The organism is Mesorhizobium sp. WSM4847 (genome assembly GCF_055811335.1).
Window position 1 is genome coordinate 1 of sequence record NZ_JBVVPY010000002.1, and the last position, 112,360, is coordinate 112,360.

Here is a 112,360-nt window from a genome sequence, read left to right on the forward strand (position 1 = left end):
CGGTCCTCCCGGCGAAGGAGAAAACTGTCACCCATGCAATCAGTCCATTCTGTTACCTATCTATCCGGTTCGGACAACGGCATCTTTCTCCCCGTCACTATACGGGGAGAAATGTCCGGCAGGACAATGAGGGGCGGCGCCGAGACCGGCAATTGGCCTGAAGCGACTACCCTGACCTGGACGGATTAAGGCCAAAGCGCCTCGATCGCCGCCAGCAGCACACTCAGGTCGCTATGGTCGCGCAGCGGCAGAACCGAAAATCCTCGCTCGCTGGACGCGTCGCCGTCGATCAGCCAGCCGCGCGACAGGCCGGCGCGTCGCCCCGCCTCCATGTCGGCCGGCTTGTCGCCGACGATGAGTGAACGCTGGAGATCGAGGCGGAGGCGCCCGGCCGCCTCGATCAGCATGCCCGGATTGGGCTTGCGCATCGGATGCTCGGCAATGGCAAGCGGCCCACTGCCTGCCTCGTGATACGCGCAGGCAAGCACCAGGTCCACGAACGCGCCCTGATCGCGCAGCAGTTCCAAAACCCGGCCGTTCACGTTGGCGAAAACACTCCAGTCAAAATACCCGCGCGCGATGCCGGACTGGTTGGTCACCACGACGACAGGGATTCCGGCCCGGTTGGCGGCAGCGATCACTGGCGCGATATCTTCGCGCAGCACGACCTGGGCCGGATCGCTGGGGTAGCCGCTATCGACATTGATGGTGCCGTCGCGGTCGAGGAACAGCGCCGGCATACGCTCGGGAAAAACCTTATCGCCGATCCTCTCCACCCACAGACCCGGCTCCACCAGCGGGTGCGAATTCACCGCCCTGTCAGCCATCACAGAGGCGCGCTTCGACCATTTCGCACAGATGATGATAGAGGCACAGATGCCCCTGCTGGATGATCGGCGTCGAGGTCGAGGGCACGTTGAGCAGGATGTCGGACAGCGGCTTGAGCTTGCCGCCGCTGTCGCCGGTCAGGCTGATCACCGTCATGTCCATCATGCGCGCCTGTTCGGCGGCGGCGAGGATGCTGGGCGAGTTGCCGCTGGTCGAGATGGCGAGCAGCACGGCGCCCGCGGCACCATGCGCCTCGACCTGGCGTGAAAACACCGTGTCGAAGCCGTAATCATTGCCCCAGGCGGTCAGCACCGCCGCATTGGCCGGCAGCGCGATGACGTTGTAGGCCTTGCGCTCCTTCAGGAAGCGGCCGACCAGTTCGCCGGCGATGTGAATGGCGTCGCTGGCCGAGCCGCCATTGCCGCAGATCAGCAGCGCCTTGCCCTGCGAAAGCGCGGCGACGACGGCGGTAACCGCCCGCTCCATCTCGCTGGTGAGGTCGCGCTCGACCATCGCGGTGATCGCGGCCGCCGAGCGGACCAGGTATTCGTTCAGTGCGGACATGAAAACCTCAGTTTGTGCTGCCGGCGCGCAACTTGCCGATGGTGCCGGTGGTGCTCTTGCCGGCGACGAGATCGACCAGCACGACGCGGCCGCCCGCCTTTTGCACGATTTCGGCGCCGACCACCTGATCGATCGTATAGTCGGCGCCCTTGACCAGTATGTCGGGCTTCAGCGCCTCGATCAGCGCGAGCGGCGTGTCTTCCTTGAAGACGACGACGGCATCGACCGAGGCAAGCGCCGCCAGCACGCAGGCGCGATCATGCTCGTCGTTGACCGGGCGCCCCGGCCCTTTCAGCCGGCGCACCGAGGCATCGCTGTTGAGGCCGAGAACCAGCCGGTCGCACTGGCTGCGCGCCGCGTGCAAAAGGCTGACATGGCCGGCATGAAGGATATCGAAGCAGCCATTGGTGAAGCCGACGCTCAGGCCTTCGTCCTTCCACGTCGCCACCAGCCGTGCGGCGGCAGTGGCATCGAGAATTGCATCCTTGTGGGCAACCGGTCCATGCGAGCGAAACAGCGTCCCGGTAAGTTCCTCGACCGTCAGCCGTGCGGTGCCGCGTTTTCCCACCACCACGCCAGCCGCCGCGTTGGCGATGGCCGCGGCAATGACGCGGTCGGCGCCCGCAGCCAGGGCCAACGCAAACGTAGCGATGACAGTGTCGCCGGCGCCGGAAACGTCGAACACCTCCCGCGCCTGCGTGGAAATGTGGCGGGCATCGTCGGCATCGACGACGCTCATGCCTTTTTCGCTGCGCGTCGCGACGACGAACTCGAAGCCATGTGCCGAGATCAGCTCACGCGCCGCGGCGACGATCTCGTCATCGGCAAACACCGCGCGTCCGACCGCCTCGCCAAGTTCCTTGCGATTGGGCGTGATCGCCGTCGCCCCGGAATAGCAAGCATAGTCGCGGCCCTTGGGATCGACCAGCACCGGCTTTCCCGCCTCGCGGCAGATCGAGATCAGCTCGCCGGCGACGCCGTCGAGCAACATGCCCTTGCCGTAGTCGGACAGGATGACGATGTCGGCTTGCGCGAGCCCGGCCCGGAACAGCCGGATCAGCGTTGCCCGCTCCGCGTCGCCCAGCGGCTTGATTTCCTCTTCGTCGAAGCGCAGCACCTGCTGGTTGAGCGCGCTGAAGCGGCTTTTCGACGAGGTCATCCGGTTGGCGTCCTGCGCGAGACCGCCAGTGTCGACGCCAAGCTCGGTGAGCATGCGCATGAGATTGTCGCCGGCCGGATCGGCGCCGATCACCGAAACCGGTATCGCGGCGGCGCCGAGCGAGACGATGTTGGCGACGACATTGCCGGCGCCGCCCATTGCCGAGGTTTCGCCACGCCCGCGCAGCACTGGAATGGGCGCTTCAGGCGAAATCCGCTCGATGATGCCGTTGACGAAACGGTCGAGGATGAAGTCGCCGACCACCAGCACGGTGACGTTGCCGAACCGCGAGATGGCGCGGTGAAGCGGTTCGGGAGAAGGCAGGTATTGCTCGCTCATGTCATCTTCGACGTGCAATGAGAGCCGGTCCCGATGCTGTGAAAACGCTGGACTGGCAGGGCTGGTCGTTCATGGCGAAGCCGATATACCGCAATTCGGCTCAGCGCAACGGCAGGCACCGAACGGCCCACAGCCAAAGCCGGTCGACGGATCAGCTTTTCTGCAAAGCCACATGGACACCCAATCCGACGAGCACCGCACCGCCCGCACGCCGCATCAGGCGTTGCGCGTGGCTCGAGCGTCGCAGCCTGGTGATCAGCGCACCCGCCAGCACCACGCACATGACATCCGCCGAGGAGAACATCAGATTGACGATCGTCCCGAGGACGAGGAATTGCAGCCAGACGGGAAACGTCGCCGATGCGTCGATGAATTGCGGCAGGAACGCCATGAAGAAGATTGCAGTTTTTGGATTGAGCACCTCGACGGTGATGCTCTCGAAAAAGGCGCGGCGGGCGGATTTCGGCTCGATGCCTGAGATAACAGCATCGTCTTGCGCCCTGGCGCGGAACAGCGACACACCCAGCCAGATCAGATAGAGCGCGCCGGCCAGCTTGACCGCCATGTAGAGCGTCGGCACGGCATGGAAAAGCACGGACAGTCCTGCGGCGGCAGCGACGACGTGCACATAGCCGCCAAGATGGATACCCAACGCCGCCGTCAGGCCGGACCAGCGGCCGCGCGCCATGGTTTGCGCAGCAGTGTAAAGCATCGCCGGACCGGGGATGTAGGCAAAGATCGCCGTGGTGGCGAAAAAGGCGATAAGCAGTTCGGTCGACGGCATTACCCTTGCTCCTGTCGTGCTTCGCCGGTGGATCGCCGACTGAAGCGAAAGCTGTGCGGCGGCACTGAGGTCTGCAGCCAACCGCCGGATTGCGACCTGCTTTATCGACAGCCCCGCAAGCCTCCCCTATAAGGGCCGGAATCGGCACAAGATACCAGAGGCTTTCATGATCATCGTCACGGGCGGCGCCGGCATGATCGGCTCAAACATCGTCGCCGCGCTCAATGCCGAAGGGATCAGCGACATTCTCGTCGTTGACGACCTGACCGACGGCCACAAGATCGCCAATCTTGCCGACCTGCAGATCGCCGATTATCTCGACAGGGACGATTTCCTGCCGCGGATGGAGGCCGGCGACCTCGGCCGCATCGAGGCCGTCTTCCACCAGGGCGCCTGCTCGACCACCACCGAGTGGAACGGCAAGTTCATGATGGAGGTGAACTACGCCTATTCGAAGCGGCTGCTGCATGCCTGCCTGGCGCTGCGGCTGCCTTTCCTCTATGCCTCCTCGGCTTCCGTCTATGGCGGCGGCGCCGAGTTTCGCGAGGAGCCGGACTGCGAGCGCCCGCTCAATGTCTATGCCTATTCAAAGAAGCTGTTCGACGACTATGTCCGCCGCACCGTCTTCGATACTGACCATTCGCCGGTGGCCGGCCTGCGCTACTTCAACGTCTATGGGCCGCGCGAGGCGCACAAGGGCGCCATGGCCTCGGTCGCCTACCACCTGTTCAACCAGGTCGAGCAAGGCCAGAACCCAAAACTGTTCGGCGCCTATGACGGTTTCGGACCCGGCGAGCAGAGCCGCGACTTCATCCATGTCGGCGACGTTGCCGATGTCAATCTGTGGTTGTGGAAACGCGGCTCGAGCGGCATCTTCAACTGCGGCACCGGCCGTGCCCAGCCGTTCCGCGCCATTGCCGAAACTGTGATCGGCGCGCTGGGCAAAGGCGAGATCGAGTTCATCGACTTCCCCGATCACCTGAAGGGCAGCTACCAGAGTTTTACGCAAGCTGATATGTCCCGGTTGCGCGCCGCCGGTTACAATGGTCAGTTTCGCACAGTGGAAACCGGCGTCAGAGACTATGTCGAATGGCTGAAAGCCCAACGATCCTCGTGATCGGCCCACGCTGGGTGGGCGACATGGTGATGGCGCAGTGCCTGTTCTCGGCGCTGAGAGAGCTTCACCCGAACGCCGCAATCGACGTGCTGGCGCCGGCATGGGCGGCGCCGCTGGTCAAGCGGATGCCCGAAATACGCCGGCAGGTCGATCTGCCGCTGAAATCCGGAGCGCTGGAATTCCGCATGCGAAGGCGCTTCGGCCGCCTGCTGCGCGGCCACTACGACATCGCCTATGTCATGCCTGGAAGCTGGAAGTCGGCGCTGGTCCCGTTCTTTGCCCGCATTCCGCGCCGTGTCGGCTACCTCAAGGAAATGCGCTACGGGCTGCTGACCGATACCGTAGCCTTGCCCGACGATGTGAAACGGCGCACGGCGCAGGCCTATTTCGGCCTCGCGCAAGGCGGCACGTTCCGTGCTCCCAAGCTCGCCGTCGACACAAAGAACCAGGCGGCATTGCTGGGCCGTTTCGGGCTGGAGGCGGAAAAATTCGTCGCGCTGATGCCCGGCGCCGAGTTCGGCCCCGCCAAACGCTGGCCGAGCGACCGCTATGCCGGCCTTGCCCGCGACATGATGGAAAAAGGTTTTGCGGTCGCGCTGTTCGGGTCGAAGAACGACGCTGAGGTGACGGCGGAAATCGCCACGCTTGCACCTGATGTTGTCGACCTCGCCGGCCAGACGCGGCTCGAGGACGCCATCGACCTGATCGCCGCGGCCAGGCTTGCGGTGTCGAACGACAGTGGACTGATGCATGTCGCCGCCGCGGTCGGCACGCCGATCGTGGCCGTCTACGGCTCGACCTCGCCGCACAATACGCCGCCGCTCGCCGAGCAGCGCGAACTGGTCTGGCTCGGCCTGTCCTGTTCGCCCTGCCACCGGAAAATCTGCCCGCTCGGCCATCTCAACTGCCTGAACACGCTCGAGGTGGCGCAGGTCGCGGCAGCGGCGGAACGGCTGCTGGAAATGCCGGCCGCCGCATGAGGGTGCTGATCGTCAAGACATCTTCGATGGGTGACGTCATCCACAGCTTTCCAGCCGTCGAAGATGCCCGCCGCAACCGGCCGGACGTGTCGTTCGACTGGTGTGTGGAAGAGGCTTTTGCCGGCATCGTGGCGCTGCATCCGGCGATCGCAACCATCCACACCGTGGCAATCCGGCGCTGGCGCACAAGCCCGCTCGGCCCCAGCACATGGCGCGAGGCAGCGGGATTGCGCCGCGCCTTGCGGGAGTGCCGCTACGATCTCGTCATCGACGCGCAAGGATTGCTGAAATCGGCCGTGGTGGCGAAACAGGCCGCGGCGCCGATCGCCGGCTTCGACCGGTCGAGCGCTCGCGAGCCCTCGGCGACCTTGTTCTACGACCGCCGCTATGCTGTGCCGCGCGACCTGCACGCCATCGAACGTACAAGGCGGCTGTTCGGGCTGGCGCTCGGCTATGAACCGGACTTTTCCGGGCTCGACTCCGGCATCGTGCCGCCGGCCGTCGGTTCGACTTTTGTCGGCGAAAAAGCCGCCTTCCTGTTGCACGGCACCAGCCGCGAGGACAAGAAATGGCCGGTCGGCGACTGGATCGAGATTGCCCGGCTTCTCGTCGAAAGAGGAATTACGCCGGTCACCACCTGGTCGAACGACAGGGAACAGGCGGTTGCCGAGGCGATCGCCCAAGCCGTTCCACAGACCACACTGGTGCCGAAATCACCGCTTGCCGAGATCGCCGCGATCATCGGCCGGTCGGTGCTGATCGTCGGCGCCGATACCGGCCTTACCCACCTCGCCAGTGCCTTCGGCCTGCCGACCGTCGCGGTGTTTGTGGCGACAGAACCCGGCCTGACCGGCCCGCGCGGGCCGTTCTCGTCAACGCTGCTGGCCACGCCCGGCGCTCGTGTCGCGCCTGAGGAGGTGTTGGCTGAGGCAGAGAAGTTGCTGGAGCGCCAAGCGCTTAGTCGGGCCGGCGCCAGCAAGAATTGATTTGTGCAAATCAATTCAATCGGAAAGGTCGGCGCCGCCCCTCATCCGCCTGCCGGCACCTTCTCCCCGTATAGTGACGGGGAGAAGGGGGCTGGACGCGAACTCGGCGCCTGTCCTGCAACGCTGACAATTGGCGAAACCGTCAATGACGGCGTCCCTCTCCCCGTCACTATACGGGGAGAAGTGCCCGGCAGGGCGATGAGGGGCAGCGCCATTCCTGGATCGGAATAGCAACGTTCAGCACCTCAGATGAACTGCACCTGGACGATCTCGTAGCCCCGCGCGCCGCCTGGCGCGTTGACCTCGATGGCATCGCCGACTTCCTTGCCGATCAGCGCCCGCGCGATCGGCGAGGAGATCGAGATGCGGCCGGACTTCACGTCCGCTTCCTGGTCGCCGACGATCTGGTAGGTCTTCTTCTCTTCCGTGTCCTCGTCGACCAGCACCACGGTCGCGCCGAACTTGACCTTTTCGCCGCTGAGCTTGGTGATGTCGATCACTTCGGCGCGGGCGATAAAATCCTCGAGCTCGTTGACGCGGCCCTCATTGAGACTCTGCGCCTCTTTCGCCGCGTGGTATTCCGCGTTTTCAGAGAGATCGCCGTGCGAGCGCGCTTCGGAGATTGCTTCGATGATGCGCGGCCGCTCTTCCTGCTGGCGCCAGCGCAGTTCTTCCTTCAATGACGCGAACCCCTCGCCTGTCATCGGGACCTTGTTCATAATGCCTGACCTTTCCTGCCGCCGCCCCCGCATTCCGGGAGCGACCTTGTCGATGGGGTACAAAAAGAAAACGGTCCGGCAGCCTCGGGCTAACGGAACCGTGTCACCGCAATTTCCTCCAATATAGCAATCTTCGCGGGTTTTTCACGCCAAAAAATCGGTTTTGAAAAATTCGCCCGCCATTTGCGGAAATGCCGTCATGGCAGCCCGGCTGGCCGAGCGAGCGGCAATAAAAACCGGCTGCGATTGCTCACAGCCGGTGGTGAGGCGTGTTCGGGCTTCTATTCAGCTCTTCATGAAACGGTCTATCTGCTCGGACAGCATGCCGTATTCACGCGATCCCTTGCCGATGCGTTTCTCGATCTCGCGGAGCTGTTCCCGGGCGCCGGCGAGATCGCCGATCTGCAGATGCGCCTCGCCGAGATATTCGCGTACCAGCGTATAGTTCGGATCGATGCGCAGCGCTTCCTCATAATAGCCGAGACCGACGGTGACGCGTCCGGAATGGCGGTGCGAGTAGCCGAGGTAGTTGAGGATGCGAGGGTCTTTCTTGTCCGCAGCCAGGCTGAGCACGGCGATCGCCTCGTCATAACGTCCTGCCATCGCCAGCGCGCGGCCGGCCTCATAGATGTTGTCGTCGTCCAGCATGCCGTGCTTGGGCGCGACGCACTTCTTCAGCTTCTTGTCCCAGACCTTGCCTTTCTTGCACTGTGTCGTCTGGCTGCCATCGCCACCGCCTCCACCTTCACCGGCCGAAAACGCCGGAACAGCAAACAGCGGCAGGGCGGCAACCGCCAGAACCTGGATCAGCAATCGTCTGCGCATCGAACTCTCCCTGAAGCATGACAATGCAAGACTAACGCCGGGCAAAAGCGGTTTCATCCCGGAAAAAAGCCACGGCCAGTGAAAGCCTTTTCAACGGCCCGCGCCAGTCGGAAAATGGAAGCGCCGAACAAAACGTGACGAGCGCTGCAAATCCGCTATCATCCAGCAAACGCCAACGGAGTATGCGGAGACGGCAAGTGCAGCGGCGCCTTGAAAAAGAATGGGAGCTTTCGATCGGTCCCGACACGGTGCGCCTGTTCATCCTCAAGGCGAAGGCGTTGAGCGCCGCCGTCAACGAAGACTATGCCGATGGCGCCGAGCACGAGGTAGAACTCGATAGCGAGGCGCATGACAACCATCATCATGACGGTCTCGTCGAGGAGCGTTCCGAGGACCTCACCGAAGAAGAGCTGCGCGAACTGATCAACGATCTCAATGTCGACGAGGCGGCCGAACTCGTCGCCCTCGCCTGGGTTGGACGCGGCGACTATGACGCCTCGGAATGGGCGGACGCGCTGACGGCCGCGCGCGAGCGCGCCAACAAGCGCACGGCGAAATATCTGCTCGGCATGCCGCTGTTGGCCGACTGGCTGGAGGAAGGGCTGGAAGCGATCGGTGCGTAACACCGCGGTCACTGTTTGTGATCGGCCAACGCCCTCGTTCAGGCAACTTCCGCATTCCCCCGCCGTTAAGGGCGAATGGCGGTGGTGATCTCTCCTACATCGATCAGAATGGCCGGATTGATCAGATTGGCGCTGCCTTTGGCGGCGGCGATGCTGTCCGCAGGAGCGGCCCTGGCCCAAGCTCCGGAACTGCCCGATAAGGTGCCCGTCCCGGAGCTCAATCAGTCGCAATCAGCGCAAGAAGCCGCGCCTGCCGACGTGCCGATCCCCGAGCCGCGCCCTGGGGATGCGCCAAAGCCTGATCAACCGGCGACCGACAAAATGGACCAGCAGAAGTCGGACCAGCATCAGCAAGCCCGGCCGCAGCCGCCGGCAGTCGCTCCGACGCCGACCGAAAACCCCGCCGAGGCAAAACCACCGGCCGCCGCGCCAAAACCACCGGATAAGCCGGCGCAGGCGCCGGAGAGAAAAATTCCTCCCGACCCGCGCTCGGCCGCTATGCCGCAGGAGAAAATGCCGGACGAGGAACTGGCCTGCCGCAGGCGGCTGAAGTCGATGGGCGTCGACTTCGAGGAACGCAAAGCCGAGCACGATGCGGCGGTCGGCTGCTCTGTCCCCTATCCGATCGCACTGAAGACGCTGGGCAAGTCATTGGATATCAACCCCGAATCCGAGTTGAACTGCCGGATGGCCGAGGCCGCCGCGCGCTTCGCCGCCGATATCGTCCAGCCGGCGGCCAAGGCCGAGCTCGGCGCCGAACTCAAGTCGGTCGGCCAGGCATCCGCCTTCGTCTGCCGCCACCGCAATGGCGGCGGGAAATTGTCGGAGCACGCCTTCGGCAACGCGCTCGACATCGCCAGCTTCACGCTTTCGGACGGCAGGAGGATCGACATCCGCCCGGCGCCGCCGGAAAAGGAGGCGAAATTCCTGAACGCAATACGCAAGGCAGCCTGCGGACCGTTCAAGACCGTGCTTGGCCCGGGCAGCGATGCCGATCATTCGCTGCATCTCCATCTCGATCTTGCACCGCGCCGCAACGGCGGCACCTTCTGCCAGTGATATGGTTGCGGACCGACGCGCCGCAATTTGGCCGCAGCCGTAAACGCAGCCGCTGATTTTTCCTTTACTGTTGGCGGGTAAGCTCCGTTTCATCTGATCATGACCCCGAAAAGTGGGATCCGGTTTTCGGAGAAAGATCATGATCAAACGATGACATGGAGCCTGATCGGCTCGGGGACCGGGAACCTGCCAATGGCCGGGATATTTCGCGCCGCGTCTGTAGCCGTGCGGCAAGTGAGACGCGCGCGCATGATTGCCGGCGGGCTTGCCATCGCAGCGGTCTCGGCCTGCACCACCGGCAGCGTGCTTTCCCTGGAACCGGCCGTCGATGTCGGCAGCCAGACATCAGCTGTCCCAGAATACGCTGGCCAGAAATACGCTGGAATGCAGCGCCTCGTCCCGTCCAACCCCTACATGACCGCCGCCTATCCGCGCATGGACGAGCCGATGGCGCCGACCGAACAGATGCCGGCCAGCGAGGTCGAGTGCCGCAGGGATTTGAAGCGCCTGGGCGTCGTCTACAGCGACCTTGCGCCGATCCGCGAAGGCCAGTGCGGCATCGACTACCCGGTCAAGATCTCGGCCATCGGCCGCATCGGGATGAAGCCGGCCGCGACGCTGACCTGCGACATGGCCGCCACCTTCGCCGGCTGGGCCAGGAATGAACTGGTCCCGTCCGCCCGCTGGCGTTATTTCTCCGGCGTCAGGACCATTCGCCAGGGCTCGAGCTATTCCTGCCGCAGGATCGCCGGCGAAGGCACGCTGTCGGAGCACGGCAAGGGCAACGCGCTCGACGTCATGAGCATCGAGCTTAGCAATGGCAAGGAGATCGACGTGCGCAAGCCCGGCCTGTTCGCCTTCCGCACCCGCGGCTTCCTCAACACTGTGCGCGCCGACGGCTGCCAGTATTTCACCACCGTGCTCGGTCCCGGCTACAATTACGACCACCGCAACCATTTCCATTTCGACATCAAGAACCGCAAGAACGGCTACCGCGCCTGCCGCTGAGCCCGAGCGCGTGCCCACTGCCCAAGGTGTGCGCCGCCGCGTAGAATGACGTCACATAAGGTGATGTCATATCACCACGGTGGTGTCGCATGAGCCGACGAAGCCTTCGACGACGCGCAACGATCTGGCTGGTGGCGTTCTGTGCCGGCTATCTCGTGCTCGCCTATTTCGCCGCGCCGGAATTCTGGACCCTGCGCGACCGCAATTTCCGCACGCAGCGCTTCGAGATGGTGACGCACACGCCGCAAGGCATCGCGGGCGATCCGATCAATGTCGGCCTCGTCGGCACCAAAAAAGAGCTGGTCCATGCCTTCGCCGTCGCCGGATGGGACACCGCCGACCCTCTCACGCTGGAGACGGCGATCGAGATCGGCGAAAGCGTGCTGTTCGATCGGCCCTATCCCGACGCGCCGGTCAGCCGGCTGTTGTTCGAAGGCCGTGCACAGGATCTGGCCTTCGAGAAGCCGGTCGGCGACAGTGCCGACCGGCGCCATCACGTCCGCTTCTGGCAGACCGATGCGACTGGAGACGATGGCCGGCCGCTCTGGCTGGGTGCGGCAAGCTACGATCGCGGCGTCGGCCTCAGCCACGACACCGGCCAGATCACCCACCATATCGGTCCCGACATCGACGCCGAGCGCGACTTCCTGATCCGCGACCTGTCTGCCGCTGGCATGCTGATCTCGACCAGCGAGATATCGGGCATCGGTGCGACAAAGACCGGGCGCAATGGCGGCGGCGATCCCTATTTCACCGATGGCAAGGCGGTGGTTGGCCTGCTGCGGCAGCTGCCGTAGGCACAAGACGAAGAGACGGTCCTGTCGGACTGTCTCCTCGAAGACGTCGTCATGCACGCCATCTGGCCGGTGACGCGCAGCCTGAAGCCAAAAGTGCGTGTCGTCGTCGACGCCCTGATCGAGCATTTTTCGTCGCCGCCATGGGATGCCGCATGAGATGGTGCGCCCGCCGGCATGAAAAATGACGGCCGTCTATTTTCGAAGACCGCGCCGCAATGCTATTGACCGCGCATGCTTTACGCTGAAATCGCTATCGTGGTCGTCCTCATCTGCGTGAACGGCCTTTTGGCAATGTCCGAGCTTGCCATCGTCTCGTCACGGCCGGCCCGCCTCAAGGCGATGATCGACCGCAACGTCACCGGCGCCGGACGCGCCTTGGCGCTCGGCTCCAATCCAGGCAAATTCCTGTCGTCGGTGCAGATCGGCATCACCCTAGTCGGTGTTTTGTCCGGCGCCTTTTCCGGCGCCACGCTCGGCGAGCGGCTGTCCGTGTTCCTGGCATCGACCGGCATCCGCGAAAGCCTTGCCGACCCGATCGGAGTCGGCATCGTCGTCGCCCTCATCACCTACTTCTCGCTGATCATCGGCGAACTGGTACCCAAGCAGATCGCGCTGCGCGATCCCGAACGCGTCGCCGCCAGGGTTGCTCCGGCGATGACCATCCTCGCCACCGTCTCGGCGCCGCTGGTTTTTCTGCTCGACATTTCCGGCCGCGCCATGCTGTGGCTGCTTGGCCAGCGCGGTGAAAGCGAGGAGAAGGTCACCGACGAGGAGATCAAGATGCTGGTCGCCGAGGCCGAGCATCACGGCACCATCGAATCCGACGAGCGGCGCATGATCGCCGGCGTCATGCGGCTCGGCGACCGCGCCGTCCGCGCGGTGATGACGCCGCGCACCGAGGTCGACTGGATCAACCTGCAGTCCGACGACGCGGCGACCCGCAAGCTCTTGATGGAGACCCAGCATTCGCGCCTGCCGGCCGGCGATGGCAGCGTCGACGCCATGATCGGCGTCGTCCAGACCCGCGACGTGCTGGCCGCGATGCTCGGCGGTCGCGCGCTCGACCCGCGCCGGCATGTGCGCACCGCTCCCATCGTCCATGACCAGGCCGACGCGCTGGACGTCCTTTCGACACTCAAGGAATCCAACGTGCCGATGGCGCTGGTCCATGACGAATACGGCCATTTCGAAGGCATCGTCACCCCGGCCGACATACTGGAAGCCATCACCGGCGTCTTCCGGGCGGACCTCGACGCCGGCGACGAAGAAAACGCCGTCAAACGTGACGACGGCTCATGGTTGCTCGCCGGCTACATGCAGGCCGACGAGATGGCCGACGTTCTCGGCATCGACCTGCCCGAGAACCGCGACTACGAGACTGTCGCCGGTTACGTGCTGGCGCATCTGCACCATCTGCCGACGACCGGCGAATGCGTCGATGCGCAGGGCTGGCGCTTCGAGGTCGTCGACCTCGACGGCCGCCGCATCGACAAGCTCATCGCCACCCGCCTGCCCGGCGGCCATCGCGAAATCGTGCGGTAGCAGTCAACGCGATGGGTAGGCAAAGTCGGTCCTGGATCGCGGAAGGACATGGTGGATTCTGATCGGATCGACAAGCTGATCGCAGCGGTGCCGCCCGCCTTGGCGCTTCGCGCCGGGCTGGACCTTGGCATCTTCACCCGGCTCGGTAGCAGCGCGGTGACTGCCGACAGCCTTGGAGCCGAGCTCAAAGTCGAGCCCGATCGTCTGTCGCGGCTCCTCTACGCGCTCGCCAGCATCGGTCTCCTCGAAGTCAAGGATGGTCGATTTCGCAACGGCGCCGAAGCGGCGGCCTTCCTCGACGCGTCCAAGCCGACCTATCGCGGCGGCGATCATGCGCTCCTGCGCGAGCTCTGGGGAGCCGACCTGCTGACCGCAGAGTCGCTGCGACAGAACCGGCCGGCTGCGCTGCACGACTTTTCCGAAGCCGGGCCCGAGGCAGCGGCGGCCTTCAGCCGCATGCTCGCACCGGGCGGGGTAATTTTCGGCCGCCATCTGGCCCGGGAGATGGACCTCTCGGCGATCGGCTCGGTCATCGACATCGGCGGCGGCCCCGGGACCATTCTCGTCGGACTTCGCGAGCGGCGGCCGCAGATTGCGGCGACGCTGATGGAACTCCCAACGGTCGCAGCGGTCGCGAAAGATATCCTGTCAGAATACGGTGCCGACGACGTGGTTGTCGAAGAGGGTGACATAATCGTCGCGCCGTCGATCGGTCGGCACGATCTGGCGATCCTGAAGGCCGTCGTCCAGGTCCTGCCGCCCGACCAGGCGCGCAGTTCGATCCTGAACGCGGCGCGTTGCCTCACACCCGGCGGCGAGATCGCAATTGCGGGGTGGGGTGTCGTCGATGACGACCGCCTCGGCCCGCCTGAGGGTGTGTTTCTGAATCTCACCTTCCTGAACCTCTATCGCCACGGCGAATCGTACACTGAAGGTCAGTATCGCGCGTGGATGACCGAGGCTGGATTCCGGGATATCTCCAGGTCGCGCCTGACGGACGGCTCCACCTTGTTTCGTGCGCGCCTCACGGGCTGATCGTGGCTGAATGGCCAAGCGCAATCCTGACGCTTCCGGAAGCAGCTGGCGACGGCCCGGGGCATCTGCCAGCAATAGCCGGGCGCTTTAGGGAAGCCCGGGAATGCTGCCGCGGGATAAGGTCATGGCGGACCGGCCGCGAGCGCAGTACAGCGCGCTTCATATCGGCGCGCGCGGTTGCTCAACATCGCTGCGTTCGCTTAATAAAGCCGATCATCAACGCGGCTGCCGCCTCGGCGTGGGTTTCGAGCAGGAAGTGGCCGCCGTCGAAGATGTGCGCTTCCATACGTGGAAGGTCTTGCATCCACGACAGTGTTTCGGCGATGTCGAAGAACGGGTCGTGGCGGCCCCACAGCATGAGCGCCGGCGGTTGCCACGTTTCGATATAGTCGGCGATGAGACTGAAGCGCGCGACATGGTTGGCGTAGTCGACGAGGAGCGCGCGTTGTGTTTCCATGCCGCCAGGCTGATTCATCACCCTCCAGTCCTCGATCCAGGGTTCGCCTTTGATCCGGGCAGCGACATCCTCCGGCAAGCCGCCCAAATATTGCTCGCGGGTGCCTTCCAAGGTCAAAAACGCCGTAGCCTCCCGTTCGTTCTCTTCCGTCGGGTTTGACCAGAACTCGAATGTGGCTTGCCATTGCGGTCCGAACCCTGTGCGGTGTGCGTTGGCGCTCTGAATGATGAGGCCGCAGACGAGGTCGGGGGATTGCATGGCGACCTGGAGACCAACAGGCGCGCCCCAATCGTGCAGGTAGATGAAGCGCCGATCGATCGCGAGATGAGTTAGGAGCTCCTGGATTGCGCCGCTGAACGCTTCGAACGACGACGCGGGCAACGGCGCCGATTGGCCGTAGCCAGGCAAGTCGGGGGCGATGACGAAGGCGACACGCGCAAGGCCGGGAATGATGCCCTGGAAGGTGCGCGACGAACTCGGGAAGCCGTGCAGGAGCAGCAGCGCGGGATTGGACGCATCACCCGCGGTGATGAAGCAAAGCTCGGTCCCGCCGGACAGGCGCAGCCGCTGTTGCGTGGGGGATGTCATGCCTGCACTCCTCGCACTGCTCCGGGATGGGCTCGATCAGGGTGCATCTCCTGTGTTCGCTTGATGAACTCGACCATCAGGGAGAGTGCTGGTTCGGCGTGCGTCTCGAGCAGGAAGTGCCCGCCGTCGAAAACATGCGCTTCCATACGCGGTAGATCCTGCATCCAGGACAGCGTTTCGGCGATATCGAAATAGGGGTCGTGACGGCCCCACAGCATGAGCGCCGGCGGTTGCCATCTCTTCAGATAGGCGGCGATCGTATCGAAACGCGCGGCATGGCTTTTGTAGTCGCCGATGAGCGCGCGGTGGGTCTCCATGCGGCCGGGAAGGTTCATCACCCTCCAGTCCTCGACCCAGGGGTCGCCCCTGATCGTGGCGGCGACATCCTCTGGCAGGCCGCCCAAATATTGCTCGCGTGTGAATTCGAAGGTCAGGTCGGGGGTCGCGGCCGCTTCGTTCTCATTTGTCGGTTCTGACCAGAATTTCAACACGGCGTCCCCGACGGGACCGAAGCCGGTTCGATGCGCGTTTGCGTTCTGGATGATGAGACCCGAAACCAGCTCGGGCGCTTGCGTGGCGATCTGCAGACCCACGGCGGCGCCCCAGTCATGAATATGGATGAAGCGGCGCCCGATCGCGAGGTGGGTCAGCAATTCGGAAATCGCCTCGCTGATCGCGGCGAAGGAGGGTGTCGGCGGGACGTCGGACCGGCCATGGCCCGGGAGGTCGGGCGCGATCACATAGGCTGCGCCCGCCAGACCTGGAATGACATCGCGGAATGCATTTGCGGAGCTGGGAAACCCATGCAGGAGGAGCAAAGCGGGGTTGGATGGATCGCCCGCAGTGACGTAGGCAAGCTCGGTTCCACCGGAGAGACGCATTTGGCGTGAGGCAGGCAGTCTCATGTTCAGGATTCCCTTTTTGCCGTCCGGAATAGAGTTAAGTCCAAACGAGTGGCGCGAGTTCCGCACGTCGCCGACAGCGTTGGTCGGCGAGAGGCGGGGGTATTGCGGCCGAAAACGTTCCCTGCAAGTGGCTGGAAGCCCGTGATCCGTTTCGGCCGTCGCTACTCGGCCGAGGATCAGCGGCCGGCTGGTGTTGCGACAACGCGCTCTATCGCCGTCGCCAGGAAGGTCGTGCCGCGCCGGTGCTCGCTGCTGTCCTGGCGCATGAACAGGCCGTTGGCGATTCCCTCATACATACCGAGCAATGCATCTGCCACCTCGCCCGGCACGCCTTCCTCGGCAAGCAGCGCGGCACGCTCCTCCGGCGCAACAAGCACAGGCGTCACCGGCCGAGAACGTCCGCGAAGGCCGATGCCACGTCGCCGGCGCTCCAGTCTTCCGGTCCGCCCAGCTCCACGACCCGCTTTCCGGTCCACTCCTCGCACAGCACGGTCGCTGCCGCGCGCCCGACATCGATCGTGCTCACCATCGGGATTTTCTGCGACGGCTCGATAAAGGTCGGCAGTATGCTTTGCGACAGGACCGGTTGCGCCACCTCGCTCCAGGTTTCGACAAAATACCCCGACCGCAGGAAGGCGGTGGCCGGCGCCACGCCGTCGAGCAGCGCCTCGAAGCGGTTGAGGGTGGCGATGACGCCGGTGCCGGAGGCATGCTGCGCGCCGATGGACGACAGGACGACGGCCTTTGGCAGACCCGCACGCCGTGCCGCATCGGCAAGCGCGGCGCCGATTTCTTCCGTGCGCTGATAGGGATCACCGCTCACCGGCGGCGGGTTGAGCAGGAACGCGGCCCGCGCGCCGGTCAGGGCAGCGGCCATGGCGCCGACGTCCTCCATGCTTGCGACGGCTACCTCCGCGCCGAGGGCTGTCCATTTTTCGCCTTGTTCCTTGCGACGCAGGACGACGCGCACGGCTTCGCCGCCTGCGATCAGGGCGCGCGCGACCTCGCCGCCGGCCCGTCCGTTTGCTCCAAGCACGACATACATCACTTCTTCTCCTTCTGCTCGCCTGACCTTCATCCGGCCTGACCTTCATCTCGATTGACGGGGGAACGATAGGCGCAGGCTTTCCATGCGTCCAATGCATGGCGTATATAGTTACCATGCACGAAGTGGATTTATGCCGGATCGACCTGAACCTGCTGGTGGCGCTCGAAGCGCTGCTGGACGAGAGGAACGTCACCCGTGCCGCAAGCCGGCTCGGCATGAGCCAGCCCGCCGCCAGCCGAGCGCTCGGCCGATTGCGCGCGCTGTTTTCGGACGCGCTGCTGGTCGACGGACCGGGCGGCTACGTCCTCAGCGCCCGTGCGGAAGAGGTGCGCCCGGTGCTGCGCGGCATCTTGGCGGGTGTGCGAGAGATGGTCGAGGCGAACGCGTTCGATCCCGCCACGGCGACCGGCCGGATCCGGCTGCTGATGCCCGATCTCCAGGCCGCCGTGCTGGCGCCGCATCTTCTCGTCCGCCTTGGACGCGAGGCACCGTCCCTCGATCTCGATATCGTCGCGCCGGGCACGGACGCGGTCGAAGTGCTGGAGCAGGGTATCGCGGATGCGATGGTGGCGCTGGTCGACGAAGCCCCGGCCGGCATCCGTCGCCGCGGTCTCTATGACGAGAAGCTCGTGACACTGATGCGCGCCGAGCATCCAGCGCTCGCCCGAAAGCTGACGCTCGAGCGTTTCCTGGAGCTTGAGCATATCGTGGTGAGCGTCACCGGCGTCGGGCCTGCGCCTGTCGACGAGGTGCTTGCCCGCATCGGGCGAACGCGGCGGGTGAAGCTGCGCGTGCCGAACTTCTTCGCGGCGGTCGAGATCGCCGCTCGCTCCGACCTGATCATGACCCTGCCTTCGAGCCTGGCGCGAGCGGCCGCCAACATGAAGCGCTTCGTGTCGTTGCCGCCGCCCCTCGATCTTGGCAGCTTCACGATGAGCCTCGTCTGGCACGCGCGCCAGCAGGACGCGCCCAGGCACATATGGTTGAGACGTGCCATTGTCGCGGCGGCGGCGGACATGTCGTCGGCGATCGACGTTGGAAACTGAGGCCGCAAGGCGGCTCTCTGGAGCACAACGCCTCGAGCCGACCCGCGTTCAGGAAAGATGCTCTAGAAGGATCTCAACCGAAGCCCAGGTTCGGCGCTTGCGTTTCCGCCTGCTCGGGTGCCTTTAGTCACGGTCGGCCCCCTCCGCCTGCCAGAGCTGGATCGGGTTGCCCTCCGGATCTGCAAGCCGGGCGAACCAACCATTAGGGTAATGTTCGGTGTCGACCTCAACCGCAATTCTGGCTGCCGTGAGCTGTGCGACCATGGCCTGGAGGTCGCGCACGCGGAAATTGATCATCCACGGCTGGTCGGCGCGACCGAAATAGTCACTATCCGCAGCAAACGGTGCGAAGACGGTTGCGCCCTGCTGTTGCTCCCACGAGCGTTGATCGTAGCTTTCTGGCGGCAGCGCCACGCCGAGATGGTCGGCATACCATCGAGCGAGCGCATCGGGCTCCTTCGCTCTGAAGAAGAAGCCACCGATGCCGAGCACCTTTTCCATTGTATCTCCTTACCGACTCGATCGCGGTGATGACCGGCCCAATCCATATACGCGATGTCAGGCGCTGCAGGGCTTCTTGGTTCAAAACGACTGACAATGCCGCTCTTTGGAGTCCTGAAGGCGCCTGTCTGCACTGTGCAACCGCTCGTGTTTGTTGGCGAACCATTCTGGAGGTCGCGGTGCGGACCAAGCAGACATCAGCTCGGCGCGGAATTTAGCTGTCTCCAGTGGTGATTTGACCCACGTTCGACTGTAGCGGAGATGACCGCCATTGGAAGGTCAGCAATCACACCAATGGCAGGAAGATGTCGGTGATGGCTTCGTGCTCGGCAACCATCGGAACAAAACTCACCCGCTGACAGTAGAGGGGAAAATCCCGAAGGGCCTCACCGCTTGCCGGCAACCAGTCGCGATACAGGAATTCGATCGCCGGCTCGACATTTTCTGCGCCGATTGCGCGAAGCACGGCACATCGTCCGGCCGGAAGAACACCGGCTTCCACGCCCTGCACGTTCAGCTCGATTTTCCGATCGGTCGCTGCACAGATGTCGAGGCGGAATTCGTCCGGCGGCGTTATGTCGGAATCCGAATGAAACAAATTGTAGGTCGCACTGGACTCCGCGCTCAAACCTGCAGCCCTTCGCCAGGCGATGAATTTCTGGATAGTCTCGGCGACCAGGGCCGGATTGCCTCGGTGCTGCAGGACGGCGACGGGTGTTTCCGGCACGTCGATGATGTTGACGTCAGCCAATGAATACGCCGTTTTCATGAGCTTGCTCCTCGCGTTGGTCAATGGCCACAGGCTGGCAAACCACACCTCCCAGTCGGGCGTGTCCCGAAATGCGGAAGGCAATTGCCCAAAGCTTTTCCGAAACGCGCGGGCGAAGGCGTCGGGCGCATCGTAACCGACGTCCAGCGCGGTTTCGGTCACGCTCGCCTCGTCCTTGAAGGCAAGCACCTGTCCCGCCCGTTTCATGCGAACGAGTTGGACGTAGCGATGCACTGATATGCCGAAATATCCTCTGAATTGGCGGTGGAAATGGTACTTGGACAAGGCCGCAACGGCACTAAGCGTGTCCAGGCCAAGATCATCCTCAAGATGCCGGTCGATGTAGCTCAACACCCGTTTCATTCGCGCGTGGTAGGGATCTTGCCGCGTCGTCATCATGCTCTCCCGTGTGAGAGCAATCTGCCAGCTTGCGAGACAGCGCGCTCGACTGTTCTTGCTGAACACCCCTGTTCACTTCGATGCGAAGCCGTTGGCGGTGGAGCACTGCTAACCGGGTTCAGACCGGCAGGCGGAACTGTTTGCGCAAGCTCTTGTCGAACATCTCTGCGGGGGCAAAGCGGCGCAGAATGCTGACCTGGCGCGCTGCCTTGCCGACGGTATAGCGACGCCGCGGGCGGACATCGGTCGCCGCCTTGACCACCACATCCGCCACCACTTCCGGCGGATCGGCTTTGGGCATCACATCGCCCAGCAGCGCCTTGAGCCCGGCGCGCGCCCGATCGTATTCTTTCAACACCGAATCCGGCTCGATCCCGTTCTGGTCGAAGACGGTACGCACGAATGCCGGCTCGATGACCGAGACGCGAATATCGAAAGCACGAACCTCGTGATCGAGCGATTCAGAATAGCCTTCAAGCGCGTGCTTGACCGCAGAGTAATGAGCTGAGTATGGCGCCGGCACCAATCCCAGAATCGAGCCGATATTGATGATGCGCCCTTCGCCGCGCCGCCGCATCGACGGCAACACCGCATTGATCATGCGAATGACGCCGAACAGATTGACGTCGAACAGCGCCTGCACCTGTGCGACGGAGGATTCCTCGGCACCGCCAAGCAGACCGACGCCGGCATTGTTGACCAGAAGGTCGATCCGCCCGGTCTGCGCCAGCACGGTTGAAACGAGGGCGCTGACAGAAGCGCCATCGGTCACGTCGCAAACCAGCATGGTCACCCCGTCCGGGCCGTTGCCGACGGAGCGGCGACTTGTCCCGAAGACGGTGAATCCTGCCCGCGCAAGCGCCTCGGCGCTGGCGTGGCCGATGCCCGAGGAGGCTCCGGTCACAACAGCGGTTTTTTCGGAATTCGCATTCATTTCGTGCTCCAAATCGTGAGGGCCAGACTTCTCTCGCCGGTTGAATTATGATCATAATAACATATTACGATCATAATGCAATACCAGAAGGGAAAGGGCAGTCACGTGCTACGAAAAGGGCTGAAAGAACGCGTCACGGCCGGATCATGGGAGTTGCTGACCCATCCTGCGTCAGGACGATGTGAGGGCAAACGATCAACGCTTGTCCGCCGGCTGGCCGCTGGTCGTCGAAGGGATGCGGGCGATGACCTTGATCTCGAAATCGAAGCCGGCAAGCCAATTGACGCCCACTGCCGTCCAGTTCGGATAGGGAGGTCCGCCGATCTCCTCCGCCCGGACGGCCAGCACCGTTTCGATCTGTTGGTCCGGGTTGGTGTGGAAGGTGGTGACGTCGACAACGTCGTCGAAGCTGCACCCGGCGGCGGCCAGGACCGCGCGCAGATTGGCAAAAGCCCGCCGAACCTGATCCGCGAATGCGGGCTCGGGCGAGCCGTCCTCACGGCTGCCGACCTGCCCCGAGACGAAGAGAAGATCGCCGGAGCGAATGGCCGCGGAATATCGATGAATATCGTATAACGCGTGGCGTTTGGCCGGATAGATGGCGTCACGTGCAGGCATTTCGTGTTCCTTTCTGTCTTGAAAACGGCAGCGCGCCGGAGGCGCCGAGTTGATACAGGCAGGAGATAGGGCAATCGCATTACGCGCATAAGCCGTTGAAATCGGCATGAGGTGATGCAAAATTACCATCAATGCCCCGCCCGTCCCTCAACGATCTCACCGCCTTCTTGGCCGTTGCCACGCACCGCAGCTTCCGCCGCGCAGCGGACGAGATCGGCACGGCACCTTCCACATTGAGCCACACCATGCGCGCGCTCGAGGAGCGCATGGGAGTGCGCCTTCTCAACCGCACCACACGCAGCGTCTCGCCGACGGAAGCCGGTTTCCAGTTGCTCGATCGCCTTCAGCCGGCGCTCGCCTCGCTGGACGAGGCGCTCGACAGCGTCGCCGGGTTCAGGGGCAATGTCGCGGGCACCGTCCGCATCAACGCACCGCGACTGGTGGCCGGGCTTCTCGTTCGCGGGGTTCTTCCGCGGATGGCGGAGCGCCATCCGGACGTGATCGTGGACATCGTCGTCGAGGGGCGGCTGATCGACATCGTGTCCAGCGGCTTCGACGCCGGCGTGCGCCTCCTCGGATCGGTCCCCAAGGACATGATCGCCGTGCCGCTTGCACGCCGGTTGAGGTTCATCTGTGTCGCGTCGCCGGCCTACCTCGATCGCTTCGGCGACCCGGGAACCCCCGAGGAATTGCAACGCCACCATTGCATCGGCCACCGCATGCCCAGCGGCAAGCTTTACCGATGGGAGTTCGAACGCGCCGGCCAGGAACTCGTGATCGAGGCAAACGGCCCCGTCGTCCTCGACGACGAAGAACTGATGGTCGAAGCCGCAATTGAGGATCTGGGAGTCGCCTACGTGGCCGATTGGGCCGCCGAAGCGGCCTTGTCCGACGGCCGGCTGCGCAAGGTCCTGACCGCGTGGATGCCCGCTGCGGAAGAAGTTGCGGTTTACTACCCCGGACATCGAGCCGTACCGCCCGCACTGCGGGCCTTTCTCGATGTCGTCAAAGACCTGCGGAAGAAAGAACCTTAGCGACGAGCAGCCGCGCCATGACCGGTCGTTGGGCCGGGGGAGTCGGAGTGTTCAATTCATTCCGAACCAGTGTTTTGCCTCTGATCGTAGTGCGGACGAATCCTACATCGGGCCGATGACCAGTTTCGATTGGTCAGGCTGAAGCAGGCGATGACCCAAGTTGGTGTCGCAGTTGGTAGATACTCGGGATGCTGCTGCTAACCGCAGCCCAATGGACATCGCGGCGTGACGCAAATACCATCGGCTGAACCTACCCTTCAAGGCACCATCCAAGTGGCCGATGAACGCGCCAAACGTCGCCTCGCCGCCATAGCCATTGCCGATGTCGTCGGCTACTCACGCCTTATGGAAAGGGACGAGGCGGGAACGCTATCACTGCTGAAGGAGCGGCGTGAGATCCTTTTGGAGCCGATAGTTCGCGGCCATGAAGGTCGCATCGTGAAGGTCATGGGTGACGGCGTGCTAATGGAGTTCGCCAGCGCGGTGAACGCGGTCGAGGCGGCGCTGGACCTGCAGGAGAAGATGGCCGAGGCCAACACGCTTTTGAGCGAGGAGAGACGCATCCTTCTGCGCATCGGCATCAATCTTGGCGACATCATTGGCGAGGGATCGGACGTCTACGGTGACGGCGTCAACGTAGCCGCGCGGCTGGAGGCGTTGGCGGAACCGGGCGGGATTTGCGTCTCGGCCAAGGTTCGTGACGAATTACGGGGCAAGGGCACTCATGTCTTCGACGACATGGGAGAGGTCGAACTCAAGAACATTTCCAATCCGGTGCGCGTGTTCAGAATCGTGAACGGTGTGGCGCCGGCACCCGCCGGGCCTGCGCTGCCGCTTCCCGACAAGCCGTCGATCGCGGTCCTGCCTTTCACGAATATGAGCGGTGATCCTGAGCAGCAATATTTCTCCGACGGCATCACCGAGGATATCATCACCGAACTATCACGCTCCCGCGCGCTTTTTGTCATTGCCCGGAACTCGTCGTTTCAGTATCGCGACAAAGCCGTCGACGTGCGCCGGGTCGCGCGCGACCTTGGCGTGCGCTACGTCGTCGAGGGCAGTGTCCGCAAAATGGGCAGCCGGATTCGCATCACGGCGCAGCTGATTGATGCCGTTCCAGGCAATCATCTGTGGAGCGAGCGTTTCGACCGCAGCATCGAGGATCTATTCGACGTTCAGGACGAGTTGACACATACCGTCGTCGCAACCGTGGTGGGCCGGCTGGAGGACGCCGAAATCAGGATGGCGTCAAACTGGCGGACCGACAGCCTGCCGGCCTATGACTGTCTGCTGCGCGGTATTCAGCAATTGCGTGGGTTCGGCATGGAAAACAACCGTCGTGCTCGCGAGTTGTTCGAGCAGGCCGTTTCTCTTGATCCGCAATACGCTCTGGCCCACGCCTATCTGGCCTTGTCGCTTCTGGTCGAAAATAACTACGGCGCCGCGTCAGATGCGATCAAACAACGGGCATTGGAAGTGGCCATGACTGCGGTCCGGCTGGAACCGCGCGAAAGCCGATGCCACACGTTCCTCGGGCAGATCCACAGATTCCGCGATGAGTACGATCTGGCGATATCGCATCTCGAGAATGGTGTGGCGCTCAACCCCAACGACGTGGTCGGCATTGTCCACTTGAGCGCGGCGTTTGGCGTGTCCGGTCGCGCCGAAGAGGGCATCGAGCTGGCTCGCCGGGCCATCAGACTTGATCCTTACGTCAAGTTCGCCTGGGGTACCCTTGCCTTTTGCTTATACGCCGTGAGGCGCTATGAAGAAGCTTTGGCGGCAAACCGGAAGCTCGGGCACGAGCTGTCCCCGTGGATGATGGCGCGCGAAGCAGCGTGCCTGGCGCAGCTTGGGCGTCTCGACGAAGCCCGCGCCCGGGCCGCGGAGGTGGTCCGCCGCAAGCCCGGTTTCAGCATTCGGGCGGAGATGCCGCACTACAGATACCCTGCCGATGCCGAGCACCTACGTGAAGGCTTGCTGAAGGCAGGTCTTCCCGAATGAGTGAATTTCCACCTTGGTCCGCCGGCAGTCGAGCATGAGCGGCGGCTATTGAGAAACACGGGAATGACTGGTTTGGCGCAAAGCCGATGACGGCAAAGGGGCCGGAAGCCGTCGGTCCGCTTTGAGAGTTAAAGGCGCACAACGCGGACATTCTCCTGGATCAGGCGGCCCGGTTTTGAGCCATTTTAGGCATTCGACTTACCTTCTCTGGCACCAAGCTCCTTGAACTCCCGAATGTTCAGATTCCGGAGATGCGATCGGGCGCACCGATGGGCGCTAGGACCGGTTCAGAGCTAGGCAGGCGACGGACAATTGACTTGCATGGCCGACACAGCGCGAGCGAGAATGCCGCTCCTAGGATCGGCCCGCAATTCGTTCGACTTTAGCCAGGTCCAGTTGAGGAACCCGCCATGCGCGACATCGCCAAGTGGCTGGAGAGCCAAGGTCTTGGCGAATACGTGGAAGCGTTTGCCAACAACAAAATTGATGCCGACGTGCTGCCCAGCCTGACGAGCGATGATCTCAAGGAGTTGGGCGTTGCCGCGGTAGGTGATAGGCGCAGGCTTCTGAGGGCGATCGCCAGCCTTTCAGCGCCTGATATCGGGCAGCGTCACGAAGGGGCCGCTGCGCCGGTCACATCGGCTGAGCCCTCGCAAGAAGTGTCGCCCGAACGCCGCCAGCTTACGGTGATGTTCTGCGACCTAGTGGGTTCGACGCCTCTCTCGGTCGAGTTCGATCCCGAGGATGTGGCCGCCGTAATACGTTCCTATCACACGAGCTGCACAAAAATCGTGGGGCGATGGGATGGGCATATCGCCAAGTTCATGGGCGACGGCGTGCTGGTCTATTTCGGCTGGCCGCGTGCCCATGAGGACGATGCAGAGCGCGCCATCGAGGCGGGTCTTGAACTGACATTGGCAGTCTCGACGTTGGATACCGCCATTGGACGGCCTATGGCAGCTCGTGTCGGTATCGCGACAGGTCTTGTAATGGTCGGCGAACCGACTGGCACTGGAACGGCGCGCGAGAGCGCCGTGGTCGGCGAAACACCGAACCTGGCCGCGCGGCTACAAGGCATCGCGGAACCCGGAACTGTCGTGGTCGCCGCCAGCACGCGACAGCTACTTGGCAACCTCTTCGAGACTGCCGATCTTGGCGAACACCTCTTGAAGGGTTTTCCGGAGCCCGTACGCGCTTCACGTGTCCTGGGCAAGGCCGCCAAGGAGACACGCTTTGAAGCGCTGCACGGCCGGCTCCATACGCCGCTGATCGGGCGCGGCGATGAAGTGGAACAACTGACGAAGCGATTTCAGCAAGCGGAGGCGGGCGAGGGCCAGGTCGTTCTCATTTCGGGCGAACCAGGGATCGGCAAGTCGCGCCTTTGTGAGGCGGTGCGAGCCAAGCTGCTGCACCGGCCGCATGCGCGCCTGACCTACCAGTGCTCGCCGTCGCACGCGGACCGAGCATTTTACCCTCTGGTCACGCAGCTTGAACAGGCGGCCGACATTCGCCCGGACCTCGATCCGGGCGAAAAATTGCGAAGGCTGACGGCGATGCTTCCCAGGTCTGGCGAGAGCGCTCAGGTCCAATTGTCGATTCTAGCCGCTTTTCTCTCCATCCCGACGAATGGAGGAGAAGGCCCGCCGAGCCTGGATGCGCTTCAACAGACGGAACGAACCTTTGATGTGCTTATGAGCCTCTTGGAGGATTCCTGCGCCAAAGGCCCCGCGGTCATCACCTTCGAGGACCTGCACTGGTGCGACCCGTCGACGCTCGAGTTCCTCAACCGGCTCGTCGACAGGGTAGAGACCCTGCCAGTGCTGCTGCTCGTCACCTCGCGCCCCGGAATCAGCGTGGCATGGTCGGATCAGCCTCATGTCACGACGGTTTCGTTAAATCGCATAACCAGGCGCGAGTCCGAGAAAATGATCGATTCGCTTGCCAACTCCGACGTGCTGCCGGAGCGCGTCGTCGAGGAGATCGTGAAGCGGAGCGATGGAATACCGCTGTTTCTCGAAGAGATGGCCCGGACCTTGATCGAGGCACAGAACCAGCCGAACGCCGCCGGCGCGCTCGAGCGGGGCGTGCCGGCATCGCTCCAGGACATGCTGATGGCCCGGCTCGATCGGCTCGCCACCGGAAAGCGGGTCTATCAGACCGCGGCCGCAATCGGTCGCGAGTTCACCATCGGACTGCTCGAGCGCGTATGCGATCTCGATGGAGCCGCGCTGCAACTGGCTTTGGATGCCCTGGTGGAGGCCGAGCTGCTGGTCTCCCGGCAAACCGTCTCGGGAGCGACGTATGTCTTCAGGCACGCTTTGCTTCAGGACGCGGCCTATGGCAGCCTGCTGCGTGATACACGCAAGGAACTGCACGCGCGCATCGCCGCTGCGCTTGCACAGGCGGAAACCGACGATCCAGCATTGCTGGCGCATCACTACGAGAGTGCAAATGCCTGGAACGAGGTCTTGAACTGTCGGCTCCTGGCGGCGGCGAAAGCCGAGAGTCGCGGGGCTCGCTGGGAGGCGGCCGAGCACTACCGGCGCGCCACCCAGGCTCTCGAACGCCTTCCCGACACGGCGGCGCACCGGCAAACCTACGTCGAGACGGTCTTGGCGCGGGCCAGGAGCGGCCGGCAGTACGCGAGCAAGCAGGAACGTGCCGAAGCGCTTCACCAGGTCGACAGGGCAATCGCGTTTGCCGACGGGGACACCGCGGCCCTGGCGGGGCTGCAGTCCTTCAAGGGAGTGGATTGGCTGGAAGAGCCGTTGCTGGTCAGCGCCGAACGACATGCAGGTTTCGCGGATGCGGCGCGCCAGGCCGAAGTTGCGTTCCGCTATGCCAACTTCCTCGGCAATACCGGACGGCTTGAAGAATCACTCGGCAAGATCGAACGGGCCGCGGCGCTGCTGCAGGAAGTCGGGGCCCTGGAAGAGCTCGGTTCGCTCGCCGCAGGTGCGGGCCGTTGCTACAATGCCCGCGCCGGGCGGTTGCAGCGGTCTCTGCAATTCGCCGAGATGGTCCGGGAGATCGCCGCGTCGACGCAGGACGTCGAGGTGCGCTCGTGGCTGGCGATGGAAGCAGAGCCTTTGCTTTACAAGGGACTCTGGCAGCGGACGGTGGAGGTGGTCGAGCAGAACCTCTCCACGGCCCGGGAGAACGCGAGGTGGAGCGTTGTATTGTGGGCGTCGGGCTGGGCAGCCATCGCCTGTCTGAAGCTGAACCGGATTGCCGACGCAAGGGCCTTCCTGGATCCGGTGATGAAGACAGTGGCACGGCGGATAGATAACGATTTCTGCAAGATTTATCCACACATCGCCTTGAGCCAATTGCACCTCGCCGAAGGGGATGCTGCAGCCGGGCTGCAAGCGGCGGAACGCGCGCTGGAGCTCGCGGAGCGTGTAACGGCTAGGCTCGAGATTGGCGCTGCCCGTCGCGCGCTCGGCCAAGCCTACGAGGCCAGGGGAGATCGCCAATCGGCGGACGGGCAGTTCCGTCGAAGTGTTGACGTTCTCCAGACAATCCAGTCCCGACCCGAGCTCGCCCAAAGCATGCTTGCCTTTGGCAGATTTGAACTGGTTGCGGACAGAGATAAAGCAAAAGGGCTGCTACACAGCGCTCTTAAGCTGTTCAAAGAAATCGACGCAGACGGTTGGGTGGCGGAGACACAAAGCGCTCTTCTTCGCTGATCTCTTCAATCTGAGACCAGAAGACCATGCCCGCGAAACGATGACCGAGTGCGACTGTTCGCTTCTGTCGAGCAGCACCCTCCGCTGTTGGCGTGCTGTCTCAAGTCGCCGCCTGCGTTCGTTTTAGAGCAGCGTGGCTCTTCACGATTGGGCAGACATGACGCGCCTCTCGGACGGCCGTTCGGGGGCCGACAGCGGACTGGCAGCTTTGGCCCTCGGATCTTCAATAGCTGACCTTCAAGTCGGTGCGAGTAACGTCATGACGTGACCCGTTCCAGACCTTCCCGAGTATTGTCGCAAAGGGCTCGAACTTAGCCGTTCGCGACATTCCCAGGGTTGAGCGACCTGACTTTTTACCTGTGTCAGCGCAATCCCTCAGGCCGCCTCCCCGGTTCAATCGGATGTAGAATGCTTTCATTCTCCGCGCCGATGGACGCGGCAGGGGTTCCGTCCCCTGCGGAATCCCGATCTCACTCCTCGGCATGCGCTAGCTCCGCATGAGATTGATGCCTCGGACAAACACATCCGGGCTTCGCGCTGCGCTCGCTCGGTGCTAATCTGCCTCGGACTACACGGAGAGTGTCATGGACATTGCCGGGTGGCTCTCGAGCCTTGGGCTCGGCAAATATAGCAGAACCTTCGCCAGGAACGAGATCACGCCCGAAGTGCTCCCGCATCTCTCGGATGCGGACCTCAAAGCGCTGGGCCTCCCGATGGGCCCGAGAAAGCTCGTGTTGGCGGCGATCGCGGAGCTTGGCAAGCGCGATCCCGCCACAACGGCCGGAATTGAAACGACGCACGTAAGCGGCCCACCGCCTCGCCCGGAAGCTGAACGTCGCCAGTTGACGGTGATGTTTGTGGATCTGGTTGGATCGACCGCGTTGTCAGGTCAGCTGGACCCCGAAGAGATGGGAGAGGTGATCCGGAAGTACCAGCACGCGGTGGCCGAGGAGATCACGCGTGTGGATGGCCACGTCGCGAAATTCATGGGTGACGGGGTGCTGGCCTATTTCGGCTGGCCGCGGGCCCACGAGAACGAAGCCGAGCGGGCGGTGCGGGCCGGGCTCGCCATTGCCGGCGCGGTCGCCAAGCTCGCGACACCCGCGAAAGAGCCACTGGGCGCGCGGGTCGGCATTGCCACGGGTCTGGTGGTGGTAGGCGACTTGATCGGCGAAGGTGCAGCGCAGGAGGAAGCGGTAGTCGGCGAGACGCCGAACCTGGCGGCACGCCTGCAATCACTGGCTGAAGTCGGCAATGTGGTCGTGGCCGGAACGACCCGGCTGCTGCTTGGCGGGCTGTTCGAGCTGGTTGATCTTGGCACCCACGATCTGAAGGGGTTCGCCCAGCCGGTGCAGGCATGGCTGGTCATGGGCGAGAGCCGAGCCGAGGGCCGCTTCGAGGCGCTGCACGGGATGCGCTTCACGTCGCTCGTCGGCCGCGATCAGGAGGTAGCCTTGCTCCTCGACCGCTGGCGGCAGGCCAAGGACGGTAGGGGCCAGGTGGTGCATCTGTCGGGCGAGCCGGGCATTGGCAAGTCCCGCATCGCAATCGCATTGCGCGAGCACCTCCGCCGCGAGAAATGCTTGTCGCTGCGCTATGACGGCTCGCCCTATCACACCAACAGCGCTCTGTTCCCGGTGCTGGACCAGCTGCGTCGGGCTGCCGGCGTCGAGCGCGAGGATGCGCCAGAGGTGAAATTGGCCAAGCTGGAGGCATTGCTTCCCGCGGCTGAGCCTGACCCGAAATCGGCGATCCCGTTGATCGCTGAGCATTTGGTGATCCCGACAGGCGACCGCTACCCGGTGCCCGAGCTCGCCCCGGAACAGAAAAAGGCGAAGACGTTTCAGGCGCTGCTCGCCCAGCTTGAGGGCCTCGCGGCCAAGCAGCCGGTGCTCATGACGGTCGAGGATGCTCACTGGTTCGATCCCACCAGCCTTGAGCTGTTCGATCGCATTGTCGATCGGATCGAGCGGTTGCCGGTACTGCTGGTTGTTACCTTCCGGCCCGAGTTCGCGCCACGCTGGACCGGCCGACCGTATGTGACGCTGCTGACGCTCAGTCATCTCCAACTGAACGAAAGCGCAGCACTCATCGACCATCTCACTGGCGGCCGGCCGCTTCCCGGCGAAGTGCAGGCGCATATTCTCCGCAAGACCGAAGGCGTGCCGCTATTCGTCGAGGAACTGACAAAGGCGGTGCTCGAATCGGGTCTGCTGCGCGCAGCCGGTGAGCGCTATGAGCTTACCGGTCCGCTTCCACCGCTCGCCATCCCCTCGACGCTGCAGGACTCGCTTCTGGCTCGCCTTGATCGGTTGTCGCCGGTTAAGGAGATAGCGCAAGTCGGCGCTGTTATCGGCCGCGAGTTCAGTTACGAATTGCTTGAAGCGACGGCACGGATGGACGAGCCGAAGGTCAGGACCGCTCTGGCCGAACTTGTCCATGCCGAACTGGTTTTTTGTCGCGGCAAGCCTCCGGACGCCATCTACACCTTCAAGCATGCACTCGTGCGGGATGCCGCCTACGAGTCGCTACTGAAGAGCCGACGCCAGCAACTCCATTGCCGGATCGCCACGCTCCTCCGTGATCGCTTTTCCGAGCGAGCAGAGGCGGAACCGGAGGTTCTCGCCCACCATGCTACCGAGGGCGGACTGTTCGATGATGCGGTGTCGTCCTGGTACAAGGCGGGCCTCCGCGCCAATCGTCGCTCGGCCCACAACGAAGCCGTTGCGCACCTCTCAAAAGGCCTTGACCTCCTCGCCCAACTCCCCGACAGCCGGGCCCGCGACGATCGCGAGATCGATCTGCAGCTTGCGCTTGGCATACCCTTGGCATCGCTCAAGGGCTATGGGTCTGCCGGGGCCGTCGCCGCCTATACGCGAGCCTGCGAGCTATGTGCCGAACTGGGCAGCGAGACATCCAAATCCTTCCCCGCGCTGCGCGGCCTGTGCACCGGCCACCGAGCCCGGGGGCAGATGCACACGGCCACCGCCCTCGCTGATAAACTGATCGACATCGCCCGACAATCGGGCGACCCGTCCCTGCTGCTGGAGGCCCACCACGTCAATTGGACGACGCAACACGCGCTCGGCAAGTGGCGCTCGGTGTACGAGCACACCGACAAGGGTCTTCTCCTCTATCGGCCAGAACACTTCTCGCACGCCTTCGTCTATAGCGGCCACGACTCCGGCGTTTGCGCAGCTGCCAAGCAGGGCGTCAGTCTGTGGATGCTTGGCTTTCCGGACCGGGCGTTGGCCCGGGCGCGAGAATCCATTGTCCGGGCCCGCCAACTGCCTCATCCGCCCAGTTTGGAGCACGCTCTCTATTATGCCACCGTGCTGCACTACTTTCGCCGCGACGCCGCGGCGGCTCGGGAGGTAGTCGCGGCGAGGCTTCAATTGGCGCACGAGGTATCTCCGGCTTGGGTCACCAAAATCAATCTGCAGTTGGCCATGATCCAGGCCCTCGAGAGCGCACAGCAAGTTCCAGCCCCCGTCCCCGCCGCCCCGCCGCCGCTGCCAAACGAAATCCTCGGTGACGTCGAGGGAAAGGGCCTTTTTCTCTGTCTTTTCGGATGCGTGTGCGAACTGGCGAGCGAGGTCGACATGGGCCTGAGCCTGCTGCTGCCAGCAATATCCGAGGCGGAGGCTACTGGCGCGCGCCTCTGGGAGTCGGAATTTAGTCGACTCACTGGAAATCTCCTGCTCCTGGCAAAACCCCGTGACTCCGAACAGAGCGAGGCGCATTATCGCCGTGCCATCGAGATCGCTCGCGAACAGCAGGCGCGATCACTGGAGTTGCGCGCGTCGATCTCGCTCGCCCGCCTGTGGGCCGTCCGCGGCGATCGGCAAGAGGCATACGACCTGCTCGCGCCGACCTACGCCTGGTTCACGGAAGGCTTCAACACGCGCGACTTGATCGATGCGAAGGCGCTTCTGGACAGCTGTGCATCGTCGTGATCTTAGCCAACGTCACAATGGGAGGAAGTCATGACCCTCTACAGAAGCAACGGCGACCGGGTTCCCCATCACATTCGCCAACTGGCGAAGGACGCCAGGGCCTGCAAGATCGACCGCCGCGAGTTTCTGGCGATCGCATCCGCCTTCGGTGCGTCGACGGCGATGGCCTACGGCATGATCGGGCTTGCCGCGCCGACCAAGGTGGCCGCGCGGGAGCCCAAGAAGGGCGGCGTCATCAAAGTCGCCATGTCGATCAAGGCTCCAAAGGATCCGCGCAGGGCCGACTGGTCCGAAATTACCAACGCCCAGCGTCAGACGCTCGAGCCCCTGGTCAAATACACGCGCGATTTCACCTTCGAGCCCTATCTGCTGGAAAGCTGGGAGGTGAACGACGACGCGACCGAATACACGCTGAAGGTCCGTCCGGGCGTCACCTGGAACAATGGCGACACATTCAACGCCGATGACGTCATTTTCAATTTCACCCGCTGGGCCGACAAGTCGGCTGAAGGCAATTCCATGCCCGGCCGCCTCGGCACGCTGGTGGACGACGCTTCAGGCAAGCTGCGCGAGGGGTCGATCGAGAAGGTCGACGATATTACGGTGAAGCTGAAGCTAACCAAGCCGGACATTGCGCTCATTCCGAACCTGACCGACTATCCGGCCCTGGTGGTGCACCGCAGCTTTGACGAGACTGGAGCCAATTTCGTCCAGAACCCGATCGGCACCGGTCCGTTCGAGCTCGTCTCCTTCGACGTCGGCCAGAAGGTGGTCTACAAGCGCCGCGAGAACGGCGCCTGGTGGGGCGGCGACGTCATGCTCGACGGCGTCGAATTCATCGACTACGGCACCAATCCTTCAGCGATGGTCTCAGCCTTTGAAGCCGGCGAGGTCCACACCAACCACGAGACCACGGCCGACTATGTGCCGATACTCGATGCGCTCGATCTGGTTAAATCGGAAGTGGTGACCGCCGCCACGATCGTGGCGCGCACCAACGTCACCAACAAGCCATATGACGACCAGAAGGTCCGCCAGGCCCTGCAGCTCTCGGTAGACAATGCCGTCGTGCTCCAGCTCGGATATGGCAATGCCGGCGAGCCGGCCGAAAACCACCATGTCTGCCCGATCCATCCCGAATATGCCGAGATGCCTAAGGTCGCCCGTGACATCGAGAAGGCCAAGGTCCTGATGACCGAAGCCGGGCAGATCGACTTCGAGCACGAGCTGATCACACTCGATGAGGACTGGCTCAGGAACACCGGCGACGCCATCGCCGCCCAGCTCCGCCAGGCCAGCATCAAGGTCAAGCGGTCGGTGCTTCCGGGCTCAACCTTCTGGAACGACTGGACCAAGTATCCATATTCCCTGACCAACTGGAACATGCGTCCGCTCGGCATCCAGGTCATCTCGATCGCTTATCGCACCGGCGAGGCATGGAACGAAGCGGCCTACTCCAACCCAGATCTCGACGCCAAGATCGGCGAAGCGCTGTCGATCGCGGACGCCGAGAAGCGCAAGGTGGTGATGGCCGACATCCAGAAGATCCTGCAAGATTCGGGCATCATCATCCAGCCTTTCTGGCGCAAGCTCTACAACCACTCGGTCGCTTCCGTGAAGAACCACGGCATGCATCCGACCTTCGAGCACGACTTCGGCAAGGTTTGGCTTGATGCTTGAGCCTGGAGGAACTGGGAGGCGCTCGTCCGGATTTCCGAGGCAACGGCTGCTTTCCGGCCATACTCAGTCCTTAAAATCACATGTTCAAATGGCAGCTCCTGGCGCAACGTCGACCTACAGCGTGTTGCCCATGATGTCCGCTTTCGGGAAGCGGCAAAACTCATCTGTACGGCCGAGATGGGGCGCAAAGCCGTCATTCGTGGCCGACCGCTTTGATCTTCGGACTTGTCGATTGGTTGCACTGGCGCTTCCGTCGGACGAAGATTGACTGGCGGGATGATGTCATCCGAGTCCTGCAGGGCGAGCTAACCAGCGGACCGGGCCCACTGGTCTGGATAGCGAAACTACGCACTCGTCTGCATCGAGCTCAGTAGGCGTCGCTCTTCTTCGACAATATAATCGCGGATGATTGGGACATCGTCACGGCGAGCCGAGATCAGTATCTGGAAGACAAAATTTGAACCGTTTAGGAAGCCGAGTTCGGCCGACGCCAGATAGAAATCCCACATACGGCAGAAGCGTTCGCCCATCATGGCGACTGCCTCCTCGCGCCGGGCCTCAAACCGAGACGCCAATCGTGGATCGTCCAGTAATAGTGCAGCCGCAAATTTTCGCAGTCGGCGCACCAGATCCCCGTGCGCTCCAACGAGGCAAACACCTCTGACAAAGCCGGCACATACCCACCTGGAAAGATATACTTGCGGATGAACGGCGCCGTCGTACCAGGCGGTGACATGCGTCCGATCGCATGAACCAATGCGAAGCCGCCCTCCTTCAACAATCTACCAATGGTCGTGAAATAGCTGTCGAAATGAACGACGCCCACGTGCTCCATCATTCCGATCGAGACAACACGGTCGAACTGTCCGCTGACCTCGCGATAGTCGACCTCGCGAAAATCGATCTGATGAGCGACCCCGGCCTCGATCGCTCGAAGCCGAGACGCCGCCAATTGCTCCGTCGAAACGTTGATCGCCGTGACCTTCACGTCGCAATACTTGGCGAGATAGATGGCGAGAGTGCCCCAGCCTGAGCCGATTTCCATCACATGCATGCCCGGCTCTAGCTTGAGCTTCGCGGCAATGTGGCGATGCTTGTCCATCTGCGCTTGCAGCAGATTGTTGTCCGGTGCCGTATAATAGGCGCACGAATAGGTCATTGTCTCGTCGAGCTGCCATAGCTCATAAAATTTCGTCGGGATGTCGTAGTGATGCTGAACGTTTTTTGCGGCGAGACCGGGGCCGCCTGCCCCGCGATCGGAAATGTCTGCCCTGGATGTCCAAGGTGGTCGCCGGCAGCGTCTGCTATCCGGCAATCGCAAAGATCGCCTCAAGGGCGGACATGCGGCGCAAAGCAGCCATGCCGCCGTCGCGTGTGAGACTCTGCTTCCGTGACAAGCAGAACAGCAGCCCCTACGGCTCGTCCCTCTCATCGCGCAAATTAGACACAACGCGGCGGTTCTGCGACCTGCAGGCGGTGTCGGGGCAGTCGCGGACGAGCCTGTCCTTGCCGTAGCCCTTGGCCCACATGCGGTTGCGGTCTATGCCGCCGGCGGCGAGGTAGTCCATCACCGCATCGGCGCGCTGCTGCGACAGCGCCGTTTCACTTGCGCCGGGATCGTCGGCGAAACCCTGCAGCTTGAGCAGCCAGCGCGGATGCTTTGCTAACCAGGCGATCTGGGTGTCGAGGGTGGCCTTGGCGACAGAATCGAGCGCGGCCGAACCTTGCGTGAAATAGGTGCGGCGGCCGACATTGAGGATAAAATCCTCCTCGCTGCCCAGCTGCACGTTCTGAAAGCCGGCAACCTCGGTGTTGGTGATGTCGGGCGTGGAAGGGGCCAGCGTGTTGCTGGTCGAGCAGGATGCGGCCAGCACCAGCAGGCCGGCGGCGAGCAGCCCGCGCGTGTTCTCAATCATGCGGTTCATGAGGCGCCAATCATTCGACAGTGGTGGAAGCGGGCGCCTGGTCGGCGATGTGCGGCAGGACCTGCACCGCGGTGCCGATCGGGCAGCGCTGGTAGAGGTCGATGATGTCTTCCGGGAACATGCGGATGCAGCCGCTGGAAGCGTCCGTGCCGATGCTCCATGGCTCCAGCGTGCCATGCAGGCGGTAGCCGGTGTCGGCGCCGTTGCGGTGCAGATAGAGCGCGCGCGGCCCGAGCGGATTGTTGGACGCGCCGCCTGCGACCATGTGCGGTAGGTCCGGCTTGCGCTTACGCATTTCGGGGGGCGGGACCCATTGCGGCCACAGCGCGCGGCGGTCGATCGTCGCGCGGCCGTACCATTTGAAGCCGTCCTTGCCGACGCCGACGCCGTAGCGGATGGCGGTCTTGTTTTCCATGATGACGTAGAGGAAGTGGTGGCGGGTATCGACCACGACGGTGCCGACCGGCTCGCTGCTGAAATACTTGACGATCTGGCGATGCCATCTCTTGTCGATCTTGGCGAAGTTGGTCTTGCGATAGACAAAATTGTTGTCGCTGGCGGTACCGGCGAAAAAGGATTTTGCCGCCGCGGCTTGAGCAATATTGCTGGTTGCACCCACCGCGACCAGCGCCAGGCCGCTGAGCACGACACCCCTGCGTGATAAAACCATCGGCAATATTCCCCCCCATGCCAAAAGCTTGGCGGACCATAGTTGAGAATTACTTCGCCTCAAAGTGGAAAATTCTGCGTTGCTTCAGTCCGCCGTGTCCGGACATTCGGCAATTTGGCGGCGAGTGACCGAATTGTGACAATCTTGCCGAGGACGAACGTCTAACCTAAACCCCATCCAGGACCTTAACCAAATTGGCGCGACTGTTTGGGACCGAGCGTAGTTGCGACATTGCCCTATCCGGACGTGTGAGCAATGCCCACCAGCAGATTCAAAATCTTGCGGAAGCCGTGCGCCTCATAGATGCCGATCCAAACCAGGGCGTTGCTACTGCCGCGGCCGCGCTGGGGCTGTCCTATTCTTCGCTCTATCGACTGTTCCGAAACCTCGTGGGCCTTTCACCAAAACGATACGCGGGCGTCATGCGCTATTATCGACTAGTTGGGGCTCTGCTGGCCGACGCGCCCGCCGGCGGACTGGCGCAATTGGCCGCCATGCAAGGCTATTTCGATCAAGCCCATGCGAGCCGCGATTTCCGGCGTTATACAGGCATCGGGCAAGCCGAATTCCGGCGCCATTTAAACGGAATTGCCAAGTTGATGAACACTCTTTGAACATCTGCACAATCGCGTAGGCGCATGCAGCCTGTGTCGACGGCTCTGTCGCTCAGGATGCGCCAGCGGCGGCATGCTCACCACAGGAGATATAAAATGGCCGACATGACAACACCCCACACCGCGCTTCTCGCGGCCCTCACGACAGAGCATTTCGTGCAGCAATCGGCGATCAGCGCAACCATCAGCGAAATGGCGTCGCGAACGACCATCTACATCATGTCTCTATCGAGCGCTCTAGTGGCGACGGGCTTTGTCGCGCAGTCGCCTGAATTCCTTCAGCCGTTTCTCCTAGCCGTGCTGCCATCGCTCTTTTTGCTGGGTAGCTTCACCGTCTTAAGGTTGATCGATATAGCCGCCGAGAACATGCAGGCCCATATCGGCATCGCCCGGATCAGGGCCTACTACCGAACTCTGGGGGAGGATGCTGCTTTTCAGTTTTCCAAAGAGTTCGGGCGTTGGCCAGAAAACGACGCCGAACCGTCGCTGCGTGCCGGGCCGCTCCTGGCGCATCTGACCACAGCCGCGACGATGATCGCTTTCGTAAATGCCATTGTCGCGGCGGCGGGCGTGACCCTTCTAGCACTATATGTCGGATCAGCGTTGGCGCCTGCACTGTGCCTTGGTGCCGGCACAACAACCGGCTTGATGATACTATTCTATTGGTACCAACGCCTTCGAACGAAAGGCATGGTCCGTCTCGCCAAAGCTTATGGCCCTGAAAAGAGCGTTCTTTGAGCGGGAGGTCAATGCAGTCGGGGTGATACAGCGCATCCGGGCTTTGTCGCCTATCGCAGGCCACTTCAACTGGCCGGCAACACAATGACCGCTTTGAAAGCCGGGCCCACCGCAGCCCCGCGGCACTACGCGGCTAAGCCAACTCTTTCATGACCTTGACAGGAGGTTACGGCTGGTTTGTGAAGGCTAAGCGCAGAACGTCGACTGTCCGCAATCCCACGCGGATTGAATAGGCAGCTCTCAGGGTCAGGTTGCGGGCACATAGGCGCAAAGCCAAAGGGGCCGGGCAGTGGGAGCTGACAGCTTCTGGACAAGGTGGCGCTCACACGCCCGCACCGAGTCTCCGATCGGCGGCAGAACCCCGCAATACGACAGAATGTAAGTTGCGTACCGTAGGCCGCGCGCGACCCTCGGACGACCTTGGTTAGCAACCTCAAGAAGGGCTACTCATGAGCGACATCACCTTAATCGGACTTGGACCCATGGGGTCTGCGCTTGCTCCGCACTCCTTTCCCAGGGCCATGCCCTAACTGTTTGGAATCGGACTGCAAGTAAGGCCGATGCCCTGGTGGAGGCGGGAGCGCTTCGCGCAGAGACCCTCGCCAGCGCGGTTGGTGCCAGTCCGCGGATCCTGGTGTGCGTTTCTGGATATGAGGCCGCGCCTGACAGAAGACGCCATAAGAGAAGGTCACGGAGCCGACAACCTCGCCAGGCTTATCGAAGTCATAAGAAAAAGGGACTGAGAAAGCGGATGTGGAGCGTTCACGGGAACGTAGCGCCCCTTTCGGGGCGAACCAGTGGGCGGACACCTCCCAATCACGGAGGAGCGGCGATCTGAGCGGACCGGCAGCTTTTGTGCACTGGCGAGAGATTGCTCAACGGCCGGAGTTAGGCGCAAAGCTGTCATTCGTGGCCGACCGCTTTGATCTTCGGACTTGTCGATTGCACTGGCGCTTCCGTCGGACGAAGATTGACGGCGGGATGATGTCATCCTGCAGGGCGAGCTAACCAGCGGACCGGGCCCACGGTCTGGATAGCGAAACTACGCACTCGTCTGCATCGAGGTCAGTAGGCGTCGCTCATCTTCGACAATATAATCGCGGATGATTGGGACATCGTCACGGCGAGCCGAGATCAGTATCTGGAAGACAAAATTTGAACCGTTTAGGAAGCCGAGTTCGGCCGACGCCAGATAGAAATCCCACATACGGCAGAAGCGTTCGCCCATCATGGCGACTGCCTCCTCGCGCCGGGCCTCAAACCGAGACGCCAATCGTGGATCGTCCAGTAATAGTGCAGCCGCAAATTTTCGCAGTCGGCGCACCAGATCCCCGTGCGCTCCAACGAGGCAAACACCTCTGACAAAGCCGGCACATACCCACCTGGAAAGATATACTTGCGGATGAACGGCGCCGTCGTACCAGGCGGTGACATGCGTCCGATCGCATGAACCAATGCGAAGCCGCCCTCCTTCAACAATCTACCAATGGTCGTGAAATAGCTGTCGAAATGAACGACGCCCACGTGCTCCATCATTCCGATCGAGACAACACGGTCGAACTGTCCGCTGACCTCGCGATAGTCGACCTCGCGAAAATCGATCTGATGAGCGACCCCGGCCTCGATCGCTCGAAGCCGAGACGCCGCCAATTGCTCCGTCGAAACGTTGATCGCCGTGACCTTCACGTCGCAATACTTGGCAAGATAGATGGCGAGAGCGCCCCAGCCTGAGCCGATTTCCATCACATGCATGCCTGGCTCTAGCTTGAGCTTCGCGGCAATGTGGCGATGCTTGTCCATCTGCGCTTGCTGCAGACTGCTGTCCGGTGCCGTGTAATAGGCGCACGAATAGGTCATTGTCTCGTCGAGCCATAGCTCATAAAATTTCGTCGGGATGTCGTAGTGATGCTGAACGTTTTTGGCGGCGAGACCGAGCTTGTTGTTCTGCTGGCGCCGGCGCAACGCACGCCAGACTTTCCGCAACGCCTTCTGAACGGGGTGGGCTGCCAACCCAGTGCGGTTGACAGAAAAAAGTGACAAGAGGTCAAATGCTTTGCCACCGTTCTCGATCACCAAGCGGCCATCCATGTAGGCTTCGGCCGCCTTCAGTTCCGGATTGAAGAAGATCTCGCGTTCGACCGCTTTGTCGGTTAGGCGGATCGTCACGTCGGGCCCATCCTGTCCACTGCCGAAGGCTTGCCTGAAACCGTCCTCGAATATGACAGTCAGGCGCCCGTTTTTTACAAAACGGGAGAGCAGATTTGGCAGCAGACGCATTGTGGCTCGTTTCTCGTGACTTACCCCGTAAGTATGACTGCCCGGTGTCGGTACATCAATACCGATCTGGGGCGGAGAGGGATCGGACTTCAGAAGTCTCCTCCCAATGCCGAAGTAGCGACCCATCCGGGGCCGCCTGCCCCGCGATCGGAAATATCTGCCCTGGCGCAATAAGATGTCCAAGGTGGTCGCCGGCAGCGTCTGCTATCCGGCAATCGCAAAGATCGCCTCAAGGGCAGACATGCGGCGCAAAGCAGCCATGCCGCCGTCGCGTGTGAGACTCTGCTTCGGGTCGGAGAACGAACCCGCTAGGCGGGAGGGCGCCTGCGGTTGAGGTAGAGATCAGGGACCGGTCGTCGCGCCCGCATTGAGCGTCATTCGGCGGCGGCAGAGCATGGCGGGCTTCTTCAACAAGGAGCCTGACCATGACCCATCCCGCTCTCGATGCACACCCATCAGCCCTTTGCGCCAGCGGTTGATCGGCGACATGAACATGTGGCGTTTCTCACGGGAGACGCAGCGCAACTATCTCCGACCCATTCGGATTTGCGTAGCGGCGCGAGCCAGGCGGCGAAGGTGTCAGCCTAGCGCGAAGGCCGGCCAGGTCACGGAAGAAGGCCAGATCGCCTGATCGATGCTTGGGAGGTTTTCCAACGCGGGCCGATGTCTGCGTTGCGCGCCCGCATCGAAAAACCTTCACCGAGTCGGTCATCTGATGGAGGCGCCAGAGCCTCCAAAGGCGGACGATCGACAGCTTTTTGAGGTGAGCGTAACGAGATTCGTCAACGGGCGGATCCCCAAAAACGGCACCGACCCGAGAACAGTGGCTTTATCATTTTTTTGAGTCCTGCGGGGTAAGGTTCCGCGCATGTGGTTGAAGACTTACTTGATCATCACCGGCGTCGGCGCGTTCGTGGCACTGACAATGCCATGGCTGGTCATCATCGGCAGTTTCCTGATCATCCCGGGGCTCATCCTCGCGTCGATGCCAACGGCCTTCATGTATGGCGTCGCCTTCGCGTTGTTCCGCTTGCTGCTCGGGCTTTTCCTTTCAGGCGTTCCTCTGAACGTCATGTCGGGCGCCGCGACGCTGGCACTGTTCTGGACCATCCCCCAGCCAGGCCTCACCTGGGCGAGGGACATGCTGGTCAGCCTGAAGGAGCCGGACATTCAGTCGAGCGCACCGATTGCGCTCAAGGGCGACATTCTCCTCGCCCGCCCGTTCGAGGGCCGTTGCGATGCATTGTGCGCGGCCTTGCTCAAGACCCCGGGCGTCACTTCGGTCCGCGTCCAGACACTTCGCGGTCATTCCAATACTTATCGCGTCGTGCCGGACTCGACGCCCGGCAAACGAAGCACCGTTATCGGGCATGGCCTGCTGGAAGAGCGGCGCTACGATGCCTCCGATCCACTCGCCCCTCAGCGCGCGCTGGAAGCCGAATGGAACCTGATGATGTCAGAGGGCAAGGCGCTGCTGCAAAGCGACGACGCCCCCGAACCCGGCTTCACCATCGCGATCGAGGACGGCCCTGCCGTGCCCGATTCCAAGCCCCGGTCGGGACGGGTGGATTGGTCGCTCGAACCCTCCGCACCCCACCGCAAGGCGCTCACCATCACCGACGCCGGTGAACAGGTGCTGCTGCGGCAGTCGATCCTGTCGATCTTTGCCCCGGCGGCGCCGTTGCTGATCGGGACCTCGGGCGGGATCGAGAACTTCCGGTTCGGCTGGGCGCGTCGGCGGCTCGGTGACGGAAGGATGTACGCCGAGGTTCCGGTCAACCGGCTGCTACTCGACCACACCAGCGTTTCGCGCGGCGTGGATATCGAAGCGGTGAAAACGAGAACGCGCGAGGAACTTGCCAGAGCGCTCGACGATCCGCGTAAGCCGGTGAGCGATCCCGCGTTCGCGCTCGCCAATCAGTGGATGGACTCGTTCCGCGCGAACGACCAGCCGCTCGGCCAGAGCGACCGGGGTCTGCTGGTTCGCATCTTGGAGGACCCGCGGGTGCGATCCTCAGACGGGCTGTGGGCGATCATCAAACAGGTCGATGGCGACTCCGCCGATCTGCGGCGGCTCGCCGCCCGCCGCTACCTCGCGGCCACCGACAAGAAGGAGGCGCGCCACTGGATCAATGCCCTGGCCGGCCTCCCTGTAGGTGCATACGCCGATCCTCTGCCGGAAGAGCGCGCAATTCTCGCCGATCCGGCGGTCAGCCGCTTTGCCACCGGCCTGATCAAGCGCCAGGGCGAGCGCGGCGTCGATGCCGTGCCCGACCTGTTGCGGCTGCTGCGTGAGTACTCCGTCTACGATCCGGGCAAGTATGGCTTCAGCGACCTGACCGCGGCCACCGATGCCGTGCGAAGCGGCTTTCGCCGCATTGGCCCTGCGGCCTCTTTCGCGCGGCTTGAGATCGAGCAACTCCTGGCTTCGCCGGGTCTGGAGTACCGCTACAAGACGCTCGGCCAGGAAGAATGGGACACGCTGCTGGTCGTCCTCGGGAAGCCTGTCGAAACGCTTACCAAGCCGGAAAACCGAAGTGGTACCGACGCGAGGTACCGCGAGCGCGTCGCTCAACGGGCCGCCAGGCCTTACGAACCGCGCCGGGATTGATCGACGACACGGGACGAGAACCTCGCAAATTTATTGCATGCGGATTCCGCTATTTCGGCCTAATCGTTCAAGCGATTGATCGTGCTTCGAAACATCCTGCTTTTTTGGAAGAGTGTGCCGCCGCTCAGAGGCAGAATCTCAGCGCAGAGGAACGTCAATGGTTTGATTCAGCCCTTGTCCGCGATGGCGGGATCGTTGGTTACTGGCGCAACCATGATCTCCAGCGTGGTCGTTGGCTATGTCTGCTTTCAGGAAACGGCAAAACTGATCTCAACGACCTGAATGAGGCGCAGGGCCGACGACCACAAGGTGTAGGGTCTTGTCGGAGGCTTGTGAGAACGCTGATCGGTGGACTCGAACCCTTTCTGAGGTGCTAACTGCAACGATTGCGGGTAGGATGCGCCGCGGTGATAGGTTCGGCGGTCGCTTGCGACGAGGGGGCTCATATGTCCGACTTGCTATTGAAGCAACTCGCCTCCATCGGGTGTCGCGGACCTGTGATCACGCCCGGCAGCGCGGATTATGATCGAGCCCGGCAGGTATGGAACGGTGTCTCCGATCGCAGGCCGGCCGCGGTATTGCGTGCGGCAGATGTCGATGACGTGCGGAAGGCGATCGACGTAGCGGCCAATTGCAATGCGGTCCTGGCGATCCGAGGCGGCGGACACAGCCTGCCCGGCCTTTCGACGTGCGACGGCGGACTTTTGCTCGATCTCTCGCAGCTCAATTCAGCCCGGCTGGACATCTCCGCCGGAACCGTGGAAGCCGGCGGCGGCGCGCTTCTTCGCGATCTGGATGCAGCGACGGTTCCAAGCGGGTTCGTGGTTCCGGCGGGCGTCGTTTCTCACACCGGGGTTGCCGGTCTCACTCTCGGCGGTGGCATGGGCCGCGTCAGCCGCGCCTACGGGCTGACGATCGACAGCTTAATCGGGGTCGAGATCGTGACGGCCGACGGCAGCGTGAACTGGATCGATGCCGCAATCGATCCGGAGCTTTTTTGGGGCATTCGCGGTGGCGGTGGGAATTTCGGTGTCATAACCCGCTTCAGGTTCCGGCTGCATCAGCTTGGCCCGGTGGCTGTCGGCCATTGGACGTACCCGATGGCCGACGCGCAACGCGCAATCACAGGCCTCGGCGATTTGGCTCGACAACGCCCGCGAGAGTTCTCCGTCGCTTTTACTCTCGCGCGAGGAGGCTTGAGCGTGACTGCGGTGTGGGTGGGCGACAGCAGGCGGGCGGATCAGATGCTTTCGCCCTTCGGCGAGCTTGCAGGTGTGGGTGAAGGAGAGATGGGCGCCATGCCGTTTCTTCACCTGCAAAGTCGCAACGACGCTCATTTCGCCTGGTCACGCCGGTACTACGCGAAAGGTGGTTTCTGGTCGGATATATCCGGTCACGTAGTGGATGCCATGCTGGAGCAGATTGCCTCGGCACCAACCATGGATTGCGAGTTCTACATAACGCAGCTTGGAGGCGCCGTTGCCGACGTGCGGGAAGGAGACACCGCTTATTCCGGAAGGCAGGCTGGCTATTACTGGATTGCGGAGCCCGTATGGGACGATCCGGCAGACGACGAGCGTTGCATCGAATGGGGCAGGTTCGCAGCAGGGCGCTTGGCCGATCGGTCCATAGCCGCCAACTATGTCAACGAGCAATCCGATACCGCCATTGCTTCGGGTGCCTATGGAGCCATCAAGTATGATCGGCTCCGACACCTGAAAACTCGGCTCGATTCCTCCAACCTGTTCCGCCTCAATCAGAATATCTTGCCGTTCGCGGCCACGCCGGAGTGATCTGGGCACCGCATAGGCCGGCTCGGCCTGCCGAGCACCGGCTGCGCGCTATCGGCTGACCCTTAAGCCGGACCGTCGCAATCTTGCGGCCATCAAGTGGAAGCGTACGAGCGGCGCTGCAATCGCAAACCATTCTGCATCGAAGTGTCTTGCGAAGACTCCCAGCGCGATAGTACCAGCAAGGTGCTACGGCGGGCGGTCCACATAGCGCAAGGGCTGCCTGCGCGCTGCAGTAGCCACGTCCGCTTTTGGTGAATGGACTGGACGACAGAAATGACTGCCATGCGGCCAAAGCGGACGCGTTCCACGATTGGCCGGTGCGCAGTCAATCGACCACACCAGACGCCGGCCTGTCGCGTGACCTTGCGTCGCGCTATCATGGCGCCGTGAAGCTTAAGTCAAAGCACACGGTTCTGTACCTCTGCAGACGGCACCCGCATCGCTATGGCGTCATGCGGCGAGGGGCCGGTTATCTTGCGGGCAGCGCATTGGCTAAGCCATGTCGACTATGATCTTGAAAGTCCAGTGTGGCGGCCGTGGCTCAGCGAACTGTCAGCGCGCAATTGTTTCGTGCGCTACGATCCGCGCGGTTGTGGGCTGTCGGAGCGGCACGTCGCAGACCTGTCCGTCGACGCGTGGCATGCGGACCTGGAGGCCGTGGCCGCATCAATCAAGGAGCCGCGCTTTGTCCTGCTCGGCCTGTCGCAAGGCGGTGCGCGGGCCATTGCCTACGCCGTGAAGCATCCCGAGCGCGTATCGCATCTGGTGCTCATGAACGCGTACGGTCTGGGCGCGCGGGCTCGCGCCCAAACCGACACCGATCGTCTGGAGGCCGAGACACTGGTCAATTTCATCCGCATCGGTTGGGGGCGTGACAACCCTGCGTTCTGCCAGTTCTTCACGAACCTCTTCATTCCGGACGGGAAGCCGGAGCAGCACCGCTGGTGGGGTGATCTGGAGCGGGAGACGGCGACAGCCGAGGTCGCCGCGCAACTGCTATGGCAGATGCAGGGGATCGACGTGATGGACCTTGCCGCCGCGCTGCGTGTCCCAACCTTGATAGCACACAGCCGCGGCGATATGCGCGTTCCATTCGACGAAGGCTGCAGGCTGGCTGCCACGATTCCTGGCGCCCGCTTCGTTCCGTTGGAAAGCAAGAACCACGTACTCTTGCCGGACGAACCTGCCTGGCCTGTCTTCTACTCTGAACTCGGCAGGTTCCTCGGGCAGGATCTGGCCGCGCAACCAAGCGCCGTCCGCGATGCCGGCCTGATGCCCGCCGAAACCATGATTCTGAACCTCGTCGCCGAGGGGCTGGACAACCGTTCAATCGCCGAGCGGCTCGGCAAGAGCACAAAGACGGTCCGCAACCAGTTGTCGGTGATCTTCAGCAAGCTGGGCGTGCGCAGCCGCTCACAGGCGATCGTCAAGTCGCTGTCCCGCTAGGTAGTCTCACATCTGCCGGTGCGGGACAGATGTCCCTCGACGAAAGCCGGATTTCGGCTGCCGTGAGGGACAGTTGCCTCATGCCAGCAGGCAAACTTGGCCTCATCCTCGAACTGACTGGCGCGGGATGCTGCTGGAGGCGAGGAGAAATCGACATGACCCAGGTTGACGAAACGAAGCTGAATGAACTGGTCGGGCGCGTGCTTGGAGACCTCGGCGGCGCTGTCAGCGTGCCGCTGGTACGGATCGGCGATCCCGCTATGTGCGCGAATGGCTCGCTGCGCAGGCGGCCTCCGCTACGTCCAGCACGAGCGCGGAAGTTTCTGGCTGACACCTGAGCAGGCGTTCGTGTTCGCGGAACCGAACAGTCCTGTCAACATGATCGGCGCTTTCGACACCGCCGCCGCGATGGTCGAGAACCAGCCGAAGGTGCAGGCGGCCTTCAAGACTGGCAGGGGTGTCGCCTGGGGCGACCACGCCGGCTGCATGTTCTGTGCCGTGGCGCGGCTATTCCGACCGGGCTATGTGAATGCGCTGGTGCAGGAGTGGCTCCCGGCCCTCGATGGCGTTGCCGACAAGCTGAAGGCCGGAGCTGATGTAGCCGATGTGGGATGCGGGCACGGTCTGTCGACCATCCTGATGGCGCAGGCGTTTCCCAGGTCTCGTTTCACCAGATACGACTTCCACTCCGCCTCGATTGCCACCGCGACCGCGCACGCAATGGCACATGCGGTAGCGAATGTGAGCTTTGAGGTCGGCCGGGCGCAGGACTTCGCCGGCCGCGACTTCGACCTGATCACCTGCTTCGACTGCCTGCACGACATGGGCGATTCGAAGACCGCCGCTGTGCACATCCGCAAAGCGCTTAACAAGGGAGGCACGTGGATGGTGGTCGAACCGATGGCCGGGGATACGCTGGAGGACAATATCAATCCGATCGGCAGGATGTACTATTCCGCCTCCACGATGATCTGTGTGCCAACCTCGCTGGCGCAGGAGGCTGGGCTCGCACTCGGCGCCCAGGCGGGCGAGAAACGATTGACCGAAGTCATCCGCTCCGGCGGCTTCACCAAGGTCCGCAGGGCCGCGCAGACTCCGCTCAACATGGTTCTCGAAGCGACCTGAACAGATAGCAAAGCGACGAACACCGAAAAACCTTCACCGGTATGCCGTTAAATCGTGTAGTATGTACGTTTTCCGGAGACGGCATGTCCGAGGAGTGGGTTGAGCGCCGTCTGGCGGCGATCCTGGCTGCCGACGTGGTAGGCTACAGTCGCCTGATGGAAGCAAATGAAGAGCGAACGCTCGGCGCGCTTCGCCAGCATCGCCGCGAGTTCTTCGATCCCACTGTAGCCAAGCATGGCGGGCGCATCTTCAAGGTGATGGGCGACGGCTTACTTGTCGAGTTCGGCAGCGTTCTCAATGCAGCCCGTTGTGCCGTAGAAATCCAGCGCGGGATGGTAGAGCGCAACGCCGGGATCCCGGAAGGCCGCCATTTCAAGTTTCGGATGGGGATCAATCTCGGCGATCTTATCGTCGACGGCGACGATTTTTACGGCGACGGCGTGAACATGGCAGTCCGGTTGCAAGGTCTCGCCGTACCCGGCGGCATTGCCTGTTCGGAGGCGGTGCGCCACGAGGTCGGCAACAAACTCGACCTGGACTTCGCCGATCAGGGTGCCAGGACGGTGAAGAACATGTCCCATCCGGTGCATTTCTATTTCGCCAATTGGGGGAATGTCGTCTCGCGCAGCGAAATGTGGACCGGCGAGATTGGGACGCGCCCCGACAAGCCTTCGGTGGCCGTCCTGCCCTTCGCCAATATGAGCAACGATCCCGACCAGGAGTTCTTCAGCGACGGCATCACCGAGGACATCATCACGGACCTGTCCAACGTTTCGGGCCTCTTCGTGCTCAGCCGCCACACCGTCTTCGCCTGCAAGCGCCGCACCCTGAACCTGGAACACATCGCCAGTGAACTCGGTGTCGCCTATGTGGTCGAGGGAAGCGTCCGCAAAGCCGGGAACCGCGTCAGGATCAATGCCGACCTGACCGAAGGGGCGAGCGACGGCCACGTCTGGGCCGCCCGCTACGACCGCGACCTCACCGATATCTTCGCCGTGCAGGACGAGATCGCCAAGGCAATCGTCGAGCAGCTCAAGGTCAAACTCCTTCCCGAGGAGAAGAAGGCGATCGAGCAAGCGCCGACTGAGAATGTCGAAGCCTATACGCATTATCTGAGAGGCCGCGAGTACTATCACATCGCGTCGAAGGCAAACCACCTGATGGCCAGGCAAAGTTTCGCCAGGGCTATCGAACTCGACCCGAGCTATGCTCGAGCCTATGCCGGCATCGCGGTCTGCAACACACGACTCCGCTCGCAATTTGGCTTCGACATTCAGGTCGAGGATATTCTGGCAACCACTGCAAAGGCGTTGGCTATCGACCCCAATCTGCCAGAAGCGTATGCGGCCATGGGGCACGCCCTTTCGGGCGCTGGTCGCCGCGCCGAGGCGGTTGCCGCATTCGAGCGGGCTTTGGCCATCGATCCTAACTGCCATGAGGCCAATCGCTACTATGCCGAGTTCTGCGTGACCCGGGGTCAGTTCGAACTGGCAGCGACGTATTTCCTGAGGGCAATGGAGATCAAGCCGACGGACTATGGTGCGCCGGTTATGCTCGTGAACGTCTTCCGCTCGCTCGGGCAGAACGATCAAGCCGAAAACTATGCGCGGATCGCGATAGAGAAGGCCGAGGAGGAGCTAAGGCACCACCCGGAGAATGCCAATGTCGGATGCCTTGGCGCGATCATGCTCGCCTTCCTCGGTGAGCACGATCGAGCATTGGCATGGCTCGAGCGCTCCCTTGCGACCGAAACCGGCGACATAAACATCCAGTACAATGCCGCCTGCACCTATGCGCTGCTGGGCGAGAGCGACCGGTCGATCGACCTGTTGGAGGCCTGGTTGCCTCAGGTCGGCACGGAAATGAAGCTGTGGTTCAAGAACGATTCCGATTTCGAGCCCATTCGCGGCCACCCGCGCTACCCCAGGCTGATAGAACTCACGGAATAGGGCGGGGCCGGCGCGCGCTCGCAGACCCGACAAACAAAGAGACTTACCGCTGCTTACGAAGTTCTCGCCAAGCAACGAAGATTAATTTATGCTAAGCTAATATAGGTCGTGGGGTACTGGGATGGCGACCCGGTTCAGGCTCTTTGTCCAGCCTCCGTTCGAGGACGCTCGAGCGTGCCCTGAAATCGTCACGGTTTCATCGCCGCTCGGAAGCGTCGGTGTCGGCCCGTCGGACGATCGAATGTATGTCGTGGAGCCGGTCGGCAAGACCAGGCCCTATGGCGTGAACCGCGCGCCATTGGGAACGCCGTTTATCTATCTGCCGCCCTGGACAGGAAATATCCTCGCGCCGGCATTGCCCGACGAGCGCGGCAATTTCGATCACTACCAGCCATCCATGCCCGGCTTCGAGGCCGCGCATCTCTTCGGCTCCGTGCGGTTCACGCTCGATGTGTGGGAACGCTATCTCGGCCAGTCGGTTGCATGGCATTTCCGCGATCACCATGAGCGTCTGGAAATCTCGATTCTGCCGACATGGAACAATGCGCAGTTCGGCTACGGCTATCTCGAAGTGGGCAGCCAGTTCGAGACGGACGGAAGTATCCTCCCTTTCAGCCTCGACTTCGACATCATCGCTCACGAGGTCGGCCACGCTATAGCCTTCGCCGTGCTGGGCGTGCCGGGCCTGGGCAAAGAGTTCCCCGAATATGTCGGCTTCCAGGAAGCCTTCTCCGACTGCGTGTCGCTGATCGCCGCCATGCATTTCCCGTCGGTGATCAACAATGTGCTGGACGAGACGCGCGGCAACCTCTATCTCGCCAACCGTCTCGCGCGCTTTTCGGAATTTTCGCCGCATAGTCAGATAAGGTTGGCGAACAACCAACGGACGATGGCCGAATTCGTTCACGGTTGGAAGAACGAGCATGACCTGTCGGAGCCGCTCACCGGCGCGATATTCGACATCCTGGTCGATATCTTTTACGAGAGCCTGGTTGCCCGCGGCCTGATCTCGCCCGAGGTCGAGAATCTCGCCGATGTCGCCGAAGCCGATCCGGCTGCCCGGGCGCCGCTGCAGGACGCATTTGACCGTGCTTTCGCCCGCCGGGCCGACGGTTTCCGCGAGGCGCTGCTCGATGCGCGCGACATCGTCGGGATGTATCTCGCCGAAACCCTATGGGCTCTGGGGCCCGATTTTCTGGACTATGGAGATGTCGCGAGGGCGATGCTCGCCGTCGACGAGGTCGAGACGGGGGGTGAGCTCGCAAGGCTCATCGATCGCAATTTCAGGCGTCGGGGCATCGGCGAGCTGCACGCTGGCAGGCGGATCAACAATAGGCCGCGCCGCGGCCATTCCCATTCGGCGCGCACCTTGCTGCCGAGAGATATATCCAATTTTCCGAAGATGAGTTATCGAGAAAGAGTTCTGTTAGCGAGGTCGATGTCTAGCTAGATAATAATGAGTGGAGAGGAAAATGTCAGATAATGAAACACTACTTGGCGTATCGTCTGTATATCTGTTTGGTCGGCTGCTTGAAGACGTTATTTTGAAAGGAGGCGGCACATACGATAACTTGCAGGTACCAAGACCAGGAAACAACAATTTTCTGCGACGCCAGCTCGAACATGTTGCTGGTCCCGCTGAGAAGGAACACCCTGACGCGTGTTTGGCACGGATTTTTTCTTTTTCCTTTGAAGGAGCATTTTATGAACTGGCTCCGCCAGCGATTTTTCTCGTCCATGGGGCTGGCCTCGACCCCGACGACCCTCCCCCGACCGATGCCGACAACGAAGTTGCGTACAAAAAACTGTCCCGAGTTCCCGGCTCCAGTGCGCGAACGGGTCTCGGCTTTCAGATTGGGGCTTTCTCCAAGGACATGAAAGTATGGATTTATGACAAGAGTGACCATTCACTCAGGTTGGACGCAGAGACGGGGTCACTCGAGCAAATCCTGTTATCTGGAGAGGCCCATGGCGGAGGCATGGGCAGGTCGGGCGGAGGCATGGGTAGATCGGGGGGCGGAATGGGCAGATCCGGTGGCGTGATGGCAAGATCAAGCGGATGGACGCCACGAAAAGCAGGCGATCTAGATTGATTTCGTCGAAAGTGAGGCAAGAACAAGGAGGAAAATCATATGGCTGTAGATATAGATCATTTGGAAGAAAATCCTGTTGAAGTCCCCAAAGGTGGCATTAAATACTTTGACATTGTCGGCAAAAATCTTCTGACAGCTAACTTGGAATTCTACGCCTCATTCGATCAGGCTGGCGCGCAACGGGACCATGAAAATTAAAGTCTATGTCGATGAGTTTGGAACAAGAAGAGAAGCAAGACTGCCGATGATTGCTGAGGCAACTGAAAAAGCGGACAACGATGCGAATAAAGTACGCTAGGTTGTGATCGAATTGAATGGCAATATAGAGGACAAAGAACAAGGTTTAACAGTCATTTAGAGAGGCCTTCGCCGCCTGCAATCCGGGACGCCAGAAGTCGGCTCCTGGCGCTGTTCCGACCATTTGAGCACACGCATTGCACGCAGCCTGTGCGCAGTTAATCGACCACCACTCAAGGTATCAGCACGACCTTGCCGGTCGAGCGGCGCTCCTCCAGCAGGCGGTGCGCTTCGTTGGCCCGGTCGAGCGGATAGCGGCCGCCTTGCGTCACGCCAACCTGACCGCCGGCGGCCAATTGGAAAAGCTCCGACAGGCTGGCCCTGAGGCCGTCAGCGGAGAGCAGCGGAAGCAGGGCAAAACCTCGCAGTGACTGGTTTCGGGTGATCATCGCTTCCAGTTCCGCAGCGCCGATCGCGTATCTGCCCAGCGCCGCAAAGACCAGCTCTCCACCTGGCGCGAGAATCTCCAGCGATGCCGCCGTCATCGCGCCGCCGACAATGTCGTAGACGACATCGACGCCGGCGCCGTCAGCCGCCTCCCGCACTCGCGCGGGCCAATCCGACGTGCTGTAATCGACCGCGGCATCGGCGCCAAGCGACAGGGCAAGGTCAAGCTTGAGCCGGCTGCCGGCGACCGCGATCACGTTGCTGGCGGCCTGGCGTTTGGCGAGTTGGACCAGCAGGGAGCCAACACCGCCTGCAGCTGCAGTGACCAGTACCGATTTGCCGGCTGGCGGGCTTTGCCGCAGCAGATGAAAAGCCATCAGTCCCTGCACCATCAAAGCCGTCGCGTCTTCGAATGAGAGCGCATCAGGCAAAGGCACGGCCAGCTTTGCATCGATCGTCACATAGTCGGCATAGCCGCCAAACGGGCGCTTTGAGGCAAATATCGGCGCGGCCACACGTTTGCCCAGCAGTCGTTCGTCCACCCCTTGCCCCAGCGCCTCCACTGTGCCGGCTGCCTCGACGCCGAGAACCATTGGCAATTGCGGCGTCACCGCGTAGCGATCCCCGCGCATCAGCACTTCGAAGAAATTCACTCCAGCCGCATGAACACGGATCAGAACCTCGCCGGCCTGTGGCAGCGGCTTCGGCATCTCGACGACGTCGAGGACGTCGGGACCGCCGAAACGGTTCAGTTGAATGGCTCTCATGGCATGCACCCATCGCTATGGCATCGGCTGCTGTTTGCCACTATCTGCCTGATCGCGACTACACACTCATTTGTCCCCTGCTGACCAGGAGGTGACCATGGCGATGCCGACCAAAACGGGGCCGACCAAAACGGGGCCGACCAAAAGGCTGCCAACCAAGAGACTGCCGCTGCTGCCGGCGGAACGCGCGCTGAAGGTGATCTCGGGCCGATGGAAGGCTGTCATTCTCTACCATCTCTTCGACGGCCCCCGGCGGCTGTCGGCGCTGAAGACGCTGGTGCCTGATATCACCCAGAAAGTGCTGATCCAGCAGCTTCGCGAAATGGAGGAACACGGCCTTGTCAGACGCGAGATCTTTGCCGAGATCCCCTCACGCGTCGAATATTCGGCGACGCGCCTCGGCCTCAGCCTCGAGCCTATCCTTCTGGCGCTCTGTGAGTGGGGCCAGCACCATGCGGATGAGTTGAACGAGATGGACCGCCTCGCCGACTGTATCATCAGGCCTCGGCAGGCGCGGCAGCCAGCCATCGCCTGAATCAAAAGGGGCGACGCAAGCGCCGCCCCGGGAACCCTTGGGAGGATTGTCCTGGTCTGCGGTTCAGGCCGCCTTGACTTCCTCGGCTACCGCGTCGGCCTGGCGCGCCGCCTTCAGCACTTTGGCCCACCATGCAACGTCGTTGATCAGTGCAGTCGCCGCCTGGTTCAGGTGCTCGAGCTCCTCGAGCTTCTTTTCACCTTGCCGGACGGCAAGGAAATCGCCCCACGCAATATGGACTGCCGACTTGACCGGCGCCATCTGCAGCTCGACCGCATGCAGTCTCAGCTGCTCGACGGCGCGCGCGCCGCCGACGCTGCCATAGCCGACGAAGCCTGCCGACTTCTTGTTCCATTCATTGGCGGCGTAGTCGATCGCGTTCTTCAGCACGGCGGTCGGGCCATGGTTGTATTCGGCGGCGGTGAAGATGAAGCCATCGAATTCGGCGACCTTCTTCTGCCAGCGCTTGGCCACTTCATTCTGCGACGGCGCCCAGGCGGACGAAGCGACCTCGTCGAAGAACGGCAGCGGGAAGTCGCGCAGGTCGACCACCTCCACGTCGATGTCGGCATGCGACTTGGCGATCTTGGCGATCCACTGGGTCGGAACGTCGGCGAAGCGTGCGGCGCGGGTCGAACCGACGACAATGGCGATTTTGGGTTTGGACATAGAGGGGCTCTCCTTCAGGCGAATTACTGGTATCGTTTAGATACCTGAGCTATATGAGTGACTGTGCTCACGAGGCGCAAGGAGGCACCTTTTTGATACCAAGGCACCCGCACCGCACCGAGGACTGCCGCGCCATCTCGGAAATCCTGCAGCGCGTCGGCGACAAATGGACCGTGCTCGTCGTCGGCAAGCTCGGTGACGAGCCGCTGCGCTTCAACGAATTGCGCAGCGCCGTCGGCGGCATTTCGCAAAAGATGCTGACCACCACGTTGCGCGGGCTGGAGCGCGACGGCTTCGTCACCCGGACCGTGTTTCCGACCATTCCGCCACGCGTCGACTATGAGCTGACCGACCTTGGCTACGAGCTGCTTGTGCCGGTCGGCGCGCTCGGCGAATGGGCGCGCAAGAACACCGAGCGGGTCAAGGCCGCGCGGGCGAGGTTCGATGGGCTTCATGCCTGAAACTCTTGCGCTGCAAGGGTTCACAGCAGCGCGGCAAAACGCTCGCCGTCCCTTCTCCCCTTGTGGGAGAAGGTGGCCGAGCAAAGCTCGGTCGGATGAGGGGTGTTCCAGCTTGGCACCAACAGCGCTCCGGCCAGCACCCCTCAACCGTCTTGGCGCTGCGCGCCAATCCACCTTCTCCCACAAGGGGAGAAGGGAAGTCAGTTGCTTTCCGCCGGAACTGCCTTCGGCTTGCCTTCGCCGTCCAGCGCCACCATGACGAAGTCGGCGTGGGTGACCTTCTCCATCAGGTCGGAGAGGTAGCGCTGCGCCCATGCCTCGACCTTGAGCGTCATCGAGGTGCGGCCGACGCGCTCGACATGCGTATAGATGCACAGCGTGTCGCCGATCTTCATCGCCTTGGCGAACGACATTTCCTTCACCGCCGCCGTCACCACGCGGCCCTTGGCACGCTCGGCGGCGCGGATGCCGCAGGCCAGGTCCATTTGCGCCATCACCCAGCCGCCAAAAATGTCGCCCGCCGCATTGGCGTCCGAAGGCATGGCCAAGGTCCTGAGCGTCAGATCGCCAATCGGCCGCCCGTTCGCGTAATGCACCATGCGCCAAATCCCCTCGATATCGATCTTCTCCCGTATCGGGATGGCACCGATGCGTCAACGCGCTGCCAGATGCTAGACTGCGCACAGCGAGTTGAGAAAGGCAGCTGACATGAAACTTACCTCTCGCCCTCTGACATCAGATCTATGGCCCGCGCTCGAGGAGCTGTTCGGTGAGAGCGCCGTCTGCAGTCGCTGCTGGTGCATGTACGGGCGGATCGGCAGTTCTTATCGAAAGCGACCAGGCGAGGAAAACAAGGCTGCGTTCCGACAAGCCGTCGAGCATGGTCCGCCTCCAGGCGTACTCGCTTTCGACGGCGCTACTGCTGTCGGCTGGTGCCGGGTGACACCCAGAGATGCCGTGCCCTGGCTCGATCGGCTGTGGCAGCTCAAGCGAGTGGATGATGCGCCGGTCTGGTCCTTGTCCTGCCTCTACGTGCGAAAAAAATACCGCCTGCAAGGCATCACGTCTCACCTGATCGCAGCGGCGCTGCAAGCTGCAAGGCGCGCAAACGCCCCTGCACTCGAGGCCTATCCTTTTGATGCCGGCGTATCGCCGAGCGCTTCCGGCAGCGGATACGACTCCACCTTCGCTCGCGCCGGGTTCAGGGTCGTCGCCCGCAGGCTGCCAGCCCGCCCGATCATGCGTTATGATTTCACGCAAAATGCTGATGATGGCGTGTAATGCTGGACCGCTTGGCCACGCGGCAAAGGCCGCTTCGGGCAGGACACCAACTGCAAATGAAGTGCCGGTCGCTTTTTTCACAGGCGATGCCGGAAGCTCCGGTGATCGCGGCGGCTTGCGGCGTCTAGGTTGAGCGAGAATTCGGAGCCGGCCGCAGCCATCATGCAGACCTATGATTTCATCATTGTTGGCTCCGGCTCGGCCGGCTCGGTTGTGGCCGAAAGACTGTCGGCTTCCGGCCGCTTCTCGGTTCTGGTGCTCGAGGCCGGCGGCAGCGACCGGCGTTTCTACGTCCAGATGCCGCTCGGCTACGGCAAGACCTTCTTCGACCCTGCGGTCAACTGGAACTACAAGACCGAGCCGGACCCCGGCCTCGCCGGCAATGTCGACCACTGGCCGCGCGGCAGGCTGCTCGGCGGCTCGAGCTCGATCAACGCCATGGTCTGGATTAGGGGCGCGCGCGAGGATTTCGACGCTTGGGCAGCGGCCGGCAATCCCGGCTGGGGCTTCGACGACCTGCTGCCCGTCTTCAAGGCGCTGGAGGACAATCAGGCCGGCGCCGATCAATGGCGCGGGGTTGGCGGTCCGCTGCATATCACCGACTGCTCGACCGCAGTCCATCCGCTGACCAAGCGCTATCTGGCGGCCGCCAATCAGGCCGGCCTGCCGTTCAATCCGGATTTCAACGGCGCCGCCCAGGAGGGCGCCGGCATCTATCAGATCACCACCAAGAACGGCCGCCGCATGTCGGCCGCCCGCGCCTTCCTGCGCCCGGCGATGAAGCGCAAAAACCTCCGCGTCGAGATCAATGCGCTGGCGACCAGGATCCTGTTCGAGGGCAAGCGCGCCGTTGGCATCGAGTACCTGCAGAACGGTGAGACGAAAACCGCCCGCGCCGGCCGCGAGGTCATCCTGTCGGGCGGCTCGATCAATTCGCCGCAATTGCTGCAGCTTTCCGGGATCGGTCCCTCGGCGATCCTTGGCGCCCTCGGCATTGCCGTCGTCCACGCCAACGAGAATGTCGGCGCGAACCTGCAGGACCATGTCGGCATCAACTACACCTTCAGGGGCAGGCTGCCGACGCTCAACCAGATCCTGCGCCCGTGGTGGGGCAAGCTCATGGTCGGCATGCAATACATGCTGATGCGCTCCGGCCCGCTGTCGCTGTCGATGAACAATGCCGGCGGCTTCTTCCGCACCGATCCGGCGACGGCACGGCCCAACATGCAGCTCTATTTCCAGGCATTCTCGACCGTCATTCCGAAGAGCGGCGAGCGCCCGATCCTGACGCCCGATCCGTGGCCGGGCTTTTCCATCGGCCTGTCCAACTGCCGTCCATCGAGCCGTGGCGAGATCATGATCCGCTCCGCCAATCCGCGCGACTATCCGAAGATCGTCGCCAACGCCTTTTCGACCGAGGCTGATGTCGCCGAGATGCTGGCGGCGGTGAAGTTCATCCGGAAGATCGCCGCCATGCCGGCAATGGCCGAGATCATCGAGGAAGAGGTGTTGCCGGGCCCGTCAATCACCTCCGACGCGGATATCATCCAGGATTTCAGAAAGCGCTCGGGCACTGTCTACCACCCGGTCTCGACCTGCCGCATGGGGCCGGACGCCACCGCCGCTGTCGTCGACCCGCGCCTGCGGGTTCACGGCCTCGCCGGCTTGCGGGTTATCGACGCCTCGATCTTTCCCGATAACATCACCGGCAACACCAACGCCGCCGCGATCATGACCGGATGGAAGGGCGCCGAACTGGTTCTGGAGGATCAAAAATGAAAATCACCGACGTCAAAACCTGGGTTGTCGGCAATCCGCCGCCCGGCATCGGCGGCAAGTATTTCATCTTCGTCAAGCTCACCACCGACGGCGGCGTCGTCGGCTATGGCGAGGCCTACAACGCCACCTTCTCGGCCCATGTCACCGCAAGAATGATCGAGGACATGGCCGAGCGCTATCTCATCGGCCGCGATCCGCACGACATCGAGAACTTCTTCCGCCGCGCCTATTCGTCGGGCTTCACCCAGCGCCCCGACGTGTCAGGCATGGGCTGTTTTTCGGCGCTCGAAATCGCCTGCTGGGACATCATCGGCAAGGAGGCCGGCAGGCCGGTCTACAAGCTGCTCGGCGGCCAGGTGAACGAAACGCTGCGTTCCTATACCTACCTCTATCCACACAGCGGCAGCGTCCATTCGGAAGATGCCCGCGGCAACAACGTCTACAACGACCCCGACCTGGCGGCCGAATGCGCGCTCGAATATGTCGAGCAGGGTTTTAATGCCGTCAAGCTCGATCCGGCCGGCCCCTACACCGCCTTTGACGGTCACCAGCCGCGCCTCGTCGACATCGATCTCTCCGCCCGCATGATCAAGGCGATCCGCGAGGCGGTCGGCACAAGGGCCGACATCCTGTTCGGCACGCATGGCCAGTTCACCGCATCGGGCGCGCTGCGCATGGCCCGCGCCATCGAACCTTACGACCCGCTGTGGTTCGAGGAGCCGGTGCCGCCCGACATGCCCGAAGTGATGGCGCAGGTGGCGCGCGGCACGTCGATCCCGATCGCCACCGGCGAACGGCTGACGACCAAGTTCGAGTTTGCCCGCGTCATCGAGAACCGCGCCGCGACCATTCTGCAGCCCGACCTCGGCCGCTCCGGCGGCATTCTCGAAACCAAGAAGATCGCCGCCATGGCCGAGGCCTATCACATCCAGGTCGCCCCGCACTGCTATTGCGGGCCGATCGTCGGCGCGGCCAACATCCAGCTTGCCGTGACCTTGCCCAATTTCCTCATCCTGGAATCGCTGAAGCAGTGGGACGGTTTTCACGGAAAACTGCTGAAGAAGAAGATCGAGTGGCAGGACGGCAACGTCGTTCCGTCGAAGGAGCCGGGCCTTGGCGTCGAGCTCGACGAAGCCGTCTGCGAAGCGCATCCCTGGACCGGCACGGACCTGCATCTGCAGATGATGCAGACGCCGTTGACGCCGTGAGCGCGCGCAAGAGTCACGCGTTCATCGGCCAGCGGGGTCCCAGGCCAAGCTCCGATCTCAGCCGTCAGGTAATTGTCAAGCGATTCCAGCATGTTGTCCTGGTATCCTAAATCACGATCGAAGCGACCGGAACCAAGGTCTCAACAGCTTGATTCAATACCTCAGCGTCAGCGCGCCGGGCAGGATTTCAAAGGTCGCCGGTATGCGCCCCGGCGACTCGCCGTCTATGTCGACCAGCGCGCCGTTCTTTTGCACGTCGCCCAGCGGTTCGACAACGACTTTCCTGCCGCGCAAAATGGTGATTGCCGGATGGTTGCGATGCCGGCCGCCATAGAGCAGACGGATGTCCCAGATCAGCTTCAGCTTGCCAGCCGCGCGCAGGATGACGATGTCGAACTGGCCGTCGTCCAGTTCGGCATCCGGCGCGATCATCATGCCGGCGCCGAAGAATTTTCCGTTGGCCACCGCCACTAGCGCGACGCGCGCCTCGACCGGGCCGCCGTCGTCGACGGTGATCACGACGTCCTGGAACCGGTAGCGCATGAATTCCCACAGGGTGCGCCAGTAGAACAGCGCCCTGGCCGACACATTGCCCTTGCGCTTGTCGGCGTTGACCGCGCGGTCGGTGGCGCCCGAGAGACCGAGGCTGGCGATGTTGATGAAATGGCGGCTGGCCAGCGCGCCATGGTCGTCGACATAGGAGATGCGGCCGGCATCGACCCGGCGGGCCTTGGCCTCGGCGATGCGCTTCAGCGTCAGGTCGACCTCGTCCGAAAGGCCGAGCCCGCGGGCGAAATCGATGCCGGCGCCGCAAGGCAGCAGGCCGAGTTCGGCCGTCCGGCCGCTTTCCGCAAACGCCTGCAGCAGCCCGTCGGCGACTTCGCTGGCGGTGCCGTCGCCGCCCGCCGCGATCACCAGGTCGCAGCCGCTGGCGGCAAGGACCAACGCCAGCCTTTCGCCGTCGCCGGTCGCCTGCGTCTCGCGCAGCTCGAAATCGCCGAAATGTTTCCTGAGCGAAGCGCTGACCTCGGGCCAATGCCGCTTGAGCCAGCCGCCACCGGCAATCGGATTGAGAACCACCCCGACCTTCAAGAATGTCCTCCCAAGGACAGCAACGACACTGCCGTCCTAAAATCCTTCGCCGGCATTGAAGCCCGCGCCGCAGTGTGGGGCAAGGGCAGAATCCTGCAGCTCGCCGCAGGATGGGCGTGTCCCGCCCCGCATCTCGGCAAAATAAACGCGCCGATGCAGGCGCTGATCCCCGATAATCCCGCAATCCACAGGCTCGCAGCCGTTTCGCCGAACCCTTATCTCCCGTACATTAAACCCATCTCAGGCGGCTACCGATTGCCAAGTCGAAAGGCGAAGCGAAACGGAAGATTTCCTGAGACCCGTACGGCCCCGAACGCAGGCTTGACTGTTTTGAGGACCGAGACTACGGGGCCGCGGAAAGCGTGCGAACGCCTACGGCGGACCGATGCTGCCATGAAGGACGGCAAAAACCTTCGATGGCGCGCTGGACGAAGCTTGCAAGGGTGGAGACTGGCGAGGTCCCGAACGGACGCTGCCCTCGGGCGGTGGCTGGCAGGACCGTCAACATCAAGGCGCATGGCGCGACGTCTTTACGGAAGTTGCTGCCGCGACCGTGTCCTGATCTGACAGGGAGGCGCTGGGAGAAATCCCGGCGCCGACTGTTTTTTGGGCTTCTCTCGCGATTTGACCGCCTGTCTCTCGCGGTTCGACCGGAGCGAAGCTTCCTGGTGTTGATTCAGAAGCTGGCAGCAGACCTCAAGTTCGGGCTAACCCGCCGCCGCGTCCGTTGCGCCGATCTTGCGCACCAGCGCCGCCGTCGCCAGCATCGCCCCAATGTCGGCAATGATAGGCGCGACGTGCTTGGCGTAGTCGAGCGGCACCGAGATATCAGGCAGCTCGAAAAAATTCCTAGTCTGCGGCAGGAGTAAAAAGCCGTCGCTGCCATTGAGCGCGACCCGCGCCGGATCATCAGGCCATGTCTCCTTGAGCCATGTCAGTGCCTGCGCCAGCCGGCCGCTCACCAGCGGCTGCGCCGCCTCGATGTTGTCGCTGCGGAAGTCGTAGGCGGCATCGAGTTCGGGCACCCCGCATGACAATTCCTGCATCTTGCTGGCGAACATGCCGCGGAAGAACCCGACAGCCAACTCAGTCCGGCGCGCCGCCACCAATATGCCGGGGAACGGCACCATGGTCTCGAACGCAACGACGATCCCCTTGAATGCTATCGTGCCGCCGGTGCCTTGCCGGAGATCGGCTTCGTAAAGCACGAACGGAAATCCCTCGTAGCGGCCGGATACGATGTCGTCGAAGCGCTTGGTGTTGAACGTGCCGATCGTCTCGCGCGGTAGCCGGTCGAACGAATTCGGCGTCACCTCATGCTCGTAGCGCATGTCCCTGATGAAGCCGAAGATGATCGGCAGCAGTGTCTTGCGGTGCTGCAACCTGCTCGTAGGCTTGATCGCCTGGAAATAGAGCAGGATCGCCGCCACCAACCCGACGACATAGAGCAACACATGCGGCGTCGAGAACCATTGCTCGTAGGGATCGGCGATCCTGTTAAAAAGCCAGGCGACAAGCGCCACGAACACCAGGACCAGGCCGATGAACAGCGGCACCCGCCAGCGGACTTGCCGATAGGCCGAAGCCCTTTCGGCCTCATAGGCCGCGAGATTGCTCTTGATGCCGGCGATGTCAGCTTCATCAGGCATGAAATCCGCTGCTTCCATCGCCATCCCACGCCTCCTAACAAACTCATGATAGCCGATTTTATCGACATCTCGACTACAGCACTGAGAGGCAGCGCTTCTCAAGCAGATGTTTGCGCTGCCCCTCATCCGCCTGCCGGCACCTTCTCCCCGTGAACGGGGAGAAGCCCGCTGTCGCTGCGCTGGCGCTCGTTCGGCGAGGCTGTGATTCGCGAAGTCATCAAATGACGGCGTCTTTCTCCCCGTTTACGGGGAGAAATGTCCGGCAGGACAATGAGGGGCAGCGCCATACTTGTGCGATAAGCAACGTGCGACTAGCCGTCACTTACGCGCTACGGAAAAATCGCAGTCAACCGGCCTTCGACTTTGCTGCGCATTCGGTCCTCCAGCGCCTCAACCGGAAGCAGCCGCTCATGGTCGCCGGCGCGCAGCCGCATGAACGGATGCAGCCGGTAGGCGGCAATGGCGCCACGCTTGCCGGCGTCGGCGCTGATATCGACGGTCAGGATGCTACCAATGCGTCCGGGCCATGGCTGCCGCGCAAAGGCGGTGCCGAGGAAATCGCCGAGCCCATAGGCGACGAGCGCCTTGCCGATCCGCTCCACCGGCTGCACGACATGGGCATGATGGCCAGCGATCAGCCCGACGCCCTGCGCGGCCAAACGCCGGGCCAGCACGCGCGTTTCAGCCTGCGGAAAATGCCGGAACTCCCAATCCCAATGTGGCACGGCGCAGGTAAGGTCGACGGCGTCGCGGCGCGGCCATCGTGCCGGCTCGCCTTGCATCGACACTCGGCCGGCGAACGCCGCCGCGCCGGCGTTGCGCCACAGCGTGAAGGCGGCGAAGCCTATTGTCAGCGGCCCGACTGCGACGCGTTCGACCGGACCGGCGGCCGCGGTACCGATGCTGCGGATGCCAAGCCGTTCCAGCGCTGCCACGGTCTCGTCAAAACCCTCGACGCCCTGGTCGAGCGCATGGTTGTTGGCGAGCGACAACACCAGCCTATCGCGCGAGATGCCCACGGCGGCCAGCGCCTCGGCAAGAAACCGCTCGGTCATGGCATGACGGGTGCCAAGCTTCGTGCCCATCGCCGCGCTCGGTCGCTCCACCACAGGGCTTTCGCAATTGCCGATCACCAGATCGGCGGAGCCGAGCAGCGTGGCGATCGCCGGGTCGCATTGCGGCGCGCTGCGATTGGCCACCGCCGAGATATCGCCGACAAAGGCGAGCCGCACCGTCCGCGCCGGTGGCGGCTCGATCATGTTTCCTGCCGCTGGCGCAAAGCCTTGGCGATCGCCGCTGAGCGAAGGCTTCAAGAAGCGTGGCAGCCAAGACAGTTTGTAGGAAAGCGGATAGTTCGACACGCGCAGCCCTGCACCGGGATGAACGGCCACGGTAGACGATGCGCCCGATATAGCGAAGCGCCTCCGTTCGCAATCGTGCGGCCAGATGCCCAGCAGTAGGCGCAACACACAAGATGCGTATATTGTTGCCGCCGAACAGCATACAGGAAGACCAAGATGACGCGATTTTCGAGCCTGCTGGCATCCGCCCTTCTTCTGCTGCTGCCGGTTGATTCCGCCGGTGCCGCGGCCCCCGAACCGGCCGCCCTGTTCGAGGCAAAAACCGTAGCCGACCGCGACAGCACGCTTGCTGCGCTGGAAGCCGCTGCGCCCACTGATCCTGCGTCGGCCTACGCCACCGGCGCCGGCCAGTTCTTCACCGCGCTGGAGATCCTGGCCGGCGGCCTGCACCGCCACGGTTTCGAAAGCCCGCAATCGTTCATGCTGCCGCTGATGCGGCTGCCGGTGCCGGACAATCCCAATCCCGCGCCACTGACCTACGACGGCTTCCGCGCCATCCTGGTCGCCTTCCGCGATCGGCTGGAAAAGTCCGCAGCCACGCTTGGATCCGTGCCTGCCGATGCCGACATCGGCATCGAGGTCGACCTCACCCGTCTCGGCATCGACCTCAACGAGGACGGCCAGATCGCGCCGGACGAAAGTGCCGCCGCGATCATGGCGTCCCTGTCACGCGGCGGCGGTGCGCCAGACCCGGCCGCACCCGCCCTCACCTTCCGCTTCGACCGCGCCGATGGCTACTGGCTGCAGGGCTATGCCGAATTCCTGATGGCGCAGGCGGATTTCTGGCTGGCGCATGACTTCAGCAACGCCTTCGACGGCTCGTTCCACATGCTGTTTCCGCGCGCAAAACTGCCGCTGCAGGACACGCTCGTGCCGCCGGACGGCGGCATGAGCGGCGGCATGTTGTCGGCCGAGTGGCGCATCGCCGACTTCATCTCGCTGGTTCATCTGGTCAATTGGCCGGTGGTCGAGCCGGAGCGCCGCCACGCGGCGCGCCGCCATCTCATGGAAATGATCCGGCTGTCCCGCGAAGACTGGAAGGCGATCCGCGCCGAGACCGACAACGACCGTGAATGGCTGCCCGGCCCGCAACAGAAAGGCGCCAGCCCGCTCACCGGCCTGGAGGTCGGCGAGGAGCAGGTCCAGGCCTGGCACGCCGCGCTTGATATGGCCGAGGACCTTCTCGAAGGCCGCACCTTGCTGCCGCATTTCCGCTTCGCCGACAAAGGCATCAACATGAAGCGCTTCTTCGACGAGCCAAAGCCCTTCGACCTGATGCTGTCGATCACCGGCCCGGCCATCGCGCCCTATCTCGACAGCGGAAAGATTCTCACCAGCGAAGAGTTCGACCAGATCCGGCGCCAGTTCGACGGCGCCGGGTTTTTGACCTTTGCGCTGTGGTTCAACTGAGGGCGCGTTCGACATCGCTCCTGACACCCTTGTGTCAGCAGCCTGGTTTCCTCTCGCGCCCCTGGCCACTCCGCTCTTTCCATTTTGGCCGATACCTCCCATATTCGGGGCATGGCCAAACTTCCTGACAAAAAGACGCCGCCGCCGGCGCGTGACGATCGTGCTTCGCCGCCCAAGCGGCGCAGCCCGTTGACCGATTTCCTCGATGCGTCGGAGCCATTGCACAAGGGCGGCTTTGCCGAGGCGCCGCAGACCGAATTCTCAGGCACGCCGCTGACCGGCTCGATCGCCGATTGGGCCGAGCAGATCGAGCAGGAAGCCGAAAAGGAAGGGCGCCAAGTCTCCCCCCTCGAGGGGGAGATGTCGCCGAAGGCGACAGAGGGGGTCGGCAAAGGAGGCGCTCAACATGAGGGCACGTCGAGCCCGGCCGCACCGACCCCACCCGGCGGGTCCGCCGCCACCCTCCCCTCAAGGGGACGGGAAGTCGCCAAGGCGAAAAAGATCCCTGAACGCTCCTCTTCCCCTGGCCGCACGGCGCGCGGCACCTCCATGGGCGGCGCGGCTTCGGCGCGGGAGCGAACCGCGGCCGGCCTCAATCCGGTTGCCGGCCTCGATGTTTCGCTGGAGGAAGCCGAGACCATGGCCTCCGGCGGCGTCACCGCCACCGTGGCGGCGCTGTCGGCGCTGATCGAGTCCGGCAACCCGCTGCACAAGGACGGCGTGCTGTGGACGCCGCATCGCCCAGCCCGGCCCGAAAAATCCGAAGGCGGCATTGCCATCAAGATGGTGTCGGATTTCGAGCCGGCCGGCGACCAGCCGACGGCGATCAAGGACCTTGTCGAGGGCGTCAACGACAACGACCGCACCCAGGTGCTGCTCGGCGTCACCGGCTCGGGAAAAACCTTTACCATGGCCAAGGTGATCGAGGAGACGCAGCGCCCTGCCTTGATCCTCGCCCCCAACAAGACGCTGGCCGCGCAGCTTTATTCCGAGTTCAAGAAATTCTTCCCGGAGAATGCCGTCGAGTATTTCGTCTCCTATTACGACTACTACCAGCCGGAAGCCTATGTGCCCCGGACGGATACCTTCATCGAAAAGGAATCCTCGATCAACGAACAGATCGATCGCATGCGCCATTCGGCGACGCGCTCGCTGCTGGAGCGCGACGACGTCATCATCGTCGCCTCGGTGTCCTGCATCTACGGTATCGGCTCGGTCGAGACCTACACGGCGATGACCTTCCAGATGCAGATCGGCGACCGGCTCGACCAGCGCGCGCTGCTCGCCGATCTCGTCGCCCAGCAATACAAGCGGCAGGACATCAACTTTGTCCGCGGCTCGTTCCGCGTGCGCGGCGACACGATCGAGATTTTTCCGGCCCACCTTGAGGACCGCGCCTGGCGTATTTCGCTGTTCGGCGACGAGATCGAGGCGATCACCGAATTCGACCCGCTGACCGGCCAGAAGACCGGCGAATTGAAGAGCGTCAAGATCTACGCCAATTCGCACTATGTGACGCCGCGCCCGACCTTGAATCAGGCTATCAAGTCGATCAAGGAAGAGCTCAAGCAGCGGCTGGTCGAACTCGAGCGCGCCGGACGCCTGCTCGAGGCGCAGCGGCTGGAGCAGCGCAGCCGCTTCGACCTCGAGATGCTGGAAGCCACCGGCTCCTGCGCCGGCATCGAGAACTATTCGCGCTATCTCACCGGCCGCCAGCCGGGCGATCCGCCACCGACCCTGTTTGAGTACATCCCCGACAATGCGCTGGTCTTCATCGACGAAAGCCACGTCACCATCCCGCAGATCGGCGGCATGTATCGCGGCGACTTTCGCCGCAAGGCGACGCTGGCCGAGTACGGTTTCCGTCTGCCGTCCTGCATGGACAACCGGCCGTTGCGTTTCGAGGAATGGGACGCGATGCGCCCGCTTTCGGTCGCGGTTTCGGCGACGCCCGGCGCCTGGGAGATGGAGCAGTCCGGCGGCGTCTTTGCCGAGCAGGTCATCCGCCCGACCGGCCTGATCGATCCGCCGGTCGAGGTGCGCCCGGCCAAGACCCAGGTCGACGACGTCGTCGGCGAAATCCGCGAAACGACAAAAGCCGGCTACCGCACGCTGGTCACCGTGCTGACCAAGCGCATGGCCGAGGACCTGACCGAATATCTGCACGAGCAGGGCATTCGCGTCCGCTACATGCACTCCGACATCGACACGCTGGAGCGCATCGAGATCCTGCGCGATCTGCGCCTCGGCGCCTTCGACGTGCTGGTCGGCATCAACCTTTTGCGCGAAGGCCTCGACATTCCCGAATGCGGCTTCGTCGCCATCCTCGATGCCGACAAGGAGGGTTTTTTGCGCTCCGAAACCTCGCTGATCCAGACCATCGGCCGCGCCGCCCGAAACGTCGACGGCAAGGTCATCCTCTACGCCGACCAGATCACCGGCTCGATGGAGCGGGCGATGGCCGAGACCAACCGCCGCCGCGAAAAGCAGATGGAGTGGAACGCGGCCAACGGCATCACCCCGGAATCGGTCAAGTCGCGCATCTCCGACATCCTGGACTCGGTCTACGAGAAGGACCACGTCCGCGCCGACATCTCGCAGTTCACCGACAGCGCCGGCGCGATGATGGGCAACAATCTGAAAGCCCATCTCGACGCGATGGACAAGCAGATGCGCGACGCAGCCGCCAATCTCGATTTCGAGAAGGCAGCCCGCATCCGCGACGAGATCAAGCGGCTGCGCGAGATGGAACTGTCCATCTCCGACGATCCACTGGCCAAATATGCCGACATGGAAAGCCCGGTTTCGGGCCGCGAAAAGGGCAAGCACAACAAGGGCCGCGCCATCCACCGCACGGTGGATGACGACGGCAAGGGGCTGTTCCGCAAGCCCGCGCTCGACGAGATGGGCGCCGACGGGGCCGTGCCGGTCAAGAAGCCGCTATTCGCCAAGCCTTCGCTCGATGCGATGGGTCCGGGCACCGACATGCCGACACCCGCCGGGGCGGTGTCACGCTCGCTGTTCAAGAAACAGTCGGCCGAGGAGGCGCACGGCTCCGATTTCGGCATCCCCGGCGAGCCGACCAAGCCGCTGTTCAAGAAGAACTCGCTCGATGAAATGACGGTGCGACGGACTGAAAAGCCTGTTGAGGGCAAAGTGCCGGCCAAGCCACAGCCGATCTCCCGCCAAACGGGCGCGGAGGAACGCGACGATTCGGCCAAACCAGTTATCCGCCAGCGCGCCGGCATCGGCTCCTACGAAGATCCAGCCGATGCCCGCCGTGAAAAGCGCCGGCCGGGTAAGACGGGCAGGCCGGGACGGTAGCGAACTTCCCTTCTCCCCTTGTGGGAGAAGGTGGCCGAGCGAAGCTCGGTCGGATGAGGGGTGTTCCAGCTTGGCAAAAGCGGTGCTCCGTCCAGCACCCCTCAACCGTCTCGGCGCTGCGCGCCGATCCACCCTCTCCCACAAGGGGAGAAGGGATGCGCCCGCCCTTGCCATCGGCCCCTCCCTTGGTGTAGCCAGTTCTACAACTCGAACGTCTTGAAAGGAGGGCTGCGTGCATATCGACCACCACCGTCAGCGCGGCCCTGCCCCTGCCCTGCGAGCTTGCTTGCAGGGCTGACCAGAGACGGTCCGGGTTCTCCCGCTTCGATTTTCTTGGTCTGCCCTTCGTGGTGCTGCAACGCCGAGCCTGCTGGCCTGCCTGCGCACCGTCGAAGTGCATCGAACCGGAATTCATTCCGGGCAGACCAGAGAAACCAACATGGCCCTGATCAGCCTCAAGTCCCTCGGCGTCACCATGAGTGCGCCGCTCTTCTCCAACCTCGATCTCAGCATCGGCACCGGCGACCGGCTCGGCATCGTCGCCGCCAATGGCCGCGGCAAGTCCACCTTGCTGAAGTGCCTGACCGGCGAGATGGAGCCGACGTCCGGCGATATCACCCGCACGCGCGGCCTGCGCGTCGGCTATGTCGAGCAAGCCATTCCCGCAGCATTGGCCGAGCACGGCTTTCAGCAGGTGGTGGCCGACGCCTTGCCGGCCGAGCAGGCCGAAAGCGAGCAATGGCGCGTCGATGTCGTTCTCGATTCACTCGACGTGCCGCAGCCGATGCGCGAGCGGCCGATGCGGGCCTTGAGCGGCGGCTGGCAAAGACTGGCGCTGATCGCCCGCGTCTGGGTCACCGATCCCGATGTCCTGCTTCTCGACGAGCCGACCAACCATCTCGACCTCGCCAAGATCAGCCAGCTGGAAACCTGGCTGAACGCACTGCCGCGCGAGGTGCCGGTGGTGATCGCCAGCCACGACCGGGCGTTCCTCGACGCGACGACCAACCGGACGCTGTTCCTGCGCCCCGAACAGTCGCCGGTATTCTCGCTGCCCTATTCCAGGGCACGCGATGCGTTGAGCGAAGTCGACGCCTCGACCGAGCGCAAGTTCCAGCGCGACATGAAGGTGGCGCAGCAATTGCGCCGGCAGGCGGCCAAGCTCAACAACATCGGCATCAATTCGGGCAGCGACCTGCTGACGGTCAAGACCAAGCAGCTCAACCAGCGCGCCCAGCGCCTCGAAGAGGTCGCAGCACCGGCGCACCGCGAAAAATCGGCGGGCGCGATAAAGCTCGCCAATCGCGGCACCCATGCCAAGGTGCTGATCACGCTCGACGACGTGGCGGTCGCAACGCCTGACGGCACGCTGCTGTTCAGGACCGGCAAGCGCCACATCTGCCAAGGCGACCGCATCGTGCTGCTCGGCCGCAACGGCGTCGGCAAGTCGCGGCTGATCAGCCTGATCAGAAATGCCGTCGTCGAGCCAGAGACGGCAACACAAGGCGTGAAGGTGACGCCGTCGACCGTGCTCGGCTACAGCGACCAGGCATTGTCGGGCCTCAACGGCGAAGACACGCCGCTGGCGATGCTCTCGCGCAGATTCGATGTCGGCGAGCAGCGCGCCCGCTCGCTGCTCGCGGGTGCGGGCGTCGGCATCGACATGCAGGAGCGCAGGATAGGCGTGCTGTCGGGCGGGCAGAAGGCGCGGCTGATGATGCTGGCGCTTAGGCTCGCCAATCCCAATTTCTACCTGCTCGACGAGCCGACCAACCATCTCGACATCGACGGCCAGGAGGCGCTGGAGGCGGAATTGCTCGCCCATCAGGCGAGCTGCGTGCTGGCATCGCACGACCGCTGCTTCATCAGGGCGATCGGCAACCGTTTCTGGCTGATCGAGAAGCGGCGGCTGGCCGAGATCGACAGCCCGGAAGACTTCTTCCGATCGGTGGCAGAAGCGGGCGGTTGAAGCTTTGCGGCAAAAAAATCCGACGCTCTGTCGGATCATGGCCGCGCGCGACGTCCTTGGGATGCCGACACGGTGATGCCGGCGCCAATCGAGGAGAGAGCATCATGTCCATTCTGTCGTCCGTCGGTCGCATCGCGACCCGTTACTCGGCGGCTCGCGCCCGTTACCGCAGCGAGCGCGCCCTGCTTTCATTGCCGATCGAACTGCGCAAGGACATCGGCTGGCCGGAGATCGTCGTCGACGCGCAAAACAGCCGTCGGATTGCAATCTCCCTGTCCGAGGCAAGATGATAAGAGACCAACCGGCCGCAGCGGCGCCGTCATCAGCCTTGCGCGTCGCCCAGGGTCACTCCAACCGCCGGCGGCCCGGCGCATCTGGTTCCGGCATTAAAGAAATGCATCTGACGTGTAGGATCGCCGCCGCTTCATTCGTCCTGTGGTCCGCAAGGTCAAACCAAACGCAGAGAGGAGCAAAAAGATGAACGACCAGCCCCAAACCCAGCCTAAAGCGAAAGTCCTCGGCGGATTGACGCCCTACCTTCAACTGGACGGCGCCTTCAAGGCTTCGGAATTCTATCAGAAGGCGTTCGGCGCCGAGCAGGTGTTCTTCTACCCGCCGGACGAGCAGGGCCGGACGATGCACATCCATCTCCACATCAACGGTTCGACCTTGATGATTTCCGACTTCTATCCCGAGCACGGAATGGCCCCGGTGAAGCCGCAGGGCTTCACCATGCAGCTGCATCTCGGCAGCGACGACATCGACGCCTGGTGGCAGCGCGCCATCGATGCCGGTTGCAAGGTCGGCACGCCGCTGCAGGTGATGTTCTGGGGCGATCGCTGGGGTCAGTTGACTGATCCCTTCGGCGTGGAGTGGGCGATGAACGCGCCAGTAAAGGCGGCGTAGCGCCACCGTTTCTTCCTTCTCCCCTTGTGGGAGAAGGAAAATCCAACAAGGAGAACCCACAATGTCCTATGTTGATGGTTTCGTTCTCGCCGTACCCAAGGCGAATCTCGATGCCTACAAGAAAATGGCGCAGCTGGGCGGCACCGTCTGGATGGAGCATGGCGCGCTCGCCTATGTCGAGTGCATTGGCGACGACGTGCCCTATGGCGAAATGACCTCGTTCCCGCGCGCCGTGCAGGCCAAGGACGACGAGATCGTCGTCTTCTCGTGGGTCGTCTATGAATCGCGGCAGAGCCGCGATGCGGTGATGGCCAAGGTCATGGCCGATGAGCGGCTGAAGTCCGACTGGTCGGCGATGCCGTTCGACGGCAAGCGCATGATCTTCGGCGGCTTTCAGCCCTTCATTGAGTTGTAGGCCCGCATTACGCCAGCCGGTCGAGCAGCGGCTTGAGCCGGTCGCCATAGCGCTTCCACAGATCGACCGAGCCCTGGTACATCGGCTGGCGCACCTGCGCCGCCGACGCCGTGCGGACCGGCCGATCGGTCTCGTGGAACGACAGCACTGCATCGTCCCATGGCAGGCCGAGATAGGCGATCAGCGCCCGCGTCTGCCCTTCCTGGTCGGCGACGAAATCCTCGTAGCGCACATCATGCACGACATCAGGCAGAACGGTGCGCCAATGCGCCATGATGTCGGTGTAGAGATTGTGGAAATCGGCAAGCTCGCCGAGGTCGTAGCCGTAGCGGTGGCTGTCGCCGCGGAAATGCACCTTGTAGATCGACAGGCAGGTCGCCGCCGCGTCGCGGGCGCAATGGATGATCTTGGCCTTGGGCAGCATCAGATGAATGAAGCCGACCAAAAGGAAATTGCCGGGCATCTTGTCGGTGACATGCCGGAAACCCGGATAGCGGGCGTGCAGCAGGTCCAGATAGGCCTGGCCTGCCTCGGCAAAGGCTTTGTCGGGCAGGTCAGCGATCCCGCTGGGGAAACCGCCCTTCATACCAGGCGGAAACTGTTTTCCCACCGCCGTCTTCAATATGCCGAGCTCGCCCGCGCCATAGACCTGCGGATGGCTGGCGATGATCTGCTCGACCAGCGTGGTGCCGGAGCGCGGCATGCCGACGACGAAGATCGGCGTGTCGTCGGCAATCCCGCTCGGTCTGTGCTTGTCGAAGAAGGCCTTGTCGAACACCGCCTTCATCGTTTCGAATTCGGCGCGTGTCTTGCCCGCATCATAGTCGATGCCCATGCGGCGGATGGCATTGCCTTCGGCGAAATAATCGAAGGCACGGCCATAATCCTTCAGATCGTCATTGGCCTTGCCGAGGCCGAACGAAAGCTGCATGCGCGCCAGGCTGCCTTCCGGCGCCTTGGCGTGCTGCGCCTCCATCCCGGCAAGCTCGGCGTCGCGCTCCTGCTGCCGCTTGACCTGGGTGAGCATCAGCCAGGCCCTGGCCATGCCGGGATCGACCACCAGCGCCTGCCGGAAATGCTCCGCTGCCTCTGCGAGGCTGCCGTTCTCCATCAGCCCGACGCCCAGACCGTGCAGCAGGTCGGCGTCCTTCGGCCGAATTGCCAATGCTTCGCGGAAGACGGCGAGCGCCTCGTCGAGCCGCCCAGCCTCCTGCAGCGTTTCGGCAAGCCCGATGCGGGCGCGGACATGGAACGGGTTGCGGCCGATGGTGCCGCGATAGATCTCCTCCGCGCCCTCGAACTGGCCGAGTTGCTTCAGCGAGGAGCCGAGATTGTCGCGCGCCGCGAGTTGCTCCGGCCGGATTGCCACCGCGCCACGGAAGAAATCGACGGCTGCACCGACACGGCCGAGGTCGCGCATCACCGTGCCGAGATTGTTGAGGAAATCTGGATTCTTGGGTTGCAGGCGCACCGACTGTTCGAGGAGACCAAGTCCTTCGGCGCTGCGCCCGGTCTGGTGCAGCAGCAAACCGAGGAAATGTGCTGCCGCCGCATGATTGGCCTTTTGCGCCAGCACCTGCCGGTAGAGCATCTCGGCTTCCTGCCGGCGCCCCGCCTGATGCAATTGCAGTGCCTGCTGCACGCGCTGGTCAAGCCCAAGAGGGGGCTGTCCGCCTGAGCCGAATTTGCCGCCCGCGCCTGCCGGTCTTCTCGGATCTCTGTTGATGGGAAACCTGCCGTGTTTTGTCCGCCTGCCGCGATCTAGGCCATCGGCGCGGCAGGTTCAAGGGTTCGCAGGCCAGCTTACCGGAAATCCTGGGTTCATGGGCCGGCCATGTCAGATCAGGCGGTTGGTCTCCGCAACCTGTCTGGCCCGCCGCAGCGTGCCGTCGGTGTCGGCAATCCTGCGCCTCGCTGCCTCATCACTTCTTATCGTCAGTCGCGCCGACATGACTTTTGTGGGCTTGATGATCGGCTTGATTGTTACGGTCGAGCCATCAGGCGTTTTCACGGAAACCATGGATTTTCCTTTCAGATATAAATAAAAATCTATGCCAGGATGAAGTTTTCCGGCACAATCTCAAACAATTCTTGTGAAGAGTCCGGATCGTATCATCATTTTACAAATAGCCCTAGAAAAGTAATTTTACGCCAAGATCGGCTCCAGGCGGGAATCTTCTTGAATAAACCGCAATTTTGGATTAATGAATTGAGATCGTTTTTTGGGCCAAGCTTGGCATCTCGCGGCGTCAGAAGTTCTCGACCCGCCAAACTCATTCCAGATCGCCGATACCCAAATTGCCGAACAGGGACCCACGATCTTAGGTCCCGGTGCCGCGAAGCGGGCACCACCCTATCGGATCCAAGACGACACTTCGAGGCACGAGAATGTCTGGCCGAACTACCCATTCCATCGCGCATTTCGAGGCACCCTTCATGATTGGCGGCCTGGAAGGACAATTGCCGGCCGGCGACTACGACATCGACCACGATGAGGAGCTTGTCGATGGCATCTCGTGGCTTGCCTGGCGCCGTGTCGCCACTTTCATCCACCTGCCGGCAAGTACGGTGAAAAGCCAGACCAGCCAATTGGTCGCCATCGATTTCGCCGAACTCGAAACCGCGCTGAGGCGCGACCAGGAGAATGCCGCATGATCCGCTTCCAGCAGAACGCGCGCCCGCGCACCGACACGCCTGCGCATCTTTTCGCGATCGGCCAGACCGTTCGCATGAAGAGCCGCACCGGCCTTGTTCAGAAGACCGCCGAGCTGTTCCAGATCAAAAGCAGGCTGCCGGTCAAGGACGGCTCGCCGCAATACCGCATCCGCAGCAACGAGGAGACCCATGAGCGGGTCACCACGGAAGACAATCTCGAAGTGGCCGACGATCCAAACGGCTAGCCGCCCATCAACCGTCGCCACCATGTTCATCAATCACGAGGGACCAGGAAATGGCCAAGGGTCAACAGCGCAGCAACCGCGAGACACGCAAGCCCAAGAAGGACAAGACGGCAGCAAAGCCGGCCTCGCCCTTCGGCTCGGCTGTCAAGCAGGCGGAAGCCGGTTTGAAACCGAAGTCCAAGGGCTAGCGGCGGACGGATGAGCAGCCCTGCATTCATCCAGCCATCGCGGGCCGGATTATAGATCATGTAATTTCGAAGCCCTATAAGGTCCGCTGGAACCGGGCCCGATCACAGTTGGCTGCCTGGCGGGCCGCGCGCGAAATCGTCGCTCGCAGCCGAATGCAGGGAGGCGCACATGGACAGGTCGCGCATCATCGTGACTGCGGTGGTGCTGGCCCTGCTCGGTGCGATAGTGCCCATCGCGGCGATGTTCCACTTTTCATGGGTCCTGGCGGTTCAAGAAGAACACGAGCGGCTGGAGCTGTTCGCCAACCGCGCGATCGCCAGGGCCAGCATATCCCTCATGGATGCAGCCGGCGCGTTGCGGGAGATCGACCGGTTCACCGGCGACCGCTGTTCGGTGGACCACATTGCCCGCATGCGGCGGCTCACCATCAACACGCGCTCGATCGAAGAATGGGCTATTTCGAAAACGGCCTGCTCAAATGCACATCCTGGGGACCGACCGAGGGACGCGTTACGCAAGCCGCACCGGATTTCACCGCTGCAGACGGCGTTGCCGTCACTGCCCGGATACGGCCCCTGGCCAAACTGGACCATCCGCTGATGGCCCTGCAGTACAAGCGCCATAATGTCCTTATCGACCCCCTGCGCTTTGTCGACATCGTCGTCGATCCCGACGTTCAGCTTGCCCTGGCGACAAACACGGGCGTCCTGCTCAGCGCGCTGAACGGGCCTGATCCTGCCCGCATCGGCAAGATCATCGCCGACCCTGGCAAAGGCCTGGATGACGGTCATCTGTTTGCCGCGGTGCGCGGGACGGACTGGATCGCCGTCGCCACCGAACCGGAAAGCCAGATTGTCGACAGCGTGCGCAGGCGGCAATTGCTGTTGCTTCCCCTCGGCGCTTTCATCGCCGCTTTCATCATCGGCATGGTTGTCTGGCTGTCACGACGGCGGCTGTCGCCGCTTGGAGAATTGCAGATTGCCGTGCGCAAGCACGAGTTTATCGTCCACTATCAGCCGATCGTCGCGCTCAGGACAGGCAATTGCGTGGGTGCCGAAGCGCTGGTGCGCTGGAGACGACCCGACGGCACGCTGGTCCGGCCCGATCTTTTCGTCCCGCTGGCCGAAGAGAGCGGCCTGATCGCGGCAATCACCGACCAGATCATCGCCCTTGTTGTTTTGGACCTGAAAAAACTTCTTGTCGCCAATCGTTCGCTCCACATCGCGATCAATCTCAGCCCGGCCGACGTCAGAACGGCAAGGGTCCTTCCGGTCATCGAAAAGGCCCTGCAGCACACCGGAATTCAGCCTCGGCAGATCTGGCTGGAGGCGACGGAGCGCGGTTTCGTCGACGTCGATTCAGCGCGTTCGACCGTCATTCGCGCCCGCGAGCTTGGCCATGCGGTCGCAATCGACGACTTCGGCACAGGTTATTCGAGCCTGTCCCATCTCGAGGGCCTGCCGCTCGATGCGCTGAAGATCGATAAGTCGTTCATCGACACGATCGCTACGGATTCCGCCACCAGTTCCGTCACGCCGCATATCATCGACATGGCCAAGACGCTGAAGCTGAAGATCATTGCCGAGGGCGTGGAGACGCAGGCACAGGTCGACTACCTGATGGAACGCGACGTCGACTATGGTCAGGGTTGGTTGTTTGCCAAACCTATGCCCGCGGCCGAGTTCATCGCCTATTGCCGCAAGGCCAGGCCGCCGACGTAGAAACAAGAGCCGCCAGCTGCCCTCGCGCGGCTGCGCCCAGTTGATGGATGAGCCTCCCCGCCCGGAGACGGGGAGGAAACCAGCCTCTCAGCAGGGACCGTCGTCGACGATGCGATAGTCGGCGGCGCGAGCCTCGCAGGCGTTGGGGAAGGTGCGCAACGCGCTGCCGCGGCGGGCGCAGACCGGGCGGTATTCGCGCGTGCAGAATGTCTGCTCTCCATCACCGCCACCGTCGCGGCACTGGCCGTCGCTGATGATGCGATATCCGGCCCGCTCGGCAAGGCAGGCATTGGCGAAGGTCTGGCGGTCGCCACCGCGCCGCGCGCAGACCGGATCATATTGTCTGGTGCAATATTGCGGCTCGGGCCGAGGCGGGCGGTAGCCCGGTCCGTCCTCCTCCACCACCACCGCGGTACAGGCTGCAAGAACTGCCGACAGCAACAGGATGGCAAAACCCTGTCGCGAGAAGATTGCCGCAGGAAATTTCATCACCAGACCTCCCTCTAGCCCCCGCTCGAATGCATGTCACCCAAAAGCATGCCCACGGGGCTCTGACCCGAGGGTGCGAAGCGGTTTGGGACAACGGCATGCGCAAAAGATGCAAAATGCGCCTACACGCCAAGCCGATCCTCGCCATTCCACCCGCCGAATTCAACCCCTGTTTGCAGGCTCCCAGCAGGCTGGACCATGCGTGGCCGGGCTATGGCCGATGACCACCGGGCGAGCACCCCGCTTTGTCGATGCCATGTGTGCGAAGGCGCCCATGAGCGGCCGTTGGCGCTACCTTGCAACCATCGCGTTTCCGTGCGATAAATTTTGTGTTCGGGCATTTGCGACCCGGAGAGCGGAACGTTTTGGACGACCTTTCCCCGATACTGTGAATCTCTGACGGCCCCGTTTTTCGGCGGGGGTTCTAACCATGCGCCAATGCATGACTGCCGAAGCAACCACCGGGACTTGCCCACGGCGTCAGGCGGCGGGCAAACCACAAAGACTGACACGGGTGAAGGAGTTTCCCCAATGGCCCAGACCGGCACCGTTAAATTCTTCAACGCTACCAAAGGCTTCGGCTTTATCACGCCAGACGACGGCGCCAAGGACGTGTTCGTCCACATCTCGGCGATCGAGGCTTCGGGCCTGCGCACGCTCGTCGATGGCCAGAAGGTCACGTTCGATGTCGAGCCCGACCGCATGGGCAAGGGGCCGAAGGCGGTCAATCTCCGCGCGGACTGAACCGTCGGCGCGCATGTCCGCCCGGACGTGCCCTAGGGGACGTGCGAAGCCGGAGGTGCCAGGAATGAGCCCGAGGCCGCTCCAAAGGCCTTGAACCGGCTTTCAGCGCCGGACCCGAGTTTCGAAGGCGCGGCGGTTTCGTCGCGCCTTTTTTAGTGGCAGGGCGGCAAGCCACTGCTCGCAAAACTTTCTCTTGCCGATGGCGCTAAAATAAACGACAAATTTCTACTCGGGCATTTGCCGGCCCGAAACTGGACTTGATGGGATCAAAGGAGCTTCCCATGCCGCAGACCGGCACCGTCAAATTCTTCAATCATGCCAAAGGCTTCGGCTTCATCACGCCGGATGATGGCGCGAAGGATGTCTTCGTCCATATTTCGGCCGTGCAGGCGTCGGGTCTTCCCGGTCTTGAGGATGGGCAGAAGGTGACATTCGACACCGAGCCGGACAAGCGCGGCAAGGGTCCGAAAGCCGTCAACCTGTCGATCGGCTGAGCCGAGCTCGAGACAGCGTCGGGCGGTCCGCTGGCGCAGCTCCGCTCCTTGTCGAGCGTACAATATTTGTGCCTTGCGCCATGCCTGATCGATAAATCGACTGGTCCCAGCCCGCCAATTTCGTTCAGCCCCCGTTCAGCCACGGTCGCCTATTAATCTTCGGTAAAGCCGGACCGCATCCCCCAGATTACCCACAGATTACCCGGGCCGCAGATTACCCGGGCCGGCATGAAGGAGACCGAGATGAACCGAATTCTCAAGACCGCCGTCCTGTCCGCCGCGATCGTTGCAACCACGCTCGCGACCTTGCCGGCGGCCAGCGCTGGTGACTGGCGCCACCGGCACCACCATCGTGGCAATGGCGATGCGATCGCGGCAGGTGTCCTTGGCCTCGCGGCCGGCGCCCTGATCGTTGGTGCGCTCAACAACCCGCAGCCCAGCTATTACGACCCCGGTTATGACGATTATGAACGTTATCCACGGCGGCCCGCCCCGGTGCGCCGCTACTACGCGGAACCGCGGGTCGCCTACAATGACGGCTATGCCGAGCCATGGACCCGTGGCTGGTATGAATATTGTTCGGATCGCTATCGCTCTTTCAACGGCCGCACCGGCACGTTCACCGGCTATGACGGCGAACAGCATTTCTGCACCGCGAACTGAGGCTTCCCTGCCCCCCCAAAAAAGCGCTGTCCGCAAGGACAGCGCTTTTTTTTCGGCGTCATAAGGAAAGGAGAGACCGACGCGCGCCGCGTGAGGCTCCGCAGCCACGACGCGTTTAAATCAGGAAGGGGTTGCTCCGGCGCTCCTCGCCGAAGCGGCCGCCGGGACCATGGCCGCAGATGAAGCCGATGTCGTCGCCGAGCGGCAGAAGCTTGTCCTTGATCGAGGCGATCAGCGCGGCGTGGTCGCCGCCCGGCAGATCGGTGCGCCCGACCGAGCCGCGGAACAACACGTCGCCAACATGGGCGAACTTCGCAGCACGATTGTAGAAGACGACATGGCCGGGCGCGTGGCCCGGGCAATGAAAGACTTCGAACGCGTGCTGGCCGAACGAGACGGTATCGCCTTCGCCGAGAAAGCGGTCGGGCACGCAGTTGCGCACCGGATCGGTGATGCCGTAGTGTTTCGCCTGCTTCTCGAGATTGGCAAGCAACGGACGGTCGGCCTCATGCGGGCCGATGATCTCGATGCCGAGCGCGTCCTTCAGCTCCATGGCGCCGCCGGCGTGGTCGATGTGACCATGCGTGATCCAGATCGCGCCGGCGTTGATCGCATTGTCCTTGAGCACTGTCAGCACCTTGTCGATGTCGCCGCCGGGATCGACGACGACGCCTTGCCTGTCGTCCATGTCGAAGAGGATGGTGCAGTTTTGCTGGAAGGCCGTGACCGGCACAATGCCGGCGTTGAGCTGACCCATGATCGTCCTTTCGCTGTGTCGCTTCTGATTTAGAGACACACGCGAACGTCGTCCACCGCATCCGGCTGTCGCGACAACGCAAAAATGAAACGGGCGGCCGAAGCCGCCCACGCAAAAGCCCGAAACCGCTAATGCATGTCGCGCAAAAGTGTGCAGCGGTTTTGCGATAACGACATGCATGAACAACAACCTAAAGCGCATCGCGTGAGGTCGGTCGAACGCGACGCGCTTTAGGCTTACTTCTTCGTCGCGTTCATGACCGCGCTGATGATGGCCGTCAGAATGGCGCCACCACCGGCACCGCCGAGGATGTTCTGCACATTCAGCGCGCTGCCCAATCCGCCCGTTGCTGCTGCGGCTGCAGCCGGATCGATCGTGCCGCCGCCGAGCAGGCTGCCGAGGATGGCCGCACCGCCGACGCCGCCAAGGGCGCCGCCGAGGATTTTGGTAAGCTGCCCCATTGCCGCTGTCTTGAGCGCGGCGCCCACCGCCTGGCCACCAATGACACCCATAATCACCTGAACAATGATCTGAAGAAGCGTGTTCATGTCCATATTGCCAGTCCCTCCATAGCTGCCAGCGTCCCGGGCCGACAGCATCATGAGACGCCGAACTGGACGAAAGTCAAATGCCGAGGTGCTTAAATAAAAGGGGCAGTCCGAAAACCGCCCCTACTTGTTAAAAAAGTTGTGACTTTCGTTATTCTGCGGCAATCGCATGCTTGGGTTGAACGGCTGCAGAATAGTCGTTCATCAGAGTCTTGGCGATTTCGCCCACCTCGAATCGGTATGGACCGATCTCTGAAACGGGCGTCACCTCGGCCGCCGTTCCGGTGAGGAAGCACTGCTGGAAGCCTTCGAGTTCTTCCGGCATGATGGTGCGCTCGATCACCTCGAAGCCGCGATCCTTGGCAAGACCAATGACTGTACGGCGGGTGATGCCGTCGAGGAAGCAATCAGGAGTGGGGGTGTGGATCTTGCCGTCCTTGACGAAGAAGATGTTGGCGCCGGTTGCTTCCGCAACCTGGCCGCGCCAGTCGAGCATCATGGCGTCGGCATAGCCTTTGGCTTCGGCGGCATGCTTGGACATGGTGCAGATCATGTAGAGGCCGGCGGCCTTCGATTTCGACGGCGCGGTGCGCGGATCGGGGCGGCGCCATTCGGCCAGATCGAGGCGGATGCCCTTCAGCTTCTGTGCCGGATCGAAATAGCTGGGCCACTGCCAGATGGCGATGGCGCAGTTGATCCGGCTGTTTTGCGCCGAGACGCCCATCTGTTCGCTGCCACGCCAGGCGATCGGCCGGACATAGGCATCCTGAAAACCCTGCTTCTTCAACAGCGTGCGGCAGGCGTCGTCGATCTCGGCAACCGAATAGGGAATCTTGAAGCCGAGCAGGCGTGCCGATTCGTGCAGGCGCTCGCTGTGATCGGTCAGCTTGAAAATCTCGCCGCCATAGGCGCGTTCGCCCTCGAACACCGCGCTGGCGTAGTGCAGGCCATGGGTCAGCACGTGGATCTTGGCGTCGGCCCATTGGACGAACTCGCCGTTCATCCAGATAAAGCCGTCCATTTGGTCAAAGGGAACGGATGCCATGGTAACCTCCCGCGGGCGGCCGCCCGCACATAATCGTTGCGCGTTTCTTGTCAGCCGCACCGGGCGGCCGCTATCTCGAAGCGTAGGCGGATATATAAGGTCTGGCAAACACAGGAAGTTCCGGAAAAACGGCTTTCCCTTGCCTTTTCGTTCGCAATCCGCCGAAAAGCTTGTCAAAAATTACCATTGCCGGGAAATTACGTCAATAGTACTGACATAATTTCCCTTTCGCACGGAGAAATGATGACGGATCGCAGCCACCCAGCCGGAAAACCGATCAGGACGGCGATCACCGACGAGGACGGCATCGACTTTGCCATCATCGAACTGTTCTTCTTCGCCTATCGCGATTTTACCTCCGATCCGGACCAGATCCTGTCCGACTATGGTTTCGGCCGCGCCCATCACCGGGTTCTGCATTTCGTCAATCGCAGGCCGGGCCTGACGGTCGCCGAACTCCTCGACGTGCTGAAGATCACCAAGCAGAGCCTGGCGCGCGTGCTCAAGCAACTGATCGACACCGACCACATCGTCCAGTTGCAGGGTCCGCGCGACCGCCGCCAGCGCGAGCTCTATCCGACAGCCAAGGGCCGCGCCCTGGCGCTGGCGCTGGCACGGCCACAGTCACGCCGCATCCATGCTGCATTGGAAGATTCCGGAGCCACCGAACGCGCCTTGATCGAGCGCTTCCTGGAAGCGATGGTCAATCCGGAACTAAGGGCGCAGATCGACATTGTGCCCGCAAAAACGTCAGGGAAAAGCCATGGAGACCATTGAAAAGGTTGATCAACCGGCAGCACCGGACGACGATGCGCCGCATCTGCTGGTGATTGATGACGATACCCGTATCCGCAATCTTCTCAAACAATATCTGACCGAAAACGGCTTTCGTGTCACCGTTGCCGGAAATTCCGGCGAAGCGCGGCGCAAGCTCGCCGGCCTCGATTTCGATCTGCTGGTGCTCGATATCATGATGCCGGGCGAAACCGGCGTCGATCTCGCCAAGGCATTGCGGGCAACCAAGAACGTGCCGATCCTGATGCTTACCGCGCTGTCCGAGACCGACAGCCGGATCACCGGGCTCGAGGCCGGCGCCGACGACTATCTGCCGAAGCCTTTCGATCCCCGCGAATTGATCCTGCGCATCAACAACATCCTGCGCCGCGGCGGTCCGGCAACGACGCCCAAGGTCGAGCAGCTGGTCTTCGGGCCTTACACGTTCCAGATCGCCCGGCGCGAGCTCAAGCGCGGCGGCGAGGCTCTGAAGCTGACCGACCGCGAGCAGGAGATCCTGGCGATCTTCGCGGCCCGTGCCGGCGAAACGATACCGCGTCATGAACTTGTCGGCGACGAATCCGAAGTCGGCGAGCGCACCATCGACGTCCAGATCAACAGGCTGCGCCGCAAGATCGAGCGCGATCCGTCCAATCCGGTCTGGCTGCAGACCGTGCGCGGTATTGGGTATCGGCTCAGCGTGGAATAGACTGCCGCCCGCAGCCCCTTGTCGAGCGGCTGCGGATGAGCAAAAAGGGCGAATGGCGACCACGCAACTGGAACGGCCGGGAGATCGGGGCTTGAGCGCTCGCGCCAGGCGGGCACTGAAGGCCGTGCCGCTTGCCTGGAAACGGTTCTGGCGCCTGGTTTCGCTTTACATGCCGAAGCGGCTCTATGCCCGCTCGCTGATCATCGTCATCGCGCCGATGATCCTGCTGCAATCGGTCCTCGCCTTTGTCTTCATGGAACGCCACTGGCAGACCGTGACGCAGCGCCTGTCGCAGGCCACGGTCCGCGACATTGCCGCGATCGTCGACCTGGTGGAAACCTATCCGCACGACGCCGACTACGCCAACATCATCCGCATCGCGCAGGATCGCATGCAGCTGAAGATCGACTTGCTGCCGCCCGATCCGCTGCCGGCGCCCGGTCCAAAGCCGTTCTTCTCGATCCTCGACGAAATTCTCTCGTCCGAGATCACCCATCAGATCAACCGTCCGTTCTGGATCGATACGGTCGGCAATTCCAATATCATCGAGGTCCGCGTCCAGCTCGAAGGCAAGGTGCTGCGCGCCTTCGTGCGCCGCAGCCAGGCCTATGCCTCGAACACGCACATTTTCCTGATCTGGATGGTCGGCACCTCGCTGGTGCTGCTGATGATCGCCATCCCGTTCCTGCGCAACCAGATCCGGCCGATCCTGACGCTGGCCGAGGCCGCCGAAAGTTTCGGCAAGGGCCGGCCGATGCCGCTCGATTTCCGTCCGCGCGGTGCCGAGGAGGTTCGCCGCGCCGGCTTTGCCTTCATCCAGATGCGCGAACGCATCGAACGCCAGCTCGAACAGCGCACCGCCATGCTGAGCGGCGTCAGTCACGATTTGAGGACCATCCTCACGCGCTTCAAGCTGCAGCTTGCGCTGACCGGGACCAAGGCCGACACCGAGGCGCTCGGCCAGGACATCGACGACATGCAGTCGATGCTGGAAGGCTATCTCGCCTTTGCCCGCGGCGAGGCAACGGAAGACGCCGGCCGTTTCAACCTTGAAGCCTATTTCGACAAGCTCGGCGAGGAGGCGACGCTGCGCAAGCGCAAACTGTCGACCTCGCTCGCCGGCGATCCAAATGTGCATGTGCGGCCCCACGCCTTTGCCCGGCTGTTGTCCAATGTCGTCGGCAACGCCTTCCGTTATGCCAAGGCGGTTGAGATCAACGCCAACCACGGCCGCGGCTCGCTGCTCGTCACCATCGACGACGACGGTCCGGGCATTCCGCCTGAAAAGCGCGAGCACGTGTTCAAGCCTTTCGTGCGGCTTGACGAAGCCCGCAACCTCGATGCCAGCGGCACCGGCCTTGGCCTTGCCATCGCACGCGACATTGCCCGCAGCCATGGCGGCGACATCATGCTCGACAAGAGCCCGCTCGGCGGCTTGCGCGCCGTCATCAAGGTTCCTGCCTGATTAGAGCGACGTGCGTCCAATTGGACGCACAAAGCACGCTCTAACACTTTGAACTTACGCATCGTGCTTTCAGGTGTAGTAGACGGCCATCGGCTATGCCTTCATCGGCCCGTCATGAAACCATGCTGAAGAGCGCGCATGAAGCGCGTGATCCTGATTGATTCGGCCTTGCGGCCTCGCATCAAGGAAACCGACGACCTTTCAAGCAAAGGCCTGCTATGCGCATCCTGATGGTCACCGACGCCTGGCGCCCGCAAGTCAACGGCGTCGTCCACACGCTGGAACGGCTTTCGGAAACCCTGAAATCCTTCGACGTCGAGACGGACTTCCTGACCCCGAACATCTTTCGCACCTTGCCGCTGCCGACCTACCCGGACATCCGGCTGGCGCTGACGACGCCAGGCCACGTCGCGCGCCTGATCGAAGCGCGCAAAGCCGATCATATCCATATCGTCACCGAAGGCCCGCTCGGCATCATGGCGCGGCGCTATTGCCGCAAGGCCGGCCGGCCGTTCACGACAAGCTATCACACGCGCTTTCCGGAATATCTGAGCGCGCGGCTGCCAATACCGGAAGCCTGGGCCTATCGCTGGCTTCGCGATTTCCACAATTCAGGACAAGGCACGCTGGTCGCCACCCAGTCGCTGGCGGACGATCTGGCGGCGCGCGGCTTCACCAAGCTCAGGCCATGGACGCGCGGCGTCGATACCGACCATTTCCGGCCGGACAAGAAAAAGGATATGGGGCTCAAGCGACCGATCTTCCTCTGCGTCGGCCGCGTCGCGATCGAAAAGAACCTGGCCGCCTTCCTCGACCTGGATTTGCCCGGCAGCAAGGTGGTCGTCGGCGAGGGACCGGAGTTGGCCAGGCTCAAGGCCAGATACCCCGATGCCCATTTCCTTGGCCACCGCCCGAACGACGAACTGGCCGAAATCTATGCCTCGGCCGATGTCTTCATTTTTCCCAGCCGCACCGACACGTTCGGCAATGTCATCATCGAGGCGCTGGCCAGCGGCACGCCGGTCGCAGCCTATCCGGTGACCGGGCCGATCGACATTGTCGGCGACGGCGTCGGCGGAGCCGTATCGAATGATTTGCGTGAGGCCGCGCTCGCCGCGCTCGATGTCGACCGCGCCGAAGCGCGCCAACGGGCAATGCGCTATAGCTGGAAGGCCTGCGCGGAGATGTTCCTGGAAACGGTTGGAGAGGCGCTGGGCACCCAGCGAAAACTGACACCACCTTTCGTCATCCACGGGCGAAGCGGCGGCAACGCCGGCGCGCAGACCCGAGGATCCATTTCGTGACCTGCGAGCGGCCCGTTTCGGTGAAGAACTTGTTGGGTTGAGGCGGCGGCGGCTCCACAGGTTCATCCGGAACGCTTTGCCGAAAACAGGGAAGCGCAGGCGCTGATCGATTTCAATTACTTGCGCTAGGGTGCAGCTCTTGGCGTCCGTCAGGATCGTGACTGCGCTAGCTGAGGCAGCGACCCGGTAGCGGACCCCTCCCGTCGGAAGCAGAGAACGCCGTTGATCAGTTGAAGGTGTGCAGCCGGAGTTTCAGGCTGCCATCTGCCTGCTTTTCGAAGACGTGGGTTGCCACCCCGGCCCACGGCTGATCCGCACCATTGGCGTCTTTACCCTTGGCCGACCATTTCGCCGTGCCAAACAGCAGGTTGCCGTCACCTCCTGCTTCGATCAGTTCGAGCTTGTGGCCTGTCACTCCCATGCCGAAGAGGCCGCCAAAGAATTTCTCGACCCCGTCCGGTGCCTTGATGACGTCATGGGTGGCGGGTAAGAAGATCGCGTCGTCGGTGTAGAACGCCGCAACCGCCTTTGCGTCTGCTTTGTTGAACGCAGCGTCCCAGGCCACGTAAGCGGCTTTCACCTGATCGTCGACGGGGTCAGCGTTGGCGGGCGACCACGAAAAGAGGCAAAGGGAAAGCACAGCGAAAATCGCAGTCAGCAGTCGAACCATCGTATCCTCCCGAGAATTGGCGGCACAGCCCGACAGATGCCGCGTCAAAACAATACGCCTGGGCCGTTGGGCTGTCGACTAATCCGTTTTGGGTGGCCGCCCACAACGAAAACTCAATCGATGTAGTCGCCGAGAACGGCAATCACGTGCAGGTCAAGCCTGTGGGCACCCTTGGTTCATTCGCGGGCATTCGGCGTGGTCGCGATACTGCGGCCGAGGTTTCTGGTGATCACGACTTTTGGGGAAACCACGCGCTTCTTGAGATCAAACCCCTGGAGCGGCCAAGGAAAGTCTGCGCGTCGGCTTCGCTCCCGCTCCGCCCGTGGATGACGAAGCTAGAACAGTCGGCCGCCGTCAGGCACCCTGCGTTCGATCGCACCGAGGACGACCGCACCCTCCTCGTCGGGAAAGCCAAGCGTCAGCACTTCCGACATGAAGGGGCCGATCTGCCGCGGCGGAAAATTGACCACCGCGAACACCTGCCGGCCGATCAGCGTCTCGGGCGCATAGTATTTGGTGATCTGCGCCGACGATTTCTTCACCCCGATGTCAGCGCCGAAATCGATCTTCAGCTTGATCGACGGCTTGCGCGCCTCCGGAAACGGCTCGGCCTCGACGATCGTGCCGGCGCGAATGTCGACACGGTCGAAATCGGCGAAGCTGATCTCGGGCTTGCGCTGGCTGCTCGAACTCATGGCGGGTCAGGACCTGGCTCAGGCGTTTCCGTAGGTCTCGAACAGGACGCCGGCCAGCGCATCCTTGGCCGAGGTTCCCGACCAGACGACGAACTGGAACGCCTGGAAGTAGCATTCGCAGGCTTCCAGCGCCGACGACAACAGCACCTCGACCTGCTGGCTCGACGGCTCGACCCCGCCGGCGAGCAGCAGCGACTGGCGGAACATGATCGCGCCCTCCTGCTCCCAGAGGTCGAAATGGCCGAACAGCATCTGCTCGTTGATCAGCGAAAGCAGCCGCATCACTTCGAGCGCGCGCGCCTCCGGCACCTTGATGTCGAAAGCGCAGGCCAGATGCAGCGCCTCGAAATCCTCCATCCAGGAAAATGAGACGTGGTAGTCGGTCCAGCTTCCGGCAACCGAAATCGAAATCTCGTCGTCGCCGGCCCGTTCGAAGGACCAGTCGTTGTTGTGCGCCACCTGCTCGATAACATCCACCGGATGGATTTCGCGCGAGAATTCGAGTTCGAGAAGTTCCATGAATGCTTCCTGTCGTTCCTTCGCCTCGGCCGGCGGGGCACCCACAACGAACAATTTTGTCTAGAACTCGGACGGCCGGGACTTCGTCAACGCACAAAGACCCCAGACCGGACCCCACCGCCCGGCGCATGACCCTGCTCCGAATCATGCAACAAATTCAGTCTATTGATCGGGAGTCGCGTGACCAGCCCAATTTTTCGCACTGCGTCATTCGCATGTGGAAAGCCGCTGTCACAAAGATTCACGCAATGCCAGTAAGCGATTCACGACAAAGCGCTTTTTGCGATTGTGCTTTGTGGAAAAGTTTAACGTTATTTTTTTAACCTGGACTTTGCCGCAGCCGCAGGCGCGGCCTGCCCGGTCAGTTCGGCGAGCTTCGCCTCGAGCGTCTCGATGCGCGCAGCGAGACGGGTGTTTTCTTCCCTGGCTTTTACCGCCATGTCGCGGGCGGCCTCGAATTCTTCGCGCTGCACCAGGTCCATCGAGTTGAGAACACGCTCGGCCTGCCCCTTGAAGGCGGTTTCCACTTCGCGGCGCACGCCTTGCGCGGCACCGGCAGCGTCGGTCATCAGCTTGGCGAATTCATCGAGAATGCGGTTCGGTCCGGTCGACATGGCAAATCCTCGCTTGCTCGATTTGACGTAGTGGCGCGCGACGCGGAATGCAAGAACGTTGAGGCTGCTGCGTCATCAAGTCGGGTGCAATTTGACCTGACCTCGCAAGCCATAGCTGGTACCGTCCAAGAAAGAGCATTTTGACGGGGCCTGCAATGGCTTTCAGTGCGAATTTGGACCAGCGTCTTGCCGCACGCGACGCCGCGCTCGCCAAGGGCATCGGCGATGCCGACGCAGGGCGGGTGAAGCCTGCGGAAGAGGTGCTTGACCGCCTGGAGGCCAAATACAAGGGATTGGCCGGGACCAAGCTGTGAGGCGGCAGTACCGGCGCGATCAGCCCGCTTCCCGAAGCCGTATTTGCCGCGCCAGCGTCGCCTTGACCGGGCCAAAACCCTGCCGCATGGTCCGCGCCCGAACGTGATCGCAACCGGGAGATCCTGTTGAGCGAGTATCTTATGCTGCCGTTGGCCGTCCTGCCCTTCCCCAACATCGACCCGGTCATCGTCCAGATCGGGCCGCTGGCGGTGCATTGGTATGGCGTCGGCTACATCGTCGGCATTCTCTTCGCCTGGTGGTATGCCAAGCGGCTCGTCACCAATGCAAGGCTCTGGCCCGACGGCACCGTGCCCATGAAGCCCGAGGATCTCGACGACTTCATCGTCTGGGCGGCTATCGGCGTGGTGCTTGGCGGGCGTGTCGGCTACGTGCTGTTTTACGACCTGCCGCGCTACATCGCTCAACCCTTTGATATCCTTGCTGTCTGGCAGGGCGGCATGTCGTTCCATGGCGGGCTGCTCGGCGTCATTCTCGCCATGACGCTGTTTTCCTGGTCGCGCGGCATCCGCACCTGGTCGCTGTTCGACGTGGTGGCGGCCGGCGTGCCGGTCGGCCTTGGCCTCGTCCGCATGGCGAATTTCATCAACTCCGAACTCTGGGGCAGGCCGACCGACGTGCCATGGGCGGTCGAATTCCCCAATGGCGGGCCATTTGCGCGCCATCCGAGCCAGCTCTACGAGGCGCTGCTCGAAGGCCTGGTGCTGTTCCTGGTCCTGCGCTTCTTCACCCATTCCAGGCTCAAGCTGAAGACGCCGCGCTTCGTCGGCGGCGCCTTCATCGCCGGTTACGGTCTCTCGCGCATCTTTGTCGAATTCTTCCGCGAGCCCGACCAGCAGCTCGGCTACCTCCTCGGCACCAACTGGCTGACGATGGGCATGGTGCTGTCGCTGCCGATGCTGCTGGCCGGCATCTGGGCGATGGTGACTGCTACCGCATCGGCCCAAAAATCGGAATCGATTTTGGGGAAGCACGATGCGTAGAATCAAAGTGCCAGGGCGTACTTTGTGCGTCCAAATGGACGCACGTCGCCCTAGGGCGGTAACACAGCCACAGCCGGTATGACCCGGCTGAAAACCCGCATCGTCGAGCTGATCGGTGCGGCGGGGCCGATCCCCGTCAACCACTACATGGCGCTTTGCCTGTTCGATCCGCTGGACGGCTACTATACGACGCGCGAGCCGTTCGGGGCTGCCGGCGACTTCGTCACCGCGCCGGAGATCAGCCAGATGTTCGGCGAGCTGATCGCCGTCTGGCTCTACGAAGCCTGGCTGGCGACCGGCCGGCCGATGCCGGCCACCATCGCCGAGATCGGCCCCGGCCGCGGCACGCTGATGAAGGACATGCTGCGCACGCTTGCGCGGCTCGATCCGGCGCTGACCGCCGGTGCGTCGTTCGCCATGATCGAGACCAGTCCGCGACTGGCCGATGTCCAAAGGCAAACGCTTGTCGCCACGCCGGCCGCGATCGGCTGGCACGAAAGCATCGACACGCTGCCGCAGACCCCGCTTTTCATCGTCGGCAACGAATTGTTCGACGCGGTGCCGATCCGCCAGTTCGTCCGCGCCGGAACAGGCTGGCGCGAACGGATGATCGGCCTCGATGGCGCCGACCAATTGCACGTCTTCGCCGGCGCCGGCTCGGTCGATCCAACACTGTTGCCAGACGATGCCGAAAACGCGCCACAGGGCGCGATCGTCGAGGTCGCGCCGGCCCGAGCCGCGCTGATGGCGACCATCGCCGAGCGCTTGGCCGGGCTCGGCGGCGCCGGCCTGTTCCTCGACTATGGCTACCTCCAGCCAGGGATCGGCGACACGTTGCAGGCCTTGCGCAAGCACGATCACGAAGATGTGCTGGCCAATCCAGGCGAAGCCGACCTCACCGCCCATGTCGATTTCGCCGCCCTTGCCGCGATCGTGCGGGCGCATGGCCTCGATGCCCATCTCTCCACGCAAGGCGAATTCCTGGTGGAAATGGGGCTTCTCGAACGCGCCGGCCAGCTCGGCGCCAATGCCAATGAGGCGGCTCGCGAAAAGATTGCGGGTGAGGTCGAACGCCTCGCCGGCCCGCAAGCCATGGGCGACCTGTTCAAGGTGCTTGCTGTCCTGCCTGCCGGCATCGCCGTTCCGCCCTTTGCAACGGCGGATTGACTTTTCACTGCCGCCTCTCCCACTCTCCCGCCTTCCGACTGTCGCCGTCTTTCGACTGTCGCTTGACGAAATCGCTCTCACGGACAACAACGCAGCCATGCTGAATCAGTCCAAACCGGATCCCGTTCGGTCGCCCTTGCTGGAGAAAGCGCGGGCGCAAGGCATTCGCCACGGCTATTTCACCCGCGTCGGCGGCGTCTCCAGCGGCATCTATCAGGGCCTCAACATCGGCACCGGCTCGAGCGACGACCAGACGCAGGTCGCCGAGAACCGCCGCCGCGTCGCCGACTGGATGGGCGTGCCATCAAGCCGTCTGTTGACCGCCCACCAGATCCATTCGCCCGATGTCGTCATCGCCAGGGAGCCCTTTCCCGGCGAGCGGCCGAAGGCCGACGCCGTCGTCACCGACCGGCCGGGGATTGCGGTGGGCGCCTCGACGGCCGATTGCGGACCGGTGCTGTTCGCCGATGCCGAGGCGCGAATCGTCGGCGCAGCCCATGCCGGCTGGAAGGGCGCCTTGTCAGGCGTGCTGGAAAACACCATTGCGGCGATGGAAAGCCTCGGCGCCCGGCGCGAGCGCATCGTTGCGGTGCTCGGTCCGTCCATCGGCCCGGAAAACTATGAAGTCGGCCCGGAATTCATCGCTCGTTTCATCGAGGCCGATGCCGACAATATCAGCTATTTCGCGCCATCAGCGAAGCCGGGACATGCAATGTTCGACCTCAACCGCTATACGGTCGATCGGCTGACCCGGGCCGGCGTCACCGCCGATGGGCTCGGCCGCTGCACCTACGCCGAGGAGGATCTGTTCTATTCCTACCGGCGCAGCACCCATCGCAAGGAGCCGGATTACGGGCGGCAGATTTCGGCAATCGTTTTGGAGACAGAATAATGGCGCTGCATTTCGAACGGTCGGAATTTGACGCGCGGCGCGATCGGCTGATGATCGAGATCGCCGAGAAGAAGCTCGATGCCGTCCTTTTGTTTGCGCAGGAGAGCATGTACTGGCTGACCGGCTACGATACGTTCGGCTTCTGCTTCTTCCAGTGCCTGGTGGTGAAGGCGGACGGCTCGATGATCCTGCTCACGCGCTCGGCCGATCTGCGCCAGGCGCGCCACACCTCGATCATCGACAACATCGTGCTGTGGACCGACCGCGACGGCGCCAATCCGGCGATCGACCTGCGCAATTTGCTCAACGACCTCGACCTGCTCGGCGCCCGCATCGGCGTCGAATACGACACCCACGGCCTGACCGCCTACAATGGCCGGCGCCTGGACGAGCAATTGCAGACCTTTGGCCAGATCGCCGACGCGTCCGGCATCATCAGCCGGCTGCGCCTGTTCAAGAGCCCGGCCGAGATCGCCAAGGTGGAAAAGGCCGCAAATCTCGCCGACGACGCTCTGGACGCGGCCCTGCCGCTGATCAAGCAGGGTGGCGACGAAGCCTTGATCCTCGCCGCCATGCAGGGCGCGATCTTTGCCGGCGGCGGCGACTATCCGGCCAACGAGTTCATCATCGGCTCTGGCGTGGACGCACTGCTTTGCCGATACAAGGCTGGCCGCCGCAAGCTGAGCAAGAACGACCAGTTGACGCTCGAATGGGCCGGCGTCTTCCACCATTACCATGCGGCGATGATGCGCACCGTGCTGACCGGCAAGGTGTCGAAACGTCACCAGGAGCTGTTCGATGCTGCGCGCGCCGCACTTCTGGCGGTCGAAAAGGCGATGACGCCCGGAAATACCTTCGGCGACGTGTTCGACGCGCATGCCCGCACGCTCGAAACCCACAATTTGACCAAGCACCGGCTCAACGCCTGCGGCTATTCGCTCGGCGCCCGCTTCACCCCATCATGGATGGACATGCCGATGTTCTATCAGGGCAATCCCGAACCGATCGCGCCGAACATGACGCTGTTCGCCCATATGATCATCATGGACTCCGAAACCGAGACGGCAATGACGCTTGGCCGCACCTATCTGACGACTGAATCGCAGCCGAAGCCGCTGTCCCGCCATGATCTCGACTTGATTGTGCAATGAATCCATAATGGTAAGAATGCAAGAGGCGTTCATCGCCAGGGAGTTTTGAGGCAAATGAGGCGATCGCATGCGACGACCGTGTCATTGCTCGCGGCGCTGGCGCTGGCCGCCTGCACCAACGCGAAGGACGTTCTCGAACCCTCGGCCATCGCCCCGCAGTCGACACAGACCGTGCCAACGGCCGGAAGCGGCACGGCTGCAACACCCACCGCACCTGCGACGACCGCGCAGCCTCCCGCAGCAACACAGCCTTCCGCCCCTGCGCAGCCTGCAACCACGACCGCGCCGCCCACAAAGAGCGCCGCCGTCATCGCACGAACCCGCCTGCAGGTAGCGCCGATCGTCGGCGCCTCGGTGGAAGCCGCGACACCGCTGACCGCGGCGCTTCAGACGCGAGCCAAGCAGCGCGGCATCACCTTGGCAGGCAGCGCCGGCCAGACCCCGACGCACGTGCTGAAAGGCTATTTCTCGACGATGTCGGAAGGCAAGGATACCACCGTCATCTATGTCTGGGACGTCTATGACCCGGCAGGCAACCGGCTGCATCGCATCAACGGCCAGCAGAAGGCGGCCTCGGTCAATGGTGGCGAAGGGTGGGCTGCGGTCGCGCCGGAAACCATGCAGGCGATCGCCGACCAGACGATCGACCAGTTCGCCACATGGCTTGGCGGCCAAGCGGGCTGACCGGCGGGCTGACATGTTGCCGGCTTCCCTCGCCGTCGACGTTTATTGAGATTAGCCGGCGGATTCCCGATCACGACGCTTGCAATACCGGCACGGGCCGCTAAAAGCCCCGACTAAGGGGCTCAAGAGAGTCTGCCAGAGTCTCCATCCTTCACCAGGAACGGTGCATGAAGCTTTTCGCGGGCAATTCCAACAGGGTGCTGGCCGAAGCGGTCGCCCGCTATCTCAACATCCCGCTGGGCAAAGCCAGCGTCAGGCGCTTCGCCGATCAGGAAATCTTCGTTGAGATCCAGGAGAATGTGCGTGGCGAGGATGTCTTCATCCTGCAGTCCACCTCGTTCCCGACCAACGATCACCTGATGGAACTGCTCATCATGATCGATGCCTTCATGCGCTCGTCGGCCAAGCGCATCACGGCGGTCATTCCCTATTTCGGCTATGCAAGGCAAGACCGCCGCGCCTCGGGCCGCACGCCGATCTCGGCCAAGCTGGTCGCCAACATGATCACGCGGGCCGGGGTCGATCGCGTCTTGACGCTGGATCTCCACGCCGGCCAGATCCAGGGCTTTTTCGACATCCCGACCGACAATCTGTTTTCGGTGCCGGTCATGGCCCGCGATGTGAAGGCGAAATACAAGCGGCTTGCCAATGTCATGGTCGTGTCGCCGGATGTCGGCGGCGTGGTCCGCGCCCGCGCTCTCGCCAAGCGCATCGACGCCCAGCTTGCCATCGTCGACAAGCGTCGCGAGCGCCCTGGCGAATCGGAAGTCATGAACGTCATCGGCGACGTGCGCGGCAAGGATTGCCTGCTGATCGACGACATCATCGATTCGGGCGGTACCTTGTGCAATGCGGCCGATGCGCTGCTTGCCGCCGGCGCCACCAGCGTCACCGCCTACACCACCCATGGCGTTCTGTCCGGCGGCGCCATCGCACGCATCGGCGCCTCGAAGCTGCAGGAACTGGTCATCACCGATTCCATCCAGCCGACCCAGGCGGTGCTCGACGCCAGCAACATCCGCGTCGTCTCCATCGCCGACCTGATGGGCGAGGCGATCTCGCGCACGGCGACCGAAGAGTCGGTGTCGAGCCTGTTCGACTGAAATCTGCCCGCGATACAACGCCGCGCGTCCAGAGACGCGCCAAGGACGCTGTAGCACCTTGATTTTGCGCATGATCCTCTCCGAAAAGGTTCGGGGTCATGCGCTAGCGTTCGACACCCTGATGTTGTCCCTTGAGCCGCGCATATAGCCGCGTGGCGACGCCCCCAGCATGCGCTTGAACATGGTGATGAAGGCCGGCACGCTGTCATAGCCGAGATCGAGCGCCACCCTTGTGATCGGCTCGCCGTCCGCCAGCCTCGGCAAGGCCGCGAACAGGCAGGCCTGCTGGCGCCATGTCGACAACGACAATCCGGTCTGGCGATGAAAGGCGCGGGTGAAGGAACGCCGGCTCATGCCGACGATATCGGCCCATTCGTCGATCGTCGCGTGCGGCGAGGGCGCTGCGACGAAGCGCCGGCACAGTGCCGCAAGCCTCGGATCCGAAGGAAAAGGCAGGCCAAGCGGCCGTTCCGGCAGGTTCGGGATTTCATGCAGCAGGAGGCTCATGATTAGCCCGCCGCGCCCCTCCAACTCGGCGCCCTGCGGCAGCTTTTCCGATTCCACGATCAGGCTGTGCATCAGATCGGTGATGCCGACGACGCGCAAGCCATCCGGCAGCCCGGCGATGGCGTCCGGCATCACATAGACCGAGCGCATGCTGACGTCGCCAAGCATCTCGACGGAATGCTCGGTGCCGGCAGGTATCCACATCGCATGATCGGGCGGCACCATCCAGCGCCCATGCCGCGTCGTCACCAGCACGACGCCGACAAGCGCATGCAGCAATTGACTGCGGCTGTGACGGTGCTGCGGAACGTGATAGCCGTCGGGAAATTCGGTCGGCAGGGCCACCGCCGGCCCGACAGCCTGCTCCAGCCATTGCCAGCGGCGCAACAGCCCGAGATCGGTGAACTGGCCGAGATCGGTGTCGCCCGCTTTGAAGATTTCTTTGCCATGCGGCATTGGCTATTGGCCCACTCGCGAAACTATTGGACCAAACCACGAAAGAAGTCGCCCGGCAAGTAACTTATAAGGCAGCGGGCCCATAAGGGCCGCCTGCGGGAGCGTCCGCCGAAAAGACCATGGAGCCTGCGTTGACTGATACGACAGCCACCTCCGCCGCCACGCCGGCGACGGCCAGCCATACTTCGGCGCAAGCGACGGCCTTCACCGTCATCCTTGCGGTGAGCTTCTGCCATTGTGTCAACGACATCATGCAGTCGCTGCTGTCGGCCATCTATCCGCTGCTGAAGGACAATTACCATCTCGATTTCTGGCAGATCGGTCTTTTGACCTTCACCTTCCAGGTGACGGCGTCATTGCTGCAGCCGCTTATCGGCATGGTCACCGACAAGCGGCCGATGCCCTATTCGCTGCCCTATGGCATGGCGTCCTCGCTGATCGGCCTGATCGTGCTGGCCTATGCCGGACATTATTGGCTGCTGCTGATCGGCGCGTCACTGATCGGCATTGGCTCGGCGATCTTCCACCCGGAATCCTCGCGCATCGCCCGCTTCGCCTCGGGCGGCAGGTTCGGCCTGGCGCAATCGCTGTTCCAGGTCGGCGGCAATCTCGGCCAGGCCATCGGGCCGCTGCTCGCCGCCTTCATCGTCGTGCCGTTCGGCCAGACCAGCATAGCCTGGTTCGCCGCCGGATCGCTGATCGGCATCATCGTGCTGTGGCGGGTCGGCGGCTGGTACAGCCGGCTGCGCGCCTCGCTCGCCAACCGCAAGGCGGCAGGCTTCGTCTCGCCCTTCCCGCGCCGCAAGGTGATGAGCGCGCTGGCGGTGCTGACCTTGCTGGTGCTGACAAAAAACGCCTATGTTGCCAGCCTCGCCAGTTACTACACCTTCTACGCCATCGATAAATTCGGCGTTTCGGTGCAGATGTCGCAGGTCATGCTGTTCCTGTTCCTCGGCGCCTCGGCGCTGGGCATCCTGCTCGGCGGCCCGTTCGGCGACCGCTACGGACAAAAGCCGATGATCTGGTTCTCGATCGTCGGCGTGCTCCCCTTTACGCTGGCCCTGCCCTACGCCAATTTCGAATGGACCATGATCCTGACCGTGCTGATCGGCCTGATCCTGTCCTCGGCCTTCTCGAACATCGTCGTCTTCGCCCAGGAACTGGTGCCCGGCCGCGTCGGCATGATCGCCGGCATCTTCTTCGGCTTCGCCTTCGGCATGGGCGGCATCGCCGCCGCCGTGCTCGGCGTCGTCGCCGATATGAAAGGCATCGACTTCGTCTTTCAGGTCTGCTCGTATTTGCCGCTGCTTGGGCTGCTGACGGTTTTTTTGCCGAACATGAAGGAGGCGAGGAAGCTCGAGGAAGAGCCCACGATCGAGTGAGGTTGAGTTGGATTTCGGCCTTAAGCCACGCTTCCAACTCACCCAACGCATGAGAACAGGCACAGATCGATTTTTGCCATCACGTGCCGCAAAGCTTTTTAAATGCACTGATCGCGGCAACCACTCTTGAATGGACATCCCTGTCTGAAGGAACCGACAGAGCGTGAATGGCCCGCCGAATCTGCAGATCACCAATCAGCAGGTTCAAGAACCAATCGGCCGCCATCCGCGCAGATGGCGCGGCCAGCGCACTGCTCTCCAAGCCGCGCTGGATCAATTTCTCGATCAGCGGAAATACCGAATCGCGCCCGATTGCGGCAATCGTCGCACCCAATTCGCCACTTTCGTCAGATGCAGCCGCGCGGTTCAGGGAAATTGCCCGCTCGCCAAGCAACATCGAAAGCAGGACCGGAGCAACATCTTCCAGGGTTGCCAGGGGATCGGCCTCGTCCCTGATTGCCTCATCCAGTGCCGCCTTCGTCGCCCTTGCATTGTTTTCGATCATCGTCTTGAACAGCCCCTTCTTGTCGCTATACCAGCGGTAGAGGGTTTCGTTTGACGCCTTTGCCTCTTTGGCTATGCCAAGCATGGAAGTCCCGCCGTAGCCTTTCTCCTTGAGAAGCTTGTAGGCTGCCCGCTCGATCTGTGCCCGACGCGCAGCCTTGGTGGCCGGCTTCGGTCTGGCGAGATTGTGACCGGGAGTGCCCAGCGATACTCGGGCGTGCCCCGGCGACGCCGGCTTCGGCTTCTGTCAGCCGCTTTCGTAGTTCATGCCGTCGACATCAAGGTCTGAGGCCAGCCACTCGGGAAAGCCACCTTCGAACCGACGTGATGCCCAGCCTCGCGCCCTCAGGATTGCCAGCGCGTCGGCAGAGAGAACGCACTGGACACCACGACAATAGGCGACGATGATCTTCTCTCGTGGAAGCTCCGCAAGTCGTTCTTCCAGCTCACCCGCGGGAATGTTGATCGCACCCGGCAAATGCGCGGCCGCGTATTCCTCTTGCGGCCGGACGTCGAGCAGCACGATTTCGTCGTCCCGTATGCGGCGCACCAGTTCCTCGCGCGAGATGTTCTCCAGCCTGTCCGGCCGGCTCATTGTGTCATCGATAAGCTCGCGGATTTGCTCGCGCCTGTGGTTCGCAAGGCTGCGCAGGGCCCCAAGCACGTTTTCGATCGGACCATCGGCCAGACGATAAAGCACGCGTTTCCCGTCTCGCCGGGTCTGCACCAAGCCGGCCCGCTTGAGCTGTTGAAGATGCTGCGACGTGTTGGCCAAGGCGATCCCGGAAAGTTGCGTCAGCTGCTCCACGGCCAGTTCGCCGTCGGCAATGTGGCGCAGAAGAACCAGCCGGTGTGCATGCCCCAGCGTGCGGGCGAGATCGGCTATCTCGTCAAAGATCGGATGATGGACATCTGCGTTTTTCATATCGCATGGTACAATCAATCAAACGATCAATCAATACATTGAATGTCTTATTTCAACCGGCTAGTGTCGAACGCCCAAGACAGGAGCATGGACCAGACAGGAGCATGGAAATGAACGAGCAGTTGGAGTTCGTTGTCCGCGCAGCCGCGATCGGAACGGGGGCGACGGCGGTGATGGATCTTTGGGGATTGTTTCTGAAACGAACGTTGGCGATTCCGCCGCTTGATTATGCCTGGGTCGGCCGCTGGATCGGCCACTTTCCGCGGGGACGTTTCGCGTATGCGAATATCGCGCAGGCTCCCCGAATTCGCGGCGAAACGCCGATTGGGTGGATCGCGCATTACGCGATCGGCATCGTCTTTGCTGCATTGCTGATGGCAGTATGGGGCCTCGACTGGGCACGAGACCCGACATTGCTTCCCGCCCTTGTTGTCGGCATGTCCACTGTCGTCGCCCCGTTTTTCGTAATGCAGCCCGCCTTTGGCGCCGGAATTGCAGCCTCGAAAACGCCCAATCCGAGCACCGCGCGTCTGCGCGGCCTCATGACTCATCTGTCCTTCGGGGTCGGGCTGTATGCCGCTGCGTTGTTTTCCGCACACCTGTTCCCGATCTGATACCGGTCGATTGCGGTCGGCTTTCAGGACGCAACCCCAATATTCTTGAAAATGGAGAGCAAGCACGAAATTCAAAAGCGAGACACTGCCCACCCGCATTGGCCACCCGCCTTTGGCTTGCACCCCGCCCCACCTTCCGCTATAGAGCCGCCACCCGCGTAGACACCCTTGGAGGCAACGCGGCGGAAGGCTGTCCGGCCTCACGTGATCCCAAATAGATTTTGGACCAGATCATGTAAGGCCATGACGGCTTTCGACGTTTACGGCCCAGGCATCTCGCCGGCCGCGAACGCTCCAGAACAACGCGAAAGGAAATGCCATGAGCCAAGCTTCTTACGAGCTCAAGGCCGAAGCGCGCGAACAGGTCGGTAAGGGGTCCGCCCGTGCAGTTCGCCGCAACGGTAAAGTGCCTGCAGTAATCTACGGCGACAAGCAGCCTCCCCTGGCGATTGCGCTGACCTACAAGGACATCTACTACAAGATCCATGGCGGCGGGTTCCTGACCACGATCGCCACGATCGATGTCGACGGCAAGAAGATCCAGGTCCTGCCGAAGGACTACCAGCTCGACCCGGTCAAGGATTTTCCGGTCCATGTCGACTTCCTGCGCATCGGCAAGGACACCGAAGTCAATGTCGACGTGCCGGTCCACTTCATCAACGAGGACAAGTCGCCCGGCATCAAGCGCGGCGGCGTGCTCAACATCGTGCGTCACGAGGTCGAGTTCCACTGCCCGGCCAATGCGATCCCGGAATTCATCACCGTCGATCTCACCGGCACCGATATCGGCGATTCGATCCATATCTCGGCGGTCAAGCTGCCGGCCGGGGTCAAGCCGGTGATCTCCGACCGCGACTTCACCGTCGCGACCATTGCCGGCTCCGCGGCGATGAAGCCGGAGGCGGAAGAGACGGTCGAAGCGGCTGAACCCGAAGCGGCTCCTGCCGACGAAGAGAAGTAATCCTTTCCGCTCGGAGGTGACGATGCTGCTGTTTGCAGGCCTCGGCAATCCGGGCGCGAAATACGCTGACAATCGGCACAATGTCGGCTTCATGGCGGCGGACGCAATCGCCCGCCGCCATTCCTTTTCGCCCTGGTCGAAAAAGTTCCAGGGCCTGATCGCCGAAGGCACGCTTGCCGGCGAAAAAATCATCCTGATCAAGCCGCAGACCTTCATGAACCTGTCCGGCCAGTCGGTCGGCGAGGCCCTGCGCTTTTACAAGCTCGACGCTTCGGCGCTGACCGTCTTTTATGACGAGATCGACCTTGCCGCCGGCAAGGTGCGGGTCAAGGTCGGCGGCGGTTCCGGTGGCCACAACGGTATCCGCTCGCTCGAGCAGCATGTCGGCAAGGATTTCCGCCGTGTGCGCATTGGCGTCAGCCACCCCGGCGTCAAGGAAATGGTGCATGGCCATGTGCTTGGCGATTTCGCCAAAAGCGACCGCGAGTGGCTGGACGTGCTGCTCGACACCATCGCCGACGATGCCGGACTGCTTGCCAAGGGCGACGACAATTCCTTCATGAATCGCGTGACGCTGGCCTTGCGCGACAAGCTCACGCCGACGGGCGAAGACGACCGCCCACCACCCAAAGCGCCGAAAGCACAAAGCCACGTTCGCCAGGCGCGGCAGCAGCAGCCGGCGGCCAAGCTGCCCGAAACCGGCCCGATGGCCGCCATGCTGAAGAAGCTGTTTGGCGGCAAGGATTGAGCCTGGCCACGGATCGGGGCTGCAGGGCTTGACGTTCGTCACCCGTTTCGCCCATAGCCCTCATCAAATTTCGATTTCCCGATAGGACCGGATAAAAATGGGTTTCAAATGCGGCATCGTTGGCTTGCCCAACGTCGGCAAGTCGACGCTTTTCAACGCGCTGACCAGGACGGCGGCGGCGCAGGCCGCCAACTATCCGTTCTGCACCATCGAACCGAACACCGGCGAAGTCGCGGTGCCCGACCCGCGCCTGCAAAAAATCGCGGCGATCGGCAAGTCGAAGGAGATCATCCCGACCCGCATCTCGTTCGTCGACATCGCCGGCCTGGTGCGCGGCGCCTCGAAAGGCGAAGGGCTGGGCAACCAGTTCCTGGCCAATATCCGCGAGGTCGACGCCATCGTCCATGTGCTGCGCTGTTTCGAGGATGACGACATCACCCATGTCGAGGGCCGCATCGATCCCGTCGCCGACGCCGAGACCGTCGAGACCGAGCTGATGCTCGCCGACCTCGACAGCCTCGAGCGCCGCATCGTGCAGTTCCGCAAGCGCGCTTCCGGCAAGGACAAGGAGGCGCTGACCGTGCTTCCGATGATGGAAGCCGCGCTTGAACTCCTGCAGGCCGGCAAGCCGGCCCGCATCCTGCTCAAGAATATCTCCGCGGAGGATCTGCGCATCCTGCAGGGGCTGAACCTGCTGACATCGCACCCCGTGCTCTATGTCTGCAATGTCGCCGAGGCCGATGCTGCCACCGGCAACGCACACACCAAGGCGGTCGAGCAGATGGCTGCCGCGCAAGGCGCCCGCACCGTGGTGATTTCGGCGGCGATCGAAGCCGAGGTCGCGCAGCTCAGCGACGAAGAGGAAATGGAATTTTTGGCGACCCTGGGCCTCGACGAACCCGGCCTCAACAAGGTCATCCGCGCCGGCTACGAGCTGCTGCAGCTCATCACCTATTTCACCGTCGGGCCGAAGGAGACGCGTGCCTGGACCGTGCACAAGGGCGCCAAGGCGCCGCAGGCTGCAGGCGTCATCCACACCGATTTCGAGCGCGGCTTCATCCGCGCCCAGACCATCGCCTACAACGACTTCGTCACGCTGGGCGGCGAAGTGGCGGCCAAGGAAGCCGGCAAGGCGCGCGACGAAGGCAAGGAGTATGTCGTCCAGGACGGCGACATCATGCTGTTCAAGTTCAACACCTGAGCTGACCGACGGCGCCTTCTTCCTTCTCTGGTGCCAAGCTGGAACACCCCTCATCCGACCTCGCTTCGCGAGGCCACCTTCTCCCACAAGGGGAGAAGGAAGAGCCGTTCCGGTGCGGCTTGACTGCCCGCAATGCCCGGTCTAAGGGGCGTCTGCACCCGGCCCCTGCTTTCATCGAAAGCGCCTGTCCGGTGCAATCCGAAACGACGCGTCCGCTCGAACCCATCCTTTTGGCCTCAGCAAGGGAGACCCGGCGATGATCAAGGCATTCGTCGTCGACAATGATCGCCTGCGCCTTGCCGACGATCTCCTGGCAAACAGCGACCAGGTCGTCTGGGCCGACCTTGTCAGCCCGACAAAGGAAGAGGAAGCGGCCATCGAGGCCTGGCTCGGCGTTGCCATTCCGACGCGCGAGGAGATGGAGGAGATCGAGATTTCGAGCCGCCTCTATGTCGAGGACGGCGCCTATTTCATGACCGCCATTCTGCCGGCCCAGACCGAGGCCGACGATCCCCTGATGTCGCCGGTCACCTTCGTGCTGGCCGGCAACAGGCTGATCACGGTGCGCTACCACGAACCGAAGGCCTTCAAGACGTTTCCGCAGCGTGCCGAGAAGGTGGCGACCGGCTGCACCAGCGGCGACACCATCCTGATCGGCCTGCTGGAGGCGATCGTCGACCGCCTCGCCGACATTCTGGAGCGCGCCGGCCGCGACATCGAGACGATCTCGCGCGACATCTTCCAGCCAAGCTCGACCAAGGCTTCGAAGCGCAATCGCGATTTTCAGGAATTGCTGAAAGCCATCGGCCGCAAGGAGGACATCGCCTCCTCGATCCGCGACAGCCTGATCTCGCTGCAGCGGCTCGCCGGCTTCCTCACCCACGCCTCGACCCAGACCAAGATGAGCAAGGACATCCGCGCGCGCATCAAGACCCTGTCGCGCGATGTGCTGTCGCTCGCCGACCACGCCACCTTCCTGTCGCAGAAGATCAACTTCCTGCTCGACGCGACGCTCGGCATGATCTCGATCGAGCAGAACGCCATCATCAAGATCTTCTCCGTCGCCGCGGTCATCTTCCTGCCGCCGACGCTGGTCGCCTCGATCTACGGCATGAATTTCAATGTCATGCCCGAACTGACCTGGAACTTCGGCTATCCTTTCGCGATCGGCTTGATGATCCTCTCGGCGATCCTGCCCTTCTGGTATTTCCGCCGCCGCGGCTGGCTGTAGAGGCTTTGGAGCTTCTATTGGGTTGAGCGTGATGGCCTGGCGCACCAGAAATGACTTGACCGCCTCGCCTGCATCCGGGAAACCCGATCCGTGTCGATCGTACAATCTTGAACCGGATTCCAGACCATGACCGGAAAGGACGAAAAGACTTGGGCCTATGAGGATTTCGTCGAGGGCGCTTCGCTCGACCTCGGCACGAAGCTGGTGAGTGCGGCGGAAATTATCGAATTCGCGCAAGAGTTCGATGCGCAGCCAATGCATCTCGACGAGGCGGCGGGCAGGGCCAGCATCCTTGGCGGGCTGGCGGCCTCCGGCTGGCACACCTGCGCGATGTTCATGCGCATGCTATGCGACGCCTTCCTGCTGGACTCGACCTCGCAAGGCGCCCCCGGCATCGACCAGGTTCGATGGAAGAGGCCGGTGCTGGCCGGCGACATCTTGAGCGGCAGCACCACCGTCCTTGCCAAACGCCTGTCCAGATCCAAGCCGCAGCTCGGCCTCGTCACCATGCGCAGCGAGCTTTTCAACCAGCGTGGCGAAGGCGTCTTCGAACTCGAGAACACGGTCATGTTCCTCGCCCGTGATGCCGCACAGGACCGCTCATGACATTGGACGAGTTCTTCTGCATCGGCGTCACCGTCACCCTCGGCTCGCATAGATTCGAGCCCGAGGCGATCAAGGCGTTCGCCAGGAAATACGATCCGCAGATATTCCATCTCGACGAAGAGGCGGCGAAGAACAGCGTGTTCGGCGGCCTGTGCGCCTCCGGCTGGCACACAGCTGCAACCTGGATGAAGCTGAACCTCGAGACCGGCGTGGAGGCCGAGGGCGCCCGCTGGGCCGGCGCAGGGCCCGCCCCCGAATTCGGCCCATCGCCCGGCTTCAAGAACCTCAAATGGCTAAAACCCGTCTATGCCGGAGAAACCGTGACCTTCACCCGCACCGCGCTTGCCCACCGCCCCATCGCATCGCGGCCGGGCTGGCGAGTGCTGACACTGCGCTCGGAAGCTTTCGATTCGACAGGCGACAAGGTCATCGAGTTCGAAAGCGCCGTGCTGGTGAAAGTGGAGTGAAGCGCCCTTTTTCCTTCTCCCCTTGTGGGAGAAGGTGGATTGTCGCGAAGCGACAAGACGGATGAGGGGTGCTCCAGCTTGGCACTCCATGCAGCACCCCTCATCCGACCTCGCTTCGCGAGGCCACCTTCTCCCACAAGGGGAGAAGGCAGAACAGTCTCTCAATGCCCTTCGAACCCGATCAGCGTCCTGACCGGCACGCCGAGCGCCTCGAGCTTGTCGCGGCCGCCGAGGTCCGGCAGGTCGATGACGAAGCAGGCGGCGAGGATGTCGGCGCCGATCTGCCGCAACAGCTTGACCGCTGCCTCTGCCGTGCCGCCGGTGGCGATCAGGTCGTCGACGAGGATCACCTTCTCACCCGGAGACACGCCATCCCTGTGCATCTCCATCTCGTCCAGCCCGTATTCGAGGCTGTAGGCGACGCGCACCGTCTCGTAAGGCAGCTTGCCCTTCTTGCGGATCGGCACGAAGCCGGCCGAGAGCTGGTGGGCGACGGCGCCGCCAAGGATGAAACCGCGCGCCTCGATGCCGGCAATCTTGTCGACCTTCTGGCCGGCATAGGGATGCAGCAGCTCGTCGATGGCGCGGCGGAAGGCGCGCGCATTGCTTAGCAGCGTGGTGATGTCGCGAAACAGGATGCCCGGCTTGGGATAGTCCGGAATGGTGCGGATCGCGGCAAGCAGCGTGTCTTCGAGCGAAGGTTTCATGGGGCGGCTCTCCGGGCGTTCGTCCGACTTGAAGACATGAAAGGGAATTTTGGCCGATCGTAACCCGGCGCGGCCGCCGACGGCTACCGCGATGTCGCAGCTGGAAGAAAAATTGTCCGGCAAAGGACCGGAGCCGGCGGCCTTCGGAGGCGGTCTTCGGAGGCAGTCCTTAGACATGCAAAAAGGGCGCCCTTCGACGCCCTTTCGAGCTCGTGGTTTTTCCGTAGCTCAGTGCGCCACGCCGGCCCACACCTTGCGCTTGGTCAGATAGACCAGCGCGCCGAACAGCAACAGGAAGACCAGCACGCGAAAGCCGGTTTTCTTGCGGGCTTCCAGATGCGGCTCGGCTGCCCACATCAGGAAGGCCGACACGTCGCGGGAATACTGGTCGACCGTCTGCGGCGAGCCGTCGTCATAGGTCACCTGATCGTCGGAAAGCGGGTTGGGCATCTTCAGCGAGACGCCGGCTATGAAGTACGGATTGTAGTGGGTGCCTTCCGGTATCTCCATGCCCGCCGGCGGCTGCTCGTCATAGCCGGTCAGCAGCGAGTGGATGTAGTCGGGACCGCCCTGGGCGTATTGCGTGAAGATGTCGAAGACGAATTGCGGAAAACCGCGCGTGACGCCGCGCGCCTTGGCCAGCAGCGACATATCGGGCGGCGCAGCCCCGCCGTTGGCGGCCGCTGCTGCCTGATCGTTGGGGAACGGCGCCGGGAAATGGTCGGACGGTATGCCGGGACGCTCGAACATGTCGCCGGCATCGTTCGGGCCGTCATTGATCGTGTACTCGGCGGCCAGCGCCTTGACCTGCGCTTCCGAATAGCCAAGATCTTCCAGCGTGCGAAACGCCACCAATTTCATCGAATGGCAGGTGGCGCAAACTTCCTTGAAGACCTTCAGCCCGCGCTGCAACTGCGCCTTGTCGTAGGTGCCGAAAGGCCCGGCGAAGCTCCAGTCCATCTCCTTCGGCTGGTGAATCGGGAAATGCGTCGGCGCGGCTTCGCTGTGCGCCTCCTCCTGGGCGATCGCCCCGGTGGTCGCGGCCGCGGTGCCTGCCAGCACAAGGCCGAGCAGCGCCAGCGAGGTGAGAATCGTCTTCATACCAAATCCCCTTGAGATTCTCTGGCGCGCTGTCGTCGTCTCGAGCATGATCTTGTCCGAAAACCGGTCTCCACTTTTCGGGGTCATGCTCAGCCCTTGGTTTCCGGCGCGGCTGTCGCGCGAGCCGGATGCCCGCCACCGCCACCCTTGTTCTTCTCGAGAACTGCCTCAGTGATCGAGTTCGGCAATCGCCGCGGCTTCTCGACCAGGCCCAGCACCGGCAGCACGACCAGGAAGAAGGCGAAGTAGAACAATGTCGCCATCTGCGCCATGAAGACATAGCTGCCCTCGGCCGGCTGCGAGCCCAGCCAACCAAGCAGGACGGCATCGATCACGAACAGCCAGAAGAACAGCTTGTACCAGGGCCGGTAGACCGCCGAGCGCACTTTCGAGGTGTCGAGCCACGGCACCAGGAACAGCATGGCGATGGAGCCGAACATCGCGAGCACGCCACCGAGCTTGGAGTTGATCGGCCCGATATTGAAGGTGATGGCGCGCAGGATCGCGTAGAACGGCAGGAAGTACCATTCCGGCACGATGTGGGCCGGCGTCTTCAGCGGGTCGGCGACGACGTAGTTGTCGGGGTGGCCGAGAAAGTTCGGCAGGTAGAAGACGAAATAGGCGAAGATGAACAGGAACACCAGCATCCCGAACGCGTCCTTGATGGTCGCGTAAGGGGTGAACGCGACGGTATCGGTCTTCGATTTGACCTCGATGCCGGTCGGGTTCGACTGGCCCACCACATGCAGCGCCCATATGTGCAGCACGACGACGCCGGCGATCATGAACGGCAGCAGATAGTGCAGTGAAAAGAAGCGGTTCAGCGTCGGGTTGTCGACGGCGAAGCCGCCGAGCAGAAGCTGCTGGATCCATTCGCCGACCAGCGGGATGGCGGTGAAGAAGCCGGTGATGACGGTCGCGCCCCAGAACGACATCTGTCCCCAGGGCAGCACATAGCCCATGAAGCCTGTCGCCATCATCAGGAGATAGATGATGCAGCCGAGGATCCACAGAAGCTCGCGCGGCGCCTTGTATGAACCATAGTAGAGGCCGCGGAAGATGTGGATGTAGACGGCGACGAAGAAGAACGACGCGCCGTTCGAATGCAGATAGCGCAGCAGCCAGCCCGAATTCACGTCGCGCATGATCTTCTCGACCGAATCGAAGGCGAGACTGCTGTCCGCCGCGTAGTGCATGGCCAGCACGATGCCGGTCAGCATCTGCGCCCCCAGCATGAGCGCCAGGATGCCGCCGAAGGTCCACGCATAATTGAGGTTGCGCGGCACCGGATAGGCGACGAAGCTGTCATAGACCAGCCGCGGCAGCGGCATGCGGGCGTCGACCCAGCGTCCGATACCGGTCTTGGGCGTATAGGTCGAGTGTCCCTCGCTCATCGAAATGTCCCCTCGCCTCAGCCGATACGGATCTTGGTGTCGGAAATGAACTGGAATACCGGCACCGACATGTTCTCCGGCGCCGGTCCGCCGCGGACGCGGCCGGCGGTGTCGTATGTCGAACCGTGGCACGGGCAGAACCAGCCGCCGAACTCGCCTTCCTGTCCGAGCGGAATGCAGCCGAGATGGGTGCAGACCTGGACCATCACCATCCAGGCCTCCTTGCCCGGCATGGTGCGGTTGGCGTCCGTCGCCGGCGCATCGGCCGGCAGATTGGCGTTGCGGGCGAGCGGATCCTTGAGCTCGGCCAGATTGACCGCCTCGCCGTCCTTCATCTCTTGTTCGGTGCGGTTGCGCACCACCACCGGCTTGCCGCGCCATTTCACGACAAGCGACGTTCCCGGAGTCAGCGAGGAGACGTCGACCTCTACCGAGGCCAGCGCCAGCGTCGAGGCATCCGGGCGCATCTGGTCGATGAACGGCCAGGCGACGGCACCCGCGCCGACCACCGCGGCCATGCCCGTGGCGACGTAGAGAAAATCACGACGGTTGGGATCCTGGATGTCGGTTGCGCTCACGGGTGCCTGATCCTTTCGCCTCTTCCGTGCCGGTGGCCGAGGCTTGTTCCCCGCTCTTTCACGCCAACCCGACAGCGCATGGCGAACAGGCTAGCGAATTCCTCCGGCAATTGGCCTTCGGTTTATGCGTGAAGCCCGTTTTTGTCCAGACGGGTGAAGGCACAAGGGCAGATTGTCGCGGGGACGCAATTCGACGGCGGACGGCGTGGCGACGGGCACATGTCGAACACGGCGAAAACGAGCGAAATCAACCCGCGAAGCAGCGCCGGCGTTTGTCTCGACAGGAGAGGAGGAGTGAGATGAGCGAGACCGACAAGTCGTATTGGCTGCTCAGCGAGACCTCGGGTATTGGCGAAACGCGCGACCGGCGCCTCGACCGGGGACTGCCGCTTTTCGAGGGACTCCGCTGGCTCTCTGCGGGCTGGCGGGATTTCTGGATCCGGCCCGCGTCGAGCCTGGCCTATGGGATTGTCGTCTTTCTCCTGTCCGTCGCCTTCGTTTGGACGCTTGTCGGATTCGGTCGTGACTACATTCTGTTTCCGGCGCTTGCCGGGTTCATGATCGTGGCCCCCTTTTTGGCGCTAGGCCTGTATGAAAAGAGCCGGGCAATAGAGGAAGGACGCGCCATCGGCCTCGCCTCGATGCTCCTGGTGCGCCCCACCGGCGGCGCACAGGTCTTCTTCACGGGCCTACTACTGTGTTTGCTCCTGCTTCTGTGGACGCGTGCGGCGGTGCCCTCTGGGCGCTCTTCTTCGGCGTGACGCCCTTTCCCGGATTCGACCGCATAGTCGGAGTGCTCTTCGGCACCGCATATGGGTGGGCGATGATTGCGATCGGGACGGCGATAGGTGGCCTCTTCGCGGCCTTCGCTTTCGCCATCAGCGTCTTTGCAGTGCCGATGCTGCTCGACCGGCGCGTGGACGCGCTGACGGCTATGGCTATCAGCGCGAAACTGGTGTGGAACAACCTTCCGCCGATGCTGGCCTGGGGCGCGTTGGTGCTCCTGCTCTTCGCAGTCTGCGTGGTCACAGCGCTTATCGGGATGATCGTCATCTTCTCTGCTGGGGCACGCAACCTGGCATGCGTACAGGGCGGTCGCACGTCCAGAGGGGTGAGACCATGAGTTGTTGCGCGCCGGGGGCCGAAGCCGCATTGCTGCTGGCGCCAGGGCGGGAGATTGCCGAGCGCGAAATCGTGCTCGCCAGCCGCGACATGGGGGATGGCGCTTTGTCGCGGCTGCTGCGGGCCACAGCCGTGGCGGGATTCGCCGCCATGAACATCATGTTGCTGTCGGTGTCCGTCTGGTCTGGCGCAGATCAGGGAACTCGAAATGCATTTTACTTGATCTCGGCGCTGCTGGCCGTCCCCACCGTCGCCTATTCCGGACGGATATTCTTCGTTTCGGCGTGGAATTTGCCGATGAAGCGCACCGCCAGCATGGACTTTCCCATCTCAGTCGGAATCCTGCTGGCTCTGGGCTTGAGCCTCTACGACACGTCTGTCGGAGGACCTCACGCCTATTTCGATGCGGTAACGTCGTTGATCTTCTTTCTGCTTGTCGGGCGCACGCTTGACCATGCGATGAGGCGGAAGGCGCGGAACGCCGTCACCGGTCTTGCCCGCTTGATGCCGAGCGGGGCGGCGGTGGTCGGGGCGGACGGAAGCCGCGAGTTCCGCGACCTGACAGAAATCGAGCCGGGCGACATGATATTGGTAGCCCCCGGAGAACGCATTCCGGTGGACGGGACGGTTGTCATGGGCGCGGGCAGCCTCGACGTTTCGGTGGTGAGCGGTGAGTCCAAGCCCGAACGCGCGCAGCCGGGCAGCGCCGTTCTTTCGGGAGCGCTAAGTCTTGATGGCGCGCTCACTGTCCGTGCCGAGCGGCGTGCACGGGATTCCTTCCTCGCCGACGTGGTCAGGCTGATGGAAGCGGCTGAGCACGGCCGCGCCCGCTATCGCCGCATCGCCGACCGCGCGGCCGCGCTCTATTCCCCTGTCATCCATCTGCTGGCGGTTGCGACTTGCGCCGCCTGGATACTGCTTACAGGCGACTGGCATCGATCGGTTACGATTGCGATTTCCGTCCTCATCATCACCTGCCCGTGCGCGCTCGGCCTTGCCGTGCCGATGGTCCAGGTCGTGGCGGCGCGCCGGCTGTTCGATCTCCGCGTCACCCTCAAGGATGGCAGCGCGCTAGAGCGCCTTGCCGAGACCGACACCGTGGTCTTCGACAAGACGGGCACGCTCACGACGGGCGCCGCCCGCGTCGAACGGCACACGGTAGCTCCGCAAGATGTTGTGGCCGCCGCAGCACTCGCGCGGTGGCCGCGATGACAGTCTCAAGAGTGGCTATCGAAGGGTTCCGCGAAGTTGCCGGGTACGGGATCGAAGGGCGCGTTGGCGAAGCGTTTTACAGGCTAGGAAGGAAGGATTGGGTCTCCGCAAGCGTGGCCAACGTCCCGAGTGAAGCCGCCACGTGGCTTTCGAAAGACGGAAAGCTTGCGGGTTCATTTGCGATTGCCGACGAAATCCGTCCTGGCGCGACGCGTGCCATCCGAAAGCTAGCTGACCTCGGGTTGGCGACAGAGGTGCTGTCCGGCGATCGAGTGGAGGAGGCTTGCAGGGTGGCGGCTGCGTTGGGAATCTCGGAAATCCGCCACGGTGCGCTTCCCGAGGACAAGGTCGAGCGTCTGGAGGAGCTGGCGCGGTCCGGCCGCCGCATCCTTATGGTTGGAGACGGGCTGAACGATGCCCCCGCGCTCGCCACCGCGCATGTCTCAATGGCGCCCTCGTCGGCGGCAGACATCGGGCGGAATGCTGCCGACCTTGTCTTCCTGGGCACGAGCCTGGAGGCCGGACCACATGCCATAAGACCGGAACGCATCCCGGCTGGTGCGGCAGAACCTCGCCCTTGCCATCGCATACAACGTTCTGGTCGTGCCCCTCGCTGTGATGGGCCATGTTACGCCCCTTATGGCCGCTGTCGCCATGTCGACGCCATCGATTCTCGTGGTCGGCAACGCATTGCGCCTTCCGGGAAAGCCTCCGCCCGCAGGATCTCCGGCTCTTCGCAGGCTCGACTTGGCGGAGGCGGCATGAACTATCTCGTCTGGCTTGTTCCAATTGCCTTGGGCATGGGCGTCGCGGGTCTCGCGGCGTTCCTGTGGTCGATGCGCAGCGGCCAATATGAAGATCTCGACGGAGCCGCCGAAAGGGTGCTGGTTTCAGACGCCGCGGACGTTCCCCTTCGTCAGTATGGATGGAAAAGCGAGGCGGCCGCTCATGAGGCTCGCCCCAAGGGCGGGAAGGCGCCGACCGCCGACGGCGTTTTCTCAAGGAGCAGAACGGACGGAAGGGTTTGACAATGTCTCAAGCTGGTGACAGGCCGTACGACTGGGTGGCGGCGTTGGCTTTCTACTCGGGAGCCGCCGTGCTTGTCCCAAGCCTCGCCGCCTTGGTCGTTAGCCTTCTGGCGGTCGCCTTGGCATTGCTATAGCAACGAGATGGCTGTCCTGCGTAGGGCGGCGGCTCCGAGACTGCTGGCCTCTTCAGTTGCTTTCGGATGCGGACGGAGTATCCTTAAGTTTGGGCGCGTTGCTGCGCCTAGTGCTCGGGCGTCCTCGCACGAGCGAAATTGGGGAGTGGCAGGCATGTCCGAGGCAATGCATTCGGCGGCGCCGCATCATCTTCCGCCTTTCATAACGGCCCCCGGCGAGACCGATGTGTTGTTCACGGGGTCGGTCATCTTCCTTGTGCTGGCCGTGATGGGGATTGGAAGTTTGTACTTCTGGCTCCATTCCTTGCCGGAGCGCATGTCCCACGGCGGCAGTCAGATCCAGTTCCAGCTGGTGGCGGTGCTGTCGCTGCTGGCGTTGTTCACCCACATCCATGCGTTCTGGATTGCCGCGCTGTTTCTGGCGCTCGTCCCCGTGCCCGACTTCTGGACGCCCCTGGCCAGCATGGCCGACTCGCTCGCCAGGATGGCGACGGGGCGGTTTCGATCCCCCGCCGCGGAGGCGCCGTCTGAGCCGGCTCCCGAGGTGCTTGCCAACTATACGCCGGTCAAAGTGGAGGCCGTACCTCCTCCGACCCCCTTGGAGAAAGCCCGAAGCGACCCCCGCGACGAAATCGCCAAGACGCATGCGCCGGAGCCGTCCGATCGCCATCAGCGCCAGCCGGTGTCAGTGGGAGGTCATGAACGATGATCGAGGTTCTGCTTTGTTCGGTCCTGACCGTCCTGCCCGATTTTCTCGTCCGCCGCTTCGTACAGGGAAAGAGGATTGGTCACGAGATCACGCTCTATTCTGTATGGTATGAGCTGCGATACGGAATAACGGCGTGCATAGCTCTGACAGTGATTCTGCTGACGCTAATTCTCTACTATCATCCGTCGACGTCGAGTGCGATTTCGTTCTTTCGCACCATTCCCATCCTCCCCGAAGGCTCCGGCCGCGTCGAGGAAGTCTATGTGGGCATAAGGGATAAGGTCGAGGCTGGCCAGCGCATCTTCAGGCTCGACAGCGCGCAGCAGGAAGCGGCGCTCGAGACCGCGAAGCGGCGGGTATCGGAGATAGACGCGGCGCTCGAATTGGCAAAAACCGAGCTGGTAGGGGCCGATGCCCGCATTCAGGAAGCGCAAAGCTCGTACAAACAGGCCTTGGACGAACTCGAAACCAAGACCGAACTTCAACGGCGAAACGCCAGCACGGTCGCGCAGCGCGAGATCGAAAAGCTCGCCAACATCGTGGAAGGGCGGCAGGCCGCCATTTCCGCGGTCATGGCGAGCAAGCAGTCCGTCGAATCGCAGATTTCGTCCGTGCTGCCGGCGCAGAAGAAAAGCGCCGAGGCGGCGCTTGCCCAGGCCCAGGTCGAATTGGACAAGACCGTCGTCTACGCCGGGGTCGCCGGCACTTTGGAGCAATTCACCCTGCGCAAGGGAGACATCGTAAATCCCTTTATGCGGCCCGCCGGCGTTCTCATACCGGCGGAAGCCGGAAGGAAGGCGCTTATAGGGGGCTTCAGCCAGCTCGAAGCCCAGGTCATGAAGGTCGGCATGGTTGCCGAAGCGACTTGCATTTCGATGCCTTTGACGATCATTCCGATGGTGGTCACCGAGGTTCAGGATCTCATAGCGACCGGTCAGGTTCGGGCGTCGGATCAGTTGATCGACGCCCAACAGGTGGTCCGGCCCGGAACGATCACCGTCTTTCTGGAGCCGCTGTTCGCGGGAGGGTTCGATGGCGTGCCTCCAGGCAGCAGTTGCATCGCCAACGCCTACACCAACAATCACGACCGACTTGCCGAGGAAGACTTGGGCACAGCGCACTGGCTGTTCCTGCACGTCATAGATACGGTCGGGCTGGTGCATGCGATCATATTGAGATTCCAGGCGCTCCTTCTTCCGGTGCAAACACTCGTCTTTTCGGGCGGGCATTGAGGAACCGACGCGCCGTCGAACATGCGGCCAAAGGAAATTTGCACCAAAGTGCGATCTTAAGCTCGCTATGGCCGTTCGTGCTTAAATGGAACGGGATTTGAACCGACATAACGCGGAGCAACAACGACGTCTCAAGGGATCAATGCGGCAAGTCATACGCTTGGCCTGCCGACCTTAGTTGCTC

106 protein-coding genes and 6 pseudogenes (1 of these 112 cut by a window edge) are annotated in these 112,360 nt (G+C 62.6%); 69 read left to right on the forward strand and 43 right to left on the reverse strand.

Translation table 11 applies throughout. The features are described from left to right. Positions 1-185: 185 nt before the first annotated feature. From AC0L28_RS02700 to AC0L28_RS02715, 4 genes are all read right to left on the reverse strand, one after another. Positions 186-827, reverse strand: coding sequence for a D-glycero-alpha-D-manno-heptose-1,7-bisphosphate 7-phosphatase (locus tag AC0L28_RS02700; protein WP_473475411.1), 642 nt, complete (start codon positions 825-827; stop codon positions 186-188). After that, positions 820-1,392: a D-sedoheptulose-7-phosphate isomerase gene (locus tag AC0L28_RS02705; protein ID WP_473475413.1), complete on the reverse strand. Its 573-nt coding sequence runs from the start codon at positions 1,390-1,392 to the stop codon at positions 820-822. The genes AC0L28_RS02700 and AC0L28_RS02705 overlap by 8 nt, the downstream gene beginning before the upstream one ends. A gap of 7 nt (positions 1,393-1,399) precedes the next feature. After that, complete coding sequence (gene rfaE1 / locus AC0L28_RS02710) at positions 1,400-2,890, reverse strand: D-glycero-beta-D-manno-heptose-7-phosphate kinase (RefSeq protein WP_473475415.1); 1,491 nt, start codon at positions 2,888-2,890, stop codon at positions 1,400-1,402. Between the two features lie 151 nt (positions 2,891-3,041). Then, positions 3,042-3,674, reverse strand: coding sequence for a LysE family translocator (locus AC0L28_RS02715; RefSeq protein WP_473475417.1), 633 nt, complete (start codon positions 3,672-3,674; stop codon positions 3,042-3,044). A gap of 166 nt (positions 3,675-3,840) precedes the next feature. Between AC0L28_RS02715 and rfaD the strand changes: the two genes are divergently transcribed. Genes rfaD through waaC form a run of 3 tightly spaced genes read left to right on the forward strand, consistent with a single transcriptional unit; the run spans position 3,841 to position 6,757 of the window. After that, a complete protein-coding gene (rfaD, locus tag AC0L28_RS02720) occupies positions 3,841-4,791 on the forward strand; it encodes an ADP-glyceromanno-heptose 6-epimerase (protein ID WP_128247261.1) in 951 nt (316 codons plus the stop codon). After that, positions 4,764-5,771 (forward strand): lipopolysaccharide heptosyltransferase II, encoded by a 1,008-nt coding sequence (gene waaF / locus AC0L28_RS02725; RefSeq protein ID WP_473475419.1) that lies wholly within the window; start codon positions 4,764-4,766, stop codon positions 5,769-5,771. The genes rfaD and waaF overlap by 28 nt, the downstream gene beginning before the upstream one ends. Continuing rightward, positions 5,768-6,757, forward strand: coding sequence for a lipopolysaccharide heptosyltransferase I (gene waaC, locus AC0L28_RS02730; RefSeq protein ID WP_473475421.1), 990 nt, complete (start codon positions 5,768-5,770; stop codon positions 6,755-6,757). Before waaF ends, waaC begins: the two co-directional genes overlap by 4 nt. Before the next feature lie 245 nt (positions 6,758-7,002). Here waaC and greA read toward each other — a convergent pair whose 3' ends face one another. Both greA and AC0L28_RS02740 read right to left on the reverse strand, forming a co-directional pair. Further along, positions 7,003-7,476, reverse strand: coding sequence for a transcription elongation factor GreA (gene greA / locus AC0L28_RS02735; protein WP_023799806.1), 474 nt, complete (start codon positions 7,474-7,476; stop codon positions 7,003-7,005). Between the two features lie 285 nt (positions 7,477-7,761). Continuing rightward, entirely contained in the window at positions 7,762-8,301 is a 540-nt protein-coding gene (locus AC0L28_RS02740; protein ID WP_023799807.1) for a tetratricopeptide repeat protein, read from the reverse strand. Positions 8,302-8,498: 197 nt separating this feature from the next. Here AC0L28_RS02740 and AC0L28_RS02745 point away from each other — a divergent pair, with 197 nt between their 5' ends. The 6 genes from AC0L28_RS02745 to AC0L28_RS02770 all read left to right on the forward strand — a co-directional run bounded on the left by AC0L28_RS02745 (position 8,499) and on the right by AC0L28_RS02770 (position 14,365). Next, positions 8,499-8,924, forward strand: a complete 426-nt coding sequence (locus tag AC0L28_RS02745) for a DUF3775 domain-containing protein (protein ID WP_023799808.1) — start codon at positions 8,499-8,501, stop codon at positions 8,922-8,924. Positions 8,925-9,074: 150 nt separating this feature from the next. Beyond that, entirely contained in the window at positions 9,075-9,983 is a 909-nt protein-coding gene (locus tag AC0L28_RS02750) for an extensin-like domain-containing protein (protein ID WP_441295549.1), read from the forward strand. A 192-nt stretch (positions 9,984-10,175) separates the two neighbouring features. Then, entirely contained in the window at positions 10,176-10,991 is an 816-nt protein-coding gene (locus AC0L28_RS02755) for an extensin-like domain-containing protein (protein WP_287240007.1), read from the forward strand. Positions 10,992-11,080: 89 nt separating this feature from the next. Further along, positions 11,081-11,788, forward strand: a complete 708-nt coding sequence (locus AC0L28_RS02760) for an LssY C-terminal domain-containing protein (protein ID WP_473475424.1) — start codon at positions 11,081-11,083, stop codon at positions 11,786-11,788. 231 nt (positions 11,789-12,019) lie between these two features. Beyond that, on the forward strand, positions 12,020-13,330 hold the full coding sequence (locus AC0L28_RS02765) for a hemolysin family protein (protein WP_287240008.1): 1,311 nt from the start codon (positions 12,020-12,022) through the stop codon (positions 13,328-13,330). Between the two features lie 99 nt (positions 13,331-13,429). After that, positions 13,430-14,365, forward strand: coding sequence for a methyltransferase (locus AC0L28_RS02770; protein ID WP_287260274.1), 936 nt, complete (start codon positions 13,430-13,432; stop codon positions 14,363-14,365). Positions 14,366-14,546: 181 nt separating this feature from the next. Here the strand turns inward: AC0L28_RS02770 and AC0L28_RS02775 are convergent, their stop codons facing one another. From AC0L28_RS02775 to AC0L28_RS02785, 3 genes and pseudogenes are all read right to left on the reverse strand, one after another. Further along, entirely contained in the window at positions 14,547-15,410 is an 864-nt protein-coding gene (locus AC0L28_RS02775; protein ID WP_473475426.1) for an alpha/beta fold hydrolase, read from the reverse strand. Next, the gene (locus AC0L28_RS02780) at positions 15,407-16,315 is read right to left on the reverse strand and encodes an alpha/beta fold hydrolase (RefSeq protein WP_473475428.1); all 909 of its coding nucleotides are present in this window, start codon (positions 16,313-16,315) and stop codon (positions 15,407-15,409) included. The genes AC0L28_RS02775 and AC0L28_RS02780 overlap by 4 nt, the downstream gene beginning before the upstream one ends. A 176-nt stretch (positions 16,316-16,491) precedes the next feature. Then, positions 16,492-17,360: pseudogene (locus AC0L28_RS02785) on the reverse strand (NmrA family NAD(P)-binding protein). Positions 17,361-17,476: 116 nt separating this feature from the next. Between AC0L28_RS02785 and AC0L28_RS02790 the strand changes: the two are divergent. Continuing rightward, entirely contained in the window at positions 17,477-18,409 is a 933-nt protein-coding gene (locus AC0L28_RS02790) for a LysR family transcriptional regulator (protein ID WP_473475810.1), read from the forward strand. 123 nt (positions 18,410-18,532) lie between these two features. Here AC0L28_RS02790 and AC0L28_RS02795 read toward each other — a convergent pair whose 3' ends face one another. From AC0L28_RS02795 to AC0L28_RS02810, 4 genes are all read right to left on the reverse strand, one after another. After that, a complete protein-coding gene (locus AC0L28_RS02795; protein ID WP_473475430.1) occupies positions 18,533-18,910 on the reverse strand; it encodes a VOC family protein in 378 nt (125 codons plus the stop codon). Between the two features lie 286 nt (positions 18,911-19,196). Next, on the reverse strand, positions 19,197-20,075 hold the full coding sequence (locus AC0L28_RS02800) for an AraC family transcriptional regulator (protein WP_473475811.1): 879 nt from the start codon (positions 20,073-20,075) through the stop codon (positions 19,197-19,199). Positions 20,076-20,196: 121 nt separating this feature from the next. Continuing rightward, positions 20,197-21,012 carry an oxidoreductase gene (locus AC0L28_RS02805; protein WP_473475432.1) on the reverse strand — a complete coding sequence of 272 codons (816 nt, stop codon included), beginning with the start codon at positions 21,010-21,012 and terminating at the stop codon, positions 20,197-20,199. Positions 21,013-21,207: 195 nt separating this feature from the next. Continuing rightward, on the reverse strand, positions 21,208-21,630 hold the full coding sequence (locus AC0L28_RS02810; RefSeq protein ID WP_473475434.1) for a RidA family protein: 423 nt from the start codon (positions 21,628-21,630) through the stop codon (positions 21,208-21,210). A 131-nt stretch (positions 21,631-21,761) separates the two neighbouring features. Between AC0L28_RS02810 and AC0L28_RS02815 the strand changes: the two genes are divergently transcribed. The 5 genes from AC0L28_RS02815 to AC0L28_RS02835 all read left to right on the forward strand — a co-directional run bounded on the left by AC0L28_RS02815 (position 21,762) and on the right by AC0L28_RS02835 (position 33,993). Further along, positions 21,762-22,664, forward strand: coding sequence for a LysR family transcriptional regulator (locus tag AC0L28_RS02815; protein WP_473475436.1), 903 nt, complete (start codon positions 21,762-21,764; stop codon positions 22,662-22,664). A gap of 273 nt (positions 22,665-22,937) precedes the next feature. Beyond that, positions 22,938-24,668, forward strand: a complete 1,731-nt coding sequence (locus AC0L28_RS02820; RefSeq protein WP_473475438.1) for an adenylate/guanylate cyclase domain-containing protein — start codon at positions 22,938-22,940, stop codon at positions 24,666-24,668. Positions 24,669-25,078: 410 nt separating this feature from the next. Then, positions 25,079-28,357: an AAA family ATPase gene (locus AC0L28_RS02825; protein ID WP_473475440.1), complete on the forward strand. Its 3,279-nt coding sequence runs from the start codon at positions 25,079-25,081 to the stop codon at positions 28,355-28,357. A 584-nt stretch (positions 28,358-28,941) separates the two neighbouring features. Further along, on the forward strand, positions 28,942-32,313 hold the full coding sequence (locus AC0L28_RS02830) for an adenylate/guanylate cyclase domain-containing protein (RefSeq protein WP_473475442.1): 3,372 nt from the start codon (positions 28,942-28,944) through the stop codon (positions 32,311-32,313). A gap of 30 nt (positions 32,314-32,343) precedes the next feature. Beyond that, the gene (locus tag AC0L28_RS02835; RefSeq protein ID WP_473475444.1) at positions 32,344-33,993 is read left to right on the forward strand and encodes an ABC transporter substrate-binding protein; all 1,650 of its coding nucleotides are present in this window, start codon (positions 32,344-32,346) and stop codon (positions 33,991-33,993) included. 344 nt (positions 33,994-34,337) lie between these two features. Here AC0L28_RS02835 and AC0L28_RS02840 read toward each other — a convergent pair whose 3' ends face one another. Genes AC0L28_RS02840 through AC0L28_RS02855 form a run of 4 tightly spaced genes read right to left on the reverse strand, consistent with a single transcriptional unit; the run spans position 34,338 to position 36,588 of the window. Next, entirely contained in the window at positions 34,338-34,526 is a 189-nt protein-coding gene (locus AC0L28_RS02840; protein ID WP_473475446.1) for a hypothetical protein, read from the reverse strand. Then, complete coding sequence (locus tag AC0L28_RS02845; RefSeq protein WP_473475447.1) at positions 34,523-35,425, reverse strand: class I SAM-dependent methyltransferase; 903 nt, start codon at positions 35,423-35,425, stop codon at positions 34,523-34,525. Before AC0L28_RS02845 ends, AC0L28_RS02840 begins: the two co-directional genes overlap by 4 nt. Continuing rightward, positions 35,406-35,918 (reverse strand): OmpA family protein, encoded by a 513-nt coding sequence (locus AC0L28_RS02850; RefSeq protein WP_473475449.1) that lies wholly within the window; start codon positions 35,916-35,918, stop codon positions 35,406-35,408. Before AC0L28_RS02850 ends, AC0L28_RS02845 begins: the two co-directional genes overlap by 20 nt. A 10-nt stretch (positions 35,919-35,928) precedes the next feature. Then, positions 35,929-36,588, reverse strand: coding sequence for a L,D-transpeptidase (locus AC0L28_RS02855; RefSeq protein WP_473475451.1), 660 nt, complete (start codon positions 36,586-36,588; stop codon positions 35,929-35,931). Between the two features lie 194 nt (positions 36,589-36,782). Here AC0L28_RS02855 and AC0L28_RS02860 point away from each other — a divergent pair, with 194 nt between their 5' ends. From AC0L28_RS02860 to AC0L28_RS02870, 3 genes and pseudogenes are all read left to right on the forward strand, one after another. Further along, the gene (locus tag AC0L28_RS02860) at positions 36,783-37,202 is read left to right on the forward strand and encodes a helix-turn-helix domain-containing protein (RefSeq protein ID WP_128169604.1); all 420 of its coding nucleotides are present in this window, start codon (positions 36,783-36,785) and stop codon (positions 37,200-37,202) included. 96 nt (positions 37,203-37,298) lie between these two features. After that, entirely contained in the window at positions 37,299-37,940 is a 642-nt protein-coding gene (locus AC0L28_RS02865) for a hypothetical protein (protein WP_128247243.1), read from the forward strand. A 508-nt stretch (positions 37,941-38,448) separates the two neighbouring features. After that, a pseudogene (locus AC0L28_RS02870) lies at positions 38,449-38,778 on the forward strand (NAD(P)-binding domain-containing protein); the annotation flags it as partial. Positions 38,779-38,982: 204 nt separating this feature from the next. Here the strand turns inward: AC0L28_RS02870 and AC0L28_RS02875 are convergent. Both AC0L28_RS02875 and AC0L28_RS02880 read right to left on the reverse strand, forming a co-directional pair. Further along, positions 38,983-39,171: a hypothetical protein gene (locus AC0L28_RS02875; protein ID WP_473475453.1), complete on the reverse strand. Its 189-nt coding sequence runs from the start codon at positions 39,169-39,171 to the stop codon at positions 38,983-38,985. Beyond that, positions 39,168-40,343 (reverse strand): class I SAM-dependent methyltransferase, encoded by a 1,176-nt coding sequence (locus AC0L28_RS02880; protein WP_473475455.1) that lies wholly within the window; start codon positions 40,341-40,343, stop codon positions 39,168-39,170. The genes AC0L28_RS02875 and AC0L28_RS02880 overlap by 4 nt, the downstream gene beginning before the upstream one ends. Positions 40,344-41,103: 760 nt before the next feature. On the opposite strand from AC0L28_RS02880, the gene AC0L28_RS02885 reads away from it, so the two are divergent. The 8 genes and pseudogenes from AC0L28_RS02885 to AC0L28_RS02920 all read left to right on the forward strand — a co-directional run bounded on the left by AC0L28_RS02885 (position 41,104) and on the right by AC0L28_RS02920 (position 51,432). Beyond that, the gene (locus AC0L28_RS02885) at positions 41,104-42,828 is read left to right on the forward strand and encodes a hypothetical protein (protein ID WP_473475457.1); all 1,725 of its coding nucleotides are present in this window, start codon (positions 41,104-41,106) and stop codon (positions 42,826-42,828) included. Positions 42,829-43,325: 497 nt separating this feature from the next. Continuing rightward, on the forward strand, positions 43,326-44,621 hold the full coding sequence (locus tag AC0L28_RS02890) for an FAD-binding oxidoreductase (protein ID WP_473475459.1): 1,296 nt from the start codon (positions 43,326-43,328) through the stop codon (positions 44,619-44,621). Positions 44,622-45,065: 444 nt separating this feature from the next. Further along, positions 45,066-46,067 carry an alpha/beta fold hydrolase gene (locus AC0L28_RS02895; protein WP_473475461.1) on the forward strand — a complete coding sequence of 334 codons (1,002 nt, stop codon included), beginning with the start codon at positions 45,066-45,068 and terminating at the stop codon, positions 46,065-46,067. Positions 46,068-46,222: 155 nt separating this feature from the next. Beyond that, positions 46,223-47,192 (forward strand): annotated as a pseudogene (locus AC0L28_RS02900) (class I SAM-dependent methyltransferase). Between the two features lie 83 nt (positions 47,193-47,275). After that, positions 47,276-49,141: a TPR end-of-group domain-containing protein gene (locus tag AC0L28_RS02905; RefSeq protein ID WP_473475463.1), complete on the forward strand. Its 1,866-nt coding sequence runs from the start codon at positions 47,276-47,278 to the stop codon at positions 49,139-49,141. A gap of 121 nt (positions 49,142-49,262) precedes the next feature. Further along, positions 49,263-50,591, forward strand: coding sequence for a gluzincin family metallopeptidase (locus tag AC0L28_RS02910; protein ID WP_473475465.1), 1,329 nt, complete (start codon positions 49,263-49,265; stop codon positions 50,589-50,591). A 22-nt stretch (positions 50,592-50,613) separates the two neighbouring features. Next, positions 50,614-51,234, forward strand: a complete 621-nt coding sequence (locus AC0L28_RS02915; protein ID WP_287260260.1) for a hypothetical protein — start codon at positions 50,614-50,616, stop codon at positions 51,232-51,234. A 39-nt stretch (positions 51,235-51,273) separates the two neighbouring features. Further along, positions 51,274-51,432 carry a hypothetical protein gene (locus AC0L28_RS02920; RefSeq protein ID WP_287260259.1) on the forward strand — a complete coding sequence of 53 codons (159 nt, stop codon included), beginning with the start codon at positions 51,274-51,276 and terminating at the stop codon, positions 51,430-51,432. 272 nt (positions 51,433-51,704) lie between these two features. On the opposite strand, the gene AC0L28_RS02925 is transcribed toward AC0L28_RS02920, so the two are convergent. Then, positions 51,705-52,685 carry a quinone oxidoreductase family protein gene (locus AC0L28_RS02925; protein ID WP_473475467.1) on the reverse strand — a complete coding sequence of 327 codons (981 nt, stop codon included), beginning with the start codon at positions 52,683-52,685 and terminating at the stop codon, positions 51,705-51,707. Between the two features lie 97 nt (positions 52,686-52,782). Between AC0L28_RS02925 and AC0L28_RS02930 the strand changes: the two genes are divergently transcribed. Then, positions 52,783-53,220, forward strand: coding sequence for a winged helix-turn-helix transcriptional regulator (locus AC0L28_RS02930; RefSeq protein WP_287171615.1), 438 nt, complete (start codon positions 52,783-52,785; stop codon positions 53,218-53,220). Positions 53,221-53,283: 63 nt separating this feature from the next. Here the strand turns inward: AC0L28_RS02930 and AC0L28_RS02935 are convergent, their stop codons facing one another. Beyond that, positions 53,284-53,889, reverse strand: a complete 606-nt coding sequence (locus tag AC0L28_RS02935; RefSeq protein WP_473475470.1) for an NADPH-dependent FMN reductase — start codon at positions 53,887-53,889, stop codon at positions 53,284-53,286. 92 nt (positions 53,890-53,981) lie between these two features. Between AC0L28_RS02935 and AC0L28_RS02940 the strand changes: the two genes are divergently transcribed. After that, positions 53,982-54,350: a winged helix-turn-helix transcriptional regulator gene (locus AC0L28_RS02940; RefSeq protein WP_473475472.1), complete on the forward strand. Its 369-nt coding sequence runs from the start codon at positions 53,982-53,984 to the stop codon at positions 54,348-54,350. A 200-nt stretch (positions 54,351-54,550) separates the two neighbouring features. Here AC0L28_RS02940 and AC0L28_RS02945 read toward each other — a convergent pair whose 3' ends face one another. Then, the gene (locus tag AC0L28_RS02945) at positions 54,551-54,949 is read right to left on the reverse strand and encodes an acyl-CoA thioesterase (protein ID WP_128247233.1); all 399 of its coding nucleotides are present in this window, start codon (positions 54,947-54,949) and stop codon (positions 54,551-54,553) included. Between the two features lie 202 nt (positions 54,950-55,151). On the opposite strand from AC0L28_RS02945, the gene AC0L28_RS02950 reads away from it, so the two are divergent. The 3 genes from AC0L28_RS02950 (at position 55,152) to AC0L28_RS02960 (ending at position 58,618) form a co-directional block, all read left to right on the forward strand. Continuing rightward, positions 55,152-55,631 carry a GNAT family N-acetyltransferase gene (locus tag AC0L28_RS02950; RefSeq protein WP_473475814.1) on the forward strand — a complete coding sequence of 160 codons (480 nt, stop codon included), beginning with the start codon at positions 55,152-55,154 and terminating at the stop codon, positions 55,629-55,631. A 162-nt stretch (positions 55,632-55,793) separates the two neighbouring features. After that, on the forward strand, positions 55,794-57,410 hold the full coding sequence (locus tag AC0L28_RS02955; RefSeq protein ID WP_473475817.1) for a GMC family oxidoreductase: 1,617 nt from the start codon (positions 55,794-55,796) through the stop codon (positions 57,408-57,410). Next, positions 57,407-58,618: a mandelate racemase/muconate lactonizing enzyme family protein gene (locus AC0L28_RS02960; RefSeq protein WP_473475474.1), complete on the forward strand. Its 1,212-nt coding sequence runs from the start codon at positions 57,407-57,409 to the stop codon at positions 58,616-58,618. The genes AC0L28_RS02955 and AC0L28_RS02960 overlap by 4 nt, the downstream gene beginning before the upstream one ends. A gap of 153 nt (positions 58,619-58,771) precedes the next feature. On the opposite strand, the gene AC0L28_RS02965 is transcribed toward AC0L28_RS02960, so the two are convergent. The 3 genes from AC0L28_RS02965 to AC0L28_RS02975 form a co-directional block, all read right to left on the reverse strand. Next, positions 58,772-59,710, reverse strand: coding sequence for a diacylglycerol/lipid kinase family protein (locus tag AC0L28_RS02965; RefSeq protein WP_473475476.1), 939 nt, complete (start codon positions 59,708-59,710; stop codon positions 58,772-58,774). 707 nt (positions 59,711-60,417) lie between these two features. Next, complete coding sequence (locus AC0L28_RS02970) at positions 60,418-61,377, reverse strand: hypothetical protein (RefSeq protein WP_473475819.1); 960 nt, start codon at positions 61,375-61,377, stop codon at positions 60,418-60,420. A gap of 311 nt (positions 61,378-61,688) precedes the next feature. Continuing rightward, entirely contained in the window at positions 61,689-62,720 is a 1,032-nt protein-coding gene (locus AC0L28_RS02975) for a CapA family protein (protein ID WP_031255239.1), read from the reverse strand. Positions 62,721-62,876: 156 nt separating this feature from the next. Between AC0L28_RS02975 and AC0L28_RS02980 the strand changes: the two genes are divergently transcribed. The 6 genes from AC0L28_RS02980 (at position 62,877) to AC0L28_RS03005 (ending at position 70,744) form a co-directional block, all read left to right on the forward strand. Beyond that, on the forward strand, positions 62,877-64,130 hold the full coding sequence (locus AC0L28_RS02980; RefSeq protein WP_473475478.1) for a hypothetical protein: 1,254 nt from the start codon (positions 62,877-62,879) through the stop codon (positions 64,128-64,130). Positions 64,131-64,241: 111 nt separating this feature from the next. Further along, positions 64,242-67,454: an excinuclease ABC subunit UvrB gene (gene uvrB, locus AC0L28_RS02985; protein ID WP_473475480.1), complete on the forward strand. Its 3,213-nt coding sequence runs from the start codon at positions 64,242-64,244 to the stop codon at positions 67,452-67,454. A 439-nt stretch (positions 67,455-67,893) separates the two neighbouring features. Further along, positions 67,894-69,423, forward strand: coding sequence for an ABC-F family ATP-binding cassette domain-containing protein (locus tag AC0L28_RS02990; protein WP_128169623.1), 1,530 nt, complete (start codon positions 67,894-67,896; stop codon positions 69,421-69,423). 104 nt (positions 69,424-69,527) lie between these two features. Beyond that, entirely contained in the window at positions 69,528-69,713 is a 186-nt protein-coding gene (locus AC0L28_RS02995) for a hypothetical protein (RefSeq protein ID WP_023799860.1), read from the forward strand. 187 nt (positions 69,714-69,900) lie between these two features. After that, on the forward strand, positions 69,901-70,329 hold the full coding sequence (locus AC0L28_RS03000) for a VOC family protein (protein WP_091598521.1): 429 nt from the start codon (positions 69,901-69,903) through the stop codon (positions 70,327-70,329). Between the two features lie 61 nt (positions 70,330-70,390). Continuing rightward, the gene (locus AC0L28_RS03005; RefSeq protein WP_023799862.1) at positions 70,391-70,744 is read left to right on the forward strand and encodes a DUF1428 domain-containing protein; all 354 of its coding nucleotides are present in this window, start codon (positions 70,391-70,393) and stop codon (positions 70,742-70,744) included. Positions 70,745-70,751: 7 nt separating this feature from the next. Here the strand turns inward: AC0L28_RS03005 and AC0L28_RS03010 are convergent, their stop codons facing one another. Further along, positions 70,752-72,386, reverse strand: coding sequence for a tetratricopeptide repeat-containing sulfotransferase family protein (locus tag AC0L28_RS03010; RefSeq protein ID WP_473475482.1), 1,635 nt, complete (start codon positions 72,384-72,386; stop codon positions 70,752-70,754). Between the two features lie 195 nt (positions 72,387-72,581). Continuing rightward, complete coding sequence (locus tag AC0L28_RS03015) at positions 72,582-72,764, reverse strand: hypothetical protein (protein ID WP_027151072.1); 183 nt, start codon at positions 72,762-72,764, stop codon at positions 72,582-72,584. 368 nt (positions 72,765-73,132) lie between these two features. Between AC0L28_RS03015 and AC0L28_RS03020 the strand changes: the two genes are divergently transcribed. The 4 genes and pseudogenes from AC0L28_RS03020 (at position 73,133) to AC0L28_RS03035 (ending at position 75,554) form a co-directional block, all read left to right on the forward strand. Next, the gene (locus tag AC0L28_RS03020) at positions 73,133-73,399 is read left to right on the forward strand and encodes a hypothetical protein (protein WP_473475484.1); all 267 of its coding nucleotides are present in this window, start codon (positions 73,133-73,135) and stop codon (positions 73,397-73,399) included. Continuing rightward, positions 73,396-73,644: a hypothetical protein gene (locus tag AC0L28_RS03025; RefSeq protein ID WP_128169625.1), complete on the forward strand. Its 249-nt coding sequence runs from the start codon at positions 73,396-73,398 to the stop codon at positions 73,642-73,644. The genes AC0L28_RS03020 and AC0L28_RS03025 overlap by 4 nt, the downstream gene beginning before the upstream one ends. Positions 73,645-73,694: 50 nt before the next feature. Continuing rightward, entirely contained in the window at positions 73,695-73,832 is a 138-nt protein-coding gene (locus AC0L28_RS03030; RefSeq protein ID WP_023799867.1) for a hypothetical protein, read from the forward strand. Positions 73,833-74,001: 169 nt separating this feature from the next. Then, positions 74,002-75,554 (forward strand): annotated as a pseudogene (locus tag AC0L28_RS03035) (EAL domain-containing protein). Between the two features lie 87 nt (positions 75,555-75,641). On the opposite strand, the gene AC0L28_RS03040 reads toward AC0L28_RS03035, so the two are convergent. Continuing rightward, complete coding sequence (locus AC0L28_RS03040; protein ID WP_128177013.1) at positions 75,642-76,043, reverse strand: Kazal-type serine protease inhibitor family protein; 402 nt, start codon at positions 76,041-76,043, stop codon at positions 75,642-75,644. A gap of 531 nt (positions 76,044-76,574) precedes the next feature. Here AC0L28_RS03040 and AC0L28_RS03045 point away from each other — a divergent pair. The 3 genes from AC0L28_RS03045 (at position 76,575) to AC0L28_RS03055 (ending at position 77,944) form a co-directional block, all read left to right on the forward strand. Then, complete coding sequence (locus AC0L28_RS03045; RefSeq protein WP_023799871.1) at positions 76,575-76,787, forward strand: cold-shock protein; 213 nt, start codon at positions 76,575-76,577, stop codon at positions 76,785-76,787. Between the two features lie 281 nt (positions 76,788-77,068). Beyond that, a complete protein-coding gene (locus AC0L28_RS03050) occupies positions 77,069-77,281 on the forward strand; it encodes a cold-shock protein (RefSeq protein WP_006202521.1) in 213 nt (70 codons plus the stop codon). 243 nt (positions 77,282-77,524) lie between these two features. Continuing rightward, positions 77,525-77,944 carry a BA14K family protein gene (locus AC0L28_RS03055; RefSeq protein WP_473475821.1) on the forward strand — a complete coding sequence of 140 codons (420 nt, stop codon included), beginning with the start codon at positions 77,525-77,527 and terminating at the stop codon, positions 77,942-77,944. Positions 77,945-78,059: 115 nt separating this feature from the next. Here AC0L28_RS03055 and AC0L28_RS03060 read toward each other — a convergent pair whose 3' ends face one another. The 3 genes from AC0L28_RS03060 to AC0L28_RS03070 form a co-directional block, all read right to left on the reverse strand. Then, the gene (locus AC0L28_RS03060; protein WP_128177015.1) at positions 78,060-78,701 is read right to left on the reverse strand and encodes an MBL fold metallo-hydrolase; all 642 of its coding nucleotides are present in this window, start codon (positions 78,699-78,701) and stop codon (positions 78,060-78,062) included. Between the two features lie 236 nt (positions 78,702-78,937). Further along, positions 78,938-79,255 (reverse strand): hypothetical protein, encoded by a 318-nt coding sequence (locus AC0L28_RS03065; protein WP_473475487.1) that lies wholly within the window; start codon positions 79,253-79,255, stop codon positions 78,938-78,940. A gap of 145 nt (positions 79,256-79,400) precedes the next feature. After that, positions 79,401-80,294: a branched-chain amino acid aminotransferase gene (locus tag AC0L28_RS03070; protein WP_091598375.1), complete on the reverse strand. Its 894-nt coding sequence runs from the start codon at positions 80,292-80,294 to the stop codon at positions 79,401-79,403. Positions 80,295-80,537: 243 nt separating this feature from the next. On the opposite strand from AC0L28_RS03070, the gene AC0L28_RS03075 reads away from it, so the two are divergent. The 4 genes from AC0L28_RS03075 (at position 80,538) to AC0L28_RS03090 (ending at position 84,546) form a co-directional block, all read left to right on the forward strand. Further along, complete coding sequence (locus tag AC0L28_RS03075; protein ID WP_031255243.1) at positions 80,538-81,071, forward strand: MarR family winged helix-turn-helix transcriptional regulator; 534 nt, start codon at positions 80,538-80,540, stop codon at positions 81,069-81,071. After that, the gene (locus tag AC0L28_RS03080; RefSeq protein ID WP_023799877.1) at positions 81,058-81,777 is read left to right on the forward strand and encodes a response regulator; all 720 of its coding nucleotides are present in this window, start codon (positions 81,058-81,060) and stop codon (positions 81,775-81,777) included. Before AC0L28_RS03075 ends, AC0L28_RS03080 begins: the two co-directional genes overlap by 14 nt. Positions 81,778-81,829: 52 nt before the next feature. Continuing rightward, on the forward strand, positions 81,830-83,242 hold the full coding sequence (locus AC0L28_RS03085; protein WP_473475490.1) for an ATP-binding protein: 1,413 nt from the start codon (positions 81,830-81,832) through the stop codon (positions 83,240-83,242). A 218-nt stretch (positions 83,243-83,460) separates the two neighbouring features. Further along, the gene (locus tag AC0L28_RS03090) at positions 83,461-84,546 is read left to right on the forward strand and encodes a glycosyltransferase family 4 protein (RefSeq protein ID WP_473475491.1); all 1,086 of its coding nucleotides are present in this window, start codon (positions 83,461-83,463) and stop codon (positions 84,544-84,546) included. 226 nt (positions 84,547-84,772) lie between these two features. On the opposite strand, the gene AC0L28_RS03095 is transcribed toward AC0L28_RS03090, so the two are convergent. From AC0L28_RS03095 to AC0L28_RS03110, 4 genes are all read right to left on the reverse strand, one after another. Further along, positions 84,773-85,216 (reverse strand): YybH family protein, encoded by a 444-nt coding sequence (locus AC0L28_RS03095; RefSeq protein WP_023799881.1) that lies wholly within the window; start codon positions 85,214-85,216, stop codon positions 84,773-84,775. Positions 85,217-85,551: 335 nt separating this feature from the next. Continuing rightward, the gene (locus AC0L28_RS03100) at positions 85,552-85,911 is read right to left on the reverse strand and encodes a tRNA-binding protein (protein ID WP_027151061.1); all 360 of its coding nucleotides are present in this window, start codon (positions 85,909-85,911) and stop codon (positions 85,552-85,554) included. A gap of 18 nt (positions 85,912-85,929) precedes the next feature. Then, positions 85,930-86,430: a type III secretion system chaperone family protein gene (locus AC0L28_RS03105; protein ID WP_006202532.1), complete on the reverse strand. Its 501-nt coding sequence runs from the start codon at positions 86,428-86,430 to the stop codon at positions 85,930-85,932. Between the two features lie 311 nt (positions 86,431-86,741). Then, positions 86,742-87,044: an accessory factor UbiK family protein gene (locus AC0L28_RS03110; RefSeq protein ID WP_287230744.1), complete on the reverse strand. Its 303-nt coding sequence runs from the start codon at positions 87,042-87,044 to the stop codon at positions 86,742-86,744. A 155-nt stretch (positions 87,045-87,199) separates the two neighbouring features. Between AC0L28_RS03110 and AC0L28_RS03115 the strand changes: the two genes are divergently transcribed. The 7 genes from AC0L28_RS03115 (at position 87,200) to AC0L28_RS03145 (ending at position 93,357) form a co-directional block, all read left to right on the forward strand. Beyond that, positions 87,200-87,358 carry a hypothetical protein gene (locus AC0L28_RS03115; protein ID WP_023799884.1) on the forward strand — a complete coding sequence of 53 codons (159 nt, stop codon included), beginning with the start codon at positions 87,200-87,202 and terminating at the stop codon, positions 87,356-87,358. Positions 87,359-87,484: 126 nt separating this feature from the next. Further along, positions 87,485-88,360 carry a prolipoprotein diacylglyceryl transferase gene (gene lgt / locus AC0L28_RS03120; protein WP_287171591.1) on the forward strand — a complete coding sequence of 292 codons (876 nt, stop codon included), beginning with the start codon at positions 87,485-87,487 and terminating at the stop codon, positions 88,358-88,360. 78 nt (positions 88,361-88,438) lie between these two features. Next, positions 88,439-89,527: a class I SAM-dependent methyltransferase gene (locus tag AC0L28_RS03125; protein WP_287238955.1), complete on the forward strand. Its 1,089-nt coding sequence runs from the start codon at positions 88,439-88,441 to the stop codon at positions 89,525-89,527. A gap of 97 nt (positions 89,528-89,624) precedes the next feature. Further along, complete coding sequence (gene pgeF / locus AC0L28_RS03130; protein ID WP_287171589.1) at positions 89,625-90,419, forward strand: peptidoglycan editing factor PgeF; 795 nt, start codon at positions 89,625-89,627, stop codon at positions 90,417-90,419. Then, positions 90,419-91,570 (forward strand): M24 family metallopeptidase, encoded by a 1,152-nt coding sequence (locus tag AC0L28_RS03135; RefSeq protein WP_023799888.1) that lies wholly within the window; start codon positions 90,419-90,421, stop codon positions 91,568-91,570. The genes pgeF and AC0L28_RS03135 overlap by 1 nt, the downstream gene beginning before the upstream one ends. Positions 91,571-91,624: 54 nt before the next feature. Further along, on the forward strand, positions 91,625-92,254 hold the full coding sequence (locus tag AC0L28_RS03140; RefSeq protein ID WP_473475495.1) for a hypothetical protein: 630 nt from the start codon (positions 91,625-91,627) through the stop codon (positions 92,252-92,254). A gap of 167 nt (positions 92,255-92,421) precedes the next feature. Further along, positions 92,422-93,357: a ribose-phosphate pyrophosphokinase gene (locus AC0L28_RS03145; RefSeq protein WP_023799890.1), complete on the forward strand. Its 936-nt coding sequence runs from the start codon at positions 92,422-92,424 to the stop codon at positions 93,355-93,357. Between the two features lie 96 nt (positions 93,358-93,453). Here AC0L28_RS03145 and AC0L28_RS03150 read toward each other — a convergent pair whose 3' ends face one another. Then, entirely contained in the window at positions 93,454-94,320 is an 867-nt protein-coding gene (locus AC0L28_RS03150; RefSeq protein ID WP_287230749.1) for an AraC family transcriptional regulator, read from the reverse strand. A gap of 119 nt (positions 94,321-94,439) precedes the next feature. Here AC0L28_RS03150 and AC0L28_RS03155 point away from each other — a divergent pair, with 119 nt between their 5' ends. Continuing rightward, on the forward strand, positions 94,440-95,702 hold the full coding sequence (locus AC0L28_RS03155; protein WP_473475497.1) for an MFS transporter: 1,263 nt from the start codon (positions 94,440-94,442) through the stop codon (positions 95,700-95,702). 79 nt (positions 95,703-95,781) lie between these two features. Here AC0L28_RS03155 and AC0L28_RS03160 read toward each other — a convergent pair whose 3' ends face one another. Beyond that, complete coding sequence (locus tag AC0L28_RS03160; RefSeq protein WP_473475823.1) at positions 95,782-96,411, reverse strand: TetR/AcrR family transcriptional regulator; 630 nt, start codon at positions 96,409-96,411, stop codon at positions 95,782-95,784. A gap of 42 nt (positions 96,412-96,453) precedes the next feature. Further along, the gene (locus AC0L28_RS03165) at positions 96,454-97,071 is read right to left on the reverse strand and encodes an ArsR/SmtB family transcription factor (protein WP_473475826.1); all 618 of its coding nucleotides are present in this window, start codon (positions 97,069-97,071) and stop codon (positions 96,454-96,456) included. Between AC0L28_RS03165 and AC0L28_RS03170 the strand changes: the two genes are divergently transcribed. The 8 genes from AC0L28_RS03170 to AC0L28_RS03205 all read left to right on the forward strand — a co-directional run bounded on the left by AC0L28_RS03170 (position 96,997) and on the right by AC0L28_RS03205 (position 102,959). Beyond that, positions 96,997-97,173, forward strand: coding sequence for a hypothetical protein (locus tag AC0L28_RS03170; protein ID WP_287171660.1), 177 nt, complete (start codon positions 96,997-96,999; stop codon positions 97,171-97,173). The genes AC0L28_RS03165 and AC0L28_RS03170 overlap by 75 nt on opposite strands. Before the next feature lie 68 nt (positions 97,174-97,241). Continuing rightward, on the forward strand, positions 97,242-97,745 hold the full coding sequence (locus AC0L28_RS03175; RefSeq protein WP_473475499.1) for a DUF2938 domain-containing protein: 504 nt from the start codon (positions 97,242-97,244) through the stop codon (positions 97,743-97,745). Between the two features lie 319 nt (positions 97,746-98,064). Continuing rightward, positions 98,065-98,706 (forward strand): 50S ribosomal protein L25/general stress protein Ctc, encoded by a 642-nt coding sequence (locus AC0L28_RS03180; protein ID WP_023799895.1) that lies wholly within the window; start codon positions 98,065-98,067, stop codon positions 98,704-98,706. A 22-nt stretch (positions 98,707-98,728) separates the two neighbouring features. Continuing rightward, a complete protein-coding gene (gene pth / locus AC0L28_RS03185) occupies positions 98,729-99,454 on the forward strand; it encodes an aminoacyl-tRNA hydrolase (protein WP_473475501.1) in 726 nt (241 codons plus the stop codon). 97 nt (positions 99,455-99,551) lie between these two features. Continuing rightward, positions 99,552-100,655, forward strand: a complete 1,104-nt coding sequence (gene ychF, locus AC0L28_RS03190) for a redox-regulated ATPase YchF (protein ID WP_091598417.1) — start codon at positions 99,552-99,554, stop codon at positions 100,653-100,655. 256 nt (positions 100,656-100,911) lie between these two features. Then, on the forward strand, positions 100,912-101,886 hold the full coding sequence (gene corA / locus AC0L28_RS03195; protein WP_027151044.1) for a magnesium/cobalt transporter CorA: 975 nt from the start codon (positions 100,912-100,914) through the stop codon (positions 101,884-101,886). Positions 101,887-102,012: 126 nt separating this feature from the next. Next, positions 102,013-102,492: a MaoC family dehydratase gene (locus tag AC0L28_RS03200; RefSeq protein WP_473475503.1), complete on the forward strand. Its 480-nt coding sequence runs from the start codon at positions 102,013-102,015 to the stop codon at positions 102,490-102,492. Continuing rightward, positions 102,489-102,959, forward strand: a complete 471-nt coding sequence (locus AC0L28_RS03205; protein WP_128186610.1) for a MaoC family dehydratase — start codon at positions 102,489-102,491, stop codon at positions 102,957-102,959. Before AC0L28_RS03200 ends, AC0L28_RS03205 begins: the two co-directional genes overlap by 4 nt. Positions 102,960-103,120: 161 nt before the next feature. Here AC0L28_RS03205 and AC0L28_RS03210 read toward each other — a convergent pair whose 3' ends face one another. From AC0L28_RS03210 to petA, 4 genes are all read right to left on the reverse strand, one after another. Further along, positions 103,121-103,666 (reverse strand): adenine phosphoribosyltransferase, encoded by a 546-nt coding sequence (locus AC0L28_RS03210; protein WP_473475505.1) that lies wholly within the window; start codon positions 103,664-103,666, stop codon positions 103,121-103,123. A 228-nt stretch (positions 103,667-103,894) separates the two neighbouring features. After that, positions 103,895-104,767 carry a cytochrome c1 gene (locus AC0L28_RS03215; RefSeq protein ID WP_091598432.1) on the reverse strand — a complete coding sequence of 291 codons (873 nt, stop codon included), beginning with the start codon at positions 104,765-104,767 and terminating at the stop codon, positions 103,895-103,897. 89 nt (positions 104,768-104,856) lie between these two features. Beyond that, complete coding sequence (locus AC0L28_RS03220; RefSeq protein ID WP_287064209.1) at positions 104,857-106,161, reverse strand: cytochrome b; 1,305 nt, start codon at positions 106,159-106,161, stop codon at positions 104,857-104,859. Between the two features lie 17 nt (positions 106,162-106,178). Continuing rightward, positions 106,179-106,739: a ubiquinol-cytochrome c reductase iron-sulfur subunit gene (gene petA, locus AC0L28_RS03225; protein WP_027151039.1), complete on the reverse strand. Its 561-nt coding sequence runs from the start codon at positions 106,737-106,739 to the stop codon at positions 106,179-106,181. Positions 106,740-107,038: 299 nt separating this feature from the next. Here petA and AC0L28_RS03230 point away from each other — a divergent pair. The 5 genes and pseudogenes from AC0L28_RS03230 (at position 107,039) to AC0L28_RS03250 (ending at position 112,176) form a co-directional block, all read left to right on the forward strand. Beyond that, positions 107,039-107,854: pseudogene (locus AC0L28_RS03230) on the forward strand (DUF2189 domain-containing protein). Between the two features lie 4 nt (positions 107,855-107,858). Beyond that, positions 107,859-109,838: pseudogene (locus AC0L28_RS03235) on the forward strand (copper-translocating P-type ATPase). After that, on the forward strand, positions 109,835-110,101 hold the full coding sequence (gene ccoS, locus AC0L28_RS03240) for a cbb3-type cytochrome oxidase assembly protein CcoS (protein ID WP_123148495.1): 267 nt from the start codon (positions 109,835-109,837) through the stop codon (positions 110,099-110,101). The pseudogene AC0L28_RS03235 and the gene ccoS overlap by 4 nt, the downstream one beginning before the upstream one ends. Before the next feature lie 288 nt (positions 110,102-110,389). Then, complete coding sequence (locus AC0L28_RS03245; RefSeq protein WP_287064213.1) at positions 110,390-110,944, forward strand: hypothetical protein; 555 nt, start codon at positions 110,390-110,392, stop codon at positions 110,942-110,944. Then, entirely contained in the window at positions 110,941-112,176 is a 1,236-nt protein-coding gene (locus AC0L28_RS03250) for an HlyD family secretion protein (protein ID WP_473475508.1), read from the forward strand. The genes AC0L28_RS03245 and AC0L28_RS03250 overlap by 4 nt, the downstream gene beginning before the upstream one ends. Positions 112,177-112,315: 139 nt before the next feature. Here AC0L28_RS03250 and AC0L28_RS03255 read toward each other — a convergent pair whose 3' ends face one another. Beyond that, positions 112,316-112,360: the 3' end of a hypothetical protein gene (locus tag AC0L28_RS03255; protein ID WP_287238941.1), read on the reverse strand. 294 nt of this gene lie beyond the right edge of the window; only the last 45 of its 339 coding nucleotides appear in the window; its start codon lies beyond the right edge, outside the window; its stop codon occupies positions 112,316-112,318.

Coding starts and splice junctions, on each gene's coding strand:
- AC0L28_RS02715 (WP_473475417.1), bottom strand. CDS start 3,674: ATGCCGTCGACCGAACTGCTTATCGCCTTTTTCGCCACCACGGCGATC.
- AC0L28_RS02895 (WP_473475461.1), top strand. CDS start 45,066: ATGGCGTCATGCGGCGAGGGGCCGGTTATCTTGCGGGCAGCGCATTGG.
- AC0L28_RS02950 (WP_473475814.1), top strand. CDS start 55,152: ATGTACGGGCGGATCGGCAGTTCTTATCGAAAGCGACCAGGCGAGGAA.
- AC0L28_RS03095 (WP_023799881.1), bottom strand. CDS start 85,216: ATGGTTCGACTGCTGACTGCGATTTTCGCTGTGCTTTCCCTTTGCCTC.
- AC0L28_RS02840 (WP_473475446.1), bottom strand. CDS start 34,526: ATGATGGGCGAACGCTTCTGCCGTATGTGGGATTTCTATCTGGCGTCG.
- rfaD (WP_128247261.1), top strand. CDS start 3,841: ATGATCATCGTCACGGGCGGCGCCGGCATGATCGGCTCAAACATCGTC.
- AC0L28_RS03205 (WP_128186610.1), top strand. CDS start 102,489: ATGACATTGGACGAGTTCTTCTGCATCGGCGTCACCGTCACCCTCGGC.
- AC0L28_RS02800 (WP_473475811.1), bottom strand. CDS start 20,075: ATGACGACGCGGCAAGATCCCTACCACGCGCGAATGAAACGGGTGTTG.
- AC0L28_RS03245 (WP_287064213.1), top strand. CDS start 110,390: ATGTCCGAGGCAATGCATTCGGCGGCGCCGCATCATCTTCCGCCTTTC.
- AC0L28_RS03105 (WP_006202532.1), bottom strand. CDS start 86,430: ATGGAACTTCTCGAACTCGAATTCTCGCGCGAAATCCATCCGGTGGAT.
- AC0L28_RS03040 (WP_128177013.1), bottom strand. CDS start 76,043: ATGAAATTTCCTGCGGCAATCTTCTCGCGACAGGGTTTTGCCATCCTG.
- AC0L28_RS02760 (WP_473475424.1), top strand. CDS start 11,081: ATGAGCCGACGAAGCCTTCGACGACGCGCAACGATCTGGCTGGTGGCG.
- AC0L28_RS02755 (WP_287240007.1), top strand. CDS start 10,176: ATGGCCGGGATATTTCGCGCCGCGTCTGTAGCCGTGCGGCAAGTGAGA.
- AC0L28_RS03030 (WP_023799867.1), top strand. CDS start 73,695: ATGGCCAAGGGTCAACAGCGCAGCAACCGCGAGACACGCAAGCCCAAG.
- AC0L28_RS03015 (WP_027151072.1), bottom strand. CDS start 72,764: ATGGTTTCCGTGAAAACGCCTGATGGCTCGACCGTAACAATCAAGCCG.
- AC0L28_RS03155 (WP_473475497.1), top strand. CDS start 94,440: ATGGAGCCTGCGTTGACTGATACGACAGCCACCTCCGCCGCCACGCCG.
- AC0L28_RS02875 (WP_473475453.1), bottom strand. CDS start 39,171: ATGATGGGCGAACGCTTCTGCCGTATGTGGGATTTCTATCTGGCGTCG.
- AC0L28_RS03075 (WP_031255243.1), top strand. CDS start 80,538: ATGACGGATCGCAGCCACCCAGCCGGAAAACCGATCAGGACGGCGATC.
- AC0L28_RS03055 (WP_473475821.1), top strand. CDS start 77,525: ATGAACCGAATTCTCAAGACCGCCGTCCTGTCCGCCGCGATCGTTGCA.
- AC0L28_RS02810 (WP_473475434.1), bottom strand. CDS start 21,630: ATGCCTGCACGTGACGCCATCTATCCGGCCAAACGCCACGCGTTATAC.
- AC0L28_RS02955 (WP_473475817.1), top strand. CDS start 55,794: ATGCAGACCTATGATTTCATCATTGTTGGCTCCGGCTCGGCCGGCTCG.
- AC0L28_RS02815 (WP_473475436.1), top strand. CDS start 21,762: ATGCCCCGCCCGTCCCTCAACGATCTCACCGCCTTCTTGGCCGTTGCC.
- AC0L28_RS03050 (WP_006202521.1), top strand. CDS start 77,069: ATGCCGCAGACCGGCACCGTCAAATTCTTCAATCATGCCAAAGGCTTC.
- AC0L28_RS03125 (WP_287238955.1), top strand. CDS start 88,439: ATGACCCGGCTGAAAACCCGCATCGTCGAGCTGATCGGTGCGGCGGGG.
- pgeF (WP_287171589.1), top strand. CDS start 89,625: ATGCTGAATCAGTCCAAACCGGATCCCGTTCGGTCGCCCTTGCTGGAG.
- AC0L28_RS03150 (WP_287230749.1), bottom strand. CDS start 94,320: ATGCCGCATGGCAAAGAAATCTTCAAAGCGGGCGACACCGATCTCGGC.
- AC0L28_RS02945 (WP_128247233.1), bottom strand. CDS start 54,949: ATGGTGCATTACGCGAACGGGCGGCCGATTGGCGATCTGACGCTCAGG.
- AC0L28_RS03045 (WP_023799871.1), top strand. CDS start 76,575: ATGGCCCAGACCGGCACCGTTAAATTCTTCAACGCTACCAAAGGCTTC.
- greA (WP_023799806.1), bottom strand. CDS start 7,476: ATGAACAAGGTCCCGATGACAGGCGAGGGGTTCGCGTCATTGAAGGAA.
- AC0L28_RS02915 (WP_287260260.1), top strand. CDS start 50,614: ATGTCAGATAATGAAACACTACTTGGCGTATCGTCTGTATATCTGTTT.
- AC0L28_RS02880 (WP_473475455.1), bottom strand. CDS start 40,343: ATGGGTCGCTACTTCGGCATTGGGAGGAGACTTCTGAAGTCCGATCCC.
- AC0L28_RS02790 (WP_473475810.1), top strand. CDS start 17,477: ATGCACGAAGTGGATTTATGCCGGATCGACCTGAACCTGCTGGTGGCG.
- AC0L28_RS02935 (WP_473475470.1), bottom strand. CDS start 53,889: ATGTCCAAACCCAAAATCGCCATTGTCGTCGGTTCGACCCGCGCCGCA.
- AC0L28_RS02960 (WP_473475474.1), top strand. CDS start 57,407: ATGAAAATCACCGACGTCAAAACCTGGGTTGTCGGCAATCCGCCGCCC.
- AC0L28_RS03000 (WP_091598521.1), top strand. CDS start 69,901: ATGAACGACCAGCCCCAAACCCAGCCTAAAGCGAAAGTCCTCGGCGGA.
- AC0L28_RS03070 (WP_091598375.1), bottom strand. CDS start 80,294: ATGGCATCCGTTCCCTTTGACCAAATGGACGGCTTTATCTGGATGAAC.
- AC0L28_RS03180 (WP_023799895.1), top strand. CDS start 98,065: ATGAGCCAAGCTTCTTACGAGCTCAAGGCCGAAGCGCGCGAACAGGTC.
- AC0L28_RS02830 (WP_473475442.1), top strand. CDS start 28,942: ATGGACATTGCCGGGTGGCTCTCGAGCCTTGGGCTCGGCAAATATAGC.
- AC0L28_RS03020 (WP_473475484.1), top strand. CDS start 73,133: ATGTCTGGCCGAACTACCCATTCCATCGCGCATTTCGAGGCACCCTTC.
- pth (WP_473475501.1), top strand. CDS start 98,729: ATGCTGCTGTTTGCAGGCCTCGGCAATCCGGGCGCGAAATACGCTGAC.
- ychF (WP_091598417.1), top strand. CDS start 99,552: ATGGGTTTCAAATGCGGCATCGTTGGCTTGCCCAACGTCGGCAAGTCG.
- AC0L28_RS03110 (WP_287230744.1), bottom strand. CDS start 87,044: ATGTCGACCGGACCGAACCGCATTCTCGATGAATTCGCCAAGCTGATG.
- AC0L28_RS02765 (WP_287240008.1), top strand. CDS start 12,020: ATGCTTTACGCTGAAATCGCTATCGTGGTCGTCCTCATCTGCGTGAAC.
- AC0L28_RS03215 (WP_091598432.1), bottom strand. CDS start 104,767: ATGAAGACGATTCTCACCTCGCTGGCGCTGCTCGGCCTTGTGCTGGCA.
- waaC (WP_473475421.1), top strand. CDS start 5,768: ATGAGGGTGCTGATCGTCAAGACATCTTCGATGGGTGACGTCATCCAC.
- AC0L28_RS02980 (WP_473475478.1), top strand. CDS start 62,877: ATGACGCGATTTTCGAGCCTGCTGGCATCCGCCCTTCTTCTGCTGCTG.
- AC0L28_RS03135 (WP_023799888.1), top strand. CDS start 90,419: ATGGCGCTGCATTTCGAACGGTCGGAATTTGACGCGCGGCGCGATCGG.
- AC0L28_RS03060 (WP_128177015.1), bottom strand. CDS start 78,701: ATGGGTCAGCTCAACGCCGGCATTGTGCCGGTCACGGCCTTCCAGCAA.
- AC0L28_RS02995 (WP_023799860.1), top strand. CDS start 69,528: ATGTCCATTCTGTCGTCCGTCGGTCGCATCGCGACCCGTTACTCGGCG.
- AC0L28_RS03220 (WP_287064209.1), bottom strand. CDS start 106,161: ATGAGCGAGGGACACTCGACCTATACGCCCAAGACCGGTATCGGACGC.
- AC0L28_RS02700 (WP_473475411.1), bottom strand. CDS start 827: ATGGCTGACAGGGCGGTGAATTCGCACCCGCTGGTGGAGCCGGGTCTG.
- AC0L28_RS02905 (WP_473475463.1), top strand. CDS start 47,276: ATGTCCGAGGAGTGGGTTGAGCGCCGTCTGGCGGCGATCCTGGCTGCC.
- AC0L28_RS03080 (WP_023799877.1), top strand. CDS start 81,058: ATGGAGACCATTGAAAAGGTTGATCAACCGGCAGCACCGGACGACGAT.
- AC0L28_RS02930 (WP_287171615.1), top strand. CDS start 52,783: ATGGCGATGCCGACCAAAACGGGGCCGACCAAAACGGGGCCGACCAAA.
- AC0L28_RS02780 (WP_473475428.1), bottom strand. CDS start 16,315: ATGAGACTGCCTGCCTCACGCCAAATGCGTCTCTCCGGTGGAACCGAG.
- AC0L28_RS03025 (WP_128169625.1), top strand. CDS start 73,396: ATGATCCGCTTCCAGCAGAACGCGCGCCCGCGCACCGACACGCCTGCG.
- AC0L28_RS02835 (WP_473475444.1), top strand. CDS start 32,344: ATGACCCTCTACAGAAGCAACGGCGACCGGGTTCCCCATCACATTCGC.
- AC0L28_RS02705 (WP_473475413.1), bottom strand. CDS start 1,392: ATGTCCGCACTGAACGAATACCTGGTCCGCTCGGCGGCCGCGATCACC.
- AC0L28_RS02850 (WP_473475449.1), bottom strand. CDS start 35,918: ATGAACCGCATGATTGAGAACACGCGCGGGCTGCTCGCCGCCGGCCTG.
- AC0L28_RS02845 (WP_473475447.1), bottom strand. CDS start 35,425: ATGAGAGGGACGAGCCGTAGGGGCTGCTGTTCTGCTTGTCACGGAAGC.
- AC0L28_RS02805 (WP_473475432.1), bottom strand. CDS start 21,012: ATGAATGCGAATTCCGAAAAAACCGCTGTTGTGACCGGAGCCTCCTCG.
- ccoS (WP_123148495.1), top strand. CDS start 109,835: ATGAACTATCTCGTCTGGCTTGTTCCAATTGCCTTGGGCATGGGCGTC.
- AC0L28_RS03100 (WP_027151061.1), bottom strand. CDS start 85,911: ATGAGTTCGAGCAGCCAGCGCAAGCCCGAGATCAGCTTCGCCGATTTC.
- AC0L28_RS03085 (WP_473475490.1), top strand. CDS start 81,830: ATGGCGACCACGCAACTGGAACGGCCGGGAGATCGGGGCTTGAGCGCT.
- AC0L28_RS02795 (WP_473475430.1), bottom strand. CDS start 18,910: ATGGAAAAGGTGCTCGGCATCGGTGGCTTCTTCTTCAGAGCGAAGGAG.
- AC0L28_RS03090 (WP_473475491.1), top strand. CDS start 83,461: ATGCGCATCCTGATGGTCACCGACGCCTGGCGCCCGCAAGTCAACGGC.
- AC0L28_RS02825 (WP_473475440.1), top strand. CDS start 25,079: ATGCGCGACATCGCCAAGTGGCTGGAGAGCCAAGGTCTTGGCGAATAC.
- AC0L28_RS03175 (WP_473475499.1), top strand. CDS start 97,242: ATGAACGAGCAGTTGGAGTTCGTTGTCCGCGCAGCCGCGATCGGAACG.
- AC0L28_RS03115 (WP_023799884.1), top strand. CDS start 87,200: ATGGCTTTCAGTGCGAATTTGGACCAGCGTCTTGCCGCACGCGACGCC.
- AC0L28_RS02925 (WP_473475467.1), bottom strand. CDS start 52,685: ATGAGAGCCATTCAACTGAACCGTTTCGGCGGTCCCGACGTCCTCGAC.
- AC0L28_RS02865 (WP_128247243.1), top strand. CDS start 37,299: ATGGCCGACATGACAACACCCCACACCGCGCTTCTCGCGGCCCTCACG.
- AC0L28_RS02920 (WP_287260259.1), top strand. CDS start 51,274: ATGGCTGTAGATATAGATCATTTGGAAGAAAATCCTGTTGAAGTCCCC.
- AC0L28_RS03005 (WP_023799862.1), top strand. CDS start 70,391: ATGTCCTATGTTGATGGTTTCGTTCTCGCCGTACCCAAGGCGAATCTC.
- AC0L28_RS02970 (WP_473475819.1), bottom strand. CDS start 61,377: ATGGAAGCAGCGGATTTCATGCCTGATGAAGCTGACATCGCCGGCATC.
- AC0L28_RS02750 (WP_441295549.1), top strand. CDS start 9,075: ATGCTGTCCGCAGGAGCGGCCCTGGCCCAAGCTCCGGAACTGCCCGAT.
- AC0L28_RS02855 (WP_473475451.1), bottom strand. CDS start 36,588: ATGGTTTTATCACGCAGGGGTGTCGTGCTCAGCGGCCTGGCGCTGGTC.
- rfaE1 (WP_473475415.1), bottom strand. CDS start 2,890: ATGAGCGAGCAATACCTGCCTTCTCCCGAACCGCTTCACCGCGCCATC.
- waaF (WP_473475419.1), top strand. CDS start 4,764: ATGGCTGAAAGCCCAACGATCCTCGTGATCGGCCCACGCTGGGTGGGC.
- AC0L28_RS02775 (WP_473475426.1), bottom strand. CDS start 15,410: ATGACATCCCCCACGCAACAGCGGCTGCGCCTGTCCGGCGGGACCGAG.
- AC0L28_RS03250 (WP_473475508.1), top strand. CDS start 110,941: ATGATCGAGGTTCTGCTTTGTTCGGTCCTGACCGTCCTGCCCGATTTT.
- AC0L28_RS02740 (WP_023799807.1), bottom strand. CDS start 8,301: ATGCGCAGACGATTGCTGATCCAGGTTCTGGCGGTTGCCGCCCTGCCG.
- AC0L28_RS03140 (WP_473475495.1), top strand. CDS start 91,625: ATGAGGCGATCGCATGCGACGACCGTGTCATTGCTCGCGGCGCTGGCG.
- AC0L28_RS03210 (WP_473475505.1), bottom strand. CDS start 103,666: ATGAAACCTTCGCTCGAAGACACGCTGCTTGCCGCGATCCGCACCATT.
- corA (WP_027151044.1), top strand. CDS start 100,912: ATGATCAAGGCATTCGTCGTCGACAATGATCGCCTGCGCCTTGCCGAC.
- AC0L28_RS03145 (WP_023799890.1), top strand. CDS start 92,422: ATGAAGCTTTTCGCGGGCAATTCCAACAGGGTGCTGGCCGAAGCGGTC.
- uvrB (WP_473475480.1), top strand. CDS start 64,242: ATGGCCAAACTTCCTGACAAAAAGACGCCGCCGCCGGCGCGTGACGAT.
- AC0L28_RS03200 (WP_473475503.1), top strand. CDS start 102,013: ATGACCGGAAAGGACGAAAAGACTTGGGCCTATGAGGATTTCGTCGAG.
- AC0L28_RS03065 (WP_473475487.1), bottom strand. CDS start 79,255: ATGGACATGAACACGCTTCTTCAGATCATTGTTCAGGTGATTATGGGT.
- AC0L28_RS02990 (WP_128169623.1), top strand. CDS start 67,894: ATGGCCCTGATCAGCCTCAAGTCCCTCGGCGTCACCATGAGTGCGCCG.
- AC0L28_RS02910 (WP_473475465.1), top strand. CDS start 49,263: ATGGCGACCCGGTTCAGGCTCTTTGTCCAGCCTCCGTTCGAGGACGCT.